The 110,891-nt window shown below is 61.7% G+C and carries 116 protein-coding genes (1 of these 116 running past the window's edge); 61 read left to right on the top strand and 55 right to left on the bottom strand.

Going from position 1 to position 110,891, the window contains the following annotated elements; genetic code table 11:
- Positions 1-113 carry the 3' portion of an autotransporter outer membrane beta-barrel domain-containing protein gene (locus HX817_RS29985; RefSeq protein WP_177042238.1) on the top strand. The gene continues 2,554 nt to the left of window position 1, outside the view, so 113 of the gene's 2,667 nt are visible here — the last part of the coding sequence; the start codon falls outside the window, past its left edge; the stop codon is at positions 111-113.
- Between the two features lie 2 nt (positions 114-115).
- Here the strand turns inward: HX817_RS29985 and aqpZ are convergent, their stop codons facing one another.
- Positions 116-808, bottom strand: coding sequence for an aquaporin Z (aqpZ, locus tag HX817_RS29980; RefSeq protein WP_177042236.1), 693 nt, complete (start codon positions 806-808; stop codon positions 116-118).
- A 278-nt stretch (positions 809-1,086) separates the two neighbouring features.
- On the opposite strand from aqpZ, the gene HX817_RS29975 reads away from it, so the two are divergent.
- Entirely contained in the window at positions 1,087-1,347 is a 261-nt protein-coding gene (locus HX817_RS29975) for a DUF2790 domain-containing protein (protein WP_003215297.1), read from the top strand.
- 162 nt (positions 1,348-1,509) lie between these two features.
- On the opposite strand, the gene HX817_RS29970 is transcribed toward HX817_RS29975, so the two are convergent.
- Positions 1,510-1,785: a DUF1652 domain-containing protein gene (locus tag HX817_RS29970; RefSeq protein WP_003215295.1), complete on the bottom strand. Its 276-nt coding sequence runs from the start codon at positions 1,783-1,785 to the stop codon at positions 1,510-1,512.
- A gap of 505 nt (positions 1,786-2,290) precedes the next feature.
- Positions 2,291-3,310, bottom strand: coding sequence for a threonine ammonia-lyase, biosynthetic (ilvA, locus tag HX817_RS29965; protein ID WP_177042235.1), 1,020 nt, complete (start codon positions 3,308-3,310; stop codon positions 2,291-2,293).
- A gap of 258 nt (positions 3,311-3,568) precedes the next feature.
- Between ilvA and HX817_RS29960 the strand changes: the two genes are divergently transcribed.
- A complete protein-coding gene (locus HX817_RS29960) occupies positions 3,569-3,772 on the top strand; it encodes a ParD-like family protein (protein ID WP_003215288.1) in 204 nt (67 codons plus the stop codon).
- On the top strand, positions 3,769-4,524 hold the full coding sequence (gene map, locus HX817_RS29955; protein WP_177042233.1) for a type I methionyl aminopeptidase: 756 nt from the start codon (positions 3,769-3,771) through the stop codon (positions 4,522-4,524). The genes HX817_RS29960 and map overlap by 4 nt, the downstream gene beginning before the upstream one ends.
- A 135-nt stretch (positions 4,525-4,659) precedes the next feature.
- Here the strand turns inward: map and HX817_RS29950 are convergent, their stop codons facing one another.
- Both HX817_RS29950 and HX817_RS29945 read right to left on the bottom strand, forming a co-directional pair.
- Positions 4,660-5,601 (bottom strand): magnesium transporter CorA family protein, encoded by a 942-nt coding sequence (locus HX817_RS29950; protein ID WP_008430799.1) that lies wholly within the window; start codon positions 5,599-5,601, stop codon positions 4,660-4,662.
- 6 nt (positions 5,602-5,607) lie between these two features.
- Positions 5,608-7,194, bottom strand: a complete 1,587-nt coding sequence (locus HX817_RS29945) for a RimK family protein (RefSeq protein ID WP_218182656.1) — start codon at positions 7,192-7,194, stop codon at positions 5,608-5,610.
- A 94-nt stretch (positions 7,195-7,288) separates the two neighbouring features.
- Between HX817_RS29945 and HX817_RS29940 the strand changes: the two genes are divergently transcribed.
- Positions 7,289-8,389 carry a GNAT family N-acetyltransferase/peptidase C39 family protein gene (locus HX817_RS29940; protein WP_003215276.1) on the top strand — a complete coding sequence of 367 codons (1,101 nt, stop codon included), beginning with the start codon at positions 7,289-7,291 and terminating at the stop codon, positions 8,387-8,389.
- Here HX817_RS29940 and sfnG read toward each other — a convergent pair.
- On the bottom strand, positions 8,373-9,464 hold the full coding sequence (sfnG, locus tag HX817_RS29935; RefSeq protein WP_177042231.1) for a dimethylsulfone monooxygenase SfnG: 1,092 nt from the start codon (positions 9,462-9,464) through the stop codon (positions 8,373-8,375). The genes HX817_RS29940 and sfnG overlap by 17 nt on opposite strands.
- Before the next feature lie 263 nt (positions 9,465-9,727).
- Here sfnG and HX817_RS29930 point away from each other — a divergent pair, with 263 nt between their 5' ends.
- Positions 9,728-10,963, top strand: coding sequence for an acyl-CoA dehydrogenase family protein (locus HX817_RS29930; protein ID WP_177042230.1), 1,236 nt, complete (start codon positions 9,728-9,730; stop codon positions 10,961-10,963).
- Here HX817_RS29930 and HX817_RS29925 read toward each other — a convergent pair.
- Complete coding sequence (locus tag HX817_RS29925; RefSeq protein WP_008430805.1) at positions 10,960-11,745, bottom strand: sulfite exporter TauE/SafE family protein; 786 nt, start codon at positions 11,743-11,745, stop codon at positions 10,960-10,962. The two genes, HX817_RS29930 and HX817_RS29925, sit on opposite strands and share 4 nt — an antisense overlap.
- A gap of 82 nt (positions 11,746-11,827) precedes the next feature.
- Positions 11,828-12,607 carry a class I SAM-dependent methyltransferase gene (locus HX817_RS29920; protein WP_087692698.1) on the bottom strand — a complete coding sequence of 260 codons (780 nt, stop codon included), beginning with the start codon at positions 12,605-12,607 and terminating at the stop codon, positions 11,828-11,830.
- 137 nt (positions 12,608-12,744) lie between these two features.
- Here HX817_RS29920 and HX817_RS29915 point away from each other — a divergent pair, with 137 nt between their 5' ends.
- The 5 genes from HX817_RS29915 (at position 12,745) to HX817_RS29895 (ending at position 16,554) form a co-directional block, all read left to right on the top strand.
- The gene (locus HX817_RS29915; RefSeq protein ID WP_003215266.1) at positions 12,745-13,266 is read left to right on the top strand and encodes a DUF3455 domain-containing protein; all 522 of its coding nucleotides are present in this window, start codon (positions 12,745-12,747) and stop codon (positions 13,264-13,266) included.
- Between the two features lie 70 nt (positions 13,267-13,336).
- Positions 13,337-13,864, top strand: a complete 528-nt coding sequence (locus tag HX817_RS29910; RefSeq protein ID WP_102369177.1) for a sigma-70 family RNA polymerase sigma factor — start codon at positions 13,337-13,339, stop codon at positions 13,862-13,864.
- Positions 13,861-14,544 (top strand): anti-sigma factor domain-containing protein, encoded by a 684-nt coding sequence (locus tag HX817_RS29905; protein WP_008430808.1) that lies wholly within the window; start codon positions 13,861-13,863, stop codon positions 14,542-14,544. Before HX817_RS29910 ends, HX817_RS29905 begins: the two co-directional genes overlap by 4 nt.
- A gap of 114 nt (positions 14,545-14,658) precedes the next feature.
- The gene (locus tag HX817_RS29900) at positions 14,659-15,912 is read left to right on the top strand and encodes a chloride channel protein (protein WP_102369179.1); all 1,254 of its coding nucleotides are present in this window, start codon (positions 14,659-14,661) and stop codon (positions 15,910-15,912) included.
- A gap of 87 nt (positions 15,913-15,999) precedes the next feature.
- Complete coding sequence (locus HX817_RS29895) at positions 16,000-16,554, top strand: UPF0149 family protein (RefSeq protein ID WP_008430812.1); 555 nt, start codon at positions 16,000-16,002, stop codon at positions 16,552-16,554.
- Positions 16,555-16,689: 135 nt separating this feature from the next.
- Here HX817_RS29895 and HX817_RS29890 read toward each other — a convergent pair whose 3' ends face one another.
- The gene (locus tag HX817_RS29890; RefSeq protein WP_177042228.1) at positions 16,690-17,319 is read right to left on the bottom strand and encodes a lytic polysaccharide monooxygenase auxiliary activity family 9 protein; all 630 of its coding nucleotides are present in this window, start codon (positions 17,317-17,319) and stop codon (positions 16,690-16,692) included.
- Positions 17,320-17,531: 212 nt separating this feature from the next.
- On the bottom strand, positions 17,532-17,885 hold the full coding sequence (locus HX817_RS29885) for a DUF1428 domain-containing protein (protein WP_177019822.1): 354 nt from the start codon (positions 17,883-17,885) through the stop codon (positions 17,532-17,534).
- Between the two features lie 174 nt (positions 17,886-18,059).
- Between HX817_RS29885 and HX817_RS29880 the strand changes: the two genes are divergently transcribed.
- Positions 18,060-18,860 (top strand): isocitrate lyase/phosphoenolpyruvate mutase family protein, encoded by an 801-nt coding sequence (locus tag HX817_RS29880; RefSeq protein ID WP_177042226.1) that lies wholly within the window; start codon positions 18,060-18,062, stop codon positions 18,858-18,860.
- Here HX817_RS29880 and HX817_RS29875 read toward each other — a convergent pair.
- Positions 18,857-19,756 carry a LysR family transcriptional regulator gene (locus HX817_RS29875; RefSeq protein ID WP_177042274.1) on the bottom strand — a complete coding sequence of 300 codons (900 nt, stop codon included), beginning with the start codon at positions 19,754-19,756 and terminating at the stop codon, positions 18,857-18,859. The genes HX817_RS29880 and HX817_RS29875 overlap by 4 nt on opposite strands.
- Positions 19,757-19,870: 114 nt before the next feature.
- Between HX817_RS29875 and HX817_RS29870 the strand changes: the two genes are divergently transcribed.
- The 5 genes from HX817_RS29870 (at position 19,871) to HX817_RS29850 (ending at position 23,835) form a co-directional block, all read left to right on the top strand.
- Complete coding sequence (locus HX817_RS29870) at positions 19,871-20,770, top strand: NAD-dependent epimerase/dehydratase family protein (protein ID WP_177042224.1); 900 nt, start codon at positions 19,871-19,873, stop codon at positions 20,768-20,770.
- Entirely contained in the window at positions 20,767-21,597 is an 831-nt protein-coding gene (locus tag HX817_RS29865) for an SDR family NAD(P)-dependent oxidoreductase (protein ID WP_177042222.1), read from the top strand. The genes HX817_RS29870 and HX817_RS29865 overlap by 4 nt, the downstream gene beginning before the upstream one ends.
- Positions 21,598-21,613: 16 nt before the next feature.
- Entirely contained in the window at positions 21,614-22,072 is a 459-nt protein-coding gene (locus HX817_RS29860; RefSeq protein ID WP_177042220.1) for a nuclear transport factor 2 family protein, read from the top strand.
- Positions 22,073-22,156: 84 nt separating this feature from the next.
- A complete protein-coding gene (gene aroA / locus HX817_RS29855; protein ID WP_177042218.1) occupies positions 22,157-23,413 on the top strand; it encodes a 3-phosphoshikimate 1-carboxyvinyltransferase in 1,257 nt (418 codons plus the stop codon).
- Positions 23,414-23,445: 32 nt separating this feature from the next.
- Entirely contained in the window at positions 23,446-23,835 is a 390-nt protein-coding gene (locus tag HX817_RS29850; protein ID WP_177029162.1) for a hypothetical protein, read from the top strand.
- Positions 23,836-24,363: 528 nt separating this feature from the next.
- Here the strand turns inward: HX817_RS29850 and HX817_RS29845 are convergent.
- The 3 genes from HX817_RS29845 to HX817_RS29835 all read right to left on the bottom strand — a co-directional run bounded on the left by HX817_RS29845 (position 24,364) and on the right by HX817_RS29835 (position 25,394).
- The gene (locus HX817_RS29845) at positions 24,364-24,582 is read right to left on the bottom strand and encodes a hypothetical protein (protein WP_177042216.1); all 219 of its coding nucleotides are present in this window, start codon (positions 24,580-24,582) and stop codon (positions 24,364-24,366) included.
- 153 nt (positions 24,583-24,735) lie between these two features.
- Entirely contained in the window at positions 24,736-25,110 is a 375-nt protein-coding gene (locus tag HX817_RS29840) for a tautomerase family protein (protein ID WP_008436392.1), read from the bottom strand.
- A 5-nt stretch (positions 25,111-25,115) separates the two neighbouring features.
- Complete coding sequence (locus HX817_RS29835) at positions 25,116-25,394, bottom strand: carboxymuconolactone decarboxylase family protein (RefSeq protein WP_177042214.1); 279 nt, start codon at positions 25,392-25,394, stop codon at positions 25,116-25,118.
- A gap of 107 nt (positions 25,395-25,501) precedes the next feature.
- Between HX817_RS29835 and HX817_RS29830 the strand changes: the two genes are divergently transcribed.
- Positions 25,502-26,359, top strand: coding sequence for a LysR substrate-binding domain-containing protein (locus HX817_RS29830; RefSeq protein WP_177009435.1), 858 nt, complete (start codon positions 25,502-25,504; stop codon positions 26,357-26,359).
- On the opposite strand, the gene HX817_RS29825 is transcribed toward HX817_RS29830, so the two are convergent.
- Positions 26,356-26,961 (bottom strand): NAD(P)H-dependent oxidoreductase, encoded by a 606-nt coding sequence (locus HX817_RS29825; protein WP_177042212.1) that lies wholly within the window; start codon positions 26,959-26,961, stop codon positions 26,356-26,358. The two genes, HX817_RS29830 and HX817_RS29825, sit on opposite strands and share 4 nt — an antisense overlap.
- A 92-nt stretch (positions 26,962-27,053) precedes the next feature.
- On the opposite strand from HX817_RS29825, the gene HX817_RS29820 reads away from it, so the two are divergent.
- Positions 27,054-27,656 (top strand): TetR/AcrR family transcriptional regulator, encoded by a 603-nt coding sequence (locus HX817_RS29820; protein WP_177042210.1) that lies wholly within the window; start codon positions 27,054-27,056, stop codon positions 27,654-27,656.
- On the opposite strand, the gene HX817_RS29815 is transcribed toward HX817_RS29820, so the two are convergent.
- Together HX817_RS29815 and HX817_RS29810 are read right to left on the bottom strand one after the other, a co-directional pair.
- Positions 27,653-28,327: a GNAT family N-acetyltransferase gene (locus HX817_RS29815; protein WP_003215223.1), complete on the bottom strand. Its 675-nt coding sequence runs from the start codon at positions 28,325-28,327 to the stop codon at positions 27,653-27,655. The genes HX817_RS29820 and HX817_RS29815 overlap by 4 nt on opposite strands.
- 134 nt (positions 28,328-28,461) lie before the next feature.
- On the bottom strand, positions 28,462-29,352 hold the full coding sequence (locus HX817_RS29810) for a LysR family transcriptional regulator (protein ID WP_003215222.1): 891 nt from the start codon (positions 29,350-29,352) through the stop codon (positions 28,462-28,464).
- 111 nt (positions 29,353-29,463) lie between these two features.
- Between HX817_RS29810 and HX817_RS29805 the strand changes: the two genes are divergently transcribed.
- From HX817_RS29805 to HX817_RS29775, 7 genes are all read left to right on the top strand, one after another.
- Complete coding sequence (locus HX817_RS29805) at positions 29,464-30,690, top strand: MFS transporter (RefSeq protein ID WP_177042208.1); 1,227 nt, start codon at positions 29,464-29,466, stop codon at positions 30,688-30,690.
- Positions 30,691-30,736: 46 nt separating this feature from the next.
- Positions 30,737-31,447: a FadR/GntR family transcriptional regulator gene (locus tag HX817_RS29800; RefSeq protein WP_008436372.1), complete on the top strand. Its 711-nt coding sequence runs from the start codon at positions 30,737-30,739 to the stop codon at positions 31,445-31,447.
- A gap of 106 nt (positions 31,448-31,553) precedes the next feature.
- Entirely contained in the window at positions 31,554-32,747 is a 1,194-nt protein-coding gene (gene lhgO / locus HX817_RS29795; protein WP_003215216.1) for an L-2-hydroxyglutarate oxidase, read from the top strand.
- Positions 32,748-32,805: 58 nt separating this feature from the next.
- Positions 32,806-34,131, top strand: coding sequence for an MFS transporter (locus HX817_RS29790; protein ID WP_008436370.1), 1,326 nt, complete (start codon positions 32,806-32,808; stop codon positions 34,129-34,131).
- Positions 34,132-34,212: 81 nt separating this feature from the next.
- Complete coding sequence (locus tag HX817_RS29785; RefSeq protein WP_003215212.1) at positions 34,213-35,070, top strand: CAP domain-containing protein; 858 nt, start codon at positions 34,213-34,215, stop codon at positions 35,068-35,070.
- A gap of 139 nt (positions 35,071-35,209) precedes the next feature.
- Positions 35,210-35,629 carry an organic hydroperoxide resistance protein gene (locus HX817_RS29780; RefSeq protein ID WP_177042206.1) on the top strand — a complete coding sequence of 140 codons (420 nt, stop codon included), beginning with the start codon at positions 35,210-35,212 and terminating at the stop codon, positions 35,627-35,629.
- Between the two features lie 140 nt (positions 35,630-35,769).
- The gene (locus tag HX817_RS29775) at positions 35,770-37,446 is read left to right on the top strand and encodes an ATP-binding protein (RefSeq protein ID WP_008436365.1); all 1,677 of its coding nucleotides are present in this window, start codon (positions 35,770-35,772) and stop codon (positions 37,444-37,446) included.
- Between the two features lie 3 nt (positions 37,447-37,449).
- Here HX817_RS29775 and HX817_RS29770 read toward each other — a convergent pair whose 3' ends face one another.
- Complete coding sequence (locus HX817_RS29770) at positions 37,450-38,577, bottom strand: sensor domain-containing diguanylate cyclase (RefSeq protein WP_177042203.1); 1,128 nt, start codon at positions 38,575-38,577, stop codon at positions 37,450-37,452.
- Positions 38,578-38,727: 150 nt separating this feature from the next.
- On the opposite strand from HX817_RS29770, the gene HX817_RS29765 reads away from it, so the two are divergent.
- From HX817_RS29765 to HX817_RS29755, 3 genes are all read left to right on the top strand, one after another.
- Positions 38,728-39,255 carry a GNAT family N-acetyltransferase gene (locus HX817_RS29765; protein ID WP_177042201.1) on the top strand — a complete coding sequence of 176 codons (528 nt, stop codon included), beginning with the start codon at positions 38,728-38,730 and terminating at the stop codon, positions 39,253-39,255.
- Positions 39,256-39,388: 133 nt separating this feature from the next.
- Entirely contained in the window at positions 39,389-40,429 is a 1,041-nt protein-coding gene (locus HX817_RS29760) for an alpha/beta fold hydrolase (RefSeq protein WP_003215199.1), read from the top strand.
- Entirely contained in the window at positions 40,429-40,938 is a 510-nt protein-coding gene (locus HX817_RS29755) for a cytochrome P460 family protein (RefSeq protein WP_177042199.1), read from the top strand. The genes HX817_RS29760 and HX817_RS29755 overlap by 1 nt, the downstream gene beginning before the upstream one ends.
- Here the strand turns inward: HX817_RS29755 and HX817_RS29750 are convergent.
- From HX817_RS29750 to HX817_RS29735, 4 genes are all read right to left on the bottom strand, one after another.
- On the bottom strand, positions 40,919-41,152 hold the full coding sequence (locus tag HX817_RS29750; RefSeq protein ID WP_008436351.1) for a molybdopterin-binding protein: 234 nt from the start codon (positions 41,150-41,152) through the stop codon (positions 40,919-40,921). The two genes, HX817_RS29755 and HX817_RS29750, sit on opposite strands and share 20 nt — an antisense overlap.
- 164 nt (positions 41,153-41,316) lie before the next feature.
- On the bottom strand, positions 41,317-42,726 hold the full coding sequence (locus tag HX817_RS29745; RefSeq protein WP_023658889.1) for an OprD family outer membrane porin: 1,410 nt from the start codon (positions 42,724-42,726) through the stop codon (positions 41,317-41,319).
- A 204-nt stretch (positions 42,727-42,930) separates the two neighbouring features.
- Positions 42,931-44,340, bottom strand: coding sequence for an amino acid permease (locus HX817_RS29740; protein ID WP_102369195.1), 1,410 nt, complete (start codon positions 44,338-44,340; stop codon positions 42,931-42,933).
- Between the two features lie 77 nt (positions 44,341-44,417).
- A complete protein-coding gene (locus tag HX817_RS29735; protein ID WP_102369196.1) occupies positions 44,418-45,452 on the bottom strand; it encodes a histone deacetylase family protein in 1,035 nt (344 codons plus the stop codon).
- Between the two features lie 118 nt (positions 45,453-45,570).
- Between HX817_RS29735 and HX817_RS29730 the strand changes: the two genes are divergently transcribed.
- Entirely contained in the window at positions 45,571-46,071 is a 501-nt protein-coding gene (locus HX817_RS29730; RefSeq protein ID WP_008436349.1) for an Lrp/AsnC family transcriptional regulator, read from the top strand.
- A gap of 226 nt (positions 46,072-46,297) precedes the next feature.
- On the opposite strand, the gene HX817_RS29725 is transcribed toward HX817_RS29730, so the two are convergent.
- The gene (locus tag HX817_RS29725) at positions 46,298-47,335 is read right to left on the bottom strand and encodes an alpha/beta fold hydrolase (RefSeq protein ID WP_177042197.1); all 1,038 of its coding nucleotides are present in this window, start codon (positions 47,333-47,335) and stop codon (positions 46,298-46,300) included.
- 153 nt (positions 47,336-47,488) lie between these two features.
- On the opposite strand from HX817_RS29725, the gene HX817_RS29720 reads away from it, so the two are divergent.
- A complete protein-coding gene (locus HX817_RS29720; protein WP_003215172.1) occupies positions 47,489-49,120 on the top strand; it encodes a sensor domain-containing diguanylate cyclase in 1,632 nt (543 codons plus the stop codon).
- A gap of 119 nt (positions 49,121-49,239) precedes the next feature.
- On the opposite strand, the gene HX817_RS29715 is transcribed toward HX817_RS29720, so the two are convergent.
- Positions 49,240-49,437, bottom strand: a complete 198-nt coding sequence (locus HX817_RS29715; protein WP_177042195.1) for a hypothetical protein — start codon at positions 49,435-49,437, stop codon at positions 49,240-49,242.
- Here HX817_RS29715 and HX817_RS29710 point away from each other — a divergent pair.
- Positions 49,436-50,056, top strand: a complete 621-nt coding sequence (locus tag HX817_RS29710) for a LysE family translocator (protein ID WP_008436344.1) — start codon at positions 49,436-49,438, stop codon at positions 50,054-50,056. The genes HX817_RS29715 and HX817_RS29710 overlap by 2 nt on opposite strands.
- Positions 50,057-50,058: 2 nt before the next feature.
- Here HX817_RS29710 and HX817_RS29705 read toward each other — a convergent pair whose 3' ends face one another.
- The gene (locus tag HX817_RS29705) at positions 50,059-50,763 is read right to left on the bottom strand and encodes a CerR family C-terminal domain-containing protein (protein ID WP_003215166.1); all 705 of its coding nucleotides are present in this window, start codon (positions 50,761-50,763) and stop codon (positions 50,059-50,061) included.
- Between the two features lie 99 nt (positions 50,764-50,862).
- Between HX817_RS29705 and HX817_RS29700 the strand changes: the two genes are divergently transcribed.
- The 3 genes from HX817_RS29700 to HX817_RS29690 are packed head-to-tail and all read left to right on the top strand — an operon-like array spanning position 50,863 to position 54,966.
- Positions 50,863-51,975 carry an HlyD family secretion protein gene (locus tag HX817_RS29700; RefSeq protein WP_177042193.1) on the top strand — a complete coding sequence of 371 codons (1,113 nt, stop codon included), beginning with the start codon at positions 50,863-50,865 and terminating at the stop codon, positions 51,973-51,975.
- On the top strand, positions 51,968-53,548 hold the full coding sequence (locus HX817_RS29695; protein WP_177042191.1) for a DHA2 family efflux MFS transporter permease subunit: 1,581 nt from the start codon (positions 51,968-51,970) through the stop codon (positions 53,546-53,548). The genes HX817_RS29700 and HX817_RS29695 overlap by 8 nt, the downstream gene beginning before the upstream one ends.
- The gene (locus HX817_RS29690; RefSeq protein WP_177042189.1) at positions 53,545-54,966 is read left to right on the top strand and encodes an efflux transporter outer membrane subunit; all 1,422 of its coding nucleotides are present in this window, start codon (positions 53,545-53,547) and stop codon (positions 54,964-54,966) included. The genes HX817_RS29695 and HX817_RS29690 overlap by 4 nt, the downstream gene beginning before the upstream one ends.
- A gap of 147 nt (positions 54,967-55,113) precedes the next feature.
- On the opposite strand, the gene HX817_RS29685 is transcribed toward HX817_RS29690, so the two are convergent.
- The 3 genes from HX817_RS29685 to HX817_RS29675 form a co-directional block, all read right to left on the bottom strand.
- A complete protein-coding gene (locus tag HX817_RS29685) occupies positions 55,114-57,309 on the bottom strand; it encodes an OsmC domain/YcaO domain-containing protein (protein ID WP_003215159.1) in 2,196 nt (731 codons plus the stop codon).
- A 101-nt stretch (positions 57,310-57,410) separates the two neighbouring features.
- Complete coding sequence (locus HX817_RS29680) at positions 57,411-58,205, bottom strand: alpha/beta fold hydrolase (protein ID WP_177042187.1); 795 nt, start codon at positions 58,203-58,205, stop codon at positions 57,411-57,413.
- Positions 58,206-58,333: 128 nt separating this feature from the next.
- Complete coding sequence (locus HX817_RS29675) at positions 58,334-59,218, bottom strand: LysR family transcriptional regulator (protein ID WP_177042185.1); 885 nt, start codon at positions 59,216-59,218, stop codon at positions 58,334-58,336.
- Between the two features lie 112 nt (positions 59,219-59,330).
- On the opposite strand from HX817_RS29675, the gene argC reads away from it, so the two are divergent.
- Positions 59,331-60,263: an N-acetyl-gamma-glutamyl-phosphate reductase gene (argC, locus tag HX817_RS29670; RefSeq protein WP_177042183.1), complete on the top strand. Its 933-nt coding sequence runs from the start codon at positions 59,331-59,333 to the stop codon at positions 60,261-60,263.
- Here the strand turns inward: argC and HX817_RS29665 are convergent.
- Positions 60,247-61,377, bottom strand: coding sequence for an epoxide hydrolase family protein (locus HX817_RS29665; RefSeq protein WP_003215148.1), 1,131 nt, complete (start codon positions 61,375-61,377; stop codon positions 60,247-60,249). The genes argC and HX817_RS29665 overlap by 17 nt on opposite strands.
- Before the next feature lie 122 nt (positions 61,378-61,499).
- Between HX817_RS29665 and HX817_RS29660 the strand changes: the two genes are divergently transcribed.
- Positions 61,500-62,381 carry a LysR family transcriptional regulator gene (locus HX817_RS29660; RefSeq protein WP_003215146.1) on the top strand — a complete coding sequence of 294 codons (882 nt, stop codon included), beginning with the start codon at positions 61,500-61,502 and terminating at the stop codon, positions 62,379-62,381.
- 16 nt (positions 62,382-62,397) lie between these two features.
- Here the strand turns inward: HX817_RS29660 and HX817_RS29655 are convergent, their stop codons facing one another.
- On the bottom strand, positions 62,398-62,766 hold the full coding sequence (locus tag HX817_RS29655) for a hypothetical protein (RefSeq protein WP_008436319.1): 369 nt from the start codon (positions 62,764-62,766) through the stop codon (positions 62,398-62,400).
- 121 nt (positions 62,767-62,887) lie between these two features.
- Here HX817_RS29655 and HX817_RS29650 point away from each other — a divergent pair, with 121 nt between their 5' ends.
- Complete coding sequence (locus tag HX817_RS29650; protein WP_008436317.1) at positions 62,888-63,424, top strand: ATPase AAA; 537 nt, start codon at positions 62,888-62,890, stop codon at positions 63,422-63,424.
- A gap of 159 nt (positions 63,425-63,583) precedes the next feature.
- Here HX817_RS29650 and HX817_RS29645 read toward each other — a convergent pair whose 3' ends face one another.
- Positions 63,584-64,147, bottom strand: coding sequence for a recombinase family protein (locus tag HX817_RS29645; protein ID WP_008436314.1), 564 nt, complete (start codon positions 64,145-64,147; stop codon positions 63,584-63,586).
- A 315-nt stretch (positions 64,148-64,462) separates the two neighbouring features.
- On the opposite strand from HX817_RS29645, the gene HX817_RS29640 reads away from it, so the two are divergent.
- Positions 64,463-65,530 (top strand): fatty acid desaturase, encoded by a 1,068-nt coding sequence (locus tag HX817_RS29640; RefSeq protein ID WP_177029142.1) that lies wholly within the window; start codon positions 64,463-64,465, stop codon positions 65,528-65,530.
- Between the two features lie 71 nt (positions 65,531-65,601).
- Positions 65,602-66,747 carry an EstA family serine hydrolase gene (locus HX817_RS29635; RefSeq protein WP_008436310.1) on the top strand — a complete coding sequence of 382 codons (1,146 nt, stop codon included), beginning with the start codon at positions 65,602-65,604 and terminating at the stop codon, positions 66,745-66,747.
- Between the two features lie 175 nt (positions 66,748-66,922).
- Here HX817_RS29635 and HX817_RS29630 read toward each other — a convergent pair whose 3' ends face one another.
- The gene (locus HX817_RS29630) at positions 66,923-67,489 is read right to left on the bottom strand and encodes a hypothetical protein (protein WP_102369206.1); all 567 of its coding nucleotides are present in this window, start codon (positions 67,487-67,489) and stop codon (positions 66,923-66,925) included.
- A gap of 240 nt (positions 67,490-67,729) precedes the next feature.
- Between HX817_RS29630 and HX817_RS29625 the strand changes: the two genes are divergently transcribed.
- Entirely contained in the window at positions 67,730-68,350 is a 621-nt protein-coding gene (locus tag HX817_RS29625) for a LysE family translocator (protein ID WP_008436300.1), read from the top strand.
- Positions 68,351-68,420: 70 nt separating this feature from the next.
- Positions 68,421-69,584, top strand: coding sequence for a GGDEF domain-containing protein (locus HX817_RS29620; protein ID WP_008436297.1), 1,164 nt, complete (start codon positions 68,421-68,423; stop codon positions 69,582-69,584).
- Between the two features lie 13 nt (positions 69,585-69,597).
- On the opposite strand, the gene HX817_RS29615 is transcribed toward HX817_RS29620, so the two are convergent.
- Entirely contained in the window at positions 69,598-70,077 is a 480-nt protein-coding gene (locus HX817_RS29615; protein WP_177042181.1) for a VOC family protein, read from the bottom strand.
- Positions 70,078-70,173: 96 nt separating this feature from the next.
- On the opposite strand from HX817_RS29615, the gene HX817_RS29610 reads away from it, so the two are divergent.
- Positions 70,174-71,142: an alpha/beta hydrolase gene (locus tag HX817_RS29610; protein WP_177022604.1), complete on the top strand. Its 969-nt coding sequence runs from the start codon at positions 70,174-70,176 to the stop codon at positions 71,140-71,142.
- A 292-nt stretch (positions 71,143-71,434) separates the two neighbouring features.
- Positions 71,435-72,298: a 4-hydroxy-tetrahydrodipicolinate synthase gene (gene dapA / locus HX817_RS29605; RefSeq protein WP_177042179.1), complete on the top strand. Its 864-nt coding sequence runs from the start codon at positions 71,435-71,437 to the stop codon at positions 72,296-72,298.
- A 165-nt stretch (positions 72,299-72,463) separates the two neighbouring features.
- Here the strand turns inward: dapA and HX817_RS29600 are convergent, their stop codons facing one another.
- Both HX817_RS29600 and atzF read right to left on the bottom strand, forming a co-directional pair.
- Complete coding sequence (locus HX817_RS29600; RefSeq protein ID WP_008436291.1) at positions 72,464-73,150, bottom strand: GntR family transcriptional regulator; 687 nt, start codon at positions 73,148-73,150, stop codon at positions 72,464-72,466.
- 2 nt (positions 73,151-73,152) lie between these two features.
- Complete coding sequence (gene atzF / locus HX817_RS29595) at positions 73,153-74,952, bottom strand: allophanate hydrolase (protein WP_177042176.1); 1,800 nt, start codon at positions 74,950-74,952, stop codon at positions 73,153-73,155.
- Between the two features lie 265 nt (positions 74,953-75,217).
- Here atzF and HX817_RS29590 point away from each other — a divergent pair, with 265 nt between their 5' ends.
- Complete coding sequence (locus HX817_RS29590) at positions 75,218-76,594, top strand: cystathionine beta-synthase (protein ID WP_003215116.1); 1,377 nt, start codon at positions 75,218-75,220, stop codon at positions 76,592-76,594.
- Positions 76,591-77,757 (top strand): cystathionine gamma-synthase, encoded by a 1,167-nt coding sequence (locus HX817_RS29585; RefSeq protein ID WP_008436288.1) that lies wholly within the window; start codon positions 76,591-76,593, stop codon positions 77,755-77,757. Before HX817_RS29590 ends, HX817_RS29585 begins: the two co-directional genes overlap by 4 nt.
- A gap of 42 nt (positions 77,758-77,799) precedes the next feature.
- Here HX817_RS29585 and iolG read toward each other — a convergent pair whose 3' ends face one another.
- Positions 77,800-78,804 carry an inositol 2-dehydrogenase gene (gene iolG, locus HX817_RS29580; RefSeq protein WP_102369211.1) on the bottom strand — a complete coding sequence of 335 codons (1,005 nt, stop codon included), beginning with the start codon at positions 78,802-78,804 and terminating at the stop codon, positions 77,800-77,802.
- Positions 78,805-78,840: 36 nt separating this feature from the next.
- On the bottom strand, positions 78,841-79,866 hold the full coding sequence (locus tag HX817_RS29575; protein WP_177042174.1) for a LacI family DNA-binding transcriptional regulator: 1,026 nt from the start codon (positions 79,864-79,866) through the stop codon (positions 78,841-78,843).
- Between the two features lie 123 nt (positions 79,867-79,989).
- Here HX817_RS29575 and HX817_RS29570 point away from each other — a divergent pair, with 123 nt between their 5' ends.
- Genes HX817_RS29570 through HX817_RS29560 form a run of 3 tightly spaced genes read left to right on the top strand, consistent with a single transcriptional unit; the run spans position 79,990 to position 82,949 of the window.
- Entirely contained in the window at positions 79,990-80,835 is an 846-nt protein-coding gene (locus HX817_RS29570) for an SDR family oxidoreductase (protein WP_003215109.1), read from the top strand.
- Positions 80,835-81,977: a phytanoyl-CoA dioxygenase family protein gene (locus tag HX817_RS29565; RefSeq protein WP_177042172.1), complete on the top strand. Its 1,143-nt coding sequence runs from the start codon at positions 80,835-80,837 to the stop codon at positions 81,975-81,977. The genes HX817_RS29570 and HX817_RS29565 overlap by 1 nt, the downstream gene beginning before the upstream one ends.
- 48 nt (positions 81,978-82,025) lie before the next feature.
- Positions 82,026-82,949: a sugar ABC transporter substrate-binding protein gene (locus tag HX817_RS29560; protein ID WP_008436286.1), complete on the top strand. Its 924-nt coding sequence runs from the start codon at positions 82,026-82,028 to the stop codon at positions 82,947-82,949.
- Here HX817_RS29560 and HX817_RS29555 read toward each other — a convergent pair.
- Complete coding sequence (locus HX817_RS29555) at positions 82,939-83,361, bottom strand: MAPEG family protein (RefSeq protein WP_177042170.1); 423 nt, start codon at positions 83,359-83,361, stop codon at positions 82,939-82,941. The two genes, HX817_RS29560 and HX817_RS29555, sit on opposite strands and share 11 nt — an antisense overlap.
- Positions 83,361-83,678 (bottom strand): DUF2834 domain-containing protein, encoded by a 318-nt coding sequence (locus HX817_RS29550; RefSeq protein ID WP_003215101.1) that lies wholly within the window; start codon positions 83,676-83,678, stop codon positions 83,361-83,363. Before HX817_RS29550 ends, HX817_RS29555 begins: the two co-directional genes overlap by 1 nt.
- 116 nt (positions 83,679-83,794) lie before the next feature.
- Here HX817_RS29550 and HX817_RS29545 point away from each other — a divergent pair, with 116 nt between their 5' ends.
- On the top strand, positions 83,795-84,604 hold the full coding sequence (locus HX817_RS29545; RefSeq protein WP_174717786.1) for a helix-turn-helix domain-containing protein: 810 nt from the start codon (positions 83,795-83,797) through the stop codon (positions 84,602-84,604).
- Between the two features lie 18 nt (positions 84,605-84,622).
- On the opposite strand, the gene HX817_RS29540 is transcribed toward HX817_RS29545, so the two are convergent.
- Entirely contained in the window at positions 84,623-85,039 is a 417-nt protein-coding gene (locus tag HX817_RS29540; RefSeq protein ID WP_003215097.1) for a hypothetical protein, read from the bottom strand.
- Positions 85,040-85,327: 288 nt separating this feature from the next.
- Here HX817_RS29540 and HX817_RS29535 point away from each other — a divergent pair, with 288 nt between their 5' ends.
- The gene (locus HX817_RS29535) at positions 85,328-85,693 is read left to right on the top strand and encodes a hypothetical protein (RefSeq protein WP_003215095.1); all 366 of its coding nucleotides are present in this window, start codon (positions 85,328-85,330) and stop codon (positions 85,691-85,693) included.
- Positions 85,694-85,699: 6 nt separating this feature from the next.
- On the opposite strand, the gene HX817_RS29530 is transcribed toward HX817_RS29535, so the two are convergent.
- Both HX817_RS29530 and HX817_RS29525 read right to left on the bottom strand, forming a co-directional pair.
- Entirely contained in the window at positions 85,700-86,422 is a 723-nt protein-coding gene (locus HX817_RS29530; protein ID WP_003215093.1) for a CPBP family intramembrane glutamic endopeptidase, read from the bottom strand.
- Between the two features lie 6 nt (positions 86,423-86,428).
- On the bottom strand, positions 86,429-86,899 hold the full coding sequence (locus HX817_RS29525) for a RidA family protein (protein ID WP_003215091.1): 471 nt from the start codon (positions 86,897-86,899) through the stop codon (positions 86,429-86,431).
- A 255-nt stretch (positions 86,900-87,154) separates the two neighbouring features.
- On the opposite strand from HX817_RS29525, the gene HX817_RS29520 reads away from it, so the two are divergent.
- Positions 87,155-87,586 (top strand): nuclear transport factor 2 family protein, encoded by a 432-nt coding sequence (locus HX817_RS29520; RefSeq protein WP_003215089.1) that lies wholly within the window; start codon positions 87,155-87,157, stop codon positions 87,584-87,586.
- A 138-nt stretch (positions 87,587-87,724) separates the two neighbouring features.
- Here HX817_RS29520 and HX817_RS29515 read toward each other — a convergent pair whose 3' ends face one another.
- Positions 87,725-89,053, bottom strand: a complete 1,329-nt coding sequence (locus HX817_RS29515; protein WP_177042168.1) for a PLP-dependent aminotransferase family protein — start codon at positions 89,051-89,053, stop codon at positions 87,725-87,727.
- Between the two features lie 91 nt (positions 89,054-89,144).
- Between HX817_RS29515 and HX817_RS29510 the strand changes: the two genes are divergently transcribed.
- A complete protein-coding gene (locus tag HX817_RS29510) occupies positions 89,145-90,035 on the top strand; it encodes a DMT family transporter (protein WP_177042166.1) in 891 nt (296 codons plus the stop codon).
- Positions 90,036-90,038: 3 nt separating this feature from the next.
- On the opposite strand, the gene HX817_RS29505 is transcribed toward HX817_RS29510, so the two are convergent.
- Complete coding sequence (locus HX817_RS29505) at positions 90,039-90,593, bottom strand: YceI family protein (RefSeq protein ID WP_087695009.1); 555 nt, start codon at positions 90,591-90,593, stop codon at positions 90,039-90,041.
- Positions 90,594-90,711: 118 nt separating this feature from the next.
- Here HX817_RS29505 and HX817_RS29500 point away from each other — a divergent pair, with 118 nt between their 5' ends.
- Positions 90,712-91,206, top strand: coding sequence for a PaaI family thioesterase (locus HX817_RS29500; protein ID WP_177042163.1), 495 nt, complete (start codon positions 90,712-90,714; stop codon positions 91,204-91,206).
- 44 nt (positions 91,207-91,250) lie between these two features.
- Positions 91,251-92,138, top strand: a complete 888-nt coding sequence (yghX, locus tag HX817_RS29495; RefSeq protein ID WP_177042162.1) for a YghX family hydrolase — start codon at positions 91,251-91,253, stop codon at positions 92,136-92,138.
- 140 nt (positions 92,139-92,278) lie between these two features.
- Here the strand turns inward: yghX and HX817_RS29490 are convergent, their stop codons facing one another.
- Positions 92,279-93,463: a DUF2252 family protein gene (locus HX817_RS29490; protein ID WP_102604955.1), complete on the bottom strand. Its 1,185-nt coding sequence runs from the start codon at positions 93,461-93,463 to the stop codon at positions 92,279-92,281.
- Between the two features lie 224 nt (positions 93,464-93,687).
- Here HX817_RS29490 and HX817_RS29485 point away from each other — a divergent pair, with 224 nt between their 5' ends.
- The 3 genes from HX817_RS29485 (at position 93,688) to HX817_RS29475 (ending at position 97,097) form a co-directional block, all read left to right on the top strand.
- Complete coding sequence (locus HX817_RS29485; protein ID WP_087695004.1) at positions 93,688-94,950, top strand: aspartate aminotransferase family protein; 1,263 nt, start codon at positions 93,688-93,690, stop codon at positions 94,948-94,950.
- A complete protein-coding gene (locus HX817_RS29480) occupies positions 94,947-96,449 on the top strand; it encodes an APC family permease (protein ID WP_177042160.1) in 1,503 nt (500 codons plus the stop codon). Before HX817_RS29485 ends, HX817_RS29480 begins: the two co-directional genes overlap by 4 nt.
- Before the next feature lie 72 nt (positions 96,450-96,521).
- A complete protein-coding gene (locus HX817_RS29475) occupies positions 96,522-97,097 on the top strand; it encodes a DUF1349 domain-containing protein (protein ID WP_177042158.1) in 576 nt (191 codons plus the stop codon).
- Here the strand turns inward: HX817_RS29475 and HX817_RS29470 are convergent, their stop codons facing one another.
- Positions 97,098-97,991, bottom strand: a complete 894-nt coding sequence (locus HX817_RS29470; protein WP_087694998.1) for a LysR family transcriptional regulator — start codon at positions 97,989-97,991, stop codon at positions 97,098-97,100.
- A gap of 191 nt (positions 97,992-98,182) precedes the next feature.
- Positions 98,183-99,058 carry a LysR family transcriptional regulator gene (locus HX817_RS29465; RefSeq protein WP_003215066.1) on the bottom strand — a complete coding sequence of 292 codons (876 nt, stop codon included), beginning with the start codon at positions 99,056-99,058 and terminating at the stop codon, positions 98,183-98,185.
- 133 nt (positions 99,059-99,191) lie between these two features.
- Between HX817_RS29465 and ampC the strand changes: the two genes are divergently transcribed.
- A complete protein-coding gene (ampC, locus tag HX817_RS29460) occupies positions 99,192-100,346 on the top strand; it encodes a class C beta-lactamase (protein WP_177042155.1) in 1,155 nt (384 codons plus the stop codon).
- Between the two features lie 74 nt (positions 100,347-100,420).
- Here ampC and dctM read toward each other — a convergent pair whose 3' ends face one another.
- The 8 genes from dctM to HX817_RS29420 form a co-directional block, all read right to left on the bottom strand.
- Positions 100,421-101,701: a C4-dicarboxylate TRAP transporter large permease protein DctM gene (gene dctM, locus HX817_RS29455; RefSeq protein WP_003215062.1), complete on the bottom strand. Its 1,281-nt coding sequence runs from the start codon at positions 101,699-101,701 to the stop codon at positions 100,421-100,423.
- A complete protein-coding gene (locus HX817_RS29450) occupies positions 101,701-102,333 on the bottom strand; it encodes a TRAP transporter small permease (protein ID WP_003215060.1) in 633 nt (210 codons plus the stop codon). The genes dctM and HX817_RS29450 overlap by 1 nt, the downstream gene beginning before the upstream one ends.
- 175 nt (positions 102,334-102,508) lie before the next feature.
- Positions 102,509-103,492: a C4-dicarboxylate TRAP substrate-binding protein DctP gene (gene dctP / locus HX817_RS29445; RefSeq protein ID WP_003215057.1), complete on the bottom strand. Its 984-nt coding sequence runs from the start codon at positions 103,490-103,492 to the stop codon at positions 102,509-102,511.
- A 222-nt stretch (positions 103,493-103,714) separates the two neighbouring features.
- Positions 103,715-104,530 (bottom strand): CoA ester lyase, encoded by an 816-nt coding sequence (locus tag HX817_RS29440; protein ID WP_008436242.1) that lies wholly within the window; start codon positions 104,528-104,530, stop codon positions 103,715-103,717.
- Positions 104,531-104,544: 14 nt separating this feature from the next.
- Complete coding sequence (locus HX817_RS29435; protein ID WP_003215053.1) at positions 104,545-105,741, bottom strand: CaiB/BaiF CoA-transferase family protein; 1,197 nt, start codon at positions 105,739-105,741, stop codon at positions 104,545-104,547.
- A gap of 9 nt (positions 105,742-105,750) precedes the next feature.
- Positions 105,751-107,100: an MmgE/PrpD family protein gene (locus HX817_RS29430; RefSeq protein WP_134326762.1), complete on the bottom strand. Its 1,350-nt coding sequence runs from the start codon at positions 107,098-107,100 to the stop codon at positions 105,751-105,753.
- A 10-nt stretch (positions 107,101-107,110) separates the two neighbouring features.
- Positions 107,111-108,274, bottom strand: coding sequence for an acyl-CoA dehydrogenase family protein (locus tag HX817_RS29425; RefSeq protein WP_177042153.1), 1,164 nt, complete (start codon positions 108,272-108,274; stop codon positions 107,111-107,113).
- A 31-nt stretch (positions 108,275-108,305) separates the two neighbouring features.
- Positions 108,306-109,124 (bottom strand): MaoC family dehydratase N-terminal domain-containing protein, encoded by an 819-nt coding sequence (locus tag HX817_RS29420; RefSeq protein WP_177042151.1) that lies wholly within the window; start codon positions 109,122-109,124, stop codon positions 108,306-108,308.
- A 203-nt stretch (positions 109,125-109,327) separates the two neighbouring features.
- Between HX817_RS29420 and HX817_RS29415 the strand changes: the two genes are divergently transcribed.
- On the top strand, positions 109,328-110,239 hold the full coding sequence (locus tag HX817_RS29415) for a LysR family transcriptional regulator (protein ID WP_177029124.1): 912 nt from the start codon (positions 109,328-109,330) through the stop codon (positions 110,237-110,239).
- Positions 110,240-110,273: 34 nt separating this feature from the next.
- A complete protein-coding gene (locus HX817_RS29410; protein ID WP_087694984.1) occupies positions 110,274-110,759 on the top strand; it encodes a GFA family protein in 486 nt (161 codons plus the stop codon).
- The last annotated feature ends 132 nt before the right edge of the window (positions 110,760-110,891 follow it).

Raw genomic sequence — 110,891 nt, 5'->3', positions numbered from 1 at the left:
CCAAGTTGTCGTCCACCGTCAGCGTGTACCTGGCGGCGGACTACAACACCCAACTGGACAGCAACACGCTGGAGGGTTTCAGCGGTAACGCCGGGGTACGCATGAGCTGGTAGGCTCACGCCTCCCGGGGGCAGGTAACCGCGCGGGCAACGATGGCGCCCACCACCGCACCCGCTATCGGTGCCGCCCAGAATAGCCACAACTGCATCAGGTATTCACCGCCGGCAAACAATGCCGGCCCGGTGCTGCGCGCCGGGTTGACCGAGGTGTTGGTGACGGGGATGGCCACCAGGTGAATCAGCGTCAGGGTCAGGCCAATGGCAATCGGCGCAAACCCGACCGCCGCACCCGGGCCGGTGACACGCATGATGATGAACACAAAAAAGAACGTCGCCACCGCCTCTACCACCAACGCGGCCAGCAGGCTGTACTGCCCGGGGCTCAACTGGCCATAGCCGTTGGCGGCGAAAGCACCCACTTCAAACCCCGGGCGGCCACTGGCGATCAGCGCCAACACGGCGGCGGCGACAATCGCACCGGCCACCTGGGCAATGATGTACGGCACCACGTCCCCCCCCGGCATCCGGCGCCCCACCCACAAACCGATGGTCACCGCCGGGTTGAAGTGCGCACCGGAAATACTGCCCACCGCGTAGGCCATGGTCAGCACCGTCAAGCCAAAGGCCAGGGCGACACCGGCAAAGCCGATCCCAAGCTCCGGAAACGCCGCGGCCAGTATCGCGCTGCCGCACCCGCCGAAGGTCAACCAGAACGTCCCAAGAAATTCTGCTGCGATTTTCTTTTGCAAACCAACTCCACCCAATGCCAACGCCATCCGATTGATGGACCCGGCGGCGACGGTAGCAAGCGGGGTTAACCGGCTCGTATCAGACTTTTCCGGTTAAAGCGCGCGAGATATCGACGGTGCTGAAGATGAAGCTTTTGTCAGTAAAGCCTCACTTAATCGATGGTTAATCCCCCGGGACGACAGTTGAATCGACCGCACTCGCACGGCTCCAGCCGTTGCCCAGGGCGGCCGCGGCTCATCACGTTGTTGAGCCTGCGAACGACTTGCGGAGAAACACCATGAAACTGCGTACGTTAATGCTCGGCGCTGCACTGGCCCTGACGGCTGTAACGGGGATGGCGCAGGCTGACACCGCACCCGTCATCACGCCTTACCACTACGGCGAGAAGATGGATGTGCAGAAGGTACTTGCCATGCACGAACCCGACACCAATGTCTGCAAAGTGATCAATGCCGATATCAAGTTCGTGGACAGCCAAGGGAAAGTCCAGGACGTGGGTTATCGCAAAATGTCCGAGGCGTGTGATTTCCAGAACTGATGTGATTGCAGCGCCGTTGCAGGGGTGAGCGAGCTCGCTCCTGCGGTCGCCAGGCGTTACCCTTGCCGGCCGCTTCACGGCCGAAAGGATCACGGAAACGGCGTTGGGCCTGGCATTTATCCAGGCCCGCAAGTCTTCACTGACTGAAGCTCAACCGTCCGTTTAATAGAAAGGACGCGCGCCGGCTCGTTTGAGGGCCGGGGCCTGGGTGTGGGTATGCTTGAGGTCTTCACGCAACTCGGTAATCAAGTTGCAGATCGCCCGACTGCTGTCGAGCTTGTTGGCGCAAATGCCGGTGACCACCAGGTCGACCCGGTCATGATCGATCTCGTGATAGACCTTGACCGTCAGCGAGGCGTCCGACGCCTTGGTGACTTCACAGCGCTTGGGCAGAAAACTTCCTTCAATGATGCCGCGTAGTTCCAGATCCGAAAGCATGGCCGACCTCTCCTTTTATGAGATTGCCAATCGATTGTTATCAATATTCTTATTGCTGGCGACCGTGATGAGACGTTCACCTTTTTGCGCCTTGCCAACCCTGGCAGACGGCTTCACGTACCCAGCCTACTAGGCCGTTCAGAGTTGCGTTGGATCCTTTCCTCATAAGCGACAACGTTACTTATATAAGTTACGTGGCAGACCGCCATTAACCCGTTCGTTTGGGGGATCAGCAGCGGTATTTGTTGCTCATTCAGAGTTGTAACAGGATCTTATGAAGCATTAAACATGCCGCCGGGCATGGTCTGCCAAGGCCCAGGAAAATCGGCATATTCGAACGAAATACCGGCCACCGACTCATGCATCCTGCAATAAGCACCGGTTGGCGTCATGCAAATTGAAAGACTGTAAAAACAAGCGCCTTCCCGAAACTATTTTCAGCGGAAATAAACACCATTCAAACGGGTGGCTGCGACTAACATTAAATTTTCATTAGATTAAACGTTTAATCTGCTTGAGCCGTCACTCGTTCGGCAACATGTCGCAAACTATCAAAGTTAATATTGGCCCCCGAGTTGATCGCCACCCATGTTTGTCCCTGGATCCCGGTCTTCGCGACATGCTTGCGGATACCCGCCACCGCCAGCGCCCCCGAAGGTTCGGTAATTGATCGCGTATCGTCGTAGATCAGCTTGATGGCGCTGCACAGTTCGTCATTGCTGACGGTGATCACCTCATCCACGTGGTGTCGGCAGATTTCAAAACCATGGGCGCCTATCTGGGCCACGGCAGTCCCGTCGGCGAAGCTGTCGACACTTGGCAGCACCACCCGGCTCCCTGCGCGCAAGGCTGCCAGCAGGCAACTGGAGCCTTCGGGCTCGACGCCGACGATGCGCACTTCGGGGCGCAGGTATTTGACGTAGGCCGCGATACCGGCGATCAATCCGCCGCCGCCCACGGGGACAAAGATCGCGTCCAGCGGGCCCTGCTGTTGGCGCAGCACTTCCATGCCCACGGTGCCCTGCCCGGCAATCACGTCCGGGTCGTCGAATGGCGAGACAAAGGTGCTGCCGGTGGCCTCGGCCAGTTGCAACGCGTGGGCCAGGGCAAATGGAAAGCTCGCCCCGTGCAACACTGCCTCGCCGCCTCGGGAGCGCACGCCCAACACCTTCAGCTCCGGGGTGGTGCACGGCATGACAATCGTCGCCTTGATCCCCAACTCCCGCGCCGCCAATGCCACGCCCTGGGCATGATTACCCGCAGAAGCAGTGATCACGCCTCGCGCCTTTTGCTCGGCACTGAGCTGCATCAGTTTGTTGTAGGCGCCTCGAATCTTGAAGGAAAAGGTCGGTTGCAGGTCTTCGCGCTTGAGCAGGATCTGATTGCCCAGCAATGCCGACAGCGCCGGCGCCACCTGCAACGGCGTACGCACCGCCAGGTCGTAGACCGGGGCGGCCAGGATCTTCTTCACGTAGTGCTCAAGCAATCCCGAATCCTGGGGCTGGCTCGCGGGGCGGGTACTCATGGATGTCTCCTGGGTGTTTGCAGGGCCCTGGAGACGGAAAAACAAAACCCGCCTCTAGGGCGGGTTTGGGTACAGCCGAGCGCTATCCCGCCAAATGAGGAATGGCGGTAATAATGCTTGGCTGGCAACGAAAGGTTTGAAATGTCATGAATCAAAATTAACCGGCGCCACCGGGCAAGTCAATGGCGAAACGCCAGGCTTTACGTAGAGCATACGAAACGTATACGCTTTGTATATCAACTCTGCACAGTGAAGCTCATGGGCATCGTCAAGATCACCGACCAATTGCACGAACAACTCCGTCTGGCCAGCGCCACCATGGACCGTTCCATCAACGCCCAGGCCGAGTTCTGGATCAAGATCGGCCTGCTCGCCGAACTCAATCCCCACCTGGCCTATAACGATCTGATCAACAAACTGTTGCTGGACAAGCCCGACCTGATCCGGGGGCGCAGCGAATGATCAAGACCACCGAGCAACTTGCCGTGATGCGCGAATCCGGCCGTCTGTTGGCCCAGGTGTTTACCATGCTCGACGGTTTTGTCGCCGCCGGCCAGTCGACCCTGGAGATCGACAGCGCGGTGGAAGCCTTCATCCGCAATGACCTGCAATCACGACCGGCGAGCCTGGGCCAGTACGACTACCCCTTCTGCATCAATACCTCGATCAACGAGGTGGTGTGCCATGGCATGCCCAGCGCCAAGGCCGTGCTCAAGGACGGCGACATCGTCAACATCGACATCACCCTGGAGAAAGGCGGCTATATCGCCGACTCCAGCAAGATGTACATGATCGGCAATGTCTCGCCCAAGGCCCGGCGCCTGGTGGAAATGACCTTTGAAGCGATGTGGGCCGGCATCCGCCAGGTCAAGCCCGGCGCACGCCTGGGGGATATCGGCTACGCCATCCAGAACCATGCCCAGAGCAACGGCTACAGCGTGGTGCGTGAATATTGCGGGCATGGCATTGGCCGCGAGATGCACGAGGACCCGCAGATCCTGCACTTCGGCCGCCCCGGTACCGGGCTCGAACTGCGTGAAGGCATGGTGTTTACCATTGAGCCGATGCTCAACCAGGGCAGCGCCAAGGTGCGCAGCTTGAAGGATGGCTGGACGGTGGTGACGCGGGACAACAGCTTGTCGGCGCAGTGGGAACATACCGTGGCGGTGACGCGGGATGGGTTTGAGGTGTTGACGTTGCAGCCGGACGTCTGAATGGCGCACATCCCCTGTGGGAGCGGGCTTGCTCGCGAAAGCGGTGTGACAGTCGCCATCTACAGTGACTGATCCACCGCTTTCGCGAGCAAGCCCGCTCCCACATTTAGACCTCAGTGATATTCAGGATTTTAGTCATACTGCCTTGTCGCCACTCCCCGCAATCCGCTTCAACCCCAGCACCATCAACCCCGCCCCGAGTCCCATCGCGGCCATGAACAACGGGTACGAAATCCACCACGGCGTGCCCGCCGTCATCATGCTGAACTCCGACATCCCGCCCACGCTGGCGATCAGGTTCAACGGCAGGAACACCACGTTGATCAGCGTCAGCTTGCGCAGCAGGTTGTTCATGCTGTTGTTCATCAGGTTGCCCCGGGCGTCGATCAGCCCGGAAAACACGTTGGAGTAAATCTCCGCCTGCTTGTAGCACTGGTTGTTCTCGATAATCAGGTCATCGATCAGGCCCAGTGTTTCAGCGCTGAAATGTTCCTTTTCCCCATGGTTGCGCAGGCGCGTCAGCACCGCGCCGTTGCTGTGCAGGGCGTTGATGTAATAGATCAGGCTTTCGCTGAGGTTGAACATCTGCATCAGGTGGCGATTGCTCATCGATGCATTGAACTGCTGCTGCAGTTCCCGGGCGACCATCTTGATCACCTTGAGGTGGCCCAGGTAGTGATGGATGTTGTTGAGCAGCAAGTCCAGCAACACATCCAGCGGCGTGCGCAATGGCCGGCGCGCACCCAGCCCGGAGAGCTGGCTGTCGTCGGTGGCGATCACCAGGAGTTGGTCCCCGGAAAACAACAGGCCGCAGGACGATACTTCAAACACCAGGTTGCCGCCGCCGGAATAGTTCTCCGGGCGCTTCCAGATCAGGAACAGGTTATCGGGGTGGAACTCGATGCGCGACACTTCGTCCGGGTCCAGCGCCGAAGCCAGGGCGTGTTCATCGAGCTTGTAGCAGTCGCGCAGGTACTTGCGCTCGTGGGGGTCAGGATTGCTGAACAGCAAGACATCCCCGCCGTCCCCCAGGCTGTTGTACAACTTGCCATCGGTTAATTCAAAGCGCTGGATCATCGCGCGTCACCACACCTGGCCTTGACGCTTCAACTCCAGGCGTCGCACGAACTCTTCCAGTACCAGGGAATACAAGTCGTCTTGCAGGTAGGCATCTTCGATGCCGGCGTCCATGTTGGGGTTGTCGTTGACCTCGATCACCACCACCTTGTCGCCGGACTGCTTGAGGTCTACGCCGTACAGGCCGTCGCCGATCAGGTTGGCGGTTTTTACCGCCAGTTCCACCACCGCCTTGGGGGCTTCGTGAACCGCCAGGGTGCGGCACTCGCCGTTGATGTCCTGGCCGATGGCCTTGTGGTTGTAGATCTGCCAATGCCCCTTGGACATGAAGTACTGGCAGGCAAAGATCGGTTTGCGGTTGAGGACGCCGATGCGCCAGTCGTACTCGGTGTAGAAAAATTCCTGGGCCAGCAGCAACACGGAATGCTCGAACAGTTCGGCGGTGGCGGTCAGCAGCGCTTGCTGGCTTTCGACCTTGATCACGCCGCGGGAGAAACACCCGTCGGGGATCTTCAGCACCAGCGGGAAGCCGAGGCGCTCACCCACCCGTTCGAAATCTTCGGGTCGCTCCTTGTAGAGAATTTCGGTGGCGGGCATGCCCAGTTGATGGCTTTTCAGCAGGTCCGTGAGGTAGACCTTGTTGGTACAGCGCAGGATCGAGGCCGGGTCGTCCATCACCACCAGCCCTTCGCTTTCGGCCTTTTTCGCGAAGCGGTAGGTGTGGTTGTCGACGCTGGTGGTCTCGCGGATCAGCAGGGCGTCGTATTCGGCCAGGCGGGCGTAGTCCTTGCGTTCGATCAGTTCCACGTCGATGCCGAGCCCCTTGCCGACCCGGACGAAATTTTCCAGGGCGCGGGCGTTGGACGGCGGCAGTTGTTCCTGCGGGTCGTGCAGGATCGCCAGGTCATAGCGGGCCAGACGGCGGGAGCGCGGTTGACGCCAGATCTTGCGGCTGAAGTTGTCCAGGGCATTCGCGAATTGGTCTTCCTGGTCATCACGCAACTTGTGCAATACGCCAAACTTGATGCCTTCGATGTGCCAGCCGTTATTCTTGCGAAACTCAACTAACAGGATCGGGCAGGGAAACGCTTCAAACAATTGGCGGGCCAGATCCTGCAAGGGTTCAATATTGGTCCGGCCAAAGTAAAGTGTCAGGGTAAAGCCTTCGGTGTTGCTGTAGAGATGATGACTCAAGGCTTTATCGAGGGTTTTATCCAGGTCATCCAGGGCCAGGCCGTACAGGGACTTTTTCGTCAGTTCGCTGATGGTGCGCACCGACGGAATCACCTTGTGCCCCCGCGCCTCGGCCAGCAGCGAGCAGTAGTAGCCGTGCCCCAGGTACTTGTAGCTGCGGCACAGGTTGATCACCTGCACGCGCTTGCCCGTCTCGTTTTCCCGGGTTTGCTCAAGGTATTCCTGGGCGGTGACGATGTCTTCGCTGGGGAAGTACGAGGCCCAGTCTTCCTTGCGCTCGACAATGATTACGACTTGACTTGCACTCTTGGGAGGGCTGGAAAAATAACCGTTGGAAGTTATTGTCGCCGCCACTGTTTGCTCGGATACTTCACGCCAATGACCTTGTACCGCTGACATATTGATTGATCCGCTTTAGAGAACTAGACCTTTTCTATTAAGCACGATCTTTTAGAGAAGTCCCGTTTCGTTACGCAACTTTTACGGCGGTCACATGGCTCTTTCCTTTCGCGTTGCAACACCCGATGACGTGCCTGCATTGGTGGCATTGGAACAGCACTGTTTCACCACGGACCGGCTCTCCACCCGCAGCTTCCAGTGGATGGTCAGTCGCGCCCACGGGCAACTGCTGGTGGCAGAAAAACACGGCGAATTGCTGGGCTACGCCCTGGTGCTGTTCCACCGGGGCACCTCCCTGGCGCGCCTGTACTCCATCGCCATCGCCGAGTCTTCCCGGGGCCTGGGCCTGGGCAAACAACTGCTGACGCGCATCGAAGCCTGTGCGGTGGAGCATGACTGCGCCTACCTGCGCCTGGAAGTGCGTACCGACAACCCCGGCGCCATCGCCCTGTATGAGCGCAACGGCTACCGGCGCTTTGCCCTGGTCAACGACTACTACGAAGACCACGCCCCGGCCCTGCGCCTGGAGAAACGCATCCTCCAGCACCAGGACGCGCGCGCCTTGAGCGTGCCCTATTACCAGCAAACCACCGACTTCACCTGCGGCGCCGCCAGCCTGCTGATGGCCATGGGTGCCCTGGAACCTGCGCGGGTGGCCCAGCGCCGGGAAGAACTGCAGATCTGGCGCGAGGCAACCACCGTGTTCATGACCGCCGGCCATGGCGGCTGCAGCCCCCAGGGTTTGGCGCTGGCCGCCTGGCGCCGGGGCTTTCGCGTGCGCATGCAGGTCAATGTCAGCGGGCCGTTGTTTCTCGACGGGGTGCGTGATCAGCATAAAAAAGACGTCATGCGTTTGGTGCATGACGCCTTCGAGGAAGAGTTGGCCTTGAGCGACGTTGAGCAAGTGCTCGGCGGCCCGCTGGATTTACCCCAGGTGCTGCGCGAAGGCGGCCAGCCGCTGGTGTTGATCAGCAGCTACCGCCTGACCCGCTCCAAGTCGCCCCACTGGGTAATCGTCACCGACTGCGACGAAGACTTCGTGTACCTGCACGACCCGGACGTCGACCACAGCCAGCACCGCCAGCCCATGGACTGCCAGCATCTGCCGGTCAGCCATGGGGAGTTCGAGCGAATGTGCCGGTTCGGCAATAACAAATTGCGGGCAGCGGTGGTGGTGTTCAGGCGACTTGCTTGATCCCGGCCTTGGCTTCCAGTTCGCGCACCAGCGGTAATACACGCTTGCCGAAGTATTCCACTTCTTCCTGAAAGTGCAGGAAGCCGGCCAGTACCAGGTCCACGCCGACCGCCTTCAAGGCGACGATGCGCTCCGCAATCTGCTGCGGGGTGCCGATCAGATTGGTCTTGAAGCCGTCGTTGTATTGCACCAGATCCTCGAAGGTCGACTTGGCCCAGTTGCCCTCACCTTCCGGTGACGCCTTGCCCGCCTGTTTCGCCGCATCGCCAAACGCGTTGACGGCTTCCGGGTCGGCCTGCTCGATGATTTGCGCGAGCACGGCGCGGGCTTCTTCCTCGGTGTCGCGAGCGATCACAAACGCATTCACACCGACTTTCACCGAATGGTTATTGGCCGCCGCCTTGGCGCGAATGTCATCGACCTGGGCCTTGATGCCTTCCGGGGTATTGCCGTTGGTGAAGTACCAGTCCGACACCCGTGCCGCCATGTCCCGCGCGGCCCGCGAACTGCCACCCTGGAAGATTTCCGGGTGGGGCTCGCCCAGTGGCTTGGGCTTGAGGCTGTAGTTGTCGAAGCGGTAGAAATCACCCCGGAAGGTGAAGTTGTCCTGGGTCCAGATGCCTTTCAGGGCGCGGATGAATTCCTCGGAGCGGCGATAACGCTCGTCGTGCTCCAGCCAGTGTTCGCCGATGGCCTGGAATTCACCCTTGAACCAGCCGCTGACGATATTGACGGCAACGCGGCCGTTGGTGAGTTGGTCGATGGTTGCCAGTTGCTTGGCCGCCAGCGCAGGTTGCCAGGGGCCCGGCAGGATTGCCGCGATCACCTTGAGCTTGGTGGTGGCCGCCAGCAACGCGTGGCTGAACGCGACCGACTCATGCTGGTATTCGGCGCCATAACCGGCGGTGAAACGAATCTGTGTCAGGGCGTATTCAAAGCCGGCTTCTTCAGCCAACTGCGCCAGCTTGCGGTTGTAGTCGATGCCCCAGTGGGTGCGCTGTTCGATCTTGCTGACCACCAGCCCCCCGCTGACGTTGGGCACCCAGTAGGCAAATTTGACGGTTTGCTGACTCATTGGACTGTACCTCGCGGATTGGCATGTACGAGGTGTGGAGCAGCAACTGTGCCAGTGGGCGTGAGAGGCCCGCACTACCGGCCTTCGAGCGCGGAAACAGGCGAAAAGCAGCCTGTTCCGAGCTGTCATGGATTGCAGCGGTTTGTCGTTTTGCTGTTGCAGGAACAACAGTTGAATCGGCACCCGTCCCGTAAATACGTGCCTTCGCGCCCGGCATGGACCGTGCAATAGCTCACCTATCTCACTGCCCAGGAACCGTCCCCATGACCGAACATCACGTGATCAATCCACTGTCCACCGGCGTCGATTATCACGCCCTGGCCGAACGCTTCCGGCCGATTTTCCAGCGCATCGCCGAGGGTGCCCTAGAGCGCGAACAAACCCGCGCCCTGCCCTACGAGCCGATCCAATGGCTCAAGCAAGCCGGCTTTGGCGCCGTGCGCGTCCCGGTGGAATACGGCGGTGGCGGCGCCTCCCTGCCCCAGCTATTCGAACTGCTGATCGAACTGGCCGAAGCCGACTCCAACGTGCCCCAGGCCCTGCGCGGGCACTTCGCGTTTGCCGAAGACCGCCTGAATGCCGCCCCCGGCGCGGCGCGAGACCTCTGGTTCAAACGCTTTGTCGACGGTGACATCGTGGGCTGCGCCTGGACCGAAATCGGCAGCGTGGCCATCGGCGATGTCGTCACTAAAGTCAGCCCCGACGGCGACAAATGGAAACTCAACGGTGAAAAGTTCTACAGCACCGGCAGCCTGTTTTCCGACTGGATCGACGTCTATGCCCAACGCAGCGACACCGGCGGCGATGTGATTGCCGCCACCCGCACCCGCCAGCCCGGCGTGGCGCAAAGCGATGACTGGGACGGCTTTGGCCAACGCACCACCGGCAGCGGCACCTCGCGTTTTACCGATGCGGTGGTGGAGGCGGAAAACGTCATCGACTTTGCCACGCGCTTCAAATATCAGACTGCGTTCTATCAGTTGGTGCTGCTCGCCACCCTCGCCGGCATCGGCCGCGCGGCCCTCAAGGATGTGGCGCATCAGGTGCGCAGCCGCAAACGGATCTACAGCCATGGCAATGCCGCCCATGTGAGCCAGGACTCGCAGATTCAGCAGGTGGTGGGTGAAGTTGCAGCGCTGGTGTATGCGGCCGAAGCCAGCGCATTGAAAGCCGCAGTTCCAGCGCAGCGGTCTTATGTGGCGCGGTTCGGTGGGGACGATGCCGTGGAGCGCGAAGCCAATGTGGCCGCCGAAATCGAATCAGCCACGGCGCAGGTGGTGGTCTCGGAACTGATCCAGCGCGCCACCACTGAACTGTTCAACGCACTGGGGGCTTCGGATGTGCGCCAGGGCAAAGCCCTCGACCGGCACTGGCGCAACGCCCGCACCGTGTCGTCCCACAACCCGGTGATCTACAAGGCGCGGATTGTCGGCGACTGGGTGATCAACCGCACCGAGCCGCCGTTCGTGTGGCAGATCGGCAATGGGCCGGCGCGTTAAAACGCCAGCTTGAAGCCGATCATCACCAGCATGAACGCCAGGCAAGGACGCAATATCCCGTCCGGGACCTTGCCGGCCATGTGGCTGCCGACATAAATCCCCGGCAGCGAGCCCAGCAACAGGAAGCCCAGCAGGGTCCAGTCCATGTTGCCCATGCTGGCGTGGCCGAGGCCGGCGACCAGGGTCAGCGGCACGGCGTGGGCGATTTCGGTACCCACCAGGCGCTTGGTGGCCAGGAACGGGTACAGGATAAACAGCGCCACCGTGCCCAGGGCACCGGCGCCGATGGAGGTCAGGGCCACCATGGTGCCGAGGACAGCGCCGGTGATGATGGTCAGCGCATTGAGGTTGCGCGGCGCCATCTTGTAGTCGTCGCCGGCATGCCGCTGGGCAAAGGCCAACAGCTTGTTCTTGAACAGGATCGCCGTGGCCGTCAGCAGCAAGACCACGCCCAGGGACTGCTTGATCACCGCGTTCAAGGCGGCGGGATCGGTGTCCAGGCTCTTGAGAAACCACAAGGTCAGCAACACGGCGGGCACGCTGCCCAGGGTCAGCCAGCCGGTGATGGTCCAGTCGATGTTGCGATTCTTGCTGTGAACCAGCACCCCGCCGGACTTGGTGATGGCGGCGTACAACAGGTCGGTGCCCACGGCGGTGGCCGGGTTGATGCCGAACCAGAGCAGGATCGGCGTCATCAACGAGCCCCCGCCTACACCGGTCATTCCCACGATAAATCCAACAATCAGGCCAGCAATCGAGAAACCAAAATTACCTACATCCATTACCACTACCTGCGGCCTTATAAAATTCTGGCCGCAGCATAGCGATTTTTCTTATAACTACTTATATCAAAACGATCTGACTTTATGCCTTTCTGGTCAGCCGCTGGCTGCGATAAGCCTGGGTCTGGTACGGAAACGCAACCGTCTCACGGCCGCGCAAGGCCGGATGCGTGTTGATCAGCGACTGCAACTGCTCAGTGACCTGCGCCTTTTCTGCCGGTGGCAATGCGGCGATAAAGCTCACGGAAAGGAAGCGGTCCATGATCACTTCCTGGGGGCTGCCGACATGGCTGTAGGGGAAGCAGGTCATTTCGGGGGCGGAAAAATACTCGCCGGTAAAGGCCTCGCGCCAACGTCCGGTATGAAAGCGCGGTGTGTCGCCCTCGTAGGGCGTGATGATTTCGGTGATGGCCGCGACCCAGTCCACCGACTCATCCCGCACATTCCAGATCAACCCCAGGCGACCGTCCGGCTTGAGCACCCGGTGAATTTCCGCCAGGGCCGCTTCCGTGGAAAACCAATGGAACGCCTGGGCACACACCAGGGCATCAGCGGTGGCCGCCTCCAGGGGGATGGCTTCAGCGGTGCCCGACAGCAGGCGCACCTGGGGCAGCAGTTTGTGCAACTGCGCCCCCATTGCCTCCACCGGCTCCACTGCGATCAACGTCGGCGCCACGGTGCTGAGCAAGCGGGTGAACTTGCCGGTGCCGGCGCCCAGGTCGATGACCGTGGAGTGGGGATTGATCTGCAGGGCGTCGGTGAGCCAACCCGTGAGTTGCCGTGGATAGTCCGGCCGGCCTTGGGCGTACGTGACGGCCTGAGTAGAGAAACCCTGTTGAGCAGACTTGTGAACACCGGTCATCGTCAATCTCTCCTCTGGTAGTGCGGGGGCCCACAGTGTGCGCCCTTGAAGATTTATTTTCTAATCGCTGCATCCGTTTGCGCGTGCCGTGGGTAGTACAGGTAGCAGCGCCTTGCTGCCCTTATGGAGAGATACCGATGAACGCCAAAGCCCTGTTCTGCGTGACCTGCCTGTTCGCCGCTGCACCGACTGCCTTTGCCCAGACCGGTTTACCCGACAGCATCAAGGTGCCGGACGGCCACAAGGTGACCATGGAAACCACCGGAGTCGGCGAAATCACCTACGAATGCCGGGACAAGGCCAATGCTGCCGGCCAGACCGAATGGTTTTTCGTCGGGCCCAAGGCGGTGCTCAATGACCGCAGCGGCCAGCAGGTCGGTAGCTACTTCGGCCCGCCGGCCACCTGGCAGGCCAAGGACGGTTCGAAAGTCACCGGCACCCAGTTGGCCGTGGCGCCGTCCAGCCCTGGCAACCTGCCTTATCAACTGGTCAAGGCCAACCCCGCCGAAGGCAAGGGCGCGATGAGTGGCGTCGCGTATATCCAGCGGGTGGCCCTCAAGGGCGGCGTTGCGCCAGGCACGGAATGCACGGCGGCCAACAAGGGCAAGCAGGAAGTGGTCAAGTACCAGGCCGATTACATCTTCTGGGCGGCCAACTGACCAGATTCGTCTACGCTGCTGCGAAAGCGCCCCGGGCTCACCGCCGGGGCCTCCACCTGGAAACCTGTCTTTGCCTGAAGCCGATTTTGACTATCAAGCCTGCCTGCTGGCCTGCGCCCGTGGCGAACAACCGGCCTTGCGCCGGCTGTATCAACAGGAAAGCAGCCGGCTGCTGGGGGTCGCGTTGCGCATCGTGCGTGACAAGGCGGTGGCCGAAGATATCGTGCATGACGCCTTCATCAAGGTCTGGAACGGCGCGGCCAGTTTTGACCCGCACAGAGGCTCGGCCCGCGGCTGGGTATACAGCGTGACCCGGCACCTGGCGCTAAATGCCGTGCGCAGCAATGGACGCGAAGTGCCCCTCAGCGAGGAGCATGAAAGCGCAGAGCGCGCTGACACCTTCGACTATCAGGCGCACTCGGCGCGGATCTACAGCTGCCTCGAACAACTCGACCCGGCCCGCCGCAACTGCATCCTGCATGCGTATGTAGACGGTTATTCCCACAGCGAAATCGCGCACAAACTCGGCACCCCGCTGGGTACCGTGAAAGCGTGGATCAAACGCAGCCTCGCGGCATTGCGTGAGTGCATGGCATGAACAGCATCGACGAACTGGCCAGCGAATATGTGCTGGGCACCTTGCCCACCGAGCAACGCACCGAGGTGGAACAGCGCCTGGCCACCGATGCCGACTTGCGTGCGGCAGTGGACGCCTGGGAACAGCGCCTGCTGCCACTGACTGGACAGGCAGCCCCGGCAACGCCTTCGGTGTATTTATGGCGACGCATCGAGCGCAGCCTGGGGCATTCAGCCACCCGGGACTCGCCGGTCTCATGGTGGAACAGGCTGGCGTTGTGGCGCGGACTGGCCGGCGCCGGCATCGCGGCGAGCCTGGTATTGGCGACACTGCTGTTGACCCGTACGGCCGCCATCAACCCGACCGCGTATGTGGTGGTGCTGGTAGCCCCGCAAAACCAGGCCCCGGGCTGGGTAATCCAGGCGAGCAATACCCAGGAAATCCAGCTGATTCCCCTGGGCATCATGGAAGTACCGGCAGACAAGACGCTGCAGTTCTGGACCAAGGGCGAAGACTGGCAAGGCCCGGTGTCGCTGGGCTTGGTCAAGCCTGGGCAGACCTTGTCTGTGCCCCTGGACAAACTCCCGCCACTGGCGCCGAACCAGCTGTTTGAGCTGACCCTGGAAAATCCCGGCGGGTCGAAAACCGGCAAGCCGACAGGTCCGATTCAGGCAATTGGCCGGGCCGTTAAAGTAATCTGAACGTAATGCAATGTTGTGGAAGGCCAGTTCGCGCATGTGCATTACATCTCGGGGCTATGGCGTCACCATTGCGCTATAGAATCGGGCTCGGAAACCCGGCTCCCTGGACCCTTCATGCCCTCAAAAACCCGTTCGCTGCTGATTCTCGCACTTGTCGTCATCTTCACCGGCATCGGCGCCGGCCTGGGCGGCATGCTCCTCGCCTTGCTGCTGCACGGCATCCAGCATCTGGCCTACGGCTACAGCCTCGACAGCCTGATCAGCCATGAAACCTTTTTGCTCGGCGTCACCGCCGCCGCGCCCGAACGCCGGGTGCTGGTGCTGATCACCTGTGGCCTGGTGGCCGGTGTGGGTTGGTGGTTGATCTACCGCTATGGCCGGCCACTGGTGAGCATCAAGCAAGCGGTCTCCGCCCAGGCACCGATCATGCCGCCCAAGACCACCCTCGCCCACGCCGTGCTGCAAATCATCACTGTGGCCCTCGGCTCGCCATTGGGCCGTGAAGTGGCGCCACGGGAAGTCGGCGCGCTGGCCGCCACCTGGTTGTCACAACGGGCGCGACTGGCGCCGGACATGCACCGGCTGATCGTCGCCTGCGGTGCGGGCGCCGGGCTGGCGGCGGTGTACAACGTGCCGTTGGGCGGCGCGGTGTTTGTGCTCGAAGTGTTGGTGGGTGTGTTCAGTTGGCCGGCGGCAGTGATTGCGTTGGCCACCTCGGCCATCGGCGCGTCGGTGGCCTGGATTGGCTTGGGCGCAGAGGCGCAATACGTGGTGCCGCACTTTGTGCTCAGCCCTGGCTTGATCGCCTGGGCGCTGGGCTGCGGGCCGGTGTTTGGCCTGGCCGCCTACGGATTCACCCGGTTGACCGGCGCGGCCCGCAGCAACGCCGCCCGTGGCTGGCGGTTGCCGGTACTGTCGTTGATCAACTTCACGATCATCGGGGGCCTGGCGATTTTCCTGCCGCAGATCCTCGGCAACGGCAAGGGCCCGGCGCAACTGGGCTTTGACAATGAGCTGACCATCGGCCTTGCCGCGGTGCTGCTGGTGGTCAAGGTACTGATCACTGCGAGCAGCCTGCGCGCCGGTGCCGAAGGCGGTTTGCTGACCCCGGCGCTGGCCAACGGCGCCCTGCTCGCCATCATCCTCGGCGGCGCCTGGAGCCTGTTGTGGCCCGGCGTGCCGCTGGGGGCTTTCGCGATCATCGGTGCGGCGGCGTTCCTGGCATCGAGCATGAGCATGCCGTTGACGGCAATCGTGCTGGTGGCGGAATTCACCCGCATCGACCATGACTTCCTGGTGCCGATCATTCTCGCGGTGGCAGGTTCGATGTGCATGAGCAAGCTGTGCGTCCTGTGGGAAAAGCGTTGAAGAAGCTGGATTAAAACCCCGACACGCGCCATCCTCCGCGCTTTAAGCCGCCCCATCAGCGGCGTTCCACGCACAAAGGATATGCCCATGCACGACCAACCCCTCGCCCCCGCCGATTTCGAGTTCATCGACGACACCCTGCTCAAGTACGGCGACGACCATTCGGTGCTGAACCTGGCCGAGCTCGACGGTTACTTCACCGCCCTGGTTTCAAGCCCCGCGCAGGTGGAGGTTGCCGAATGGTTCCCCGGTATCTTTGGTGGGCAGAACCCGGATTGGGAAAGCCCGGAAGAAGCTGGCCAGTTCCTTGAACTGTGCGTGCGCCATATGAACGCCATTGCCACGCAACTGGCGACCGACGCCCAGGGTTTCAAGGCACGTTTCGAGGAAACCGAGCATCAGGACCAGCCACTGACCCTGGCGGAAGAATGGTGCTTTGGTTATATCCGTGGCGCCGCTATCGGCAACTGGCCAGAGCTGCCTGCCGAACAGGCCGGGCAACTGGAAAAGATTTCCTGGTGCGCCGAGCAGGACAACTTTGAACTGCCGGCAGACCTGGATGTAAATGCCCATCAGCAACGGGTAGCCGCTATCGAACCGGCCGCCCGTGCGTTGCACGACTACTGGTTGGCCCAGCGCTGAACGCAACACCTGTGGCGAGGGAGCTTGCTCCCGCTGGGGTGCGAAGCGCCCCCGATTTTCAGGGCTGCTCCGCAGCCCAGCGGGAGCAAGCTCCCTCGCCACATTTTTTTGTTTTGCCTCCGGGTTCAGTTGCCGCTAGTTGAAATCGACGTCAAACGCCTGATAGAACGCATTGCCGGTGTTGGCCACGATCCACATCAACACCAGCACATGCCGGCCCTTCTTGCCCTTGGGCAACGTCACCTGATGTTCAACCTTGGCCTTCAGTTCGGCCGAGTGCTGGTAATACGGCACCTGGGTATAGAAGTCCTCGAAGAAAGGCTTGACCTCCAGTTGGGCGCGGCTGATGCGCTGCCTGGGATCCCAACCGTCCCGGGTGATCAACCAGCGATAGCCACGGGTCACGTGCGCGGCGGTGTAATCCCACTGCACCTTGAACACCTGGCCGGCTTCAACATTCAACAACGGCCAGTTAAACGGAGTGTTGAGGTTTTTAGCCATTTCTTCGTCGGTGAAGTTCACACAGTCGCGGGCATCGGTCTTGCCGCCGCTGAGGATGTGCCCGTCGGCGGGGGGCGTGACGCTTTGATCGTCGGTTTCGTAAGGCGCCGGAAACGGCCCGGCGTTGAGGGCCGGGAAGTTCTTGCCGCCTTCCATTTCGTTGACTTGCCAGTTTTCCAGCAGGCCGCGCTCTACCGCCACCGAGCCACGACTGGCGGGTGTCACGACGCGACCATGCCTGAGTTGAGTCTGGGGTTTGTTCATTTCAGTCACTCCTTGATTGAAGACTTCCCCTCATGGGAAGCGCCTTGAACTTAGCCCACCTCGCCGGGTTGTCTACCCGACGTTTCTGTCAGACAAATCGCGTCAAGTCCTTGTTTTGCAGAGTTTTCGCACTGGTCTTGCACCAGAGTTATCGTCGGTCCTACCCTGCGACAGGCGATCGGACTACAGCCGCCGTCCATGAACGCCTGGCCTCAGGTGTTGAGGATCATCTCAAATCCGCCATAGATCATCCGTTGCCCATCAAACGGCATCGGATTGACGTCTGCCTTCAGGCGCGGGTCTTCCATTACCTTGCTCATCCCGGCGTCACGCACCTGCCGCGACGGCCAGACGATCCAGGAAAACACCACGGTTTCATCCTCCTTGAGCTTGACCGCCATGGGAAACGAGGTCACCTGCCCCTGAGGTACATCATCGCCCCAGCACTCGATGATATTCAGCGCACCATGTTCCTTGAACACCACGGCGGCGGCCTTGGCGTGCTGGATGAATTGTTCGCGGTTTGCGGTGGGCACTGCGATCACACAGCCATCTACGTAAGACATGATCACTCTCCTGATTCGACGGGTTGTTGTGCTTGTAGTCGATCCATCAGGCGCTCAATCGACATCAACGTGGGAAATGTCGACCAGTGGTGTGTTATCGATTGCGATGCCGGGCCGATTCTTGATATGACAGGCGCCTTCAACAACAAAGCCCACTCAAAGGACTGACCCGCCATGACCGCCCACGCCACCGCCTTCCACGCCCTGCACCATGCTCAACTGTTGATCCTGCCCAACGTCGCCGATGCCGGCGGCGCGCGCCTGGTGGCGCAACTGGGCAGCCAGGCCGTCGCCACCAGCAGCGCGGCCGTTGCCTGGACCCACGGCTACAAGGACGGCAATCAGCTGCCGCTGCCGCTGCTGGTCAGCACCGTGCAATCCATCGCCCGGGTGATTGACGTGCCGCTGAGCGTGGACATCGAGGCCGGTTATTCCGACGACCCGGAGCACGTGGGCCGGGTGATCAAGGCCGTAATCGACGCGGGCGCCATCGGCGTCAATATCGAGGACGGTGCCGGCACCCCTGAACTGCTGGCGCGCAAGATCGAGGTTGCCCGTCGTGTGGCGGACAACTGTGGCGTGAAGCTGTTTATCAATGCCCGCAGCGACGTGTATTTGAAAGGATTGGCCCCGGAGCCACAGCGCCTTGAAGAACTCCTCAAGCGCGCCGCGTTGTACCAGGGCGCAGGCGCCGACGGACTGTTTGCCGCCGGCATCCACCTGGAGCACGAAATCCAGCAGCTCTGCCAGGCGACCAACTTGCCGGTCAACGTGCTGGCCTGGGCCGGCCTGCCCGCGCCCGAGACGCTGCAAGCCTTGGGCGTACGCCGCCTCACGGCCGGCTCGAGCATCGCCGAATTCCTGTATGGCGCCATGCACAGCCTGGCCGAAGGTTTCCTGCGAACCGGGAAGCTCGATACCCATGAGCTGAAGTCGTTCACCTACGGCGACTTGAATGGCCGCATGCCGGGTTAAGACGTCCCACGTACCAACGGCATATTGGCGACAATAAATTCGATAAACACCCGCAGCTTGGGCGGCACCTGCCGCCCCGACGGCCACAGCAGGTTGAACTGGCCGCCCTCACAGGTGTAATCCCCAAGCACCTCCACCAGATGCCCGGCCGCGAGTGCCTCGCGCACCACGAAGTCGGCCGCATAAGTCAGGCCCTGGCCTTGCACCGCCAGCTCCATGCGTCCTTCCACCGAATTGCAGATCATCGAGCGCGGCAGCTCAAGCTCCAGCGCTCGCTCGTCGCGGCGCATCTGCCAGGCCTGGAGTTTGCCGGAGGCGGGAAAGCGGAAATGGATGCAGCGATGTGCGTGCAGGTCTTCCGGGCAACGCGGCGTTCCGTTCCGAGCCAGATAATCCGGGGAGCCAACGACCAACATTCGATAGGTGCCCAGCGGACGCGCCGACAGCCCGGAATCCTTCGGCACGCCGCTGCGGATCACCGCGTCGAAACCTTCGGCAATCACGTCAGCCAGACGGTCGTTGAAATCCAGGTCCAGCTGGATCTGCGGGTACAACGCCTGGAACTCGCCGAGCATCGCCAGGAACGGCCGGGCAATCATCGGCAGGCCAACCCGCAGCGGTCCCTGTGGCGCGGCAAGGGTTTGCGACAGCTCTTCACCCGCCACTTCCAGCTCCGCCAACACCCGCCGGCAGCGCTCGACAAACTGCGTGCCCTGGGCCGTGAGGGTGATGCTGCGGGTGCTGCGATGGAACAGCCGCACACCAAACTTTGCCTCCAGCCGGGCAATGCTTTTGCTCACCGCCGACGCCGAAATGCCCAGCGCCCTGCCCGCGCCGACAAAGCTGCGGGCTTCAGCCGCCGCAACAAATACGCCGATGGCATTCAGGCTTTCCATACGCTCACCCATTAAGGACTCTGGAGTCCATTCTAAACAGAACTAAAGCCTGTTTTTCCGCTAATTGTTCACGCCTATGGTGGTGGCTTGTTCCCCAGCCACAGGCTTTTTCCCATGAAGATTTTACTTACCGGTGCCAATGGTTTCGTCGGCGGCAGCGTTGCCCATCACTTGATCGCCCAAGGGCACAGCGTGCGCGGCTTGCTGCGGGACCCGCAGAAAGCCGAACGCCTGCAAGCCCAGGGCATCACTCCAGTGATTGGCAGCCTGGATGATCGCCAATTACTGATCGACGAAGCTCGCCAAGCCGATGCGGTGATTGATGCCGCCAACAGCGACCACGCCGGCGCCGTCGGCGCGTTTATCGAGGCGCTGCAGGGCTCCGGCAAACTGCTGATCCACACCAGCGGCTCCAGCATCATCGGCGATGATGCGTTAGGTAATACGCTGTCAGAACACATCTTCGACGAAGACACGCCGTTCATCATCGAGGCCCCCAAGCAAGCCCGCTACGACATTGACCTGCGCATGATGGCTGCCGCCGACCTGGGCATTCGCAGCGTGGTGATCTGCCCGAGCAATATCTATGGCGTGGGCCATGGCCTGACCAATCACAGCTTCCAGCTGCCGTTCCTGATGGCCCGCGCCCGGGAAACCGGGGTGATGCGTATCGTCGGGGCCGGTGTCAATCGCTGGTCCAACGTGCACATTGACGACGTCGCGAAACTGTTCCTGCTAGCCGTGGAAAAGGCCCCGGCCGGCGCGTTCTACTTTCTGGAAAACGGTGAAGCGTCATTCATCGACATGGCCGCCGCACTGGCCAAGCGCATGAACCTGGGCGCGGTGCAGTCATGGCCGGCCGACGAAGCCGAACGACACTGGGACCCGATGCATGTGCACTACACCTTCGGCACCAATAGCCGGGTCAAGGCCAAGCGTGCTCGCGCCGAGCTGGGTTGGGCGCCGCGGCACGCTTCGATCCTCGACTGGATCGGCAGCGAGATGCCGCTATGAGCCGAGTCTGGATGATTACCGGCAGCGCTGGCGGCCTGGGTGCCGGCATCGCCCGCGCGGCGCTGGACCACGGCGACCAGGTGGTGGCGACTGACCTTGACTTGGCCCGCCTGGATCAAACCTACGGCGGCGACCAGGTGATGACCGCCGCGCTGGACATCCGCGATGAGCAACAGGCCGAAACGGTGGTGGCCGCCGCCATCGCACGATTCGGACGCATCGATGTGCTGGTCAATAACGCCGGCTACGGACAGTTCGGGCCATTCGAGGAAGTCGAGCCCGAGGCCATCGAGCGCCAGTTCGCCACCAACGTGTTCGGCACCTTCAACGTCACCCGCGCGGTGCTGCCGGTGATGCGCCGCCAGCGCAGCGGGCACCTGATGATGATGTCGTCCAATGGCGGCTTCAAGGGCGTGCGTGGGGCCTCGATGTATTCGGCGTCGAAGTTTGCGATTGAAGGGTTTTCCGAAGCCCTGGCCGAGGAAGTCGCCGAGTTCGGCATCCGCCTGACGCTGTTGGAGCCCGGGGCGTTTCGTACTGACTTTCTCGACAGCCGCACGCTCAAGCTCGGCACCCGGGCACTTGAGGATTACGCCGAATTTCGCGCCCGCACGCTGGCGGTCTTCGAGGCTCGTAATCACCGGCAAATCGACGACCCGTACCGACTCGGCCTGGCGGTTGTGCAATTGGCGGTTCTGGCAGCACCGCCCTTGCGCTTCGTCGCTGGCAGCGATGCGGTCAGCGCCGTCGAGTTAAAGCTGTGCCAGGTCCACGCCGATCTCGAACGCTGGAGCTCGCTGTCCCTCTCCACCGATTTCCCTCAATAAAGGAAAGGCACCGATCATGACCGACCTAATTACCCGCGTGGAACACCTGGAAACCCGCTTCGCCCTCGAGCGCCTGATCAGTGAGTACGCCCACGCCTTCGACTCCCGGGACGAAACGCTGCTGCGCAGCATCTGGCACGACGACGCACGGCTGGACCTCGGTGCCGCGTTCGGCTGCCATGACGGCGTCGCCGCGATCATTGCTTCCGCCCACCTCAACTGGGCAGCCATGCCGCATATGCATCACTGGATGGCCAACCCGCTGATCGACATCAGCGGCGATACCGCCAGCGCGAGGGTTGCGGTGGATTGCCTGTGCACCCATAACGAACTGGGGCAGGTGCAGATCAGCGGTCTTTATCACGACCGTTTCGAACGCCGGCAAGGGCAATGGGCGTTCAGCGAGCGGCGCTTTGAGCTGCACTTTCTGACGCCGCTGGCAGGCTGGAAGCCGGTGGTGGGGCTTGAGGCGTAGATCCATGCTCGACAAGGGTGGCGTGTTTGGCCGATTATTCGTGTCCGCCAAACGCCACCCGCCTTGAAGCAGGAGCCTTGTACCTTGAGTTCGCAGAAAACCGTGACCGTTACACCGCCCAACTTTCCATTGAACGGCAAGGTAGCGCCCCCCGGCTCCAAATCCATTACCAACCGTGCCTTGCTGCTGGCGGCCCTGGCCAAGGGCACCAGTCGCTTGAGCGGCGCGCTGAAAAGCGATGACACTCGCCACATGTCGGTGGCCCTGCGGCAGATGGGCGTGGTGATCGATGAACCGGACGACACCACGTTCGTCGTCACCAGCCTGGGCAAGCTGCAATTGCCGGCGCAGCCGTTGTTTCTCGGCAACGCCGGCACCGCGATGCGCTTTCTCACCGCCGCCGTGGCCACTGTACAAGGCACCGTGGTGCTGGACGGCGACGCCTACATGCAAAAACGCCCGATCGGCCCGCTGCTGGCGACCCTCGGCCAGAATGGCATCCAGGTCGACAGCCCTACCGGTTGCCCCCCCGTGACCGTCCATGGCACTGGCCGCGTGCAAGCCAAGCGTTTCGAGATCGACGGCGGCCTGTCGAGCCAGTACGTGTCGGCGCTGCTGATGCTGGCGGCGTGCGGCGAAGCACCGATTGAAGTAGCGCTGACCGGCAAGGACATTGGCGCCCGTGGCTATGTCGACCTGACCCTGGACTGCATGCGCGCCTTCGGTGCCCAGGTGGACATCGTCGATGAAAGCACCTGGCGCGTGGCCCCGACCGGCTACACCGCACACGACTACCTGATCGAGCCTGACGCTTCCGCCGCCACCTATTTGTGGGCCGCTGAAGTGCTGACCGGTGGCCGCATCGACCTTGGTGTCGCCCCGCAGGATTTCACCCAGCCCGATGCCAAGGCCCAGGAAGTGATCGCGCAGTTCCCGCACATGCAACCGGTGGTTGTCGGTTCGCAGATGCAGGACGCAATCCCCACCCTCGCCGTGCTCGCCGCGTTCAACAACACACCGGTACGTTTCACGGAACTGGCCAACCTGCGGGTCAAGGAATGTGATCGGGTGCAGGCACTGCATGACGGTCTGAATGAAATCCGCCCAGGCCTGGCGACCATTGAAGGTGATGACTTGCTGGTGGCCAGCGATCCGGCCCTGGCGGGCACCACGTGCAACGCGCTGATCGACACCCACGCCGACCACCGCATCGCGATGTGCTTTGCCTTGGCTGGCTTGAAGGTCTCGGGGATCAGGATCCAGGACCCGGACTGCGTCGCCAAGACCTATCCCGAGTACTGGAAAGAGCTGGAAAGCCTTGGGGTTCATCTGACCTGGTAAGCCGCCGGCGCCGGTAACGGGAGGGAGACTGCATGACGATTCGCCAACCCTGCCCACCCGGCGCCTGCGACTGCAATCGCGAGCAACTGCTCGACCTTCCCGGCGCCGATGCACGCATCCTGCACCTGACGCGCCAGGAAGAAAAACGCCTGCTCGAACGCCTCGAAAACCTGCAAAGCCTGCCCGATCTTGAGCGCATGCAACAGCTGATGTATCAGCAACTGGGCATTCGCGTGCATATCGCGCCGGGCCATACGGAAGTGAAGACGATGCGCGGGATTCAGATCGTTATCGATGACTTGCCGGGGTTGTGTCGCAAGACCCGGCAGTCGATTCCGGCGGCGATTCGCAAGGGCATGGAGAAGCGGCCGGAGATTGCGTATCGATTGCTGGATGCTCATGACTTGTTTCGCGAGGGTTGAGGGCCGCCTTCCATTTGCGGCGATTTTCTCGCTTGAGCCTGCGTGCCGTTTTGTATTCGAGGCGAGCCTGGGCCATCTCCTGAGTACGCGGGGGCCGAAAGCCGGCTTTGTAGCGCTTGCGTTCATGACGAAGCAGGACGAGTTCTGCGCGCATTTGGCGGTGGCGGTGGGTATTGAGCAGGTAGAGGCTTAGCAGCGGGAACAGCAGCCCCGTTGTGTAGATAAAAACATGGGGCTGATAGCTGTAGGTGAACAGCACAATGAAAAAGCTCCTCACACAACTGCCTGCCAGTATCCAGACGCCCCAGGCGCGACCTCGGAGGATAAGAAAGTTGCCCGCTGACAAGATAATGGAAGCGATGCCCACATCCAGTCCCGTGTAACTACGATAAGCAGGCACGCCTCGCATGTAGGTACTACCCATCGACGACCCCGCTACCGCAAGAGCAAAAAGCGCAAACATAAAAGCACTGATGAAAACAGGGAAATAGTGAGCCATAAAAGCTCTAGGGGAATTTCTCAGCTCCATTATTCAAACTCTTCATATAGGCCGATGGCCAGTGTCCGGATATTCCCGGAGACGCCGCTGCCTATGACACTCATGGTTGCACACACTCCTGCCCCCGCAATCGCCGAGTCAGCATCGATCGCGGCAAACAACCGGCCGAGGTCGATACTGCCTTCGATCCGTTCGCGGGTGGTGCGATAGGCAGCTGGAAAACCGTCCTTCAAGACGCTGGAAGTCATTCCTTTACTCCTGGATTCCACGAGAGCGCAAAGAGTAAGACTGAGCCGCCTGAAAGGTTGTCAGAAAGGTCCTCCTTTCCAGACTGACATTTCCCGATCACCTCTCCATACCTTGTGGGCAATCATTCCAATTGGAAAAGTACGCCCGTGCTACTAATTCCCTCTTCCCCCCGCAAACGACCACTCATCCGCCGCCGTCGTCGTAATCACCACCATCACATCCTCAGGGCTCAGCCCAATCGCAGCCTCCAGCCGCTCCACCAACACCTGGTAAAACCGCCGTTTGGTCTCGGTATCACGAGGTTTACCGCCCGTGATCGCGATAAGTACATAGTCGTGGCTGCGCGGGCCGCCCAAATAGTTGGGGTCGATGATCATCTCGCCAATTTCGTGCTGGTGGATCACGTGGAAGCGATCCGCGTCAGGAATCTTGAAGCTTTCAACCAGAGCGTCATGCAATCCCTGTGAAAGTGCTTGCAGATACTCAGGGGATTTCCCGCGGTGCAGGGAGATTCGGGCGTAAGGCATGGTGGTTACTCCGCAGAATGGATGGCTGCCAACAGGTTCAGCGCCGACGCCGCTGTCGGCCAGCCGGAGTAAAACGCGAGGTGAGTGATGACTTCACCCAGTTCCTCGACGCTCAAGCCATTGCCAACCGCCCGCTGCAAGTGAAACGGTAGTTGCTCCAGACGGTACATCGCCACCAGTGCTGCCACGGTGATCAGGCTGCGCTCCCTGGGCGACAGGCCCTCGCGCTCCCAGATATCGGCGAACAGCACGTCGCGGGTCAGCTCGGTAAATTTGTTGCTCATGGACGCTCGCTCCGACAATTCAGTTGACGGGCAAAAACTAGCAAGCCAGGATCATTCCGAATATCAGATTTAATAGAATCCACCATCCCGTTTTAATGGACCATTCAATGCGCCGCCCCACCTTCGACCTTGATGTACTGCGCACCTTCGTCACCGGCGTCGAGCTGAACAGCTTTGCCAAGGCGGCGGATCGCCTGGGCCGTTCGACTTCAGCCGTCAGCGCGCAATTAAAGAAACTCGAAGAACAGGTCGGCACGCCGGTGCTGAGCAAATCCGGGCGCGGGCTGGTGCTGACGCCGGTGGGTGAAGCGCTGCTCGGCCACGCCAGGCGGTTGCTGGACCTCAATGACACTGTCTTCAGCAGCCTTAACGAAACCCAAACCGCAGGCACTTTGCGCCTCGGTTTGCAGGAGGATTTCGGCGAGCATGTGCTCAGTGACATCCTGCGGCGCTTCGCCAGGCTTTATCCGATGATCAGCCTTGAAGTGCGGATAGGCCGCAATGCCGAGCTGTTGACGCTGATCGACAGCGCAAGCCTGGACCTGGCGCTGACCTGGGAAACCGGTCAGACATCGTCCTGCCGCACCCGCCTGGGGCAAACCCCCATGCACTGGATCGGGCCCCGGGACAAACCCCAACTACCGCGCGCCGAGGACGCGCCGCTGCCGCTGGTGATGTTCGAGGCACCCTGCGTATTGCGCAGCGCCGCCACCGAAGCCCTGGACCGCGCCGGCATTGCCTGGCGCATTGCCTTGACCAGCCCCAGCGTGGGTGGGATCTGGGCGGCGGTCGATGCCGGGTTGGGTGTGACCTTGCGCACCCGTATCGGTTTGCCTGCGCACCTGCGTGTACTCGACGGTCTGCCGCCGGTGCCGTCCCTTGGCTATGAATTGCATTGCAGCCATCCAGCGCCAGGCGCTGCGGTCGCACAGCTGGCAGCGCTCATACAGAGCAGCCTGGTTTAGGCGGTTTCGCAGGGTTGCAGGGTGACGAACAGTTGTCGCCCCAACTTCGCCGCCGTCTCCAGATGCTGTTCGGCAGCGCCGCTTTCCGAGTCCAGCAGCAGCTCGGATGTCAGCACTTTCGCACCGCAGTAATCAAAGATCCCATGGTCGATTTGCGTGCGCATGGCGTCGGCATAGCCGTGGCGTTCAAACACCCCTTCGTCCGCCCCGCCAACGCCCAGTAAGTGCACCTGCAAGTGGCCGAGTTTTTTCACCACCTTCGTCTCAAGGCTGTAGTCGATCGCCCAACCGTTGACGAATACCCGGTCGATCCAGCCCTTGAGCAAGGCCGGCATCGACCACCAGAAGATCGGGTACACCAGCACCAAGGCGTAGGCGCGGTCGAGTCGGGCCTGTTCGGCCAGTACGTCGGCCGGCGGCGTGGCGCGGGTGCGGTGCACTTTATGGTCGGCGGCGTTGTAGCGTGGGTCGAAACCTTCGGCGGCGAGGTCGGCGATCTCGAAGGTGTGCCCTGCGTCTGTGATGCCGGCAGCGGCCTGTTTGGCGAGGCTGTGGGTGAGGGATTGTGGGTCGTGATGGGCAACGACGATCAGCGCGTGCATGGCAATGACTCCTTCGGGGGGTGGCGATGAGCAGGCAAATTGAGTAGGCTTGAGCTAAGTTACCGTTGGTAAGTTACTTTTGGTATATAAGCATGTCAATCGATCAATCCCCTGCCCCTCGCCGTCGCCTGTCCCGGGATGACCGGTTGCGCCAGCTGCTCGACGTGGCCTGGCAACTGGTGCGCGAAGAAGGCACCGACGCGCTGACCCTCGGGCATCTGGCCGAATTGGCCGGCGTTACAAAGCCGGTGGTGTATGACCATTTCGGCGATCGCGCGGGGCTGCTGGCCGCGCTGTATGAAGATTTCGACGCGCGGCAGAACCAGGTATTTGCCGCCGCAATCGAGGCCAGCGAACCCACCCTGGACGACCGCGCCTGGGTGATCGCCTCGTGCTACGTCGATTGTGTGTTGCTACAAGGGCGGGAAATTCCGGGAGTGATTGCGGCCCTGGCCGGCAGCCCGGAACTGGAGACCATCAAGCGTGAGTACGACGCAATTTTCCTTGGCAAGTGTCGCGATGCCCTCTCCCCCTTTGCCGTGGACGGTGTGATTGGCCAGCCCGGTTTACGCGCAATGCTGGGCGCGGCGGACGCCTTGTCCCATGCTGCGGCCAGCGGGGAGATCAGCCCGCTGGAGGCGCAAGAGGAGCTGTTTGCGAGCATCAAGTCGATGGTGAGTCGAGGAGCGCGTTAGCCCAGCCTTGCGTGCACGAACATCCGAGCCTTGTGGGTCATCTGGTCGAAGTGACGATCACGCTGTTTTTCGGCATCGACCATCGCCCGCTTGCCGTGCTTTTGCAGGAGGTAGGTGTGGATCTGCCGCACCTCCAGCGAGCTGTAGATCGACGCCACATCCAGCAACCCCATCAAGCCGTCAGTGCTGTAGTCGCGGGTGTTCATCAACACCTGGGTACCGCGCACACCGCGCAGTTGAAAGCCCATGGACTCGAACGCCGGGACCTTCTCCACTGCGCAGGTCAGTTCGGCATGGGGGTAGCGAGCGAGCATGTCCTGCATCATCGCCCGCGCCACGCCTTTGCGCCGATGGCTGGCGTGCACCGCCATGTAAGCCACGCCGCACGCCTCGGGATCGTCCTTCACCGGCAGGTACAGCAGGAAGCCGATCACCTGCTCCTGCGCGTCCAGCGCGACGATCAATTCCACCGCAATGCCCTTGGACCCGCCCAGCGCTTCCAGGTACAGGTGCACCTCGTAGCCGATGGCGTACTGGTAGACGTTGTACAGCAGGTTGCTTGGCGGGATGGCGACCATGCTGATGTCCGTCAGGTAGTCGACCACCATCTGCAGGATCTGCGCGTTGATCGGCTCGGGGCATGGGGTTTCGTAATGGGTAAGGCTGAACATTTGAATTCCTGGTGTTTCATTTTAAGGCCCGGCGGATTGTACCTGCTGAAGGGCCGCCGTGGACCCGCAAGCACCCATTGTGGCGAGGGAGCTTGCTCCCTCGCCACAATGGGTGCTGGATGTCCGGGCTCGGCTCATTGCGCACATACCTCCCGCAGGCAACCGCGCAGCCAGCGATGGGCCAGGTCGGCGTCCAGGCGCGGGTGCCAGAGCATCGATACGGTGAAGTCCGGGAACACGAACGGCAGCGCAAAGCGGTAGAGGTCGCTGTGCAGGTTGGCGGTATGCCGCTCCGGCACGCTGGCGATCAGGTCGGTGCTGCGGGCCAGGGCCAGGGCGGTCGAGAAGCCGGCGACGATGGTCACCACGTCCCGGGTCAGCCCGAGCGCTTCAAGGGCTTGATGGATCTGGCCTTGATCACGGCCACGCCGGGACACGTAGATGTGCTGGCCTTCGGCGAAGCGCTGCGGCGTGACTTCGCCCTGGCTGAGCGGATGGCCCTTGCGCACCACGCCGATAAACCGGTCGCGGAACAGCGCCTGGGTCAGCACCTCGGGGCTGGCGCTGCTGTCGACCACGCCGGTTTCCAGGTCGACACTGCCATCGCGCAGCGGCGTACTGCCTTTGTCCGGCTTGTGCACGAAGCGCAACCGCACGCCAGGCGCTTCCCGGGCGATCCGCGTCAACAGCGCCGGGCCGAAGTTTTCAACAAATCCGTCGCTGGTGCGCAAGGTGAAGGTGCGTACCAGTTGGCTCACATCCAGCGTCGCAGCGGGTCGCAACACCGCTTCGGCGTCCTGCACCAACTGGCTGACCTGTTCGCGCAACGCCAGAGCGCGCGGCGTGGGTACCAGGCCGCGGCCGGCACGGACCAATAACGGATCGCCGGTGGTTTCCCGCAGTCGCGCCAGCGCCCGGCTCATCGCCGACGGGCTCAGGCGCAAGCGTTGAGCGGCACGGGCGACGCTGCCTTCGGCGAGCAACACATCGAGGGTGACCAGCAGATTGAAATCAGGTGTCGACACGGCAAACCTCATAGGGCGTTTGGCGCACGTATAAAGTGCAAATGCTGCGCCTTCCGCCATGTTAGGTGACGGCGTAGATTTCTGACAGCGGTCAAACCCAGGAGCCTCTTGATGAAATCACCTGCACCCCGTGGCGCTCTCGTCGCCCTGTCACTGTCCATGTTGCTGGCGTCCTTGGGCACCAGCATCGCCAACGTCGGCCTGCCGAGCCTGGTGCAGGCGTTTGATGCATCGTTCCAGGCGGCGCAGTGGGTGGTGCTCGCCTACTTGCTGGCGATTACCGCGGTGATCGTCAGCGTCGGGCGACTGGGCGACCTGATGGGCCGCAGCCGCCTGCTCTTGGCCGGGTTGTTGCTTTTCACCGTTGCCTCGGCCCTGTGCGGCATGGCTCCGTCCCTCGGGCTGTTGATTGCGGCCCGCGCCCTGCAAGGCCTGGGCGCGGCGATCATGATGGCGATGACCATGGCGCTGGTGGGCGAGACCGTGGCCAAGGAACGCACCGGCCGCGCCATGGGGTTGCTGGGCACGATGTCGGCCATGGGTACCGCGCTGGGGCCAAGCCTTGGCGGGGTGTTGATCGCGGGGTTTGGCTGGCGCGCGCTGTTTTTCATCACCGTGCCGCTGGGTTTGCTGACATTTGCCCTCGCCCGGCGCTATCTGCGCGTCGACCGCCATGGGCTACGGCCCGCGCAATCCGGGTTCAGTTTCTTGTCGACTTTACGGGATTCAACGCTAAGCGCTGGCCTGGCCATGAGCGCGCTGGTATCGGCGGTGATGATGGCGACCTTGGCGGTCGGGCCCTTCTACCTGACCCACGGTGCAGGCCTCGACCCTGCCTGGATGGGCCTGACAATGGCAGTCGGGCCCTGCGTTTCGGCATTGACGGGCATCCCTGCGGGACGTTTGACCGACCGTTTCGGCTGCGGCCCGATGACCATCGCCGGGCTGCTGGCGATGCTGGCGGGGTGCCTGCTGCTCTCCCTGGCGCCGCTGAACCTTGGGGTTGCCGGGTACGTCGCCCCGCTGATCATCCTCACCCTCGGCTACGCCCAGTTTCAAGCCGCCAACAACACCGCCGTGATGAGCGACGTACTGGCAGACCGCCGTGGCGTAGTCGCCGGCTTGCTCAACCTGTCACGCAATGTGGGGCTGATCGCGGGCGCCTCGGCATTGGGTGCTGTCTTTGCGCACGTTTCAGGTGACCTCTCCACAGCCACTCCCGCCGATGTGGGAAGTGGGATGCAAGCCACGTTCGGCGTGGCATTGGCACTGATTGGTGTAGGTCTTTTCCTGGCCCTACGCGCCCGGTTCCGCGTAACACCTGTCTTGACAAGGTAAAATCGTAACGACTATTGTCTGACAACCTGATTACCAAGGTTTTCCCATGCTTGAGCTCCAGCGCCCTGATTCGCTCGTTATGCGCGTTGTCAGCGCCATTCGTGCAGAAATCGATTCCGGCCAACTGGCGCCCGAAGCGCGCCTGCCCACCGAACAGCAACTGGCTGAACAACTCAATGTCAGCCGTTCGGTGGTGCGCGAAGCGATTGCCCAGCTCAAGGCCGATGGCGTACTGACTGCGCGGCGTGGCCTGGGCTCATTTATCTCGCAAACCCCGGCCGGCACCGTGTTCCGCTTCCCGGAAAAAAACGGTCGCCGCCCGGACCTGGCGCAAATGTTCGAAGTGCGCCTGTGGATCGAAACCCAGGCCGCCTCGATTGCCGCCCAACGCCGCGACGCCGCCGACCTGCAGCGCATGAAGACCGCCCTGCAGGAAATGCACGACAAGCGCGCCGACTTCGACGCCGCCGCCCTGGCCGATGTGGAATTCCATCGCGCCATCGCCGAGGCCAGCAAGAACGACTATTTCGTGGCCTTCCATGACTTCCTCAGAAGCCAACTGGCCAGCGCCCGCAAGACCGCCTGGGAAAACTCCGCCACCCGCTTTGTCAGCGGCTCGGCCGATGCCACCCAGGAACACACCGCGCTCTACCAGGCCATCGTCGACGGTGATGCCCAAGGCGCCGCCGCCTGTGCCGAGGCTCACTTGCGCGCCGCAGCAAGGCGCCTGCATCTGGAACTGCCCGCTATCAATTGACCGATCCGAACCCGTTTAAAGCGTGCCGATGGCGCGCTGTTTTTTTAACAAAAACATTAGTCTGACAACCTGATAAGCAGACTGAAATGCGTAGGTACCCAAAACAATGATTTATGACTTTTGCATCATCGGCGGCGGCATCGTCGGTTTGGCCACCGCGATGGAGTTGCTCAAGCGCCAGCCCAACGCCTCGCTGGTGATCCTGGAGAAGGAAAGCCTGTTGGCCAAACACCAGACCGGCCATAACAGCGGCGTGATCCATGCCGGCATCTACTACGCGCCGGGCAGCCTCAAGGCCGACTTGTGCAAACGTGGCGCCGAAGCCACGAAGCAGTTCTGCACCGAGCACGGGATCAAGTTCGAGGTGTGCGGCAAGTTGCTGGTGGCCTCGACTGATCTGGAAGTACAACGGATGGAAGCGCTGTACGCCCGCTCGCAGCTCAACGGCATGAAAGTCGAACGCCTGGACGCCGACCAGTTGCGCCAGCGCGAACCGAACATCGTCGGGCTGGGCGGGCTGTTTCTCGACGCCACCGGCATTGTCGATTACCGCGAAGTCTGCGAAACCATGGCCCGGGTAATTCGTCGCGCCGGCGGGGAAATCTGCCTGGAACGCACCGTCACTGCGATCGTCGAGGACACCGACAAAGTCACCGTCAGCACCCGGGGCGAAAGCTGGCAGGCCAGGCATCTGGTGGTGTGTGCAGGTTTGCAATCGGACCGCCTGGCCGTGATGGCCGGCGTCAAGATCGACCACCAGATCATCCCGTTCCGTGGCGAATACTTCCGCTTGCCGGAATCGAAGAACACCATCGTCAACCACCTGATCTACCCGATTCCCGACCCGGAGCTGCCCTTCCTCGGCGTGCACCTGACCCGCATGATCGACGGCAGCGTCACCGTTGGCCCGAATGCCGTACTCGGCCTGGGTCGCGAGAACTACCGCAAATTCTCGGTGAACTGGCGCGACGTGGCGCAGTACGCGAGCTTCCCGGGCTTCTGGAAAACCATCTGGCAGAACCTCGGTTCGGGCAGCGTCGAGATGAAGAACTCGCTGTTCAAGTCCGGCTACCTGGAGCAGTGCCGCAAGTACTGCCCATCGCTCAACATCGAAGACCTGCTGCCTTATGAAGCCGGCATCCGCGCCCAGGCCGTGATGCGCGACGGCACCCTGGTGCACGACTTCCTGTTCGCCCAGACCCCGCGAATGCTCCACGTGTGCAATGCGCCCTCACCCGCTGCCACCTCCGCGATTCCCATCGGTTCGATGATCGCCGACCGCATGTTCAAGCCCCACTGACGCACCGCACCACGCCTCACTTTGACAATAAATATAATGACTCATAAGGAAGTACAGAATGACGGCTACAGCCCGCACCCCGGACGTTGAAACCCCCGAGCAAACCAGGAAACGCCTGCGCAAAGTCGCGGCCGCGACGATCTTCGGTTCGATGCTGGAGTGGTATGACTTTTACCTGTACGCCACCATGGCGGCGATTGTGTTCTCGAAGATTTTCTTCGATAACAGCGACCCGAAAGCCGCTACGCTGATGGCGTTTTCCACCTTTGCCATCGGCTTCATCGCGCGCCCGTTCGGCGGCATTCTGTTTGGCTACCTGGGCGACAAGTTCGGGCGTAAACAAGTGCTGGTGCTGACCTTCTGCATGATGGGCGTGTGCACCACACTGATCGGGCTGATCCCCAGCTACGCCTCCATCGGCATCTGGGCGCCGATCGTGCTGGTGTTTATCCGCATCATCCAGGGCCTGGGGGCCGGTGCCGAACTGTCCGGCGCGGCGGTTACCTCCTACGAGCACGCCTCAGAAGGCAAGCGCGGCAGCCAGGGTGCATGGCCGGCGCTCGGGCTGAACCTGGGCTTGCTGCTGTCGTCGCTGACCGTGTACCTGCTGACCATCAACGGCAATGAATTCCTGCTGGCCGGCGGCTGGCGGATTCCGTTCATTTGCAGCATCGCGCTGGTGGGTGTGGGCCTGTGGGTGCGCAACAGCATCCCGGAAACCCCGGAATTCAAGGAACTGAGCAAGGAAACCGCAAAGGCCAAGGCGTCGCCGCTCAAGGCGCTGTTCAAGAACGACCTCAAGGGCCTGGCCGTGGTGTTCTTCGTGGCGATTGGCTACAACGCGTTGAGCTACATCTTCAAGACCTTTTCCCTGGCTTACCTCACCCAGTTCAAGGGTGTCGATGTGCACGTCACGTCGCTGTCGGTGACCATTGCCAGCCTGATCGCCATCGTCGCCGTGCCATGCTTCGGCTGGTTGTGCGACAAGTGGAGCAGCAAGACCGTGCTGATGCTCGGCGGCCTGCTGTCGCTGCTGTTTGCCTACCCGTTCCTTGCGCTGCTCAATACCGGTGAAAGCCTGATGATCTACGTCGCCATTGGCGTGGGCACCGGCATCCTCGCGCCGATGATGTTTGCGCCGCAGGGTTCGTTCCTGAGCCGCCAGTTCCCGACCCAGACCCGCTCCTCGGGCTTTGGCACCGGGCGAGAAATCGGCACCGCGATCGCAGGTGGCCTGGCGCCATTAGGGGCGTTGTCGATGGTGGCGGCGTCGGCCACTCACTCCACTGATGGCGTTGTGATAATCCTCGCGATCTCGTCCCTGCTGGTGGTGGTGTTCGCCTTGTGCGATCAGGGCCGTAAACACTCGGCATTCAAGAACTGAGGCAAAAAGTTCGGACCAACGGGTGCATGGATGCCCCTTCATCGCGCATCATGGGCACTTTCAAGCTCAAGGGAAACGTCCATGCGCGTTCTGTCATTGATGATGGGTCTTACGACGCTGGCCGCCAGTCTGGTGTTTACCGCCCAGGCGCAGGCGGGTGAAGAAAGCCTGTTGGTCGACTCGATCAATCAATACCGCAGCCAGGTCCAGCGCTGCGGCAACCAGGGTTCCCAGGAATTGCCACCGCTGGCCAGCGACACGCGGCTGGTGTTGCCGGTCAACAGTGTCGGCGACTTGCAGCAGGCGCTGGCGAGGGCGGCGTACCCGATGGTCAACGTCCAGGCCATCAGCCTGTCCGGGCCCAGGAACGCCGAAGCCGCGATGAAAGCCGTGCGCGAAAGTTTTTGCCGGGTGGTGCTCGACCCGCAGTTCATTGATATCGGCGTGAGCAACAGCGGCCAGGACTGGCGCATCGTGCTGGCCCGCCCGCTGCTGACCAGCGGCCTGGGCGAGACCCAGACCGAAGGCAAGAAGGTGCTCGACCTGATCAACACCGCCCGCCAGCAACCACGCCAATGTGGCGCCCAGGCCTTTGCCGCCACCACACCCCTGAGCTGGAACGAAGCACTCGCCAACGCCGCCGCCGGCCACGCGCGCAACATGGCCAACGGCAACTTCTTCGATCACCTGGACCACGATGGCCGCACCCCGGGTGACCGGGCTGAACTGGCAGGCTACATCGGCCAGCAGATCGGCGAGAACATCGCCGCCGGCATGGACACCCCACGCAAGGTGGTCGACGGCTGGCTGGCCAGCCCCGGGCACTGTGCCAACCTGATGAACCCGCAGTTCCGCGAAATGGGCGCCGCCTACGCCATGGACCCGAAAAGTGATGCCGGCATCTACTGGACCGGTTTGTTTGGCGTGCAGCAGCAATAACGGTTTGTATCCCAACGTATCTTCCCGGCGAGGCGACACACTGCGAGGTGCAGGGCCCCGGCGATGACACATTGCGGATACGCCGGCGCGGTTTCCTGTGCACACCGGCCCACCCCGGGCCACTTGCGAGGAAACCGTCATGTCCCAGAACAGCACCGTGCTCTACACCGGCAAAACCCACACCACCGGCGGGCGTGAAGGCGCGTCCCACAGCGATGACCTGCACCTGGACATCAAGCTGTCGCCGCCCGGCTCCAAGGCGCCCGGCACCAACCCCGAGCAACTGTTTGGTGCCGGCTGGTCCGCCTGCTTTATCGGCGCAATGGGCAAAGCCGCACAAACCCTTCACATCCGCCTGCCCGCCGACACGGCAGTGAGTGCCGAAGTGGACCTGGTGAACAGCCCGGAAGATGGCTATTACCTACAGGCGCGCCTGCGGGTCAGCCTGCCGGGTATCGAACACTCGGCGGCGCAGGCACTGGTGGACCGTGCCCACCAGACGTGCCCGTATTCCAAGGCCACCCGCGGCAATATCGCGGTAACGATTACGGTGGCCTGAAGGGAGCTCAGCGAAGCATTATCCGGCCGAGACACTAAAGTGCCATCTAGTGGATAATCCCGCTGAACTGGCTGAGTCCCGGGATGTCTGTAGCTTGGCATCCCTACCTCAGCGAACCGTGGCAAGAAGGCGTTCACCGAATGACAAACTGGCTGCAAGGCGGCGGCGAAATGGCCGAACGGGTCCGGCATCACAACTGGGCCAATACGCCATTGGGGCCTTTGGAACACTGGCCGGACGTACTGAAGACCACCGTCGCCCTGTGCCTTGCCTCCAGTTTCCCCCAGGCGATCGTCTGGGGGCCTGCGCTGATCACGCTTTACAACGACGGGTTTATCCCGATTCTCGGCGACAAGCCTGATGCCCTCGGGCGGCCATTCAACGAGATCTGGCAGGAAGCCTGGCCCGAGATCAGTCCGATCGCGGATGCCGCCTTCGCAGGTGAAGCCACCTTTATCGAAAACTTCCCGCTGACGATCGAACGCGGCGGCGCGCCGGAGCAGGCGTACTTCACCTTCTGCTACAGCCCGATCCGCGACGTACAGGGCAAGGTGGTCGGCATGCTCGACACCGTGACCGAAACCACCGCCACCGTGGTTTTGTCCCAGCGCCTGGCCGAGCTGAATGCAAGCCTGGAGCAGCGCGTCACCGAAAGGACCACCCTGCTGACCCAGACCGAAGCCGCCTTGCGTCAATCGCAAAAGCTTGAAGCCATCGGCCAGTTGACCGGTGGCGTGGCCCACGACTTCAACAACCTGCTGACCATCATTCGCTCATCCGTCGACTTCCTGCGGATGCCGAGCCTGTCCGAAGAGCGTCGCCAGCGCTACATGAGCGCGGTTACCGACACCGTGGACCGGGCCGGCAAATTGACCAGCCAGTTGCTCGCATTTGCCCGGCGCCAGCCGCTGAACCCGGAAGTGTTCGATGCAGGCCTGCGGGTGAAAAACATCGGCGAGATGCTCGAGACGGTGACTGGCGCGCGGATTCATGTGCACGTCGAACTGCCCGGGCAGCCGTGCTACATCCGCGCCGACTCCAGCCAGTTTGAAACCGCCCTGATCAACATCGCCCTCAACGCCCGGGACGCGATGAACGGCCAGGGTAGCCTGACCCTGCGACTGGACGCCGATCAAGCACTGCCGAGCATCCGTGGTGACGCCGGTTCACGCCAGGCGTTCATCGCCATTTCACTCACCGACACCGGCAGCGGGATTCCCGGGGAGACGTTCGAGCGCATCTTCGAACCCTTCTTCACCACCAAGGAAGTCGGCAAGGGCACCGGCCTGGGACTGTCCCAGGTGTTCGGCTTCGCCAAGCAATCGGGCGGCAACGTCGATGTGGCCAGCCAGGTTGGCCAGGGCACGGTGTTTACCCTGTACTTGCCGCAAGTGGTACCTGAAGAGAGCTTCCAACGTGACACCCCGGACACCTGCGGGCTGATCACCGAATGCGCCCAGCGCCATATCCTGGTGGTGGAAGACAACCTGGAAGTGGGCCGCTTTGCCAATCAGATCCTCCAGGACCTCGGCTACCAGACCACCTGGGCAACCAATGCCGAACAGGCGCTGGAACTGGCCGGCGCAGACGCGTTGGGGTTCGATGCGGTGTTTTCCGACGTGGTGATGCCCGGCATCACCGGGGTGGCCCTGGCCAGGGAACTGCGACGGCGCCGGCCCGGCCTGCCGGTGGTACTGACCTCGGGCTACAGCGAGGAACTGGCGGAAAGCGGCTATGAAGGCCTGGTGTTCCTGCCCAAGCCCTACTCGGCCGACCAGGTCTCACAGGTGCTGGCCAAGGCGCTGCTCAAGGGCTGAGGCCTATTCCGCGACGGCCACCTGGTTACGCCCGAGGGCCTTGGCGCGGTACAGCGCCTTGTCTGCGGTGTTCATCAGGCCGTGCAGGTCCTGGTCCACCGCGCGAGCCCAGGCCACGCCGAGGCTGGCGGTCAACCCCTTGACCGGCTCGCTGGTCAGCCCGGCAATGGCCTTGATCAACTGCTCGGCGATGTCCCGCCCGGTCTCCAGCGACGTATCCGGCAGCAACACCGCAAACTCCTCGCCCCCCAGCCGCCCGTACACATCGGCCTGGCGAAACGACGCGCTGATCACCCCGCCGATCTGGCGCAGCACCTGGTCCCCGGCCTGGTGGCCGTAGGTGTCATTGATGTCCTTGAAGTGGTCCATGTCCATCATCAGCGCGCACAACGGCTGCTGGTTATGCCGGCACTGTTCGTAGAGCAACTGCGCATGCTCGAAAAACGCCCGGCGGTTCATCAGGCCGGTGAGTTCGTCGGTTTGCGCGACGCGGGCGGAGATGTTGTGGGCTCGTTCCATTTGCCGGGTCAGGCGAAAGGCTTTTTCCAGGGCATCCGACAGCTTGCGCGTGGCGCCACCGACAAACGAAGAGAACACCAGCACCGCCAGGGCCATGCCGACTTGCATCGACGACGGTTGAAACAGCAGCCACAGGGTGCACGGCAGCAGCACCAGGCCCATGGAGACCAGGGTCATGTAGCGATAGGCTGAATAACACGAGACTGCGCTGACCGACATGCCCACGGTGAACAACATCACCAGGGCCTGGGACAGGCGGTCGTCGGTGGGCATCAGGGCGAATGCGCCGATGCCCCAGACCCCGGCCGACAACATCAGCGTTACCCAGTAGCGCCGCTCCCAGCGCGCGGGAGTGCGTTCACTGTTGGGGCAGCGAAACCAGTCCATGAACATCCACACCCGCAGCAACGACGTCCCCGCCAATACCACCAGCCAGACCAGCATTACCCGGTGATCAAAACGTTCCCAGCACAGCCAGCACAGCATGGCGGCCGCCATATAACTGCCGAACACTGCAGAGAATGACTGGCGAAACAGCTGGTGCAATCGATCTGTTCGTACCTGCTCCTCGATGAAGCAATCCTGGTCCTGCCCACGCCCAAGGCCATTCATTTGGTCCGCCTGATCTTACTGCCGCGACAAAGTGCCATTGTGGCATCCTGCCAGTAGCCCTAACAACTGAATCAAGCGTGCTAGAGCGCCGAAAGCAGGATAAATATAGGTGAACACCTTCTCGCTCGCTCCAAGGATCAGAGTCCACCCATGAATACCCACCCGATAACCACCGAACGCCTGATTCTCAGGCCCGCAGCGGCCGACGATGTGGCCAGTGTATTTGCCATTTATGGCGATCCCGAGACCAACCGCTACAACCCGGCGGGCCCCTTGACGGACCAGGGCCAAGCCGAGGCCGCCCTGGCTCGCTGGCTGCTGCACTGGGCAGAACATGGTTTTGGCCAATGGGCGATTGCCACACAAGAGGCGCCGGACTGCGTGATCGGCTTTGGTGGCATCACCTTGTACCCCTACAACGACGTTGAGCGGATCAACCTGGGCTACCGCTTTGCGGTCAGCGCCTGGGGCCAGGGCTTTGCAACCGAGCTTGCCAGGGCGGCGTTGCAGTTTGCGTTTGTCGAGCTGGACCAGCCGCAGGTGTACGGCGTGGTGCGTCCGGCGCATACAGCGTCGATCAAGGTGCTGGAGAAAATCGGCATGCAGTACATCGATGAGCTGGACGATGTACCCGGTCAGGCGCCGAGCCTGGTGTATGTGGCCCGGCGGGCCCTCTGACCTTTGTATCGCAGTGTGTCCAAACACCGCTGCGATACAAAACCTTTAACCCACGGGTTTTCTCGAAACAGACGGGATACACAACTACGTTCAACTGTGAGCCAGGCACACCACCCGCCGCCGGAGACTCACCATGCACACACAGTTGAACACCCCACCCCGCCGCCTGATGGGCGCGTCGCTGCTGGCCTTTGCGCTGTTGCAGTTCGGTGCCCTCGGCGTCGCCAGTGCACAGGACGCGCAAGCACCGGCGGCTGCCAGCGCAACTGCCCACAGCGCGCTCGGCCCGTTGAAGCATGTGAAAGCCGGCTTGCTGGATGTGGCCTACGCCGAAGTCGGCCCGGCCGATGGCCCGGTGGTGATCCTGCTGCATGGCTGGCCCTACGACATTGACAGCTACTCCGAGGTAGCGCCGCTGCTGGCCGCCCAGGGCTACCGGGTGCTGGTGCCTTACGCCCGCGGCTATGGCGATACCCATTTCCTGTCGGCAAAGACCCTGCGCAACGGCCAGCCGGCCGCCCTCGCCGTCGACCTGATCGACTTCATGGACGCGCTGAAGATCAAGCAGGCCGTGCTCGGCGGCTATGACTGGGGTGCGCGCACCGCCGACATCGTCTCGGCGTTGTGGCCTGAGCGGGTCAAGGCGCTGGTATCGGTCAGCGGCTACCTGATCGGCAACCAGGCCGCGGGCAAGAACCCATTGCCGCCCAAGGCCGAGTTGCAATGGTGGTACCAGTTCTACTTCGCCACCGATCGCGGCGCCGCCGGCTATGCGAAAAACACCCACGACTTCGCCAAGTTGATCTGGCAGATCGCCTCGCCAAAATGGGCATTCGACGACGCCACCTTCGACCGCAGCGCCAAAGGCCTGGACAACCCCGACCACGTCGCCGTATCGATCTTCAACTACCGCTGGCGCCTGGGGCTGGTGCAGGGAGAGAAAAAATACGCTGCGCTGGAGCAGAAACTCGCCACCGCCCCGTCCATCAACGTACCCACCATCACCATGGAAGGCGACGCCAACGGCGCGCCGCACCCGGCCGCAGAGGACTATGCCAAACGCTTTACCGGCAAGTACGAATACCGCCTGATCAGCGGCGGCATCGGCCACAACCTGCCGCAGGAAGCACCGCAAGCCTTTGCCAAGGCTGTGATCGATGCGGACCACCTGTGATGAAGCGCCTGCATCTTGCTGCACTCGTCGCTGCAACAGCTGCCGTGGTGGCCACCGCTACCGGGTTCGCCTTTGGCGGCCCGGCTACCAGCGAGCCTTCGCCGATCTACGGCGTGACCATTCCCGACGGCTACCGTCAATGGGAGCTGATCGCGCCGGCCCAGGAAGCCGACCCGCTGAATGAACTGCGGGTGGTGCTGGGCAATAAAGTGGCGCTCAAGGCGTACCGCGACGGCACGCTGCCCTTCCCCGACGGCACCGTGCTGGCGAAACTGGCCTGGAAGCACGTGCAATCGCCCGAGTTCAAGACCGCGTCGATTCCCGGCGCGGCGACCACCGTGCAGTTCATGGTCAAGGACTCGAAGAAATACGCAGCGACCGGAGGCTGGGGCTTTGGACGGTTCATCAATTGCAAGCCGGTGGACCAGGCGCAGCATGAGACCTGCTTTGCCTGCCATCAGGCGCTGGTGAAGAACCATGATTATGTGTTCACCCGGCTGGCGCCTTAGCGCAATAGCCTTTTTCAACAACAAACGCCGTGGCGCTCACGCCCGGCTTCAGGCCCAACTCGGCCACCGCGTCGCGGGTCACGATGGAAAACACCTTCGAACCGCCCGCCAATTGCTCGCCGCCGGGCAGGGTCAACACCACTTCGGCATTGACCGCGCCGTGCTGGACCTGGCTGACCTGGCCTTTGAATACGTTGCGTGCACTGACTTTCATGGAAACGGTTCTTGTCTTGACTTGTAGGTTGGGAATTGCCGCGCATGGTTAAACGTTGCGTTGTGTAAAAACAACTGTAGCGCCCTGCTCTGGCTGGAACCCCACGCCAATAAAGAAGGCCGCCCAATGGGCGGCCTTCATCTGGAGCAGTTACCGACGACTGATTAAAACAGCGCGTAGGTGTAGTTGAAGATCAGGCGAGTCTGATCCTGGTCGGCGGTGCCGGTGTTATGGCCGTGGTAGCTGCCGGTACGGAACGTAGTACCGAAGCCTTTCAGCGGGCCTTCCTGCACGACGTAATCAAGACGGAAATCGGTTTCGCGTTCCGACTGATCGCTGCCACCGGCAACCTTGGCCTTGATGTCGCTGCCGTTGAGGTAGGCAATCGAGGCTTTCAGGCCCGGCACCAGGGTTCTGAAGTCATACAGGTACTGACCGAAATTGACCTGCTCGCCCGCACGGGAGAACTGGCCAACCACCGCGTCGGTGAACAGGTAGAAGTCGGAACCGGCCGCGCCTTGGGCGGTTGGATCGGCGATGCTGCCCTGGTTGACCCAGACGAAGCCACCGTCATCACTCACGCCGATATGGCCGAGCATCAACTGGCTGCCGCCCAACTGATAGGTGAAGGCAGCACTGTAGGTTTTGTTGTCGACTTCACCGGCGTGCTTGGCATAGCCGCCGTTGTTGTTGAACGCATAGCCGGCCGAACCGTTTTTGCCGTCGCTGGTGCTGTCGAAATAACGCAGGTCGGTCTTGAACGACTGGTCATTGCCCAACGGCAATACGTGGACCAGGCCGAAATAGTTCTGTTTGTAGAAGTCTTCCAGGTTGGCGTAGTAGTACTGCAACGTCAGGTTTTTAGCGATGACGTTGTCAGAAGAACCAAACGGCTGGTAGTCGACACCACCGAAACGGAAGCTGTCGCTGTCGCGAGTGGCACCGGCCACGCTCAAGCCCGTGGAGTTGCTCGATGCACGACCTTCAGCCTTGTTCAGCTCGCCGCCGGTGAAGGTGACGTTGGGAATGTCCTTGGAAGTCAGGATGCCGCCGTCAAAGGTCTGCGGTGCGGCACGGCTGTCGTTGGACACCAGGATCGGCAGGATCGGCGCCAAACCACCGCCCACGTGCAATTCAGTCTGGGAAATACGGAATTTAACGTTGCCGGCTGCGCGACCGAAGCTGTCAGCAGGCTCGGTGCCATTGTTCTTCACCGGGAAGAAGCTGTTGCCGTTACCCGACAGGCCATTGCCCGCTGCGTGGCCATCGCCACCGTCCAGACGCAACGCGCCGAAAGCCATCACGTCGAAACCTACGCCGACGGTGCCCTGGGTGTAACCGGATTTATAGTCGAAACGCAGTACTTGAGCCGCTTCCCGCAGGTCGTTCGCCGTGCCGGAGTGAACGTCGGCGTTGTAGTACATGGTGCGCGAACTGATCGAAGAATGACTGTCTTCGAGGAAGCCGCTATGGCCGTCACCCGTGCCGAGTGAGCCAAGACCAAAGCCGTCTGCGCTGGCGTGTTGTGCAAGGACAGCCGCCGTGATGGCCAACGCTAATGTAGAGAGTTTCATTTACTGCGCCCCTGTGAACATTATTTTTTTACTGTCCTTCGAGCGAATACCGTTGCGGCCCTGCAAACGCTGCGGATTGTGGCATGGGGCCGATGGCGCAGAATGTGAAATTTTTGTCATGTACCGATGAAAAAACCGTCATGAAAAGGCCGTACAAGCCGGCCTTTTTCGAGGGTTGAATGGCCTGCGGTTGTACGACAACCGCTACTGCGCCGTGCGTTGATCAGGCTGGAGTCGGTGGCGAAAATGCGAGAAATGGTAGGCAACCGCCAGCCACATAAACCATGCAGGCATCACGCAAAGGGCCAGGCGGGTATCTGGGCGAAGTGCCAGCAGGCAAAGTACGAACGCCAGGAAGCCAAGTGAAACCCACGCCAACGGTACGCCTCCGGGCATTTTGTAGAGGGATTTTTCATGTAGCTCCGGGCACTTTTTCCGATAGGCGATGTAGGACGCCAGGATGGTCGACCAGGTAAAGATCACCAGGATCGCCGAAACAGTGGAGACGATGGTAAAGGCCGTCATCACTTCCGGGACTATAAACAGCAGCAACAAGCCCAGCAGCATCAGGAAGGTGGTAAACGCCAGGCTGATAAACGGCACGCTGTTTTTCGACAGTCGTCGGAATATCCCGGGTGCGTCTCCCAGGTCCGCCAGGCCGAACAACATTCGACTCGCCGAAAACACCCCGCTGTTGGCCGAAGAAGCCGCTGAGGTCAGTACCACGAAATTCACAATCCCGGCGGCGGCGGGAAAGCCGGCCACCAGGAACAGCTCGACAAAGGGGCTCTTGCTGGGCGACACCTGCTCCCAGGATGTCACCGCAATGATGCAGGCCAAGGCCAGCACGTAGAACAGGATGATCCGCAGCGGAATCGAGTTGATTGCCTTGGGCAGTGTCTTCTCCGGCGAACGGGTTTCGGCCGCCGCCGTGCCGATCAACTCGGTACCGGCAAACGAGAAGATCGCCATCTGGAACCCGGCAAAGAAGCCGAACACGCCATTGGGAAACGCCGCCTGTTTATCCAGCAAATGATTCAGGGAAGCCGTGACGCCGGTGGGCGACACAAACGAGCTGGCAATCAACACCACGCTCACACTGATCAGGGTCACCACGGCGATGATCTTGATGATCGCAAACCAGAACTCCACCTCGCCGAACAGCCGCACCGTCAGCACATTCAAGGCAAACAGGGTCAGCAGCATTGCAATCGCCGGTATCCAGGCCGGCACGTGCGGGAACCAGTACTGGAAAAAGCCCCCGACCACCACCGCATCCCCCACCACCGCCACGCTCCAGCTCAGCCAGTACGACCAGCCAAGAAAAAACGCCGCACGCGGCCCCAGGTAGGCACCGGCAAAGTCGGCGAAGCTCTTGAAGTTCAGGTTGGACAGCAGCAGCTCACCCATGGCGCGCATCACGAAATACACAAACAGCCCGATGATCATGTAGATCAGGATGATCGAGGTGCCGGACAGCGCGATGATCTTGCCCGAGCCCATGAACAGGCCGGTGCCGATCGCACCGCCCATGGCCATCAGTTGGATATGGCGGTTGTTGAGGGTGCGTTGCAAAGCGGGCTTTTCAATCAGCCCGGGCACGGTTGTTTTCATCACAAAACCTCTTGTTATGTTTTTGAGTTTTGGCAGAAAAAAGTCAGGCGTTGTTTATTGTTGGAATGGCATCGGAGTCAGGCGTGTTTGTTCTCGAAACCGTGCAGCACGTTGACCGCGTTGATGCCGATTTCATCGACCATGTAGCCGCCTTCCATCACAAACAGCGTGGGCACGCCGACGCTGGCGATGATCTCGCCGATGCCGAGGAAGTCGCGGCTTTCCAGCAGGAAATGGCTGATGGGGTCGTCCTTGAAGGTGTCGACGCCGAGGGAAATCACCAGCACTTGCGGCGAGAACGTTCTGAGTTGATTGCAGGCGTCGAGCAACGCTTCTTTGTAGGTGCTCCACCCGGTGTTTTTCGCCAGCGGGTAGTTCAGGTTGAACCCCTCGCCCGCCCCGGCACCGCGCTCGGCACTGAAGCCCGAATAGTAGGGATACGACACGGACGGATCGCCATGCAGCGAGACGAACATCACGTCATTGCGGTTGTAGAAGATGTTCTGCGTGCCGTTGCCGTGGTGGAAATCCACGTCCAGCACCGCGACCCGTTTGGCGCCTTGGGTGATCGCCTGTTGCGCGGCAATGGCTGCGTTATTCAGGTAGCAATAACCGCCCATGTATTCCCGCGCCGCATGGTGGCCCGGTGGCCGGCACAGGGCGAAGGCGCTGTCGTGGCCTTCATCAATCAATGCCAGGCCGGTGAGTGCGATATCGGCGCTGGTCTTCACCGCTTCCCAGGTGGTGCTGGTAATCGGTGAACCGGCATCCATCGCGAAAAACCCGAGCTTGCCGTCGATGAATTCCGGCACCTGCTCATTGGCCAGGTCCCGCACCGGCCACACCAGCGGCAAGGCGTCATGGGCACGGCCAATCGCCGTCCATTCGGCCCAGGCGGTTTCCAGGAAGGACACGTAGCGTTCGCTGTGGGCATTGACGTAACAGGCCCGGTCGAACGTGCGCGGCACGATGATATCGCCCAGCCCAACGTGCTTGACCCGATCACGCACCGTGTCGGCGCGGCTGGGTTGTTCGAAGGACGGCTTGAGCACGCCATCCTTGAGTTCGGTGCCATGGTGCAAACGATGAGAGTCGCTGAAAACAGTCAACATGAAAGACATCCACCCGTGAAAGACAGGTGATTATTTTGTTCTGGCTGCGGTGGGCTTTCTTTGCTTTTACGTGCGCCGATGCTAGCGTAATCGGGAATTTTTACCCCAAAGAGCCGCCATGAAGAAAAATAAAACCAGACAGGTCGCACTTGACGACACCGATCTCGCCATCCTCGCCTTGCTGCAGGAAGACGCGAGTATTTCCAACGCCGAACTCAGCGAGCGCCTGTCACTGAGCCTCACCCCATGCTGGCGACGGCGCAAGCGGCTGGAGGAAGAAGGCGTGATCAAGGACTACCAGGCCAACCTCGATCGCAAGATGCTGGGCCTGGAAATCATGGCGTTTGTGCATGTGCGGTTTGCCGTGCATTCCGACCATACGCCAGAGGACTTTGAGGCCGTGATCAAGGAACTGCCGCAGGTGCAGTCCTGCCACAAGATCACCGGGGATGCGGATTATCTGCTGCAGGTGCTGGCGGAGGATCTGGACGCCTACAGCGATTTTGTGGAGAGCGTGTTGCGGCGGCAGTTGGGGATTGCGTCGATTCAGTCGAGCCTGGCGTTGCGGGAGGTGAAGGCGACAAGTCGGGTGGCCATTCCGGGGCGGGTGGGGAAGTGATCCAATGCAAATACCATTGTGGCGAGGGAGCTTGCTCCCGTTGGACTGCGTAGCGGTCCTGTCGTTGGAGGCGCTTCGCACCCCAGCGGGAGCAAGCTCCCTCGCCACGGGTTAGTGGTTTTCTGACAGCGCAGTGGCGTTTGGCGGATTGCCGGGGCTGCTTCGCACCCCAGCGGGAGCAAGCTCCCTCGCCACAGGCTGTGTGTTGTCCGAAGACATCTGACGGCTAGCGCAGTGACTGCTGCAGAAACTCACTGATCAAGCTGAGTACCTGCTGCTGGATCTGCGGCTTGGGACGAGCACCCTTGGCATCCAGGCAAATGAAGCCTTCGCCGGGGTCGCTCTGTTCAATCCGCTCCACCGCGCCCGGCTTGCAGATGGGCAGGAAGCTGAAGTGCGTGGCGTCGCTGATTTCCACGTAGCGCGAAGTCTTCTGCGGCAGGCGCTTGGCCAAGTCGGCCGACTCGAGTGCGGCGGGCAATTCCGGCGATGGCGTGCCCGCCGCAATCACCAACGTGGGACGGTTCAGCGCCGCGAGGCTGGCATCGCTGAAGCCGCGGGCGAATCCCAGGTCCAGGGAAACAATGGCCGCCACGCGCGGGTCGCTCAAGTCGCCGGCCAGTCGCTGCCTCGCCTGCTCGGTACGACCAACCTCAAGTTGTTCGTAGGCCTTGCAAGGGGCAATTTCCGGATGCAACTTGCAGTCCTCGGTAAAGCGCTGCGGATCAAAGCGGGCACCGCCGACTTCGAGTGCGGTCCAGCCACCGAGGGAGTGCCCGACGACGGCGATCTTGCGTTGGGCCACCGCGCCGAAGCGTTTCGGCTGGGCAATCACGGCATCAATCACCCGATGGATATCCAGGGGCCGTTTCCACAGCTCGGAAGCGGCAGGCTGTGTGCGGTCCTTGCTGGTGGTGCCGGGGTGGTTGGGCGAGGCGACGATGTAACCCTGCCCGGCCAACGCGCTGGCGAGCCAGGACTGGTTGATCCAGTTGCCGAAGATGCCGTGGGAGATCACCACCAACGGATGCTCGCCGGCGGCCGGTGCGGCGTCCTTCAAGGCCGGCGCGCCGTAGAAAACCGGATTGTCGGCGATCAGTTGTGGCGTGCCGGTGGCATCGGTCGGGTACCACACCGCCACCTGCAACGGCCTGCCGTGTTCAGCGTCGGGAATCACAATTTCCTGGAACCCGGTCCGCACCTCGCCGGCTTGGGCCAGCCCGGTGACAACCATCAACAACAGAGCAGCACACAGCGTTTTCATCCTTGAGTTCCCTAAGTGGCTAAGCGCCATATTCTGGCATCGCCGTCATGGGAAAGCAGGTGGAAAATCAATGCGCGTATAAATCATCAGGCTATGGCAACTATCCGAATGGTACGTCTACCATGTAGTCACACTCCTTTCAGATAGTCCCCAATGATCAAAGCCAGCCTGCGTAGTCACCTGACCCTCTGGTTTGCCGGTTTGTCGCTGCTCACCCTGGTGAGCGTAGGGTTCTACGTTGGGCACATCGCTACCGAGCAACTGAAACTGGCCAGTGGCAATGCCTTGTTGAGCACTGCCCGCTCCACCGCCGCGCTATTGGCGGTGCAGCTGCGTGAACGCCAGCTCGAAGTGTCGCTGCTCAGCCGCGCACCGCTGTTCAGACGGGGCAACCTGGACGATCCGGACATACTGACCTCCATGGAACAACGCACCCAGTCCCGCGCCGAGTACGCGTGGATGGGCGTCGCCGACACCGACGGGCGTGTGCGCCAGGCGGTGAATGGGCTGCTGGTCGACCAATCCGTAACGGCACGGCCCTGGTTCCAGGCCGGTTTGCAGGGCAACTACACCGGCGATCCCCACGAGGCGGTATTGCTTGCCAAGCTGCTGCCGGGCTCCAACGGTGAGCCCTGGCGCTTCATCGACTTTGCCGCACCGATTCGCAATGCCGGGGGCCAGGTGATCGGCGTACTGGGGGCTCACGCCCACTGGACGTGGGTGACACAAATTGTCGAAGCGGCCAAAGGCAATACGCCGGACATCGAGGCGCTGATCATCGACAACGACGGCAAGGTGCTCTACCCGGAACAACTGGCCGGCCAGCAACTGCCCCAGGACCGCCTGGCCAATGACACCGGCTGGTCGGTCGACAACGGCTACGTGACCAGCGCCGTGGCGGTGCCCAGCCCGTCGAATTCCAGCCTGACCTGGTACATCGTGATGCGCCAGCCGCTGGAAATCGCCCTGCACCCTGCCCGCGTATTGCTCTACAAACTGCTGCTGTTGGGCGTCATTGCCGCGGTGATTTTCGGCTTCGTGGCGTATTACCTGGCGTCGTACCTCAGCCGGCCCATCGAAGAACTCGCGCGTTCAGCCAAGCAGGTTCAAAACCAACAGCCTGGCGCGTATTTCCCTCAAGACCATTTCGTACTGGAAATCGCCCAGCTCGGGCGCTCCATCAAGGGCATGACCCAATCGCTGCTTGGCAAAGAGCGCGAGCTGCAGGACACCAATGCGTCCCTGGAAGCCACCGTCGCCCAGCGTACTGCCGCCCTCACCCAGGCCAATGCCGAGCTGTTGAACCTGGCCAGCCATGACGCCCTGACCGGCGTCTACAACCGTCGGCGCTTCGATGAAAAACTGGCGGAGTACAGCCTGCTGTTCCAGCGCAGCGGGCGCGCATTTGCCTTGCTGCTGATCGACGTTGATCATTTCAAGCGGATCAACGATACCCATGGGCATGCCGTCGGGGACGATGTACTGCGCCAGCTCGCGCAGTTGATTCAGGACGCCACCCGCGCCACTGACTTCGTCGCCCGTTACGGCGGTGAAGAGTTTGCGGTGCTGTTGCCGGAAATCGAAGCGCCGGACAGCCCGGATGTGGTGGCCGAGAAGATTCGCGCGGCAATTGCCGGAGCGTATTTCGAGACCGCTGGGCAGGTCACGGTGAGTATTGGCGTCGGGCTCGTTGAAGCGTCGGACAGCGACACCACAGTGCTGATCAAGCGTGCGGATCAGCAGTTGTATCGGGCCAAGTCGTCGGGGCGTAATCGCGTGGCGTGACGGTGTAGTGCGTCATGAGCCTTTCCAGAAAGCCACAACGCTCTTGATTAAATATCGACAGCCGCGCGCCCATGACCGTAATCTGCCCCACGAACGATGAATACAACGTATGCAGGTCATCAATGGCTGAGGTGCTGGACCGTTTCGACCAATGGCTGGTTCGGTTCGGCAAGCGTTAGGTTCATCTGGACTCGGGAGATGACGATTTCCAGGGCTTTATCATCGATGCTGAACAGGTCGCGGCAACCATCGAGCTGGCGCGTTTCGCCGGTATCAACGCCAGTCTTGAGAGTTTCTGATTTCAGGTAAATATCCATGTCCATCACCGACAACCTGCTCGCCTTCACCTTCGCCGCCACGTTGCTCACGTTGACGCCCGGACTGGACACGGCCCTGGTATTGCGCACTGCAACGGTGGAGGGCAAGCAACAAGCCTTGCGCGCCACCCTGGGTATCAATGCCGGCTGCCTGCTGTGGGGTGCAGCGGTGGCCTTTGGGCTGGGCGCGTTGATTGCCGTGTCCGAGGTGGCCTTCAACGTCTTGAAGTACTGCGGCGCAGCTTACCTGGCATGGCTGGGCTTGAACATGCTGGTGCGCCCGCGCAGTTCGCTGGCGTCCGTCGAGGCCGATGGAAAACCCGGTGCCAACTGGTTCCTGAAAGGCATGATGGGCAACGTGCTCAACCCCAAGATCGGGATTTTCTACGTGTCTTTCCTGCCGCAGTTCATTCCCCAGGGGCATCCGCTGGTGGCGTGGACGTTCGGGCTGGTGAGCATCCACGTGGTGATCAGCCTGGCCTGGGCACTGATACTGATCGGTGCCACGCAGCCATTGGCCGGTGTGCTGCGGCGTGAAAAGGTGATCAAGTGGATGGACCGCACCACCGGCATGATATTCGTGCTGTTCGCGGCCCGGCTGGCCTTCAGCAAGCGCTGAAGTCAGCGCCGGTCCCGATGCCGTACCAGGCCTTCCAGGGTAAACCGCGCCTGCATCAGCACCACATCCCGCACCAGTTCCATTTCCTTCTGGCTCACTTCGGTCCAGTTCAAGGCGGAGAGCAGCTTGGGTTTCTGCACCCGAAACGCCAGGCCCTGGGTGAACAGCGCCATCGAGTGGATCACCGTGCGTTCGTCGTCAACGGCAAGGCCGGCAACGCGCGCGATCAGCAGGCGGATCACGTTGGCGATGCGCGCCTTGAAGCGTTCCTCGAACGCCATGGTCGCGCTTTCGGGGCAGAGCCCGGCCTGATGGCGGTCAAGAAACGCCCGCCACGCGGTGGTCTGGGGACTGTCCTGGATCGTTGAAACCACCGCGCCGAGAATGCCCAGTGAGGCGTCGATCAACCTCTGATCGTCGACCCCGGGATCGGCCAGCGCACCTTCTGCGGCTTCAACGGTAGGCGCCATCTTCTGCCACAACAGCGCGATCAAGTGCTCGACGCATTCCAGGTACACGCCTTCCTTGCCATCGAAGTAGTACTGGATCGCGGGCGCATTGACGCCGGCAGCATTCGCGATGTCTCGCGTGGACGCGCCGTCGTAGCCACGCTCGCCAAATACCTCGACAGCCGCCTCGATAATGCGTGCGCGGGTTTCTTCACCCCGCTGATAACCCCCTTCGGCGGCCGGTTTGTGTCGTGCCATGTGCCACTCCATTTTTTTAACGTAACCAAAATATACCAGTTGACAAAAATTCGCGAAAAAACGAATTTATTCCAACTGATATAAAACTGGAGTGACTTGATGTCCGCTGCACCTCCCTCTCCTCAGGTCATTCCTGAAACCACCGTCAACGGCCAACGTGGCAAAGCCCGACGGATTCTACTGTCACTCGCCGGCGTGGCGCTGTTGGCCGGGCTGGCGTGGGGCGCCTGGTGGTGGCTCACCGGGCGCTTTATCGAGACCACCGACGACGCCTATCTGCAAGCCGACAGCATCAGCGTGGCGCCGAAAATCAACGGCTACGTCGCCGAGGTGCTGGTGGCCGACAACCAGAACGTGAAGCGTGGCGACGTGCTGGTGCGCCTGGATGCGCGCAAATACCAGGCAGTCAGTGACGAAGCCTCGGCGACGATTGCGGCCCGCGAGGCTGACTTTGCCAAGGCCCAGGCCGACCTGGTGCAACAGGACTCGACCATCGCCGAAGCACGGGCCCAACTGCAAGGCGCCCAGGCCGACGCCCAGCACGCGCAAACCGAAGTCGCACGTTATGCGCCGCTGGCGCGTTCCGGGGCCGAGCCGGAAGAACGCCTGGCGCAGCTCAACAACCAGCTCGCCCAGGCACGCAGCACCGTGGCCGCCAAGCAGGCCGCGTTGCGCTCCAGCCAGACCCGCTACGGCACCCTCGAAGCCCAGCTCAAGCAAGCCCAGGCGCAACTCGGCGTGGCCAAGGCCAGCGAAGCCCAGAGCCAGCTGGACGTGGACGACGCGGTGATTCGCAGCCCGCTCGATGGCCGCGTCGCTGATCGCGGTGTACGCGTCGGCCAATACGTGCAGCCAGGCACACGCTTGTTGACCGTGGTGCCGGTGAGCGCGATCTACCTGACCGCCAACTACAAGGAAACCCAAATCGGCGAGATGCGCGCCGGGCAGACCGTCACCGTGCATGTGGACGCACTGCCAGGCCATGATATTCAGGGCCATATCGACAGCCTGTCCCCCGGCACCGGCGCACAGTTCGCGTTGCTGCCGCCGTCCAACGCCACCGGCAACTTCACCAAGATCGTGCAGCGGGTGCCGGTGCGGATTTCCCTGGATATACCGGATAACGACGTGCGCCAGGCACTGGTGCCCGGCTTGTCCGCCACCGTGGAAGTCGACACCCGCACCCACAAGGCAGACGCCAACCATGGCTGAAGCCATCTTGACCGAAGTGCCCGCGGACAAACCGCGCAACGCTTCGCTGACCGACTGGATCGCAGTCGCCGCCGGCTCGCTGGGCGCCTTGCTGGCGACCCTGGACATCTCGATCACCAACTCGGCGCTGCCACAGATCCAGGGCCAGATCGGCGCGACCGGTACCGAGGGCACGTGGATCGCCACCGGTTACCTGATGTCGGAAATCGTCATGATTCCCCTCGCCGCCTGGCTGACCCGGGTATTCGGCCTGCGCCGGTTCCTGATCGGCACCGCGTTGATGTTCACGTTTTTCTCGATGTTCTGCGGGTTGTCTTCCAGCCTCGGCGCGATGATCGCCGGGCGTATCGGCCAGGGTTTTGCCGGCGGCGCGATGATCCCGACCGCACAGACCATCGTGCGCACCCGCCTGCCTGCCCATCAGTTGGCAATCGGCACCACGATGTTCGGCATGACGGTGATCCTCGGCCCGCTGCTGGGCCCGGTGATTGGCGGCTGGCTCACGGAAAATATCAACTGGCGCTGGTGCTTCTTCATCAACTTGCCCGTCAGCATTACCTTGATCACCTTGCTGATCACCGGCCTGCCCAGCGATCGCATGAACCTCCAGCAATTCATCAAGGCCGACTGGCTGGGCATCATTGGCCTGGCCATGGGCCTGAGTTCGCTCACCGTGGTGCTGGAAGAAGGCCAGCGCGAACACTGGTTCGACTCGCAGTTGATCATCTGGTTGAGCATCACGATGGTGATCGGCTTCTTCCTGATTGCCGTCGGGCAAGTCCGCTCGAGTACGCCGATCCTGCGCCTGCAACTGGTGCTCAACCGCAGCTTCGGCAGCGTGCTGCTGATCGCCACGGCGGTCGGCGCCGGGCTCTATGGCACGGCGTACCTGGTGCCGCAGTTCCTCGGCATCCTGTCGGGCTATAACGCGCAACAGTCGGGTTCGATCATGTTGCTGTCGGGGATTCCGGCGTTCCTGCTGATGCCGATCCTGCCGCGAATGCTTGGCCGCCTGGACCTGCGGATGATGGTCGGCGTGGGTTTGTTGATGTACTGGGCCAGCTGCTTTCTCGACACCCAGCTCACCGCCCAGAGTGTCGGCCATGATTTCTACGGGTCGCAGATCCTGCGGGGCTTCGGGCAGATCCTGGTGATGATGCCCCTCAGCCAACTGTCGATGCGCTCGGTGGAAACCCGCGATGCGGGTGACGCGGCCGGGCTCTACAACATGTCACGCAACCTCGGCGGCACCTTGGGGCTGGCGCTGCTCGGCGTACTGATGGACCGGCGCAGCCACTTCCACGACGACATGTTGCGCGAAGGCATCCAGGCCAACACCCAGTTGACCCAGGATCAAATGGCGAGCGATACCGCCAGCTACCTGGCGCAAACCGGCGACCCGTCCACCGCCTCGCTGCAGGCCCTCAGTCATCTGGCCAACGACATCGCCCAACAAGCGGCGGTGATGGCCTACAACGACGGGTTCTACGTGCTGGGACTCGCCATGCTGGCGTGCCTTCCCCTGATCTTCATCCTGAAAAAGCGCGCGGCGCAGGCAGGCCAACGAACATGATTTATCGCTCACTTCCCTTGCTCTTCACCGTCGGCCTGCTGACGGCGTGTACCGTGGGGCCGGACTACCAGGGCGCGCCGGATGCCTCGCCAAAAACCCTCGCGGCCGGGCGCTTGCCCCACGCCGACATAGGCCTGCCGCGCACACCCGCGGTCGCCCAGTGGTGGCAAGCCCTGGGCGATCCGCAGCTCAACCAATTGGTGGCCCAGGCCCTGCAAAACAGTCCGGACATGACGACCGCCCAGGCGCGCCTCAAGCAATCGCGAGCCAGCCTGAGTGGCGCCAACGCCAACGCCCTGCCCAAGATCACCGGCGATGCAGCGATGCTGAAGCTGCGCTCCCCCGACACCTCGGCGCTGGGTGGCAGCAGTGGCGGTGGTCGCGGGCCATTGAGCCTTTACCTCGCCGGCTTTGATGCCAGCTGGGAGGCCGACCTGTTCGGCGGCACCCGGCGTGCAATCGAGGCGGCCCAGGCGGAAAACGACGCCTCGCAGGCGCAACTGGCCGATGCCCAGGTGCAACTGGCAGCCGAGGTGGTGCAGACCTATGCCGACGTGCGTGACCAGCAGGCGCGACTGGCGCTGGTGGACGCCAGTGTCGAGATTGAGGAACAGGCGCTGGACCTGACCCAGCAGCGACGCAGCCGTGGCGTGGCCTCGCAGTTACAGCTGGAGCAGGTCCTGACACAGGCCGAAAACACCCGGGCCCAACGCCTGCCGCTGCAAGCGTCAATCGTCGAGGCGATTGACCAGTTGAACCTGCTCTGCGGCCTGGAACCGGGCGAGTTGGACGCGAGCCTCAACACTCCCCGCGCCCTGCCCGCTATCCCTAGCCAGGTGCCATTTGCCGACCCGGCGGCGATCCTGAAAGCACGCCCGGATATCCGGGTGGCCGAGCGCCAACTGGCTTCCAGCAACGCGCAGATCGGCGAGAAAACCGCCGACTGGTTTCCCAAGCTCAGCCTGATGGGCGACTTGTCGTTCTCGGCGGCCGATCCCGGGCACCTGGCGCGCAAGGACAGCGGCACCTGGCTGCTGTTGCCGCGGCTGACCTGGAACGCATTGGATTTCGGCCGGGTGGCGGCCAGTGTCAAAGGTGCGCAAGCCGGGCGCGACGAGGCCCTGGCCCATTACAAAAGCGTGGTATTGAGTGCGTTGCGTGATGCGGATGTGGCCCTGGCGCGGTATGGCAACCAGCGGCAGAACGTGGTGCTGCTGCGCAACGTGGAATCTTCGGCAGTACGGGCCGCGGACCTGACGCGCCAGCGTTATAAGGCAGGTACGGCGAGCACGCTGGATTGGCTGGACGCGGAACGTACGCGGTACCAGGCGCAGGAAAGCCGGATTTCCGGGGATGCGCTGTTGCTCAAGGACTTTGCGTCATTGCACAAGGCGCTGGGGTTGGGATGGACGTTGTAAGAGCCAGAGCAAGCAACCAATAACCTGTGGCGAGGGAGCTTGCTCCCGTTGGACTGCGTAGCAGTCCCATTTTTTTGGGGCCGCTTCGCGACCCAGCGGGAGCAAGCTCCCTCGCCACAGGTCAATATCTTCCCTGACAGGTATGGATCAGCGCGCGGTATTGGCCCGCGCCGCGTGCAGCTTCTTGTAGCTGTCGATCAACCGCAGGTGCCGGTCCAGCCCTTCCAGCTTCATGCTCGTCGGCGTCAAACCATAGAACCGCACACTGCCATTCACCGACCCAATCGCCGCGTCCATCCGCTCGTTGCCAAACATCCGGCGGAAATTCACTTCGTAGTCCGCCAGTTCCAGGTCTTCGTCCAACTCCATCTCCAGCACCGCATTCACAGCCTGATAGAACAAGCCGCGCTCGACGGTGTTGTCGTTGTACTGCTGGAACATCTCCACCAGTTCCTTGGCTTCTTCGAACTGCTGCAGGGCCAGATAAATCAGCAGCTTCAATTCCAGGATGGTCAGTTGACCCCACGCCGTATTGTCATCGAACTCGATGCCGATCAAGGTGGTGATGTCGGTGTAGTCGTCCAGCTCGCTTTCCACCAGGCGCTCAACCAACCCCTTCAATTCCGCTTCGTCGAGGCGATGCAGGTTCAGGATGTCCTCGCGGAAAAACAGCGCCTTGTTGGTGTTGTCCCAGATCAGGTCGTCGATCGGGTAGATCTCCGAATAGTCGGGCACCAGGATGCGGCAGGCGGTCGCGCCGATGTGCTCGTACACCGCCATGTAGACTTCCTTGCCCATGCCTTCGAGGATGCCGAACAAGGTGGCGGCTTCCTCGGCATTGGAGTTTTCACCCTGGCCGGAGAAGTCCCATTCGACGAACTCGTAATCCGACTTCGAGCTGAAGAAGCGCCACGACACCACGCCGCTGGAGTCGATGAAGTGCTCGACAAAGTTGTTCGGTTCGGTCACCGCATGGCCTTCAAACGTCGGCTGCGGCAGATCGTTCAGGCCTTCAAAGCTGCGGCCTTGCAGCAGTTCGGTGAGGCTGCGTTCCAACGCCACTTCCAGGCTTGGGTGCGCGCCGAACGAGGCGAATACGCCGCCGGTGCGTGGGTTCATCAACGTCACGCACATCACCGGGAATTCACCGCCCAGGGACGCATCCTTCACCAGTACCGGAAAGCCCTGGGCTTCCAGGCCCTGGATACCGGCCAGGATACCGGGGAATTTCGCCAGCACTTCCTGTGGTACATCCGGCAGCGCGAATTCACCTTCGATGATTTCGCGTTTTACCGCGCGTTCGAAGATTTCCGACAGGCACTGCACTTGCGCTTCGGCCAGGGTGTTACCGGCACTCATGCCGTTGCTGAGGTACAGGTTCTCGATCAGGTTGGACGGGAAATACACCACCTCGCCATCGGACTGGCGCACGAACGGCAGCGAAACAATGCCGCGCTCTTCGTTGCCGGAGTTGGTGTCGTAGAGGTGTGAGCCGCGCAGCTCGCCGTCACGGTTGTAGATGTGCAGGCAATGCGCGTCGAGTATCTCCGGTGGCAGTTCGTCCTTGCGGCCCGGCTTGAACCAGCGCTCGTCCGGGTAATGCACAAACGCCGCGTTGGCGATGTCTTCACCCCAGAACTGGTCGTTGTAGAAGAAGTTGCAGTTCAGCCGCTCGATAAACTCGCCCAATGCCGACGCCAATGCGCCTTCCTTGGTCGCGCCCTTGCCGTTGGTGAAGCACATCGGCGAGTGCGCGTCGCGGATATGCAGCGACCATACGTTGGGCACGATATTGCGCCACGAAGCGATCTCGATCTTCATGCCCAGGCCCGCGAGAATGGCCGACATGTTGGCGATGGTTGTTTCCAGCGGCAGGTCCTTGCCCGCGATGTAGGTGCCCGCGTCGGACGCCGCGCTCGGCATCAGCAATGCCTGGGCATCGGCATCCAGGTTTTCCACTTCCTCGATGACAAACTCCGGCCCGGCCTGCACGACTTTTTTCACGGTGCAGCGGTCGATGGAACGCAGGATGCCCTGGCGGTCTTTATCGGAGATGTCCGCCGGCAATTCGACCTGGATCTTGAAGATCTGGTTGTAGCGGTTTTCCGGGTCGACAATGTTGTTCTGGGACAGGCGAATATTGTCGGTAGGGATGTTGCGGGTTTCGCAGTACAACTTCACAAAGTAAGCCGCACACAACGCCGACGACGCCAGGAAGTAATCGAACGGACCGGGGGCCGAGCCATCGCCCTTGTAGCGAATAGGCTGGTCGGCCACCACGGTGAAGTCGTCGAACTTGGCTTCAAGTCGAAGGTTGTCGAGAAAATTGACCTTGATTTCCATGCGGGATTACCAGAATAGCGAGCAAAATATGGCCGCCATTATCCGGGTTTCGAGGCGTAAGTCTTGTGCTTTCGGGCCTGGGCGATCGTTGGCGATGGGTATCAGCCGTGTTGAAAGTCCGCAATCTGCTGCCACATCGCGATCGGGTTGGAGTACATCGGGAAGTGCCCGCACCGGGCAATCGGCGCCAACCGCACGCCTTGCGCCTGGATATGCGCCAGGTACGACAAATGGGCATTCTGCTCGCCGTACATGAACATGCGCGGGCATTCCAGGCCGAGGAACTTGCCCATCAAGTCGGCGTTATCCGACAGTTCGACCATCGACTGGAAGATCCCCCGCACCGCCCCGGCACGCACCTTGTGCCGCAGGCTCGCCGAATACAGCGCGCTGGCGTATGCCGGTGCCTGCCGGGTGCGCTCGATAAAGGCGCTGAAAAACGCCTCGGTATCGTCCGCCGGGTAGTCGACGATCTGCCGGCTGAGAAAGCAGTCTTCCGGGGCGATATTGCCTTCGATATCGACAAAGCTCAGCACCCGGCCCGGGAACTGGTGCGCCAACATCAGCGCGGTAAGCCCGCCCATGGAGTGGCCTACCAGATGGAAGCGCTCGATGTTGAAATGCTCGAGCACCTGCAAGGCGGTTTGCAGCAGGAACGGGATGGAGATCTTCGGCAGGTCATCGCAATGGCTCTCACCGCAACCCGGGGCGTCATAAGCCAAAAATGGATGACCGTCGAAGGCAGGTTGCTGGACGATGTCGGCGTAGTCTTCCTTGGTCGAGCCAAAGCCATGCAGGAACACGATTGGCGCCAGGGTACCCGCGCGGTGGATCGCGGCGATGTTCAACGGCACATCGGCGACGACGATGGGGAGTTGTGTGTGGGTGAATGGCATGGTGAAGACTCCCTGAAAAACCGATTGGCGGCTCAAAAGCCGTTAATTTCAACGGTATTCAGGTTTCTGTAAATTCCTGATTCGGGAAGGTATTCATAGGCTGATCGTATGAGTCGTTCCATAACGCCCTACCCCGCACTCAATCCCCACAACACGTCCAACACATGTTGCGTAGGCCGCTCAACCTCCCCGGCGCGATGGGCGATCCCCAGTTGCCGCCACAGCAACGGTTGCAACGGCCGCATCGCAATCCGGGTGTCGTGCAAGGGCGTGGACGCTTCATGGGGCAACAACGTGGCCCCGTAACCGGCGGCCACCAGGCTTTTGATTGCGTCGTTGTAATTCAACTGAATACGCGCCGTCGGCTGGTAGCCGTCATTGGCAAACCACTCCGAGGTCAGGCGCGAAAGCCGGGTGGTGCCGTCATTCAGTATCAACGGTTGTGCGGCCAGCCAGGCGGGGGTCACCACTTCCGGGCATTCCCGACGCGCCGGCAAAAACGCCATGACCGGGTCGCGCCGCCAGGGCTCGATCCGCAAGCCCTTCACCGGTGCCTGGGGCAGCGCCACCAGGCCGATCTCCAGGGCGCCCTCGGCCAGCTTCTTCAATGTGTCCTGCGACGTGAGCACCGCCACCTGCACATCAATGGCGGGATGATGTTGGCTCAAGGTTTCCAGGGCTTGCGGCAGCAACTGTGCTATGGCTCCGGTTGAGGCTCCCAGACGCACCCGCCCCGCCAGCCCCTGCACCTGTCGCTCCACGTCTTCAAGCGCCTGCTCGGCATCCGCCAACAAGCGGCGGGCGCGCTCCACCAGGGTTTCGCCAATCGCTGAGGGCTGCACCCGCCCACGGGCACGCGATAGCAGCTTGCCGCCCACTCGCGCCTCCAGGTCGGCGATGTGCAGGCTGACGGTGGGTGGCGCCAGGTTAAGCATGCGGGCGGCCTCGGCGAACGAACCGAGGTCGGCAATCGCCACCAACGTACGCAGGCGGTCCAGGCTGATTTCGCGCATGGGTCAATCCTCGTTCATAAAATCTGAACTTCATCGTTTGGAAATTCAACTTTTCCTATCCTAGCGGCTGGCCGAAGATTGGAACACCTGATTTCCTATCCGAGTGCATCCCATGGCAAATCCTCTTGTATTCATCGACGGCGACCAAGGCACCACCGGGCTGCAGATCCATCAACGCCTGCGCGACCGCACCGATCTGCAACTGATCACCCTCAGCCCTGAACACCGCAAGGATCCGCAGCAGCGCGCCGAGATGATCAACGCCTGCGATATCGCGATTCTCTGCCTGCCCGACGACGCCGCACGGGACGCCGTCGCCAGCATCCACAATCCGGCCGTGCGGGTGATCGACGCGAGTTCGGCACACCGCACTCATCCCGACTGGACCTACGGTTTCGCCGAGATGAACCCGCAACAGGCGCAACGCATTGCCACGGCGCAGCGGGTGAGCAATCCCGGTTGCTATCCCACCGGCGCGATTGGTCTGTTGCGCCCGTTGCTTGAGGCCGGGCTGCTGCCCGGGGACTACCCGACGACCATTCATGCCGTCTCGGGCTATTCCGGCAAGGGCCGCGCCGGGGTGCAGGAGCATGAGGGCGCCGACGCTTCACAGGCGCCCGCGTTCCTGGTGTATGGGCTGGGACTGGCACACAAGCATGTGCCGGAGATTCAGCAGCAAAGCGGGCTGACGCAGCCGCCGCTGTTTGTGCCGGCCTACGGGGCGTTCCGCCAGGGCATCGTGCTGACCATCCCGCTGCAACTGCGGCTGTTGGCCCCGGGCGTGGACGCGGCGCGGTTACATGCCTGCCTGACGCAGCACTACCGCGACACCCGTCACGTACAGGTGCTGTCGATGCAGGCTGCGAGGGAGTTGACCTACCTCGACCCTCAAGCGCTGAACGGCACGGACGATGTGCGCCTGATCGTGTGTGAAAACCACGAGACGGGCCAGGTCCTGCTGGCGGCGATATTCGACAACCTCGGCAAGGGCGCCGCAGGTGCCGCCGTGCAGAACCTGGATTTGATGATCAAGCCGAGACCGTAGCGATAAAGGCGCGCAGGTCCGCCAGCATCAACGCCGGCTGCTCCCAGGCCGCGAAGTGACCACCGGCGGGCATCTCGCTCCAGTGCACGATGTTGAAGGTCTTTTCGGCAAATGAGCGCGGCGGCGGCACGAACACCGGATCACGAAAGGCGGCAAATCCGGTCGGCACCTGGATGCGGGTGCCGACCGGGAATTTTGACGATCCCTCAAGGCGCTTGCCGTGATACATCCACGTCGCGGTGACCATGGAAGATGGCGCGAGATACAACATGATGTTGGTCAGCAGTTGCTCCTCGGTAAAGGTGCCCCAGAGATCCGGGCTGCCATCGGCGGTAGTGGGCAGATCGGCCCATGTGCCGATTTTTTCGAGGATCCATCCCGCGGCCCCCACCGGGCTGTCGGCCAGCGCGACACCCAGGGTCTGCGGGCGGGTTTCCTGCTGGTGGTTGTAGCCGGTTTCCCAGTCGATCAGCACGTCACGCCGGGCGACGAAAGCCTCCTCCTCCGGCGTGGTCGCAACGGTGCCCTGGGCCAGCAGGTCGGCCATGTTCAGGTGAATCCCCAGTAACGCCTCGGGCCGATCGTGGGCCATCCAACCGGCGATGCCCGACCCCCAGTCACCGCCCTGAACGATGAAGCGGGTTGGCCCGAACAGCCGGGCCATCAGCCCATGCATGAGTTCGCCCGCCCGACGTGGGCCAATCACTCCGGTGATCGGCCTGGAGAATGCAAACCCCGGAAGCGACGGCACGATCACATCGTGTCCGTCAGCCGCCAGCGGTTCCAGCAGCGCCTCGAATTCCAGGTACGAACCTGGCCAGCCATGGAGCAGCAGGATCGGCGGCCTGGAACCGTCGCCCCGCACATGGACGAAGTGCAGGTGCTCGCCCTCAATCTCGGTGATGAAGTTGGGCAGTTGGTTGAGGTGTTTTTCGACCCGGCGCCAATCATAGGATTCCAGCCAGTAAGCGACCAGGCGCTGAAGGTCGCGCACGCCAACGCCCGACTTCCACCCTCCCAAATCGGGAAGCCGGGTCCAATCGTAGGCGGCGACTTTGTCGCGGATGGCCACAAGACGTTCGTCGGGGACATTGATGGTGTAGGGCAAGATCATGGGATTCTCCTGGTGAGTTTCCGTATTACATTGCTTTACGCAATACTGAACCCGACAAAAACCGATGTGAACCCCATTACGCCGCTAAAGGCCTTTGCGAAAAACGCACAAGTGAGTTTCCCGTGGACATAACGGACGAACTGGAAATCTTTACCCTCGTGGCCGAAACCGCGAGTTTCTCGGCGGCCGCGCGTCGCTTGAACCTTGCGCCCTCCTCCATCGCGCGGGTGCTGGACCGCATGGAGGCCCGGCTGGGCGTACGCCTGTTGCTGCGAACCACGCGCTCACTGACCGTGACCCCGGAGGGTGCCGCCTACCTGTCGTGCGCCCGGCGGATCCTCACGGACCTGCGGGAAACCGAACAGCAGATTACCGACCAGAGTTCACCCCGCGGGCGCCTGCGGGTCAGCAGTTCGCTGCTGTATGGCAGGACCTTCGTGATCCCGTTGTTGGGCGAGTTCATTCAGCGTTACCCGGACATCCTGGTGGACATCAACCTGACCGACACCGTGGTCGACATCGCCGCCGGGCAAGCCGACGTCGCAGTGCGATTGGGCCCGCTGCCCGACAGCAGCCTGACGTCCCGCCGGCTGGGCGCCACCCACAAGGTCATCATTGCTGCGCCGAGCTATCTGGCACGACGCGGCACGCCGCAGGTGCCGGAAGACCTGCTGGATCACGACTGCATTGGCTTCAACTTCAAGCGTGCGGCGCCCACCTGGCCGTTTCGCAAGGATGGCCACGACTATTCACTGACGATCAAGGGCCATGTCGAAACCAATAACGGTGACACCCAGGGCCAATTGGCGGCCGAGGGCATCGGCATCGCGCGGGTCTGCGCCGAGACCGTGGCGGACGCCATTCAGGCGGGTCGGCTGGTGCCGCTGCTGGAGGCATTCAATCCAGGCGATGGCGAAGAGATCCATGCCGTGTTCCTCGGCGGTACCCACACGCCGGCGCGGGTCCGGTGTTTTGTCGACTACCTGGTTGAGCGGTTCCAGTAGGCGCGAAATTGCATGATTACTCGGCAACGAGTTCGACGTAGCTCGACTCCCCGCCTCCCGTCGCGCCCGACAACCAGCCCCAGACGAAGGCCAGGGTGGTACGCCCGGCGTCATCCACGCCTAGCGTGCCCCGGGACCAGCCGGCAAGAATCTCGCCCTCGGTGGTCAGGCACTGGTACAGCAACTCGATGGTATCGGGGCCTGTGGCGCGCCCGACTTGATTGCCCATGCGAATCCGGCCGCCCTGGTAGGTGCCCCATATGGCGTTTTCATCGACGTGGTAATGAAACACGGTGCCTGTACCGGACACACCATGGGTGTTGCCCGCGACGATAAACCGGCGGTTGTCCAGGCGTTCGCTGATTTGGCAAAAGGCATTTGGCATTGACAGGCGCTTCCTTGGTCGAGAGGGTCCATTCCGGGGCGCCCAACCTACCTCATATGGCTTTTGTCGGTCATGTAAAACCTGCACAATTGTGGGCTTTCCCGCGACAGGACGTCCCTTCATGCAACGCATCGTGATTCTCGGTAATGCGGGCAGCGGAAAATCCACCCTCGCCCGCGCCCTCGGACAACGCCTGGGCCTGCCCGTGGTGCACCTGGACACCCTGTTCTGGTCGCCCGGCTGGGTCGAGCCCGACGCCGAGCAGTTCCGTACCCGCGTGCGCGACGCCGTTGCCGCCGATGGCTGGGTGTGTGAAGGCAACTATGCGCGGCGCACGTTCGACCTGCGCCTGCCCCGTGCCGATTTGATCATCTGGCTCGACACGCCACGGCTCACCTGCTTTACCCGGGTGATCCTGCGCAGTGCGCTGAACCGCCCGCGCCCGGATATTCCCGCCGGCTGTACCGAGAAACTCGACCGGGAGTTCCTGACATTCCTGAAGTACGTGTGGACGTTTGATCGCGGCCACCGGCCAGGTATCGAGGCGGTGCGGTTGGCGGCAGGCCCGTCGGTGCCCGTGGTGCACTTGCGCGGTGGCCAGCAGATCGCCGAGTTTCTCGAGCGCTTGCCCGCAGCATCTGAAGGCTGCCTTGAATAGAGGGAGCAGGAGCGTTGGCCGCGATAGTGGGTCGTCTTGCCAGTGAAGAAATCATTGATGGCAAGACTTCCACCGCCCTCGGGCCATGCCGTCCTGACAGGTTTTTTCAACTGTAGGATCTTGTTGGCAGCCGCTCCCTCGTGCGACCTGAAGAAGCCCCTATCTGGATCTCAAGTACCGATAGAGCGTCTGCCGACTGATTTCAAAATCACGCGCCAATTTGGATCTACTTTCTCCTGCAGTGGCCCGGTCAATCAAGTTTACAACCTGATTGTCAGACAGCTTTTTCTTGCGACCTCTATAAGTCCCACGATTCTTTGCACTGGCAATTCCCGCCGCCTGTCTTTCCCTCATCGCAGCGCGCTCGAACTCTGCAATCAGCTCCATTACCGCAATGATCGACTCCACGACTTCAAGACAGTCATGCCGGAAAACCAGGTTTTCGTTCAAACACTCCAACGTGACCTGCTTTTCAATCAACCGGCGAATGATGGCGCACAGCTGCTCCGTGCTTGAAGTCAGCGCTGCCATGCTGTCCACCACCACGGTATCCCCGCACTGCAGGTAGCGGAGTAGCCTTTCCAGGCCTGCAGGATTCGCGGCATTGTCTGCCGGCTCATCGCAAAACACGGCATCAAATACATCGTCGCTTGTTATTTTCTCTACGCCACCCTCGGGCTCTTTTAGAGCGCGCCGGACATATTTGATGCGATGCAATCTCATGGTGCCTCCTTGGCAATACTTGTACAGCGTCATTTTATACTTGTACAAACTGTAACTAAATCATCAATTCCTTACACCGCACTTGTAACACTGAACCCACCCAAAATACACAGTTGCAAAGAGTTGAACTTCCCTTATCATTTTGAAGCATGGAATTCTAACAAGCTTTTCGCAAAAAAGTCGATTTCGTATTCCTTGAATGCCCCGTGCAATTCAAGCAACCCATATGAGTATCTACTGTTTTACAGCTCCAACAATTGACATGACCGGCTTGACGCGGCTGTTAATTTCTCGATGCAATCAGAGGATGAATGGATGAATGTCTTGGAAGGCGCCATCGAAATTGATCGCCCAACTACCGATCAGGAAAAGATTGATAAGGTAACCCGCAGTATTACCGATCATGGGAACTACCTGCGAAAGCGTTATCCGATCCTGCAGCACCAGGATGCTCTGGGCGCGAGTGTCATGGCGTTTTCCCTGATAGGGATGGTCATTACGGGAGGGCTCTATCTAAAGGGTTTTATCCCCGCATGGATGTGTATTCTGGTCAATGCGTTGCTGACTTCGTTCATTCATGAAATCGAACATGACCTGATTCATCGCCTTTATTTTAGAAAACAGCCGCTGGCCCATAATGCCATGATGCTCTTCTGCTGGCTGGCACGCCCGGGCATGCCCAGCCCGTGGCTAAGACGCAGTCTGCACTTTCATCACCATAAGCAGTCCGGAACTGATTCTGATGTTGAAGCCTGGATCACCACGAGCGGCAGTCCTTGGGGAATACTGCGATTACTCAAACTGGTGGACGGATTTGTATTTGGTTTTCTAAATGCGGTGTTTGCCCCTGGATGGCGGCAAAAGGTAAAATTGTTAGGCAAGATCATTCGGCTCAATACACCATTCGGGCTTCTGTATTGGGGGTGCTGGTATGTGTTCCTCGGCTACCACCTGTATGTCTGGCTTGGGTCAATTACCGGGATGGAGGTTCACAGTTCAGCTACGACGCTGGAATTAATGGATATCGTCAATAGCGCAGTGGTTATTCTTATAGCGCCCAATATGATACGGCAGTTCTGCCTGTTCTTTATAAGTTCAAATATGCACTATTACGGCGATGTTGCCCCGCGTAACGCATTACAACAAACCCAGGTGATGAACCCTTGGTGGCTGTGGCCGTTCCAGTTGTTCTGTTTTAACTTTGGCAGCACTCACAGCATCCATCACTTCGTGGTGAGAGACCCGTTTTATCTGCGTCAGATGACGGCACCTTATGCTCATAAAGTCATGGCCCAGGCCGGTGTCAGGTTCAATGACTTCGGCACCTACAAACGAGCCAATCGCTTTTCCATGGAGCACTCCCAAACTCGGTCTCGTGGGTGAATTCCTCCACAACCATTATCGGTGTTCGGCAAGTATCAAGGGCCGCACTTCAAATACGAGGACGTTGAGGTATGAAAGCGCAAGGGATATGTGCGAAGCAGTTTGAAGCGGTCAAGCAGGCCTTCGAGGACATGTTCGATGATCCGCAGGAACGTGGGGCCGGCCTGTGCGTGCAGGTAGGCGCAGAGATCGTTGTCGACCTGTGGGCCGGCATGGCAGACCAGGCGGGGACGAAACCCTGGACCCGCGATACGCTGGCCAATACCTTCTGCGTAATAAAACCCTATGTCGCGGTGGCCGTCCTGATGTTGGTTGAGGCGGGCAAGCTGGAGCTGGATGCACCCGTGGCCCGTTACTGGCCCGAGTTCGCCCGGAGCGGGAAAGCAAAGGTCACCCTGCGCCAGGTGATGAACCATACCGCAGGCCTGCCGGCGCTGCGGGGGCCCGACCACAACCCCATGATGTATGACTGGGAGCATATGCTGCGACTGCTGGAGGCCGAGCCGCTGTGGTGGGAACCGGGAACAGACCTGGGCTACGGCACCACCACGTTTGGCTGGATCCTCGGAGAGTTGATTCGCCGGGTGGACGGACGAGATCCCTGTGTGTTTATCCACGAAGAGATTCTCGATCCCCATGAGTTGGACGTGCACCTCGGCGTGAACGAAGAACACTTTCACCGTATCGCGCGTTTCGACAGTGCCACGGGACGAGTCGGTGACCCTTACTCGCAGGCGTTGCGAACCGTGGTGAAAAACGAGCCGTCGCATATCGCGACGCTCGCCTTCACCAACCCCGGAATGGTGCCCAGACGAACCAGTGACCCTCGCTGGTGGGCCTACCGGCAACCCGCCGTGTGTGGACACGGTTCGGCTCACGGCCTGGCCGGTTTCTACAGTGCATTGATGGCAGGAAACTTTATCGGTCCCGAGCTGCTTACTGAATTCAGCCGTGAGCACAGTCATGGCATGGATCGAGTATGGATGCGCCCCATGCGTTATGGATTGGGTTGCATGCTCGAGCAGCAACGCGACCCGACGGCTTCCCATGCAATGGGCCCGAACACCTTTGGCCATATCGGGCTTGGTGGCCCGATCAGTTTCGCTGATCCCGAAAAACAAGTGAGCTTCGGTTTTGTCACCACGACTTCGGGCAGCCATTCGATGATTGATCCACGCCCCCGCCGACTTTCATCCCTTGTCTATGCGGCGCTTTGAAGGCAAGGGGCGGATCTGTTCATCTGAGGCTTTCAAGGGGGCGCACTACTGCCGAATGCAACGCAGCAAGTTTGTGGCAAGACACAAGTGGCTGATGGCAAACCGAAACCTTCCCCTCCCGGCCAACAATGAGTCATTGGCTTATGAACGAAGGCTGGTACAACGCCGACATGATTTATTTATAAATAAATTCATACGCCTCGATATAAGAACCTATCTCGTTTGAATGAGCAGTCACCCACACTGCATTCATGCCTGTCTTTCTTTGATCGTTGAATTCCGACTGAGTGGTACAAAGCGCAACCCAGCGCTCAGTCTTTAAATCCTTAATCCGCAGACCCGCCTCACAACGACTGAACTTTCCAACGTAGGGCCCCGGAGTCACCAGCTCGTAAGGTGACGCATACTGAACAATGTCGCCGGGCAACAGGTACGTAACGACGTCATAACTGTGCAAGGACAAAATCAGACCCACGCAAAAACCACCAAAAAAAGATTCTCCAACACGGTTCGGGTTTCTTACAGCCGGACGATAGTAGGTGGCCCTTGCAGCAAAAAAGAGTCCAACCAGACAACCAATGACTATATAGGTCGTCCACTCGGGAATCGATGGCATTAAAACCGTTCGCATTACAATGCGACCGGCCCAGAGCGTATAAGCAATCCATGCTCCAAATAACAGACACACCACCAACAACAAGGTTCTTTTCTTTGATTTGTTTTCAAATGAAGGATATTCCATTCCCTGCCTACTCTATTTTTAATTCCCGGGAAAAGCGCTTCGTGCTTCACGCCAACTTCCTTTACCCGATTGGCATGCCGGGCATATTAACGAATGAGCGTCATGGTGACCGATCTATTTACCCACGACTCACAGACATGGCCAGAGCGCCATCGGTTCTACCCATTAGCGCAAATTGTTCAACCGCCTCACATCCCTTATCCTCGTGGCCTTACCTGCCAGCGCCCGCCGGAGCCCCCCATGGACCTCGCCACCCTCACCCTCTTCCTCCCGGCCTGCTTCGCCCTGAACATGGCGCCAGGCCCGAACAACCTGCTGTCCGTGAGCAACTCCACCCGCTACGGCTACCGCACTTCGTGCCTGGCAGGCGTCGGGCGACTGCTGGCCTTTGCCGGGATGATCGCCCTCGCGTCCGCCGGGCTGGCGGTGGTGCTGCAAACCTCGGAGTTGTTGTTCTATGGGATCAAGATTCTGGGGGCGGCGTATCTATTCTATCTGGCGTATCAACTGTGGCGGTCCAATCCGCACGCGGAGGCTGAGTCGACGGCGCCCAAGGCGGGCTTGTGGGCCTTGGCGCGACAGGAGTTCCTGGTGGCCGCCGGCAATCCCAAGGCAATCCTGATTTTTACCGCCTTCCTGCCGCAATTCGTCGACCCGGCACATCCGATCACGCCGCAATTTGCCCTGCTGGGAGCGATGTTCCTGGCGCTGGAATGGTTCGCCATCAGCGCCTACGCCTATATGGGTTTGCATATGCGCCGCTGGTTCGCGCAGCCTCGGGGCAAGCGGATTTTCAACCGCTGCTGTGCGGGGTTGTTGTCGGCCGCCGCGACGGTATTGCTGATGGCGCGCAGGGCCTGAGCACTGCGAAAAACCGGCGAAAACGCTTACAATCGCCGTCTCACCGCAACTCAGGCAGGCCAGTTCGCCCATGGCGCTCGACCCCATCACCATACTGGTCCTCACCATCGCCCTGGCAGGCGCCGCCGCGCTGTACCTGGCGGTCGAGTGGCGCAACGTTCGCGAACCGTCGCTGCTGTACTGGACCGCCGGTTTCGCCATCATCAGCGTGGGCAGCACCCTGGCGCTGTTGCGGGCCAGCGGCCTGCTGTTGATCGGTATCTGGTTCGCCAACGGATTGCTGATCACCGCCCACTGGCTGTTCCTGCTGGGCGTTGCGCGTTTCACCCAGGTGCGCCTGTCTCGCGCCTGGTACCTGATGTTCGTGGCCTGGTTTGCCATGCTGCTGTTGCCGGAAGGACAGTCGTGGTCCAGGGCCATGCTGCTGGCCAACTCGCTGCTGGTTGCCCTGCCGACCCTGCGGGCCAGTTTCCTGTTGCGCCCCCATGGCCGATCACTCAGCGTGGGCGCGGTGCAACTGCGCTATGTGCTGCTGGCCCACGGGCTGTTCTATCTGGCCAAGTCGCTGGTGGCGATCGTGCCGGGGACACTGATCGACCTGACGGCGTTTCGTGGCGAGATCATTCAGGTGTCGCTGGTGGAAGGCGCCATGGCGATCATGCTGATTGCATTGTCGATGACCGGCACCGAGCGCTACCGCCGTGAGGAACAGATTGCACGGTTGGCCGCCCGCGACCCGTTGACCGCGCTGTACAACCGCCGCGCCCTTGAAATGCGCGCGCCGAGCCTGCTGAGCGAGGTCTCGCAGGCCCGGCCGGGTGCCCTGCTGTTGATCGACATCGACAATTTCAAGCTGATCAACGACCTGTACGGCCATACCGCGGGCGACCGGCTGCTGGTGGCCCTGAGCGAGATGATTCGCGCGCAGTTGCCCGATGATTCGCTGGCGGCGCGGTTGGGTGGCGACGAGTTCGTGATCCTGCTTAACGACACCTCGAACGCGCGCATTGTCGCGCTGGGCAGCGCCCTGCGCGAACAGTTTCATCAGGCTGCCTCGCAGGCGTTCGCTACGCCCGAAGCGGTGACATTGAGCATCGGCGCCAGCCTGTTCGACACGCCACCCGCCAGCCTCGCGGCCTTGATCGAACAAGGCGACGCGGCGCTGTATGAATCCAAGCGTGGTGGACGCAACCGTATTCGTCTGGTGGACCGGACGGCGGTGGGCGCCGATTGACTCAATCGGTGCATCAACCTTTGAGCGCCGCTTCAATCCCCGCAATATCAATCCTGATCATCCCCATCATCGCATCAAACGCCCGCTTGGCCGCTGCCGGGTCGGGATGGGTGATCGCCGCGCTCAGTACACGCGGGGTAATCTGCCATCTCACCCCCCATTTATCCTGGCACCAGCCGCAGACGTTTTCCTGGCCGCCATGGCTGACAATCGCGTGCCACAAGCGGTCGGTTTCCGCCTGGTCGTCGGTGGCCACCTGGAACGAAAACGCCTCGTTGTGCTGCACGCCGGAGCCGCCGTTCAGCCCCAGGCAAGGAATACCCATGACGGTGAATTCCACGGTCAACACATCGCCCTGTTTGCCCGCCGGATAATCCCCGGGGGCGTGATGGACCGCAGTCACTGCGCTGTCCGGGAAGGTCCTGGCGTAGAAGTTGGCAGCGTCCAGTGCACTGCCGTCGTACCAAAGGCACACCGTGTTTTTGCTGAGCATGAGTGTTCTCCAGCGTGGAGGTTCGGACTTGCAGTGTAGTACCGCTACCGACAAGAATGCGTTCGCGTCCTGACATGAACCCAAACGGTGCAGAGAATGAGTAATGGTGTAAGGATCGACCCGCGAATCATCCCGGCTCCGCGGTCCATCAGCCCCGAGGCCCAGGCGATGCTGCAACGCATGGTGAACGCCGATGGCGTGCCGCTGAACAGCCTGTACACCCTGCCCGCACCCGATGACCACGCTGGCTGGCGCCGCATGCAGGCCGCAGTTGCCCAACAGTACGCGGCGTCCCAGGCGGGACAGACAGCAGACCACGTTGAGACATTCACCGTGGAAGACGCCACGGTGTACCGGGCGACGCCGGCATACGGGGCCGAGTTCGCCTATATCGACCTGCACGGCGGCGCCCTGGTGTTCGGCGGCGGCGAAAACGCCCGCCTCGCCGCCGGCAAGCACGCCGACCTGCACAACCTGACCTGCTACGGCGTGGACTACCGCATGCCGCCTGACCATCCGTACCCGGCGGCACTCGATGACTGTATGGCCACCTACCGGCATGTGCTGAAGCACCACACCCCGGACAAGATCGTGATCGGCGGACGCTCGGCCGGAGGCAACCTCGCCGCTGCCATGGTGCTGCGCGCCCGCGACGAAGGCTTGCCGCTGCCGGCCGCGCTGGTATTGCTGTCACCCGAAGTGGACCTGACCGAATCGGGCGACAGCTTCCAGGTCAACCGCACCGTCGACGTGGTGTTGCCCAACCCGCTGATGAGCACCAACCTGCTGTACGCCGCTGGCGCGGATTTGTCTCACCCGTACCTGTCGCCGCTGTTCGGGGATTTCGCACCAGGCTTCCCGCCGACGTTCGTGCAAAGCGGCACCCGCGACCTGTTCCTGTCCAACGCCGTACGCCTGCACCGGGCGCTGCGCCAGGCCGAGGTACCGGTGGAACTGCACATCTTTGAAGCAATGCCCCACGGCGGCTTCATGGGCGCGCCGGAAGACGCAGAACTGTCGGCAGAGCAGGTGCGTTTCGTGCGCCACTGGTTGAACCGCGACTGATCGCCGTGAGTTGACACACCCTGTAATAATCCATAAAGATAAGCGCCTTCTTCAGGGTGTGTCCTCAATGTCTGCAACGACCTTCAACTTTTCCGTCATTGGCTTGATTGCCAAGGCGCAAGGTTGCGTTGCGCACGCCCTCAAATCGAAGAAACAGTCGCTCATGTGACCGGGGCGCGCTGTCCCGTCAGATGAGCTGACAGGACATTGAGCGCGAAGGCCCCCTCCTCTTGCTTACTTCCCTCTGCCCTTCTGACGGTGACGAAATCGGTCAACCATCAGGAGAAAGCGCATGTCATCGTTTCAAGGTATCTGGGTTCCCGTCGTTACACCGTTTCATAACGGCGCCATCGACTTCATTGGCTTGCGCCGCCTGGTCTGCCATCTGCTGGAACAAGGCGTGGCCGGAATCATGGTCTGTACCACCACCGGAGAAGCCGCAGCACTGAGCCGCCGTGAGCAATTGGCGATGCTGGATGCCGTACTGGAACTGGTACCGCCGCAGCAGGTGGTGATGGGCCTTGCGGGGTATAACCAGATTGAGCTGCTGCAGTTCCAGAGTGAAATCCTGCAACGCGCGGTGGCCGGTTTGCTGGTACCGCCGCCGAGCTACATTCGCCCGTCCCAGGCGGGCCTTGAGGCGTTCTTCCGCACCGTGGCCGATGCGTCCAGTGTGCCGATCATTCTGTATGACATTCCCTACCGCACCGGTATCGCCTTCGAACAGGCGACGTTGCTGAACATCGTCGCCCATGAACGGATCGTCGCGATCAAGGATTGTGGCGGCAACCTGGCCAATACCCTGGCGCTGCTGGCCAGCGGGAATGTGGATGTGTTGTGTGGCGAGGATGTGCAGATATTCAACGCGCTGTGCCTGGGAGCGACCGGCGCGATTGCCGCGTCGGCGCATGTGCGTACCGCAGATTTTGTGGCGCTGCATCGACAGGTTCGCGACAACCGGTTGCTGGCGGCTCGCGAGACGTTTTTCGGGCTGCTGCCGTTGATTCACACACTGTTCGTGGAGCCCAATCCGGCACCGGTGAAGGCCGCGCTGGCGATGGAGGGTTTGATCGGCAGTGAGTTGCGGGCGCCGATGTTGGGGGCGAGTGAGACGGTGACAAATCGGTTGCAGCACGTATTAGGCGTGCGGCAATGACCCGTGGCGAGGGAGCTTGCTCCCGCTGGGCTGCGCAGCAGCCCCAATTCAGGCACCGCGTTTTCGCCAGGTAAAATGGGGTGACCGGTTTTGGGGGCGCTTCGCACCCCAGCGGGAGCAAGCTCCCTCGCCACAGGGGGCGGGCTGACTCGTCGATACGAGGGCTTATCCTCTCGCCACCGCCAACCGATGCAACGTGATCTTGCGCACCTCCTGCTTGCTCACCTCGATGTGAGTCTTGAGCAGTTGCTGCGCCAGATCGCGGTGCCGTGCCGAGATCGCATCGAGGATGCTTGCGTGTTCCTCATAGGTCGCTGCAATACGTGATTGCTGAGTGAAATCCAGCCGCCGAATGATGCGGATTTTCTCGGTTATCTCGTAATGCATGCGCGCCATTTCAGCGTTGCCCGTGGCCTGCACCAACCCGCAGTGGAACTCCTCATCCAGCGCGCAGACGACCTGTGCGTCATCCAGCCGGGCACTTTCGTCCACCCGCCAGATCGCTTCAAGCCGTTCAAGCCCCTGCTCCGCCATGCCACACAAGCGGCTGACGGCGGCCAACTCCAGCACGATTCTTACGTCGTAAAGCTCTTCGAAATAGTTGAAGTCGAACGGCCGCACCTGCCAGCCACTCCTGAAAAACACCTCCAGGTACCCTTCCCGCTCCAGCCGATACAGCGCCTGGCGCACCGGCGTGCGGCTGGCCTGCATGCGCTCGGCCACGTCGCCTTCGCTGAAGCGATCACCCGGCAGCAGGCGAAAGCCGAAGATGTCGTCCTTCACCTGCTGGTAGACCCGTTCCGCCAGGCTGTCCGGCCGTTCGCCGGGTTTTCTCGTGGTTGAGAGCTGCATGCCTAGTTCCTGCTCGCCATGTACGCGCGCCAGCCGCCGAATTCGGTGATGTCGGTGGCGCCTGCCAGGGCCCAGGGCTCGCAGATAAAACCCTTCACGCTGCGCCCGTCCGCCAGGGTGAGGTTGCCGATGCCCAGCGGCGCAGGGATCTCGGCGACGAACTCACCAAAGCGGGCGACAGGCATGTCCCACAGCTCGACGATGATCGAGCGGCCCGAGTCATCCCTGGCCAGCCCCGGCTTGGGCGGAACCGTGCCCGGCAGTGCATGCAGGCGGTAGTTGCTCGCCGTCAGGGTTTGCTCCACCAGCACGGCGTTGCGGCTGGTCAGCTGGAAGTTCAGCGGCATCCCGGTGAGATGCGCCCCAACCACCGCCACCCGCACGCTGCCGGGCGCCTGTCGCGCCGGTGCCGGTTGCGGCAGATTGCGTTGGGTAGCGCCCAGCGGAAGATCAAGGCCGGCCTGCCAACGCTTGCCCAGATGCGCCAGGGCGGCGTCGTGCCAGGCCGGCGCGATAAGGGTGATGCCGCACGGCAGGCCGTCGCTGCGCAGCCCGGCGGGCACGGCCAGTGCCGACAGGTCGGCCAGGTTGGTGAAGTTGGTGTAGAAGCCAAACTGCGAGTTGTAGAGCACCGGCTCCACGGCCATTTCCGCCAGGGTGCGGATCGTCGGCGATGTCGGCACCAGCAAGGCGTCGAAACCGGCCAGGGTGTCGTTGATGCGGCGGCTCAGTTCGGCGCGTAGGTATTCGGCTTTATAGGCATCGCAGGCGCTGTACGTGTGACCGTTTTCCACAATGCCACGCACCACCGGGTTGATCGCTTCGGCGTTGCTGGCGAGCATGCCTTCCAGTGCCACCGTGCGCTCCGCAACCCAGGAGCCGTAATAGAGCTGCTCGGCGAGTTGCTGAAACGGGCTGAAATCCACCGCCGTGATTTCGGCCCCGAGGGACTGGAACCTGAGCAGCGCCTGTTCAAATACGGCCTGGTTCTGCGCGTCGCCAAAAAACTCCAGGCTGGCCGGAACCGCCAGCTTGATCGTGGCGCCGACCGCTACAGGAGCAGTGTTGGGATTGACGCGTGAATAGGCGTCGCTGGCGTCGTAAGCAGCAGCGAGGCCCGCAACCGTCTCGGCATCTTCAACCGTCAGCGCAAACACCGAAATACAGTCCACGGTACGACAGGCCGGCACCAGTCCGGTGTTGGACAAGCGCCCCTTGGTCGGCTTCAACCCGACAATATTGTTGAAGCCCGCCGGCACCCGCCCGGAACCGGCGGTGTCGGTGCCCAGGGAAAACGCCACCAGCCCGCGGGCAACCACCGAGGCCGAACCCGAGCTGGAACCGCCGCTGACATAGTCCGGGTTAAAACTGTTGCCCACCGCGCCGTAGGGCGAGCGTGTACCGACCAGGCCGGTGGCGAACTGATCGAGGTTGGTCTTGCCCATCAGGATCGCCCCGGCCGCCCGCAACCGCGCCACCACCGAGGCATCCGCCGCGGCGGTATAGGCAAACTCAGGACACGCCGCCGTGGTTTCCCAACCCGCCGCATCAATATTGTCCTTGATGGCAAACGGCACGCCATACAACGGCAACTGGTCGATATCGCCGTCGACCGCCGCAAGCCGCTCGGCCAACTGCGCCAGCTGGTCACGCAATTGCTGCGGTTGCACCTGGCTGATCCAGGCATTGTCCTCGGAGGGAAACGTGCTCGCCAGGGTCAACAGGATATCGGGAGTCAGCGACTGGCTGCGGTAGGCAGCTTGCCATTCACCCAGGGTCCAGCCGAGTTGTTCGTTGCGCATTGAGGATTCCATCTTGTATCCAAGTTTGGATTTCTTTTAGCAATCCCTGGGCCAATCAGCTGCAAGCCAATGAATACGTGAGGTTGACAGAAAACCCGCCGATGGATCGCCTCCAGCCGTGCTCCGTCATGAAGCAGCAATGCGCCAAAAAAAGACATTCTGGCGGCCGCGCGGTTGCGAGCGGCCCGATACCGGCCTATGTTCGAAACCATGTTGTAAACGCTGCTGTCCATCCCATACGCCCTTTCCGTAGCCAGGTGACGACATGCCCACCGCTTCCCGCCCCGCCGTGCTCGAACTGATTGGCAATACCCCGCTGGTGCGGGTCAGCCGCTTCGATACCGGCCCGTGCACGCTGTTCCTCAAGCTTGAATCCCAGAACCCCGGCGGCTCCATCAAGGACCGCATTGGCCTGGCCATGATCGACGCCGCCGAGCGCGATGGCCGCCTGCGCCCCGGCGGCACCATCATCGAAGCCACCGCCGGCAATACCGGCCTCGGCCTGGCCCTGGTGGGACGCGCCAAAGGCTACCGGGTGGTACTGGTGGTGCCGGACAAGATGTCCACCGAGAAAGTCTTGCACCTGAAAGCCATGGGCGCCGAGGTGCACATCACCCGCTCGGATGTCGGCAAGGGCCATCCCGAGTATTACCAGGATGTGGCGGCGCGACTGGCCAAGGACATTCCCGATTCGTTCTTCGCCGACCAGTTCAACAACCCGGCCAACCCCCTTGCCCATGAGACCAGCACCGCCCCGGAAATCTGGGCCCAGACCCAACATGACCTGGATGCCATCGTGGTTGGCGTCGGCTCGGCCGGCACCCTCACCGGCCTGACACGCTTCTTCAAGCGCGTGCAACCTGACCTGGCCATGGTGCTGGCCGACCCGGTCGGCTCGGTGATGGCCGAGTACAGCCGCAGCGGCACCATGACCGAGCCCGGCTCGTGGGCCGTGGAAGGTATCGGCGAAGACTTCATCCCCTCGATCGCCGACCTCTCCAGCGTGCGCCACGCCTATTCCATCAGCGACGAAGAAAGCTTCGACCACGCCCGCCAACTGCTGCGGGCCGAAGGCATTCTCGGTGGCTCCTCCACCGGCACCCTGCTGGCCGCCGCCCTGCGTTATTGCCGCGAACAGACCGAGCCCAAGCGCGTGGTCACCTTCGTCTGCGACACCGGCACGCGCTACCTGTCGAAGGTCTACAACGACCAATGGATGAACGACGCCGGCCTGCTGCAATACAAACACTACGGCGACCTGCGCGACCTGATCGCCCGTCGTTTCGAGGATGGCCGGGTGATCAGCGTCGGCCCCGACGACAGCCTGCTCACCGCCTTCCAGCGCATGCGCCTGGCCGACGTCTCACAGCTGCCGGTGCTGGTGGATGGCAAGCAACTGGTGGGGGTGCTCGACGAGTCGGATGTATTGCTCGGCCTGCATCAGAACGCCGCGCACTTTTCCATGACCGTGGGCAGCGCCATGACCAACGCCCTTCACACCCTCGCACCCAGCGCCAGCCTTGCGCAATTGCAGGCCGAGCTGGATCGCGGGCTGGTGGCAATCATTGCCGACGCCTCGGGCTTTCACGGCCTGATCACCCGCGTCGACCTGCTCAATCATCTACGGAGATCCCTTGCATGACCCAGCACGATAAAAGCGCCTTCGCCACCCGCGTGATCCATGCCGGGCAATCCCCGGACCCGACCACCGGGGCGCTGATGCCGCCGATCTACGCCAACTCCACCTATCTGCAAGACAGCCCCGGCGTTCACAAGGGCTTCGACTACGGGCGCTCCCACAACCCGACGCGCTTCGCCCTGGAACGCTGCGTGGCCGACCTGGAAGGCGGCACCCAGGCGTTCGCCTTCGCCTCCGGGCTGGCGGCGATTTCCACCGTGCTGGAACTGCTCGACGCCGGTTCCCACGTGGTTTCCGGCAATGACTTGTACGGCGGCACCTTCCGCCTGTTCGACAAAGTGCGCCAGCGCAGCGCCGGGCATCGCTTCAGCTTCGTCGACCTGACAGACCTGTCGGCCTTCGAAGCCGCGCTGCAGGACGACACGCGGATGGTCTGGGTCGAAACCCCGAGCAACCCGCTGCTGAGCCTGACCGATCTCAGTGCCATCTCCCGCATCTGCAAGGCCCGGGGCATCATCTGCGTAGCCGACAACACCTTCGCCAGCCCCTGGATCCAGCGCCCGCTGGAGCTGGGTTTCGACATCGTGGTGCACTCCACCACCAAGTACCTCAACGGCCACTCCGATGTAATCGGCGGCATTGCAGTGGTGGGCCAGAATCCTGAACTGGCCGAGCGCCTGGGCTTCCTGCAAAACTCCGTGGGCGCGATTGCCGGGCCGTTCGACGCATTCCTGACCTTGCGCGGGGTGAAGACCCTGGCGCTGCGCATGGAGCGCCATTGCAGCAATGCGCTGGAACTGGCGACGTGGCTGGAGCAACAGCCGCAAGTGGCGCGGGTTTATTACCCAGGCCTGGCATCACACCCGCAGCATGAGCTGGCACGCCGGCAGATGCGCGGGTTTGGCGGGATGATTTCGGTGGACCTGAAAAGCGACCTGGCAGGAGCGACACGCTTCCTGGAAAACGTGAAGATCTTTGCGTTGGCTGAAAGCCTGGGGGGCGTTGAAAGCCTGATCGAGCACCCGGCGATCATGACCCATGCGAGCATCCCGGCAGCGACCCGGGCGCAGCTGGGGATTGGTGATGGGTTGGTGCGGTTGTCGGTGGGGGTTGAGGATGTGGAAGACCTGCGGGCGGATCTGGCGCAGGCGTTGGCAAAAATCTAACGCGCAATCTGCCGGAGCGAGCATGCCCGCTCCGGCAACACCTTAAATAGCGTAATTGACCTCAACCATTCGCCCGGTCTTGATGGACTCCAGCGCACAGTCCGCCAAGTGCAACGCATACAGCCCATCGCGCATGTTGGTGGGCAGCGCGCGCCCCGCGCTCAGTGCCTGGATAAACTGCCCCAACTCATTGCGGTAGGCATCCGCATAACGCTCCAGGAAGAAATGCTGCAACGGCTCCAACGCCTCGGTGTGCTCGTGGTTCCAATGGCGCAAGGTGCTGGGTCGATGGTTATCCGTGAGCAGCACCCCCTTGGCCCCGGATACCTCAAGTCGCTGGTCATACCCGTAGACCGCCTCCCGACAGCAGTTGATATGGCACTGTTTCCCGGATGCGGTGCGCAGCAGCACCATCACGCTGTCGAAGTCGTCAATCTGCGCCAGGCTCGGATCTACCAGCCGGCTGGCTATCGCGCCGACTTCAATGGGCTCTTCACCCAGCAGGTGCCGCGCCATGTCGAAGTCATGAATGGTCATGTCCCGCAGGATGCCGCCGGAATGTGCCAGGTAATCCCGTGGCGCCAACCCCGGGTCGCGGCTGGTGATGATCACCTGCCGCACAGCACCAATTTGCCCCGCGTCGATGGCCTGGCGCAGGCGCAGCGTGTCGGGATCGAAGCGGCGGTTGAAGCCCAGCATGACTTTGCCGCCCTCGCGCTCCACAGCTTGCGCCGCCGCCCGCGCCTTGGCGAAATCCAGGTCAATGGGCTTCTCGCACAGCACGGCCTTGCCCTGGGACACGGCCGCCAGCAGCAAATCGATATGAGTGTCGGTGGGTGTGCCAATCACCACCGCGTCGATATCGTCCCGACTTAGCACTGCTGCGCAGTCATAGGCCGCCTCGCAACCCAGCTGCGCAGCCAAGCCATCGACGCCCTCCCGCCAGGGGTCGGCGACCACCACCAGAGTGGCATCAGGATGGGCCGCGACATTGGCCGCGTGAATGTTGGCGATGCGCCCTGCACCAAGGACAGCGATACGTAGCATGGTCGAACTCCTGGGATTGTTATTGGGTGTGGAGATTCAGTCCGGCAGGTTGAACGGTGTGACGATCTGTACCTGTGACGGCGCAATCGGCCCAGCCTTCCACAGCCGATGAAATTGCAGGATGTGCAGAAACACATGGCGCGCATCGATCTGCAGGTTGTGATCGATAATCGCGGCGACTTTTTCTTCAGCCAACAGCTGGCGATTCTCTTCGTCGAGGTCGTGAGCAATAAACACGTCCAACGGGCGATCCAGAGCCGCAAAGGCGTCGACAATTGCGCGGTTGCCACCGCCGACGCTGTACACCGCCTTCAGTTCGGGATGCTGCTTCAACGCATCGGTGACCCGGGCAAACGTTCGGTCATACACGCCGTACCCACCGCTGATATCCAGTACCCGCAGGTGCGTCGCACGGCCGCGCAGCCACATGCGAAACCCCATTTCGCGTTCTTCCTCGCCCCGGAACAATTCACTGCCAATCACCACCGCCACTTCCTGGGGTTGGGGTGACATCCAGCGGGACAGAAGGTACGCGGCGGTTTTTCCGGCGGTGCGGTTATCCATGCCTACGTAGCCGATGCGCTCGCTGTGGGGCAGATCGGTGACCAGGGTCACCACCGGAATACCTGCGGCCGCCAGGTGCTTGACCGCCAGATTCACCGCCGGCTCGTCCGCGGCCTTGAGCACCACACCCTGGCTGCCGGTCTCGAGGCAGCGCAGCAATTGGTCGTGCATCGCCTGAGGCTCGATCTCTTCGAACACATGAAACCGCGGGGCGATACGAAACGGTGCCAGGCTGCCCAGTTGGGCGGTGATGGCGGCCTGCACCGCCGCACTGAAGCGCTTGGGCGTGTGCATGATCACATCGACATGAAAGGTCCGGCCTACTGCCAAGCCATTTTTTTCCTGGGATTCCAGCTCATCCAGAGCCTGTTCGATACGCCGCCGGGTTTGGGCGTGCACGCTGCCGCGCTCATGCAAGACGCGATCGACCGTCGCCTTGCTGACGCCCGCCTGGGTGGCCAGTTGCTTGATGGAAAAGTGTTTAGCGCGTTCGAGCATGCCGTTGAGCCTGAGGTTTTTTTGAGGTCTTTTTGAGACTCATTGAGGTGACCGCAATGCTAGTCTCAGTTTTGCCCGGCGTCGAGCCCGGCCTTCAAAACAACAAAAACCCAGGAGACCCCGATGCCTTCAACCGACCTCAGCCATACCTTCAAAGGCCAATACTTTGTCGTCACCGGCAGCACCCAGGGGTTGGGTGCTGCCGTCGCCCATACCCTCGCGCGGCGCGGTGCTGCCGGCCTGATCATCTGCGGACGCCGCCCGGACCAGGGCCAGGAGCAAGTACGGCAGTTGGCAGCGCTCGATTGCCGCGCGGTGTTTGTCCAGGCGGACCTGGAACAGATTGGCGACTGCCGCGCCGTGATCGAGGCGGCCCGTGCCCACTTCGGCACCCTCCACGGGCTGATCAACTGCGCCGGGATGTCGGATCGCGGCACCATTCTCGACACCTCCCCCGAACTGTTTGATCGACTATTTGCGGTCAATGTGAGGGCGCCGTTTTTCCTGATGCAGGAAGCCTTGAAGCTGATGATCAGCCAGAGGGTTGAAGGTGCAGTGGTCAATATCCAGAGTGTCACCGGCCACGGCGGGCAATCGTTCTTGAGTGCCTACGCGGCGTCCAAGGGCGCTCTCGCGATTCTGACCAAAAACGTGGCGTTCAGCGCCCTGCGCAACCGGATTCGGGTCAACGGCTTGAACATCGGCTGGATGGACACACCGCACGAGGATGAAATCCAGCGGCACTACCACGGTGCCGGGGATGCCTGGTTGGAAGCCGCCGAAGCCGCACAGCCCTTCGGCCGCCTGCTCAAACCTGAAGAGGTGGCCCGGAGCGTGGCATTTCTATTGTCACGCGAGTCGGGAATGATGACCGGCACGGTGATCGACCTGGAGCAAGGCGTCATCGGCTGTGGCGACGGCGGCACCCCACGCCCCGATCAGGCCTTGAGCCTGGTGGAGGGTGCGTGATGCCTGCCTTTGTCAGCGCCGATGCGGTGCAACTGGAAGATTTTCACTCGATCTGTGCCCAGCAGGCTGCTGCCGAGGACTACCCGCACTGCGCCGAAGTGTGCAGCAACATCCCGATCTATCAGGCCCAGGCACTGCGCAACGGCGATCGTCACGCCGTGCTGGACGAACTGCATCGCCTGTTCAGCCAGGGGCCGGGAGTGATGGTGGTGCGCCAGGGCTACGCCGACCTGGACGTGGTCGACCGTCACAGCCAGGTATTCGAAGCGATCTTTGCCCAAGAGGCTGCGCAAGGTGTGGCCGCCGACCACTTCGCCAAGGCCGGCAGTAACGGACGTATCTGGAACTCATTACAGAAGGCGGCACTGCAGTCGCCGGCATCCTTTGTCGAATATTACGCCAACCCACTGCTGGGGTTGATCGCACAAGCCTGGCTCGGCCCGGGCTACCAAGTCACGGCCCAGGTCAACGTGGTGCACCCCGGTGGCCAAGCCCAGCAACCGCACCGTGATTATCACCTCGGGTTCCAGACCATCGACGTGGTGGAGCGCTTTCCGTTGCCCCTGCACACGCTGTCCCAATACCTCACGCTGCAAGGGGCCGTGGCCCATAGCGACATGCCCCTGGAAACCGGCCCGACCCAACTGCTGCCGTTTTCCCAGCAATACCCACTGGGCTACCTGGCCTGGAGGCGCATTGAATTCATCGAGTACTTCCAGCAGCATGCCGTGCAATTGCCGCTGAACAAAGGTGACCTGCTGTTCTTCAACCCGGCCCTGTTTCACGCCGCTGGCACCAATCGCACACCGGACCGCCGGCGCATGGCCAACCTGCTGCAAATCTCCTCGGCGTTCGGCAAAACGATGGAGGCTGTGGACCGCGACCGGATGATGCTGGCGCTGTACCCCTGCCTGTTGGAGCGCCTGGCGGACAACGTCATGGATGGCGAGGCGCTGCACGCGGTGATCGCCTGCACCGCCGATGGCTATTCCTTTCCCACCAACCTGGATACCGACCCACCCTTACAGGGCCTGGCTCCGCAAACCGGGCAGCAACTGATGTTGCAGGCACTGAACGAACGCTGGCCCTGCGAGACCTTTGCCGAACGCGTTGCGCAACTACACGCCAAACGCCAAGGCTGAGGAATGTTTTCAACGTCTTTCAAAACAACAAAAAAACGGACTGACACCATGAAAAAACAGCTGCTGACCTTGCTCCTGACCCTCATCGTTACCCCGCTCGCCCTCGCCGAGACACGCATCGGCGTCAGCATCGCCCAGGTGGACGATGTGTTCCTCGCCCAGATGCGTGACTACATGGCGGCCCACGCCAGGGACCTCACCGACGTGACCCTGCAATTCGAAGACGCCCAAGGCGATGTGGTGCGCCAACTGAACCAAGTGCAGAGCTTTTCTGCCCAAGGCATGGACGCGATTATCGTCAACGCGGTCGACACCGCCGCCACCCAGAAAATGACCGTAAATGCCCAGCAGGCGGGTATCCCGCTGGTGTACGTCAACCGTCGCCCGGACATCCCCGGCTTACCGGCCGGGGTGGGTTATGTCGGCTCGGACGAGATCAAAGCGGGCGAGATTCAGATGCGCTACCTCGCGGAAAAAATGAACGGCAAGGGCAACCTCGCAATCATGCTCGGCTTGCTCTCCAACAACGCCACCCACAACCGCACACAGGGCGTGAAAAACGTACTGAAGGATTACCCCAACATCCATATCGTCGAAGAACAAAGCGCCGACTGGCAGCGCAGCAAGGCCATGGACCTGATGAACAACTGGATCGTCTCGGGCAAGAAAATCGACGCCGTGGCGGCCAATGCCGATGAAATGGCTATCGGTGCCGCGATGGCGATTACCCAGGCCGGCATGCACCCTGGCAAGGACATCCTGGTGGGCGGCAGCGACGGCGGACCCGCCGGCCTGGATGCGATCAAAAAAGATCTATTGGTAGTCACGGCCTATCAGGACAACAAGGGCCAGGCCGTCGGCTCGATTGACCTGGCGCTGAAGATGATCAGGAAGCAGCCCTACACGGCGGAGCTGACCATTCCCTATCAACAGATCACCAAGGACAACTATCAGGCCTTTCTCACCCCTTGATTGTTATCAGCCCAGCGCCAAGCAGACCGGCCAGCCCCGACAAACAGAGCACTCCCACTCCATAAGCGAGGGTGCGCCAGGGCTGGCGGCCGCTCAGATACATCACCGTATGCATCACACGGGCAGCGGTGAACAGACAGAACAACCCCGCGGTAGCGGTGCCTGGCGTTTCCATCGCCAGGCACAGGCCACCCAAAATGAAGAACAACGGAATACTTTCCAGATCATTGGCCCAAGCCTTTTCGGCCCGGGAGACTTGCGGTAACTCCTGGGGATTCGCATCGCGATGGAAGAAAGCTGCATCCTCGTGGTTAGTGAATGCACGGAATCTGAGTCGAAAGAAACCCTGGTAACAGGAGATCGCCAGCATCTTCAAGAACAGCACCAGTACGCACAACGCATAAACCTCCATCACCGGCCCCCTGAAGGTTCGCGGAACCCGTTGACCACGATATACAGCAGCGGACCGATGGATACGAAAACCGCCGTTACCAGTAAATAGGGCAACACCGACGCCAGGGATTTGCCCCTGGCCCGCGCATCCCGGTACATCCATACGCCCGCCAAGGCCGCCATCAGATACAAGTCAATCACCACCTGGGCAGTATCCGGCCTCGATATCAATTCACGTCCGAACGCCATGAGCGATTGTTCGGCGATCAGCATCGTGATCAATGTGTACAGGGCAAAAGCCAACAGCCCGGCCAGGGCAATCCAGGGTCTGCGCATGTTCTCCTCCTTGGAGACAACGGTTCGGGAAGCTGCACATTAGTGATAACGTCGTTCCCCTCTCAATGACCTCGAAGGTCATCGACACCACCGACCCGCACGGCCAGAGTCAACCCATGAGCAGCCAACCTTTCCCCCGCGCCAACCCCGACACTACCGCCGGCACGCAACTGCGCGTGCTGCGTCGGCACGCCAGATTGAGCCAGCTGGAACTGGCGCTGATCACCGGGGTTTCCCAACGCCACCTGAGCTGCATCGAGACCGGGCGCGCCAAGCCGAGCCCGGGCACCTTGCATAATTTGCTGATGGCGCTGGAGGTTCCGCTGGAGCAATGCAACAGCGTGTTCCTCGCTGCCGGCTTCGCCCCGCGCTATGAGGCAACCCCGCTCTCCTCGCCCTCCATGGAGGCTATTCGCGAGGCAATCAGCCATGTGCTCCACGCGAACAATCCTGCACCGGCGATCGTGCTGGGCAGCCACTGGGAAGTGCTCGCCGCCAACGCCAGTACCCAGGTGCTGTTCGAGCTGGTGGGGATCAAACCGGAGGCGGCTGATGGGCTGAATTTGCTGGTCACCCTGCTACAGCCTGGCGGCCTGGGTGATCATTTGATCAACGCTGACGAAATCCGCACCATCGCCTGGCAACGGGCGACGCGCGAGGCGTTGGGCAACTCCGAACTTGCCAGGCTTCTGGACAGCCTGCCGGCCCCGCAAAGTACCGAAGCCTTGGTCAATGAACCGCCGCCACTGGTGCTGACACGCGTCAACTCCCGTGAAGGTGAGCTGAACTTCATGTCGACCTTCACCACCTTCGGCATGCCTCAGGACATCACGGTAACGTCGTTGCGCATCGAGCATTTGATTCCGGCGGATGCGCAGACGTGGCAGGTGATGACCGCGGCGTATGAGCGGTCATTGGTGAGGTAGAAAGCCGCGGCGGGGCCATTAGTTATTTGTCGTATTTTGCCCGCCATAGCTATTGGCACGGCTCTTGGAGGAGGAGCCGTTGCTGTATTGGGTGTCTTGCCCGCCGTAGCTATTGGAGCGGCTCTTGGCTGAGGTGCCGTCGCTGTATTGAGTGTCTTGCCCACCATAGCTATTGGAACGGGTCTTGGCCGAGGTGCCGTCGCCGTATTGGATATCCTGCCCGCCATAACTATTGGAGCGGCTCTTGGAGGAAGTACCATCGCTGTATTGGGTGTCTTGCCCACCGTAGCTATTGGCGCGACTCTTGGAAGAGGTGCCATTGTCGTACTCGCAATCGGACCCACCATAACTGTTCGCCCTGCACGTCTCGGCAACCGCTTGGTAAAGCGGCGCAGCCAACAAAACCGTGCCCAGCAAAACGACCTTAAGCTTCATGTTAATTCCTTGTAGAGGTGGCGATACGCTATTACAGACTGGAGATTCTGAACTTAGTTTCCAACGTTCTGAAATGCGCTCGCGCGAGCCGACGTGGCAACCCTTTGCCAGCCCCGGCAACTCCTGGCCTGCGCCCTGCCCCGGCAATACCACCCAGCCCGCGCCGCACAAGGCATGCAGCACATGGCCCGGGTTTTGCTCTGTTGCTGCTACCAATAAGGGAGCGGCACCATGATAGGAAGCACGACAAGTCTGTTAGCGCTGGGACAGAAGACTTTTACACAATCCATGGAAAACGGCACCCTGCGGGCCGGGAGGATTGAAGTCACCAACGCCACGCCCGAGATCAAGACCAAGCTGGAAGCCAGCTATCAGGAGCAAGTGCGCTCGACCGCGCAAACCGTTGCCACCGCCAGGGCCAACCCTTCATGGGCGACCTTCGACGATAAAGGCAACGCCGTCGAACTGCCCGATGTTCAGTCACTCAGCAAAAGCGACGCCACCCATGTGGCCAACGGTCTTCAGTACCTGCTCGATATCGGGCGCCTGGACGGCAAGACTGTCACCGCGAAAAATGGCGACCAGTCGACCGATAACATCGCGGTCTACAAAGACTGGCTCCAGGCCCACATCGGCGTTGATGTACAGGCCTGAGACGGTTCACACCATCGGCACGGCAATCAGCAAGATCGCCGTGCCATGGGTGGCCGTCGCCGCCACCACACCGTAGCGCATCCGCACCAGCCCGCAGGCCACGCCTTCAATCAGGGTAAAGGCCAACACTGGCCAGCCCAGTTGCGTCACGCTCAACGCCAGAAATGAATGGCACGCGGCGAACGCCAACCCGCTGAGCAACGCCGCACGCAGCGGCGTAACGTGCTGTTCGAGATAACCCTGCAAGAAGCCGCGAAACAATACCTCTTCCAGCGCATTGGCGCAGTAGGCAAGCACCAGCATGCCCATCAGCCAGGCCCAGTAAACCGGCTCAATGCCTTGATACAGCCGCAATGGCAGGCCGATCAGACACCCGGCCCCGAGTCCCACCGCCAGGCCCGCCCAACGATTGCCCTTGAACAGCACCGTCAGTTGCCACAACTCCGGTGCCAGGCGCGCGAGCAGGGCAATCAGCCCAAGGGATAACCCGCCCAGCGCGGCCAGCACCCACGGGTTGGCCGTGAATTCGATCTGCACCTCGCGGCTCAGCGACCACATGCCCAGTGGCGTCATCGCATCGCGCATCAGCACAAAGGCCAGCAGCAGGATAACGATGCGCAAGCCCGGCAATGTTTTTGGCGTGAGACCGAACCACAGGCCAAACAGGATCAGTCCTGGGAGCAGGTAGATTCCATAGTGGACCAGTACCGCAAACGCCTCGGCGATCACCCGGTTTCAGTCCCGTGCCACGGCGATCATGTCGATTTCCACGGCCGCGCCCTTGGGCAATTGCAGCACGCCCACCGAGGTGCGCGTATGGGATCCTGCGGCCCCCAGGATCTCGTTCAACAGGTCCGACGCACCGTTGGCCACTTCGCTTTGCTGGTCGAAGTCATCCGCGCTGCGCACGTACACATTGATCTTGAGGATCGCCTTGACCTGGTCCAGCGAACCCAGTGCCTGCTTGAGCAAGCCCAGGCAACGCAGTGCGCTGACGCCCGCGGCAATCTGTGCGTCGGCCAGGCTGAGGCTTTCGCCGACCTTGCCGGGCAACACGATGGCGTCACCCACCCGCGGAATCTGGCCACTGATGTAGACGTGATTGCCGTCCCTCAGCAGCGGCGTGTAGTTGCCGCCGATCTTGAACTCGTTGAGTTGGTAACCCAGGCGCACCATAGCCGCCGCGTATTTTTGATCCGGTGTCATTTTTTTGTTTTCCTCAGTCGTTGCGAATCCACGCCATGAAGTCGCCGGCCACAGCATAGCCATGTGCCATTTCCACGGGAAGTGCCGACCGCTATTTCGCAAGTGATACGACAACCAATACTGGCAAACAGCGCTTATCTTCTAGCCAAGAACAAATTTCACTTTCCTTGATCCCGGTAAATACGGCATGGTTGTACGACGACTTAAAAACACAGACCGAGTCGTCCCGGTACCCACAACAACAAGGAAACACCCATGCAAAACGTCAAGGTTCTGATTGGTTTTCTGTGCCTGTTCAGCGGTTACGCGGCCGCCGCGCCTGCCGCAAGTGACAAGGATGTAGCCGCTGCGGTCGATCATCTGACCCAGGCCATGCTGCACAAGGACATCCCGCAACTGCAGGCCCTCACCGCGAACAACCTCACCTACGGCCACTCCAGCGGCAAGGTCCAGAACAAGCAGGAATTTATCGCTGACATTGAAACCGGCAGAAGTGGTTTCAAGACCCTGGAAATGCAGAAACAGACCATCACCCTCAATGGCGACACCGCCCTGGTGCGCAACCACTTTTCCGCGCAGGCGGTGAACAGTGGCGTCGAGGTGCCCACCGAAATTGAAAACTTCCAGGTCTGGCAGAAGCAGAAAGGCAAATGGCTGCTGATCGGGCGCCAGGCCTACAAGTTCTGAGTCCCGCCTGGATCGTTCCCACGCTCTGCGTGGGAATGCATCCGGTGACGCTCTGCGTCACTATCGCGCAAATCTACAGCGGGACGCGGAGCGTCCAAGGCGGCGTTCCCACGCAGAGCGTGGGAACGATCCGGCCCCCTAGCACGCCTCCACCGCCCAGCGCACTTTCACCAACGCCTCGCGCAGCACCTCCCGGTCCACCGACCCCAGCGCCACACGCAAGGCATGGGGCACGTGGGCCGAGACGGCAAACGGCTCGGCGGTGGACACCGAGATATTTTCCCGTGCCAGCGCCATGGTGATCTGATCGGCGCGGGCATCTTCCGGCAACGGCAACCACAAGAAATACGAAGACGGATGGCGGATAACATTCAAGCCCGCCAACACCTCATCGGCCACCGCCTGGCGCGCCTGGGCGTCCTTACGTTTTTGCGCTTCAAGCTGCCGCACCGTGCCGTCGTCGATCCACGCGGCAGCCACCGCAGTCATCACCCCCGGGGTGTTCCAGGTGGTGGCCATGACCGTACGTTCCAGCGCCGCCATCCACTGCTGCGGAGCGGCGACAAAACCCACCCGCAGGCCGGTGGCAACGCTCTTGGAAAGCCCCGACACATACACCGTGCGTTCCGGTGCCAGCTCGGCCACCGGCGGCGGCGGGTCCTCGGCTAAAAACGCGTAGGCCGCGTCCTCGATCAGGATCAAATCATGCTGGCGGGCAATCGCCACCAGGTGCTCGCGCTGCTCCCTGCTCATCACCCAACCCAACGGGTTATGCAGGGTCGGCATGCTGTACACGGCGCGTACCGGGCGCCGGGCGCAGAGTTGTTCAAGAAAGGCCAAGTCGGGGCCCGTCGCGGTCACCGGGATCGCGACGATTTCCAGGTGCAGCGTCTCGGCCAGCACCTTGAACCCGGAATAGGTCAGCGCATCCACCGCCACCACATCGCCGGGCTTGAGCAGCGACATCATGGTCACCGCCAGCCCATGCTGGGCACCGCTGACGATCAGCACCTGCTCGGCCTGCACCGTCAACCCACGACTCAGCAGATGACGCGCCACCGCTGCCCGCTCATGCAGCCGGCCGGCGTGAGGCTGATAGCGCAGCAGCGCCGCCAGGTCGCCGGACAACGCCAACTGGCGCAATGCGGTGCGCAGCAGGTCGGTCTGGCCCGGCAGCGACGGGTAGTTGAAGTTGAGATCGATCATGCCCGCCGCCACCGCGATCTGGCCGACGCCCTGCCCCGGCGACAACGCGATTTCCCGCACAAAGGTTCCGCGCCCGGTTTCACCACTGACCAGGCCCATGGCCTCAAGCTCGGTGTACACCCGGCTGGCGGTGACCAGCGCCAGGCCATGGCTGGCGGCCAACTGGCGGTGCGTCGGCAACCGGGTGCCCGCCGCCAGCGCGCCCGAACGGATATCCCGGGCGAAGGTGTCCACCAATGTCTTGTAGCGGGCGCGGGGCATAGGCGATGTATCCATGACAATTTTTTGATTGTCTTGATAGTGAATCATAGGATGCGCAGGACGCAACTTATCCCTATCGAGCCCTACACTCATGGAACGAACCACCCACCTCAACACCCGGGAAAACAACGCCAGCGGCTGGATCAACGGTTTGATCGGCGTGGTGATCTTCAGCGGCTCGCTGCCGGCCACGCGCCTGGCGGTGCTGGAGTTCGATCCGGTATTCCTGACCGTCGCCCGCGCCACCATCGCCGCCCTGCTCGGCCTCTGCCTGCTGTGGCTGTTCAAGGAAAAAAACCCGGCCCGCAGTCAGTTGCTGCCCCTGGCAATCGTCGCGCTGGGCGTGGTGATCGGCTTTCCTTTGCTCACCGCACTGGCCTTGCAGTACGTCACCAGTGCCCATTCCATCGTATTTGTCGGCCTGCTGCCTTTAGCCACTGCGGTCTTCGGCGTATGGCGCGGCGGCGAGCGGCCCAAGTTGGTGTTCTGGCTGTTTTCGATCCTGGGCAGCCTGCTGGTGGTGAGCTACGCGGTTGCCCAGGGCCTGAGCGCTGCGCCCGCCGGGGATTTGCTGATGCTGTTGGCAATCCTGGTGTGCGGCCTCGGTTATGCCGAAGGAGCCAGGCTCTCACGCACCCTGGGTGGCTGGCAGGTGATCTGCTGGGCGCTGGTGATCTCGCTGCCGATTGTGGCCCCGCTGACGGCGATCCTCGCCCCGGGAACTTTCGTGAGCATCAGCCTGCCGGCCTGGCTGAGCCTGGCCTATGTGTCGCTGTTCAGCATGCTGATCGGGTTTGTGTTCTGGTACCGCGGGCTGGCCCAGGGCGGCATTGCCGCCGTCGGGCAATTGCAGTTGCTGCAACCGTTTTTCGGCCTGGCACTGGCGGCCACGCTGCTGCATGAGCAGGTGAGCCTGGGCATGCTGGGGGTGACCGTCGCGGTGATTGCGTGCGTGGCGGGGGCCAAGAAGTTCGCCCGCTAGCCATCAGCGCTCAGGCGCAACCATCTTGAACTTGATGACAATCGCATTGGACACCACGCTGTCCGCCCACTCCCCCGCGCCGATCCTGAAGTCATCGCGCTTGAGCACGAATTCGCCGTCGAATATGCCAATGCCGCTCTGCTCCTTGAGGGCCACCTTGACCTCCACCGGCCGGGTCTGGCCCTTGAGGGTCAGGTTGCCGCTGAACAGGTAACGGTTGTCGCCCAGGTCAGTGATGTGGGTCGAGGTGAAGGTGCCCACCGGGTAGGTGGTCATGTCGAACCAGCCGGGCTTGGGCAGCTCGGTGTTGGCGTCGTCGCTGCCGGCATTGATGCTCGGCAGCTGGATGGTCAGTACGGTGCTGGCGGCAGCCGGGTTTTGCGTGTCGAAATTCAGGGTCGCCGAATAGGTGCCAAACGTGCCGTACACCTCTTGGCCCATCTGGTCATAGGTGAAGCTGATGGTGCTGGCCGTCGGATTCACGTCGGTGTATTCCACGGCGTACGCGTTAGACAAGGTGGCGAAGGCAAGGAAGACCGCTGGCAATCGAGATTTCATGGGATTCTCAACCGGGAATGAACACGCTGTGCACTGCTAACAGCGTAGGCGCTGGATTTATTCACGCGCCTGGCATTAGGCTCGTGCCTCGACGGAACTCAAACAACAAGGAGCCACGATGCCCGCGCTTTCCCTGCAAGACACCACCGCCCCCGAAGGCGTCTGTTATGGCTGCGGCAGCAGCAACCCCCACGGGCTGCACATCAAGAGCCGCTGGGACGCCGACGGCATCCACGTGATCGCCGAGCACCAGCCCGACGCCCGATACAGCGGCTGGCCAGATCTGGTCTATGGCGGGTTGATCGCGATGCTGGTGGACTGCCACTCGAACTGGACCGCCATGGCCTACCACTACCGGGCCGAGCAACGCGAACCCGGCAGCCTGCCGCGTATCGACTGCGTCACCGGCAACCTGGGAATCAAATTCATCAAGCCGACACCCATGGGCGTGCCGCTGACCCTGCGCGCGAAAGTCGAAGGTGACGTGGGGCGCAAAAGCCGCGTGGTGTGCGAGGTGTACGCCGATGGCGTGCTGACGGCGATTGGCGATTCGGTCTTCGTGCGGGTGGACACCGGGCAACTGGCCGCCACGGCCCATGGCCGGGAAGCCTGATACTGGTCTACATTCAGTCCCACCGCTAATCGAGGACGCTACCGATGACTCGTCTGACCGCCAAAGACTTCGCCCCTGAACTGCTGGAGCTTTACGACGGCTACGCCCACGGCAAGATCAACCGCCGGGAATTTCTCGACCGCGCGGCGCTGTTCACCTTCGGCGGGCTGACGGCCTCCGCCCTGCTCGCCGCCCTGAGCCCCAACTACGCCCTGGCCGAGCAGGTGAAATTCACCGACCCGGATATCGTCGCCGACTACATCATCTACCCGTCACCCAAGGGCAACGGCACGGTGCGCGGCTACCTGGTGCGCCCGGCCAAGGCCAGCGGCAAGGTGCCGGCGGTGGTGGTGGTGCATGAAAACCGGGGGTTGAACCCGTATATCGAAGACGTCGCCCGTCGGTTGGCCAAGGCCGGATTCATTGCCCTGGCGCCGGATGGCCTGACCTCGGTGGGTGGCTATCCCGGCAATGATGAGAAAGGTGTGGAGTTGCAACAGAAAGTCGATCCCGAGAAGCTGATGAACGACTTTTTCGCGGCCATCGAATGGTTGATGCACCACGATGCAAGCACCGGCAAGGTGGGCATTACCGGGTTCTGTTATGGCGGCGGCGTGACGAATGCGGCGGCCGTGGCTTATCCGGAGCTGGGCGCGGCGGTGTCGTTTTATGGGCGCCAGCCGGAAGCCAAGGATGTGCCACGGATCAAGGCACCGATCATGTTGCATTACGGTGAGCTGGATACGCGGATCAATGAGGGCTGGCCGGCGTATGAGAAAGCGTTGAAGGCGGCCGGCACGACCTATGAGGCGTTTATCTACAAGGGCGCCAATCACGGCTTCCACAACGATTCGACGCCGAGGTATGACGAGGCGGCGGCGAATCTGGCGTGGGAGCGGACGTTGGGCTGGTTCAAGAAATACCTGGTGTAACCCGCCCTCCAAAACACCACCCAACTCATGTGGGAGCGGGCTTGCTCGCGAACGCGGTGTGTCAGTCAGCAGATGTTTGACTGATCCACCGCTTTCGCGAGCAAGCCCGCTCCCACAGGGGACTTTCAGCTTTCTTGAGGTCAGTGCTCCAGCGCATACCGCCGGCAATGATTCAAATACCCTTCCTCATGGCTCCCCACCAACTGCACCACACTGGTCCACAGCCACGAAGGCGCATCCAGTTGCCTGGAGCGATTCTCTTGCAACAGCGCCATCCAGTCCTTGCGCGTATCCCGGTCCATCTGCCGCGCATGGGCCACGCCGACCACCCGCGCCAGGTACCCGGCCGCGTGCATCGCATCAATCTCGCTCAGCTCATCCAGCTCCAGCTTCATGTCCTGGGGCAGCAGTTCGCGGATGAAAAACCCGTGATCCAGAAACCGCGTGGCCAACATCCGCTCCCCCAACGCCGGTGACAGGTGCCGCGCGCCCTCCACCACCCGCCGGCCGTTATCCCGAGGCATTTTTGCCCGAGCCGCACGCGGCGCCGCAGCGCCTACCGCTTCCTTGATGTCGAGCAGGCAGTATTCCTGATCAGACTTGTCCCCTACTCCCAGCAACACCGCATAACGCAGCAACCCAAGGGAGCTGCAACCCTTGACCCAATAGGCCGAGTCCAGCAGCTCAACCTCGGCGTCGTTGGAGCGGCCTTTGAGCGAAGTCACCAGCCGGTGGATTTCATCCGACGCGCACAACGTTTCAAGGGCTGATTTTTCCGCCCGCGACAACGACCAGAAATGCTTGCCCAATGGAATTGTCGGCCGGGTGTTTTCAATACGTTCGCGAGCCAGATTCTTCCAGGTGCGCTCCACCGCACTGCGCATCCCGGCCTTGACCTGGGACGGGCGCGGCGGTGCCTCGTCGGGCTTGTCTTTAAACGCCTGCGCGTAGCCCACCATCATCTCTTCAAGCATGCGGGCGGTGGTCACCCCCGGCAGGTCCGAACCCCGCGCAGCGGTGGCCAGGGACAACGCCAGGCGCACCAGGTCATGGGCCGGATTGCCGATCACCGCCTGGTCAAGGTCACGGATATGCATATCGATCCGGCCCTTGGTATCGCCCGTGGGCCCGAGGTTACCGGCGTGGCAGTCGCCGCAGATCCAGATCGCCGGCCCGTGGGGCAAGCGCCGGCCGCGCTGGCTGTGCAGCCACTCGTAGAACTGCACCGTACTGCCCCGCACATAAGCGTGGGCGGAGCGCGCCATCTTCAGGTTGCGCAGTTGCGTGAGGTGGGGCATTCGCGAAGAGGGACGCGGAATTTTCATAGAAGTACTCGTCGTGGAGATACGGTAGAGGCTGGCCCGCGACAAATGTTTCATTTTGTTTCAGAGGATTCTATTAATAAGCCACGCCAATCAATCCCACTGCAATCGGTCTTTCTATTCCTCCCGTCTCCGGGACTAGCATCGGGTCAACTCGATGCAGCGAGTCACAACCCTAACTGCACACATCCCCAAACACTGCCGCCCTAACAAAAGAGATAACGCAGATGAATGAAGTGATGAACACCGCACCCGCCAAGATCAACCTGGTCAAGGCCCGAGGCTCGCTGGTATGGGACGATCAGGGCAAGGAATACATCGACTGTACCGCCCAGGCCTGGTCGAACAATTTGGGGGCCAATGACCCCCGGGTGGTGGAAGCCGCCGTTGCGCAATTGCGCGAAATGACTCACATCCGCCCCAACTTTGGCTCACCGGCCCACACCCGGCTGGTGAAGAAGCTGCGGGAAGTCTCCCCGGGCGCCCTCAACCAGATGGGCTTTGCCCTGCATGGCAGCCTCGCCGGTGAAATGGCGATGAAACTGGCTTTCAAGAACCGCCCCGGCGCACAGAACCTGCTGGTGCTGCAGGACGGCTACCACGGCCGCTCCCTGGCCACCCTCGGCGCCAGTTGGCCGCACCCGAACAATCCGTTCCTGGCGATCCAGCCACGTTTCACCCGCGTCCCCCACCCCAACCCGTACCGCACGCGCCTGGGCATGGACCCGGAAACCGAGTCGCAGCTGTGCCTTGGCCTGCTGGAAGAAACCATCCTCAAGGGCGTCGACGGTGGCGTGGCAGCAGTGATGATGGAACCGATCCAGGGCAATGGCGGGCATATCGAGTTCCCCCGCTCCTACTACAAAGGCGTGCGCGAGATCTGCGACCGCCTCGGCGTGCTGCTGATTTTTGATGAAGTGCAGACCGGTTTCGGGCGCATGGGCACGATGTTCGCTGCGGACTATTACGACGTGCTGCCCGACATCATCGTGTTCGGCAAAGGCGTCGGCGGCGGCTTCCCGCTGGCCGGGATCCTCGCCGATGACAAGCTCAAGTGGTTCGACGAAGGTGAAGAAGCCCTGACCTTCGGCCACTTCCCGGTCTCGCTGGCCGCCGGCTACGCCACGGTGGAAGCGATCGTCGCCGACAACCTCTGCGAAAAGGCCCGCGACTCCGGCGACTACATCACCGCCCGCCTCAAGGACATGCAAACCCGCCACCCGCTGATCGGCGACGTGCGCTGCCCCGGGCTGATGGCGTCCATCGAGCTGGTCAAGGACCGCACCACCAAGGAACCGGCCTGCCGCGAATCCCAGGAGGTGTATCGCCTTGGGGTGGAGCGCGGCGTATTGTTTGGCGAAAGCCGCTACGCCGGGCTGGGTAACCTGATCAAGGTCAAGCCTCCGCTGGATATCGAACGCCCGTTGCTGGCCAAGGCCCTCGACGTGCTGGACGAGGTGATCGGCATCATCGAGGAGCAACGGCCATGAGCACATTCGTTGAAAACACCGTGACCGCCCCGCCGAATGCCCAGGCCCCGCTGTCCAGCGACGACGCCGACCTGGCCAGCCTTGGCTACGAGCAAAAGATGCACCGCACCATGAGTTCGTTCACCTCGTTTGCCCTGGCCTTCTCCATGGTCTCGATCAACACCGGGGTGGTCACGCTGTTCGCCGACCCGTTCAACCGCGTCGGCGGTATCGGCATCCTTTTGTGGCTGCTGGTGATCCCGCTGGTGTGCTGCATCGTCATGGTCTACTGCCACCTGGCCGGGCGCATTCCGCTTACCGGCTACGCCTACCAATGGTCCAGCCGGTTGGCGGGCAATCACTTCGGCTGGTTTACCGGCTGGGTCGCGTTCACCTCGTTTGTCGCCGGTACAGCCGCCACCTCGGCGGCCATCGGCACGGTGTTCGCGCCGGAGATCTGGGCCAACCCGACACAGGGCCAGATCCAGGGCCTGAGCATCGGTGCCACGCTGGTGGTAGGCCTGCTGAACATCTGCGGGATTCGCCTGGCCACGCGGATCAACGACATCGGCGCGATCATCGAAATCATCGGCACGGTGCTGCTGGCGATTGCGTTGTTCTTCGGGGTGTTTTTCTTCTTCGAGCACACCCAGGGCGTGGCGATCCTGACCTCGGCACAACCAGTCAGCGGCGGCACCCTCAGCTTCACCACCCTCGCCCTCGCCACCTTGCTGCCGGTCTCGGTGCTGCTGGGCTGGGAGGGCGCCGCCGACCTGTCCGAAGAAACCAAGGACCCACGCCGCGCCGCGCCCCGGGCGATGCTGCGAGCGGTGCTGGTGTCCAGTGTATTGGGCTTCGTGGTGTTCGCCTTGCTGAGCATTGCGATCCCGGGGTCGGTCAGCGAGCTGCTCAGCCACAGCGAAAACCCGGTGATCAATATCGTGCGCCTGCAACTGGGCAACGCCGCCGGCGTGGGCATGATCGTGATCGCCTTCGCCTCGATCCTCGCCTGCCTGATCGCCAACATGGCGGTGGCCACGCGCATGACCTTCGCCTTGTCCCGGGACAACATGCTGCCGGGCTCCAAGGTGCTGGCGAAGATCAACCCGCACTTCGGTACGCCGGTCGCCGCCATCGTGCTGATCACCGCCATTGCCGTGCTGCTGAACCTGGCGAGCGGCGGGTTTGTCACGGCGATCTACTCGATGGTCGGCCTGACCTACTACTGCACCTACCTGCTGACGCTGATTGCCGCGTACCTGGCCTATAAAAATGGCCGGATGCCGGGGGCGCCTGCGGGGGTGTTCAGCCTGGGCAAGTGGTTGTTGCCGATGATCGTCCTCGGTGGCCTGTGGGCCATCGCGGTGATCCTGACCCTGAGCGTGCCCGAAGAAAGCCACACCGGCGCCATCACCACCGGGGTTACACTCGGGGTCGGCGTGCTGTGGTGGTTGTTTTCGCTGCGCACGCGCCTTAACAATGGCACCGCCGGGCCGAGCGGCAAATTGCTCGACCACTAGCCGCTGATTGCAGCCAAACAACAAAACCCCGGGCGCCGGGGTTTTGTCTTGTCACCGTCAAGGAGCTTCCCGATGTTTGAACAGGCCAGCTGGCTCAATCAACCCCAGCAATGGAGCCGAGAAGGCCAGCGTCTCAAGGTGCGCACCGATGCCAGCACCGATTTCTGGCGCGAGACCCACTATGGTTTTGTGCGCGACAACGGGCATTTCCTGTTCGTCGAAACCGACGGTGACTTCACCGCCCAGGTCAAGATCCACAGCGCGTTTACCCACCTGTATGACCAGGCCGGGTTGATGGTGCGGGTGGATGAAGCCCATTGGGTGAAGATCGGTGCAGAGCTGTCCGACGGTGTGACGCTGTTGAGCAGCGTATTGACCGATGGTGTGTCGGACTGGGCCACCGGTGTGTTCCCGGGTGATCCCGAGGCGTTCTGGATTCGCGCCACCGTGGCCAAGGGCGTGCTGCGCGTGCAGGTGTCGGTGGATGGCGTGAGCTGGCCATTGGTGCGCCTGGCGCCGTTCCCCGTGGCTGCGTCGTATCAGGTGGGACCTTATTGCTGCACGCCGGAACGTGGCGGGCTGGAGGTGGAGTTTTCCGAACTTCAGGTAAGTGCGCCCAACGGCAAATCCCTGCACGACCTGTCCTGACTAACCCCGGCTGCTCGCCACTTCCATCGCCAACTCGGCAAAGTTGCGCGCTGCCACACTCGGTTGTGGCGGCAAGGCGACCGCCACTTCACACATCGGCATATCGCTGATCACCGGGAAGGCCAGGCCGGGCCGTGCATAAAAACGTGCGGTGGACAGCGCGGTGATACTGATCCCGCGCTCCGACGCCACCGCCTGCAACTCGGTCTCCACCGTCGAAGCTTCATGGACGATCCGCGCCGGCTGGCCATCGCGGTACGCGTCGGCGGTCCAGAAACTGCGCCACACGCCCACCCCCGGTGCAGCAATGATCGGTTCATCCAGCACGTCGTAGATGCTCACGCTGCTCTCCCCGGCCAACCGGTGGCTGGACGCCAGGCACGCCACGCAGGGTTCGGTCACCAGGGTGTGCAACTCGATGTCCGGCAGGCCCAGTGGCGGGCGCAGCACCGACACGTCCATGCCCTCGTCGATCCCGGCATGGGGCGAGCCGAAGTCATACTCGCGCACCACCAGTTCGATCTCCGGGTAGCGCCTGGCGAACACGCTGAGGATTTGCGGCATCAAGTCCACACCCGCGCCGATCAGGAAGCCGATATTCAATGAGCCGCGTACGCCGCGTGCATGTTCGTGGGCGGTGCGTACCAGGCGGCTTACCCCATTGACGATTTCCCGCGCCTCTACCAGCAAGGCCAGGCCGGCTTCGGTCAGTGCTACGTTGCGGGTGTTGCGTTGGAACAGTTGTACGTCCAGCAGCGCCTCAAACTGGCGGATGGTCTGGGACAGCGCCGGTTGCGAGACATGCAGGCGGGTCGCGGCGCGCACGAAGCTGAGCTCCTCGGCCACCACCACGAAGGCCTTGAGTTGACGGATGTCTACGCCGGAAGTTTGCATTGCAGCCTCTTATGATCAATGGGCAGACCGAGTGGGAGAATAACCTGTGGCGAGGGAGCTTGCTCCCGCTGGGTTGCGCAGCGACCCTGAAACCATCCGCCGCGTTCTTGCTGAACTAACACCGCCGCTTCTTTGGGGCCGCTTCGCGGCCCAGCGGGAGCAAGCTCCCTCGCCACAGCGTCGACCCAACCTCAGTGCATGGCCACTTCACGCAACCACGTCTTGAACGCCAGCATCGCCGGCGTCTCGGCCCGTGACTGCAAGCGCGTCAGCCAATAACTGCCGGTGGTGATGCCGATCTCGAACGGCTGGCGAATCACGTCCGTCGCCAACTGCCGGCTGAACATCATCGCCGGCGCCAGGGCCACCCCCGCCCCTTGCAGCGCCGCCTCCATCATCGCCAGGGACGAGTCGAAAACGATACTGCGCGGCACCAGCGTGTCGGCTGGCAATCCCGCGGCCTGGAACCATTGCGTCCACTCATCCGCACGATATGAGCGCAGCAGCGTGTGCTTCAACAGGTCCGCCGGAGTCTGCAATTGCCGAGCAAGTTGCGGCACGCACAGCACCGTCAGCGGCGCCTCCAGCAATTGACACGCCTCGGTGCCGTGCCACGCGCCGGAACCAAACCGGATTGCGTAATCCAGGCCTTCGGCCGCCACGTCGACGCGGTTGTTGTTGGTGGACAGGCGCAAGTCGATAAACGGGTAGCGCGCCTGGAAATCCGCAAGCCGCGGCAACAGCCAGCCCACCGCAAAGGTGCCCACCGCGCCTACCGTCAATACTTCGCGGTAATGCCCACCTTCAAACTGGCCTAAGGTTTGAGCTATCCGGTCGAAGGATTCGCGCAACACCGGCAGCAGGGTCTCGCCCTCGCTGGTGAGCATCAGGCCCCGGGGCAGGCGTTTAAACAGCGTGACATTGAGCTGCGCCTCCAGGCTTTTCACCTGGTGACTGACCGCCGCCTGGGTGACGCACAGTTCAATCGCCGCCCGGGTAAAACTCAAATGCCGCGCAGACGCCTCGAAGGCTCGCAGCGCGTTGAGTGGCAAATGGGAACGGAGCATGGCTTGACCCTAATTTTTCTAATGGCTGTTGCGAGATATCATCGTTTGCCGCGGGATCACAAACTGCCTAGATTTGCGGCGCCTGCGCAGGCAACGGTATTCACCCGATCACCTTCATGGAAGTCACGTCATCATGTACACATCCCTTTTTCCAACCGTGCGCAACACCGCGATATTCGCCTTATTGCTCGGCGCCGGCAACTGCATGGCGGCTACCGACATGCGCCAGGTCGTGGACAGTACTGTCCAGCCCCTGATGCAGCAACAGGACATCGCCGGCCTGTCGGTGGCAATCGTACAGAACGGCAAGGCGCAATACTTTAACTACGGCGTTGCCAGCAAGGAGAGCAAGCAGCCCGTCACCGAAAACACCCTGTTTGAAATCGGCTCGGTGAGCAAGACCTTCACCGCCACCCTTGCCGGCTATGCCCTGGCCAACGGCAAGCTGAAGCTGTCGGACCCGGCCAGCCAATACCTGCCGGCATTGCGCGGCGCCACGTTTGACCACATCAGCCTGCTCAACCTCGGCACCTACACCGCAGGTGGCTTGCCCCTGCAATTCCCCGATGAGTCCGATAACGCCGGCAAGATGATCAGCTACTACCAGCACTGGAAACCGGACTTCGCTCCCGGCACGCAACGCCTGTATTCCAACCCGAGCATCGGCTTGTTCGGCCACCTGGCAGCGCAAAGCCTGGGCCAGCCGTTTGACCGGTTGATGGCGCAGACCCTGCTGCCGAAACTCGGCCTCAAGCACACCTTTATCAGCGTACCCAAGTCACAAATGAACCTTTACGCCCAGGGTTACGACAAGGCCGGCAAACCGGTGCGTGTAGGGCCTGGCGCCCTGGACGCCGAGGCCTACGGCATCAAGACCAGCACCTCGGACCTGATTCAGTACGTTGAAGTGAACATGCACCCGGCGAAGCTGGAGAAGCCGCTGCAACAGGCGATTGCCGCAACTCACACCGGCTACTACACGGTGGATGGCATGACCCAGGGCCTCGGCTGGGAGATGTACCCCTACCCAATCACGCTGGATGCATTGACGGAAGGCAACTCGGCACAAATGGCCTTTCAGCCCCACAAGGTCAACTGGCTGACACCACCGCAAGCGCCCCATGCCGACACGCTGGTGAACAAGACTGGCGCCACCGGTGGTTTTGGCGCCTACGTGGCGTACGTGCCGAGCAAAGGCCTGGGGGTGGTGATCCTGGCGAACAAGAACTACCCGAATGCCGAACGGGTAAAAGTGGCCCATGCGATCTTGAGTGCGATGGATAAATAAATCCCTGCACACCTCAAATGTGGGAGCGGGCAAGCCCGCTCCCACATTGTTTTGTGGCGTGATTCAAGTTGGGTTTACATCCCCAGCCAATGCGGCAAGGCCAGCGATATGAACGGCAGGTAAGTCACCATGATCAGGAACACCAGCAGGATCATCAGCCACGGCAACGCCGCGCGGATGGTCTGCCCCAGCGTCAGCCCGGTCACCGCCGAGGTCACAAACAGGTTCAACCCCACCGGCGGATGCACCAGGCCAATCTCCATGTTGACCACCATCACAATCCCCAGGTGAATCGGGTCGATCCCCAGCTTCATCGCAATCGGGAAAAAGATCGGCGCCAGGATCAGCACGATCGCCGACGGCTCCATAAAGCTGCCCGCCACCAGCAACACCACGTTGACCATGATCAGGAAACCAATCGGCGTCAGGCCCTCGGAGATCACCCACGCGGTGATTTCCTGGGGAATCTGCTCCGTGGTCAGCACGTGAGCGAAGAGCATGGCGTTGGCGATGATAAACATCAGCATGATCGCCAGGCGCCCGGACTCCAGCAGCACCTTGGGGCAATCCCTGATCTTCATGTCCTTGTAGATGAACAGCGCGACAAACGCCGAGTACACCGCCGCCACCGCCGCCGCTTCGGTCGGGGTGAACATGCCGCTGTAGATCCCGCCCAGGATGATCACCAGCAGCAACAGGCCCCAGAATGCCCGGCGGGCGCAGGTCAGCCACTCGCGAAAGGTCGCCCGTGGCTGGGCCGGCAGTTTCTTGATGCGCGCGACGATGTAGATCGCGACCATCAACATCAAGCCCAGCAGCAGGCCCGGAATCACCCCGGCCATGAACAGCTTGCCCACCGAGGTTTCCGTGGCGGCCGAGTACACCACCATCACGATCGACGGCGGAATCAGGATGCCCAGGGTACCGGCGTTGCAGATGATCCCGGCGCCGAATTCCTTCGGGTAGCCCGAGCGCACCATGCCCGCCACGGCAATCGAACCCACCGCCGCCACTGTCGCGGGCGAGGAGCCCGACAGTGCGGCAAACAGCATGCATGCCAGCACCGCCGCAATCGCCAGCCCGCCGCGGATATGCCCGACGCAGGCGTTGGCAAAGTCGATCAGCCGCTGCGCCACGCCACCGGTGGTCATGAACGCACCCGACAACAGGAAGAACGGAATCGCCAGGAAGGTATAGGCGTCCGAGGTTTCAAACAGCTTGATTGCCAGGGAACTCACCGAGTCCGGGCTGAACATCAGGATCGACACCGCGCCCGACAACCCCAGGGAAATCGCGATGGGCACACCGAGGAACATGAACACGAACAGCAGCAAAAACAGACACAGAACGGCCATCAGTGACGCTCCTCATGGCTGCCGGCCAACTTGCTGGCTTCACCGGCTTCGTCGGCCAGGCCCAGCCCGGTTTGGCGGTGGGTGAAGATGCGGTAGAAAATTTCCAGGTAGCGGATGAACACCAGGGCAAAGCCGATGGGCACGATCACCACGATGTCGTCGACATCGATGCCGAACTTGTCGAGGTCTTCGGCGCCGATGTGCGCGGTGGTGACCGCACTCAGCCATTTGTAGCTGGCAACCATGAACAACCCGGCGTAGGCCAGGCAGCACAGGCAAGCCAGCATGCCCAGCAGGCGCTGCACCCGGCGCGGCGTCAGCTTGACCAGCGCGTCCACGCCCAAGTGGCCGGCGGTGCGCACGCCGTAGGAGATGCCAAAGAAAATCAGCCAGCCGAACATGGCCTTGGTCAGCGCCACGCTCCAGGTCATGTCCTGGGCCCAGCCCATGGTGTGGTCACCCAGGGCGTTGAAGAAACCGCTGCTCCACGCCCACTTGTCGGCAAGGGCAAAGAACAGGGTGTAGATGTTGTTGAGCATGACGTAGACAAAAGTCACCAGGGTCATGGCGGCCAGCAGGATGGCGATAAAGCCTTCCTCCAGGTGCTCCCAGACGCGCCTTAGCGTTTGCATGGCAAAACCTCGCGAAGCGGAGATAGGTGTGTGCAAGGCTTGGAGGCGGGAACCGGATCAACATGTGGGAGCGGGCTTGCTCGCGAATGCAGTCTTTCAGTTGATGCATTCGGTGACTGATACACCGCATTCGCGAGCAAGCCCGCTCCCACATTTGATCTCGGTGCTCTCCAAATTACTGGTTCGACGCGTCGGCCGCCTTGATCAGGTCAGCGCCGATTTCACCTTCGAACTTCTGCCACACCGGGCGCATGGCTTCGCGCCAGAGCTGGCGTTGCTCCGGTGTCAGCTCGATGATTTCGCTGGTCTTGGCGTCGATGATCTTCTGCTTGGCCGACTGGTTCAGCGCCTCGGCCTGCTTGTTCACCTCGACGGTGACTTCAACCATGACCTGGTCCAGGGTGGTGCGCACATCCGGCGGCAGGCCGTTCCAGAACTTGGCGTTGGTGATCACCATGTAGTCGATCAGGCCATGGTTGGATTCGGTGAAGTACTTCTGCACTTCGTTGACCTTCTGGCTTTCATAGTTCGACCAGGTGTTCTCGGTGCCGTTGACGGTGCCGGTCTGCAAGCCCTGGTACACCTCGGCAAAACTCATCTTGCGCGGGTTGGCGCGGATCGCCTTGAACTGCTCTTCCAGGACGCTGGAGGCCTGCACGCGGAATTTCAGGCCACGGGCATCCTTGGGCTCTCGCAATGCCTTGTTCGCCGACAGTTGCTTGAGGCCGTTGTGCCAATAGGCCAGGCCGAGGATGTTCTTGTCTTGCATCGAGGTCAGCAACGCCTTGCCCTGGGCCGCCTGGAAACGGTCGACCGCCGCCAGGTCGTTGAACAGGAACGGCAGGTCGTAGATCTGTACTTGCTTGGTGTACTGCTCAAACTTGGCCAGGGACGGCGCCAGCATCTGCACGTCGCCCAGCAGCAGCGCTTCCATTTCCTTGCCGTCGCCGAACAGCGAGGAGTTGGGGTACACCTCGACTTTCACCCGGCCGGGCAGGCGTTCTTCAGCGAGCTTCTTGAACAGCAAGGCGCCCTGGCCTTTGGGGGTGTTTTCTGCGACGACGTGGGCGAACTTGATCACGATGGGGTCGGCCGCCTGGGCCAGGCCCGCGGCAAACAAGGTGGCGGCGCAGAACAGCGCCCGAGAAAGCTTGAGCATGGAAAATCACCTTCTTATTGTTGTGTTATAGGGCAAGGTGCCTGATGTCACGCGTATAGAGAATTTCGAATTTTAGATACCTGCGTTCGGCGTGGACGAACGCCGATTTTGCAAACGACAGAGATCCAATGTGGGAGCGGGCTTGCTCGCGAAAGCGGTGTGCCAGTCACCGGATGCACTGGCTGACCCACCGCTTTCGCGAGCAAGCCCGCTCCCACATTTCTACGGTTGCGCGGCTAATAATCGTTGGGCCCGCAACAACACCGGTGCATCCACCATCTGCCCGTCCAGCTGATACGCCCCGGCCCCATGGGCACCAGCGTCCACCACCCGTTTGGCCCAGGCCAGATCCTCGGCACTGGGGGCCAACGCCTGGTGAATCACCGCCACCTGCTTGGGATGGATACACAGCGCGCCGGAAAAGCCCATTTCATAGGCATGCCGAATCGAACGGCGCAGGCCTTCGGGGTCGTCGATGGCCGGGTGCACGCCGTCCAGCGGCGCCACCAGCCCGGCGGCGCGGGAATGCACGATCAAGGCAAGGCGAGCCTGGTCCAGGGCAAATTGCGCGGCCGGGGAGCCGCTGCTCAGGTTCAAGTCCAGCGCCAGGTCCAGGCCACCAAACGACAGGCGCTCCACCAGCGGCGCATGGGCGATTTCCGCCACCGCCAGCAAACCCCGCGCACTCTCGATAATCGGCCAGATAGCCTTGCCCGTTGCAGCCACCACGGCCACCTGGGCCGCACTTTCAACCTTGGGCAGCAACACCCCCGCGACCCCGGCGTGGGCCTGACAGAACGCCACATCGGCAAAATGCTCGGGATGCTCCGGCGCGTTGATCCGCACCCACACCCGCGCCGCCGGCGTCGCCTGCAAAAACACCCCGAGGTTGTCCCGGGCCTGACGCTTGAGCGGCTCTTCCACCGCGTCTTCAAAATCCACAATCACCGCATCGGCGCCACTGGCCAGGGCCTTGGCAAAACGTTCCGGTCGGCTGCCCGGTACAAACAGCGCAGAGCGCACAAGAGAGGTTGGCATCGTTCGATTCCTTGTCAGATAACGCCGCGGATACGCAGGCCGTCGATGGCTTCAGCGGAGTAACCCAGCTGGTCGAGAATCCCCTGGCTGTGCTGCCCCAGCCCCGGCACCGCATCCATCCGCGGGGTGAACGCGGCATTGCGTGCCGGTGGCAGCAACGACGGTAATTTGCCCGCCGGGCTGTCGACTTCACGCCAACTGTCCCGGGCCTTGAGCTGCGGGTGGTCCCACACGCCTTGCATGTCGTTGACTCGTGCACTGGCGATTTGCGCGTCTTCCAGGCGCTGGATCACGCCCTCGGCGCTCATCTGCGCAAAACTGTCGACGATGATCTGGCGCAGCACGTCGCGGTTTTCCGAACGCTTGAAGTTGGCCGAGAAACGCTCGTCGGTGGCCAATTCCGGGGTGAGCAGCACCTTGTCGCAGAACGCCGCCCACTCGCGCTCGTTCTGCAACCCGAGCATCACCGTGCCGCCGTCGCCGGTGGGAAACGGCCCGTAGGGGTAGATCGTCGAATGCGCCGCACCCGCGCGCGGTGGCTGGGGCGCGCCGTCGAACGCGTAATACATCGGGTAGCCCATCCACTCCACCAGGCTTTCCAGCATGCTGACGTCGATACGACTGCCCTGCCCGGTCTTGCCCCGCAGCAGCAGCGCCGAGAGGATGCCGCTGTAGGCGTACATCCCGGCGGAGATATCGGCGATGGAGCAGCCCGCCTTGGCCATCTGGTCTTCACCCGGGCCACCGGTGACCGAGAGAAAGCCGCCTTCGCTCTGGATCAGCAGGTCGTAGGCCTTTTTCTTTTCATACGGGCCACCCTCGCCATAGCCGGAGATGTCGCAGACGATCAGCCGCGGGAAGCGCTCATGCAGCGCCTCGAATGACAAACCCATGCGCGCGGCCGCGCCCGGTGCGAGGTTCTGTACCAGCACATCGGCATCGGCCAGCAGGGTTTCCAGGATGTCCCCGGCATCGTCGTGCTTGAGGTCCAGGGTCAGGCTTTCCTTGGAGCGGTTGGTCCACACGAAATGCGAGGCCAGGCCGCGCACGCGCTCGTCATAGCCCCGGGCAAAGTCGCCCGCCCCGGGACGTTCGATCTTGATCACCCGCGCGCCCAGGTCGGCCAACTGGCGAGTGCAGAACGGTGCGGCAATCGCGTGTTCCAGGCTGACAACGGTGATGCCGTCCAGCGGTCGTTGATTAGCGGTCATGACAGTTCCTTAAAGCCAGTGAGCCAGGGACGCGGCGTTGCGCAGGTCCCAGACTTTTTCGATCAGCCCGGTGGTTTGCGCGGGTGTGCGGGCACCGCTGAATTGAGTCAGGCGCTGGAACTTGTCGGCCAGCTCCGAGCGGTTCAGGGTGTTGCCCGGGTCGCCCTTGGGTTCGTCGATGGCGCCGTGCAGGGTGCGACCATCGGCGGTGGTCACGATCACCCGGCCCAGCCAGCGCTGCGGATAGGCACCGTCGACTTCGGCGTCGAGGGTCATGGAGACCTTGTCGCGAAACGCCGCCACGTCCCCGTCGCTCAGCGCCAGCTCGTGAAACTCGGTCAGCCCGGCCTTGCCATGCACGGCAATCAACCCCAGCACGGTGCCCATGGAAAACTTGGCCTGGTGCACGGTCTGCGGCAGCGTCACCCGGCCCAAAACGTCGATGGCGCCCTGGTGAACGCGGGTTTCCACATGGGCGATCTGCTCATGGCCCAGCCCTTCGCGCTGCATCAGATCCAGCAGCGCATCGGCGGCCGGATGGGTATGTCGGCATGAAGCATGGAACTTGAACGACGTTTCCAGCAGCGCCCAGCGACTGCCGAGGCGATCCGCCAATTTGCCTGGGTCGGCGTCGGTGGACATGCCCGCCGCCATCCCCTGATCACCTTCCAGAATATTGCGCGCACCGGTCAGCCCGTCCGCCGTCAGATACGCCGCCAGCAAACCATCGGCAGCGGCCTTGGCAGTGTGCAGTTGCTTGGAGTCGGCGGCATCCCGCAGGAACTCCCACAGCCCGGCCGCCTGAGTGCCGGCACTGCCCAGCAGGTTGATGAATTGCTCTTGGTTGAAGTCGAGCAATTTGCCCACGGCCACCGCCGCCGCGAGGGTGCCGACGGTGGCCGTGGTGTGGAAGATCCGGTAATGGGAACGGCCCATGAACTCACCGATGCGAATCCCGGCTTCGTAGCCGGCCACCGAGGCCAGCAGCAGCTCGCGACCGGACTTGCCGAGGTCTTGCGCCGCCGCCAATGCCGCCGGAAACACCACGGTCGCCGGGTGCAATACCGAGCTGTTGTGCAGGTCATCCTGCTCCACCAGGTGCGACGACGCGCCATTCACCAGCGCGGCGAAATAGGCACTGCTGCTGCCGCCGTTGACGATGATCTGCGCCGGGCCATCAGCCGGGCCCATCCTGCGGGCATAACGTTCGAACAGCGGGATCGGATGCGCGCCCTTGCTGGCCAGCGCCGAGGCGAGCCAGTCGAGGAACAGGTCTTCGGTGCGGGCGAGTACGGCGTCCGGCAATTGTGCGTAATTCAACTCGGCGAGGAACCGGCACAGCGCTTGGGTATGGCTCATGGTCGGGCCCTCAGAAGCTGCGTGGCAGTTCGAGCAGATGCTCGGCCACGTAGGACAGGATCAGGTTGGTGGAGATCGGCGCAACCTGGTACAGGCGGGTCTCGCGGAACTTGCGCTCCACGTCGTATTCGCAGGCAAACCCGAAGCCGCCGTGGGTTTGCAGGCAGGCGTTGGCCGCCTCCCAGGAAGCCTTGGCCGCGAGGTACTTGGCCATGTTCGCGCTGGCCCCGGCATTGGCGCCGCTGTCGTATTCCTCACAGGCACGCCAGCGCATCAAGTCGGCCGCTTCGATCTCGATATGGGCTTCGGCAATCGGGAACTGCACGCCCTGGTTCTGTCCGATGGGCCGACCAAATACCACGCGGTCGCGGGCATAGGCGCTGGCTTTCTCGATAAACCAGCGGCCATCGCCGATGCACTCGGCGGCAATCAGCGTCCGCTCGGCATTCAAGCCGTCGAGGATGTAGCGGAAGCCCTTGCCCTCCTCGCCAATCAGGCTGTCCAGCGGCAACTCCAGGTTATCGAAGAACAGTTCGTTGGTCTCGTGGTTGACCATGTTGGCGATGGGCTGCACGGTCAGGCCATTGCCGATGGCTTCCCGCAAGTCCACCAGGAAGATCGACATGCCTTCGGATTTTTTCTTCACCTCGGCCAACGGCGTGGTGCGGGCCAGCAGGATCATCAGGTCGGAATGCTGCACCCGCGAGATCCAGACTTTCTGGCCATTGATCACGTACTTGTCGCCGCGCTTGACTGCGGTGGTCTTGATTTTGGTGGTGTCGGTGCCGGTGGTGGGCTCGGTCACGGCCATCGACTGCAGGCGCAATTCGCCGCTGGCGAGCTTGGGCAGGTAGAAGCGTTTCTGTGCTTCGCTGCCGTGACGCAGCAAGGTGAACATGTTGTACATCTGGCCGTGGACGGTGCCGGAGTTGCCACCGCAGCGGTTCACTTCCTCCAGTATCACCGAGGCTTCCGCCAGCCCCAGGCCGGAGCCGCCGTAGGCTTCCGGGATCATTGCCGACAGCCAGCCGGCGTCGGTCAGGGCCTTGACGAAGGCTTCCGGGAAACCTTTTTCTTCATCGACCTTGCGCCAGTAGGCAGCGTCGAATTCGGCGCAGAGTGCGCGCACGCCTTCGCGGATGGCATTCAGTTCTTCGTTGTCATTCGGGTTCATTAACGGCTCTCCGCCTGTTGTTCTTGGAGGTTTATTCGAAATGCAGTTCGGCGCGCTGGGCCAGGCCGTCGGCGTTGCCCGCCCACAGTTCCGCGACGCCCGGCGCGGTGACGTGCCCGCCCACTTCAAAGGCTTGCGGGGCAATCAACGGGCGCACGCCGCGATACGAGAAACGGCGCAACGTGGCCGCGGGGTTGGCGCGGCAAAATGCGCGCAGGCTCAAGGTGGCGATCAGCGGACCGTGCACCACCAGCCCCGAATAACCTTCGGTGCCGGTGACATAGGGGTAGTCGTAGTGAATGCGGTGGCCGTTGAAGGTCACGGCGCTGTAGCGGAACAACAGGGTTGGCGTCGGGTCGACCGCTTCACGCCAGGCGCCTTCGGGGAGCACGTCACCACTGCCCTGCTTGGGCGGCGTGGGTTCGCGGTAGACGATGTCCTGTTCTTCGCGCAGGGCCAGGCGGCCGTCCTGGGAATAGTCGTGGCGCACGGTGACGAACAACAACGAGCCGGTGCGACCGGTTTTTTCTTCCACCTGGGTGATGGTCGAAACGCGGGTGGCGGCCTCACCGGCACGCAATGCATGGAAGAACTCGATGCGCCCGCCGGCCCACATGCGGTTGCGATTATCGGCCGGCGGCAGGAAGCCGCCACGGGCCGGATGACCGTCACCGCCCAGGGCGGATTCGGGCAGCGGGTCCTGGAAAAAGCACCATTGCCACAACGGCGGAACCGGCTCGCCATCTGCCGGTACCGCTTCGCCAAAGGTGGCGGCGATGCGTTTGAGCAGGTTGTGGCTCAAGTGGTCGTGGGCTGTTTCGCTACGGCCGATCCAGTCTGTGGCGCTCATCAGGTGCATGTCCTCGGGCAGGGAATCTGAACCGGATCATGCTGGGCCCTGGCCGTTCTGAGAATTTGCATTTCAATAAAGCAGCGTTCGGCTATGCTGAACGCCATCGCCCATAATAAAGATCTCAAGAACCCGGATGATCAATGTGGGAGCTGGCTTGCCTGCTCCCGCATGGGTTCTTCGTCGCTGCCCCGGAGCCTTGCATGCACTTTGATCTGGCTGACTTACGCCTGTTTATCCATATCGCCGAATCCCCCAGCCTGACCCAGGGCGCCAAGCGCGCGTTCCTTTCGCCGGCCGCCGCCAGTGCGCGGATCAAGGCCCTGGAGGGCCAACTCGACACCCGCCTGTTGTACCGCGACAGCCGTGGCGTGGAGATCACCCCGGCGGGCGAACGGCTGCTGCACCATGCGCGGCTGATCATGCGCCAGGTAGATTACCTGAAAAGCGAGTTCACCCAATACGGCATCGACTCGGCCGGGCATATCCGCATTTTTGCCAACACCACCGCCGTGACCGAATTTCTCCCGGAGGTGCTGGCCGGCTTCCTGTCCCAGCGCCCCGGCGTGACGGTGGACCTGCAGGAGCGGCTGTCGCGGGATATCGTGCGGGGCGTGCTGGATGGCACCAGCGACATGGGCATCATCGCCGGGCCTGTGGAAGCGTCGGGTTTGCAGGTGCTGCACTTCAGCACCGACCACCTGGTGCTGACGGTACCGGTGGGGCATCCGCTGGCGAGCCTGCCTTCGGTGACGCTGGAGCAAACCCTGGCTTATCAACATATCGGCTTGCATGACGGCAGCACGTTGCTGAGTTTCCTGCGTGAGCATGTGGAGCGGCTGGGCAAGCACTTGTCGTTGCGCATTCAAATGTCGAGCTTCGAGGCGATCTGCCGGATGGTTGAGGCGGGCGTGGGGATCGGCATCATTCCCGAGTCGGCGGCGGTGCGGCACAGCCGGACCATGCAACTGGTGACGGTGAAGCTGGATGAAGTTTGGGCAGTGCGCGAGCGCAGTATTCTGGTGCGGGAACTGGAGGCGTTGCCGGGGACGATTCGGGCGTTGATCGCGACCTTGATGCCCGAGATGGAACCGCCCCGGCTGCCGGGCGCCTAAGCTAACGTTGCCCTTTTGCGAAGGAGATCTGGTCATGCAGCTTGAAGGTTCCTGCCATTGCGGCGCGGTTTCGTTCAGTCTTGAGAGTGCGCATCCCTACCCTTATCAGCGGTGTTATTGCTCGATTTGTCGCAAGACCCAGGGGGGTGGCGGGTATGCGATCAACCTTGGGGGGGATGCCAGGAGCCTCAAGGTGCGGGGGCGCAAGTTGATTTCGATTTATCACGCGCGGATGAAAGAGCCGGGGGATAGCCGGGCGCATGCGAGTACGGCTGAGCGGCATTTTTGTTCGCAGTGTGGGTCGGGGTTGTGGTTGTTCAGTCCGCAGTGGCCGGAGTTGATTCATCCGTTTGCTTCGGCGATTGATACGCCGTTGCCGGTGCCGCCGGAGCATACGCATTTGATGCTGGGGTCGAAGGCGCCGTGGGTTGAGGTGAGTGTTCGCGCGGGGGACCTGGAGTTTGAGGAGTATCCAGAGGAGTCGATTGCCGAGTGGCATGAGCGGTTGGGGCTGGGTTGATTGATTAAGTGAGTGAGTGAATATCCGTTATTTGGGTGATGGCTGAGATTGGTTCCGCTCTTACAGCGGCTCACTTTTGAAAAGCGCAAAAGTAAGCAAAACGCTCTTGCCCCACCACTCGGCACCTCGCCT

The sequence above is a fragment of the Pseudomonas sp. C6002 genome, from assembly GCF_013385805.1.
Lineage (GTDB): Bacteria > Pseudomonadota > Gammaproteobacteria > Pseudomonadales > Pseudomonadaceae > Aquipseudomonas.
This window is presented reverse-complemented; position numbering and strand designations above follow the sequence as displayed.

Excerpts from the sequence above, each read along its gene's own strand:
- HX817_RS29620 (WP_008436297.1), top strand. The coding sequence starts at position 68,421 with ATGGCGCTCGACCCCATCACCATACTGGTCCTCACCATCGCCCTGGCA.
- HX817_RS29545 (WP_174717786.1), top strand. The coding sequence starts at position 83,795 with ATGAGCAGCCAACCTTTCCCCCGCGCCAACCCCGACACTACCGCCGGC.
- HX817_RS29490 (WP_102604955.1), bottom strand. The coding sequence starts at position 93,463 with ATGAAAATTCCGCGTCCCTCTTCGCGAATGCCCCACCTCACGCAACTG.
- HX817_RS29425 (WP_177042153.1), bottom strand. The coding sequence starts at position 108,274 with ATGAACCCGAATGACAACGAAGAACTGAATGCCATCCGCGAAGGCGTG.
- HX817_RS29465 (WP_003215066.1), bottom strand. The coding sequence starts at position 99,058 with ATGCTCCGTTCCCATTTGCCACTCAACGCGCTGCGAGCCTTCGAGGCG.
- HX817_RS29415 (WP_177029124.1), top strand. The coding sequence starts at position 109,328 with ATGCACTTTGATCTGGCTGACTTACGCCTGTTTATCCATATCGCCGAA.
- HX817_RS29885 (WP_177019822.1), bottom strand. The coding sequence starts at position 17,885 with ATGTCTTACGTAGATGGCTGTGTGATCGCAGTGCCCACCGCAAACCGC.
- HX817_RS29630 (WP_102369206.1), bottom strand. The coding sequence starts at position 67,489 with ATGGAATATCCTTCATTTGAAAACAAATCAAAGAAAAGAACCTTGTTG.
- HX817_RS29515 (WP_177042168.1), bottom strand. The coding sequence starts at position 89,053 with ATGCCCCGCGCCCGCTACAAGACATTGGTGGACACCTTCGCCCGGGAT.
- HX817_RS29480 (WP_177042160.1), top strand. The coding sequence starts at position 94,947 with ATGAGCACATTCGTTGAAAACACCGTGACCGCCCCGCCGAATGCCCAG.
- HX817_RS29800 (WP_008436372.1), top strand. The coding sequence starts at position 30,737 with ATGCTTGAGCTCCAGCGCCCTGATTCGCTCGTTATGCGCGTTGTCAGC.
- HX817_RS29680 (WP_177042187.1), bottom strand. The coding sequence starts at position 58,205 with ATGCCATTCACCCACACACAACTCCCCATCGTCGTCGCCGATGTGCCG.
- HX817_RS29875 (WP_177042274.1), bottom strand. The coding sequence starts at position 19,756 with ATGGAAAGCCTGAATGCCATCGGCGTATTTGTTGCGGCGGCTGAAGCC.
- lhgO (WP_003215216.1), top strand. The coding sequence starts at position 31,554 with ATGATTTATGACTTTTGCATCATCGGCGGCGGCATCGTCGGTTTGGCC.
- HX817_RS29725 (WP_177042197.1), bottom strand. The coding sequence starts at position 47,335 with ATGAAAACGCTGTGTGCTGCTCTGTTGTTGATGGTTGTCACCGGGCTG.
- HX817_RS29440 (WP_008436242.1), bottom strand. The coding sequence starts at position 104,530 with ATGCCAACCTCTCTTGTGCGCTCTGCGCTGTTTGTACCGGGCAGCCGA.
- HX817_RS29525 (WP_003215091.1), bottom strand. The coding sequence starts at position 86,899 with ATGACACCGGATCAAAAATACGCGGCGGCTATGGTGCGCCTGGGTTAC.
- HX817_RS29815 (WP_003215223.1), bottom strand. The coding sequence starts at position 28,327 with ATGTTCAGCCTTACCCATTACGAAACCCCATGCCCCGAGCCGATCAAC.
- HX817_RS29745 (WP_023658889.1), bottom strand. The coding sequence starts at position 42,726 with ATGAAACTCTCTACATTAGCGTTGGCCATCACGGCGGCTGTCCTTGCA.
- HX817_RS29975 (WP_003215297.1), top strand. The coding sequence starts at position 1,087 with ATGAAACTGCGTACGTTAATGCTCGGCGCTGCACTGGCCCTGACGGCT.
- HX817_RS29880 (WP_177042226.1), top strand. The coding sequence starts at position 18,060 with ATGACCGCCCACGCCACCGCCTTCCACGCCCTGCACCATGCTCAACTG.
- HX817_RS29570 (WP_003215109.1), top strand. The coding sequence starts at position 79,990 with ATGCCTTCAACCGACCTCAGCCATACCTTCAAAGGCCAATACTTTGTC.
- HX817_RS29780 (WP_177042206.1), top strand. The coding sequence starts at position 35,210 with ATGTCCCAGAACAGCACCGTGCTCTACACCGGCAAAACCCACACCACC.
- HX817_RS29625 (WP_008436300.1), top strand. The coding sequence starts at position 67,730 with ATGGACCTCGCCACCCTCACCCTCTTCCTCCCGGCCTGCTTCGCCCTG.
- HX817_RS29435 (WP_003215053.1), bottom strand. The coding sequence starts at position 105,741 with ATGACCGCTAATCAACGACCGCTGGACGGCATCACCGTTGTCAGCCTG.
- HX817_RS29730 (WP_008436349.1), top strand. The coding sequence starts at position 45,571 with ATGAAGAAAAATAAAACCAGACAGGTCGCACTTGACGACACCGATCTC.
- HX817_RS29700 (WP_177042193.1), top strand. The coding sequence starts at position 50,863 with ATGTCCGCTGCACCTCCCTCTCCTCAGGTCATTCCTGAAACCACCGTC.
- HX817_RS29710 (WP_008436344.1), top strand. The coding sequence starts at position 49,436 with ATGTCCATCACCGACAACCTGCTCGCCTTCACCTTCGCCGCCACGTTG.
- HX817_RS29645 (WP_008436314.1), bottom strand. The coding sequence starts at position 64,147 with ATGAGATTGCATCGCATCAAATATGTCCGGCGCGCTCTAAAAGAGCCC.
- HX817_RS29715 (WP_177042195.1), bottom strand. The coding sequence starts at position 49,437 with ATGGATATTTACCTGAAATCAGAAACTCTCAAGACTGGCGTTGATACC.
- HX817_RS29665 (WP_003215148.1), bottom strand. The coding sequence starts at position 61,377 with ATGATCTTGCCCTACACCATCAATGTCCCCGACGAACGTCTTGTGGCC.
- HX817_RS29905 (WP_008430808.1), top strand. The coding sequence starts at position 13,861 with ATGAACAGCATCGACGAACTGGCCAGCGAATATGTGCTGGGCACCTTG.
- HX817_RS29895 (WP_008430812.1), top strand. The coding sequence starts at position 16,000 with ATGCACGACCAACCCCTCGCCCCCGCCGATTTCGAGTTCATCGACGAC.
- HX817_RS29830 (WP_177009435.1), top strand. The coding sequence starts at position 25,502 with ATGCGCCGCCCCACCTTCGACCTTGATGTACTGCGCACCTTCGTCACC.
- HX817_RS29560 (WP_008436286.1), top strand. The coding sequence starts at position 82,026 with ATGAAAAAACAGCTGCTGACCTTGCTCCTGACCCTCATCGTTACCCCG.
- HX817_RS29410 (WP_087694984.1), top strand. The coding sequence starts at position 110,274 with ATGCAGCTTGAAGGTTCCTGCCATTGCGGCGCGGTTTCGTTCAGTCTT.
- HX817_RS29550 (WP_003215101.1), bottom strand. The coding sequence starts at position 83,678 with ATGCGCAGACCCTGGATTGCCCTGGCCGGGCTGTTGGCTTTTGCCCTG.
- HX817_RS29685 (WP_003215159.1), bottom strand. The coding sequence starts at position 57,309 with ATGGAAATCAAGGTCAATTTTCTCGACAACCTTCGACTTGAAGCCAAG.
- sfnG (WP_177042231.1), bottom strand. The coding sequence starts at position 9,464 with ATGAGTCAGCAAACCGTCAAATTTGCCTACTGGGTGCCCAACGTCAGC.
- dctM (WP_003215062.1), bottom strand. The coding sequence starts at position 101,701 with ATGGCCGTTCTGTGTCTGTTTTTGCTGCTGTTCGTGTTCATGTTCCTC.
- HX817_RS29960 (WP_003215288.1), top strand. The coding sequence starts at position 3,569 with ATGGGCATCGTCAAGATCACCGACCAATTGCACGAACAACTCCGTCTG.
- HX817_RS29535 (WP_003215095.1), top strand. The coding sequence starts at position 85,328 with ATGGAAAACGGCACCCTGCGGGCCGGGAGGATTGAAGTCACCAACGCC.
- HX817_RS29770 (WP_177042203.1), bottom strand. The coding sequence starts at position 38,577 with ATGAATGGCCTTGGGCGTGGGCAGGACCAGGATTGCTTCATCGAGGAG.
- HX817_RS29590 (WP_003215116.1), top strand. The coding sequence starts at position 75,218 with ATGCCCACCGCTTCCCGCCCCGCCGTGCTCGAACTGATTGGCAATACC.
- HX817_RS29775 (WP_008436365.1), top strand. The coding sequence starts at position 35,770 with ATGACAAACTGGCTGCAAGGCGGCGGCGAAATGGCCGAACGGGTCCGG.
- HX817_RS29520 (WP_003215089.1), top strand. The coding sequence starts at position 87,155 with ATGCAAAACGTCAAGGTTCTGATTGGTTTTCTGTGCCTGTTCAGCGGT.
- HX817_RS29640 (WP_177029142.1), top strand. The coding sequence starts at position 64,463 with ATGAATGTCTTGGAAGGCGCCATCGAAATTGATCGCCCAACTACCGAT.
- HX817_RS29820 (WP_177042210.1), top strand. The coding sequence starts at position 27,054 with ATGTCAATCGATCAATCCCCTGCCCCTCGCCGTCGCCTGTCCCGGGAT.
- HX817_RS29695 (WP_177042191.1), top strand. The coding sequence starts at position 51,968 with ATGGCTGAAGCCATCTTGACCGAAGTGCCCGCGGACAAACCGCGCAAC.
- HX817_RS29615 (WP_177042181.1), bottom strand. The coding sequence starts at position 70,077 with ATGCTCAGCAAAAACACGGTGTGCCTTTGGTACGACGGCAGTGCACTG.
- HX817_RS29500 (WP_177042163.1), top strand. The coding sequence starts at position 90,712 with ATGCCCGCGCTTTCCCTGCAAGACACCACCGCCCCCGAAGGCGTCTGT.
- yghX (WP_177042162.1), top strand. The coding sequence starts at position 91,251 with ATGACTCGTCTGACCGCCAAAGACTTCGCCCCTGAACTGCTGGAGCTT.
- HX817_RS29805 (WP_177042208.1), top strand. The coding sequence starts at position 29,464 with ATGAAATCACCTGCACCCCGTGGCGCTCTCGTCGCCCTGTCACTGTCC.
- HX817_RS29740 (WP_102369195.1), bottom strand. The coding sequence starts at position 44,340 with ATGAAAACAACCGTGCCCGGGCTGATTGAAAAGCCCGCTTTGCAACGC.
- HX817_RS29765 (WP_177042201.1), top strand. The coding sequence starts at position 38,728 with ATGAATACCCACCCGATAACCACCGAACGCCTGATTCTCAGGCCCGCA.
- HX817_RS29970 (WP_003215295.1), bottom strand. The coding sequence starts at position 1,785 with ATGCTTTCGGATCTGGAACTACGCGGCATCATTGAAGGAAGTTTTCTG.
- HX817_RS29920 (WP_087692698.1), bottom strand. The coding sequence starts at position 12,607 with ATGACCGGTGTTCACAAGTCTGCTCAACAGGGTTTCTCTACTCAGGCC.
- HX817_RS29690 (WP_177042189.1), top strand. The coding sequence starts at position 53,545 with ATGATTTATCGCTCACTTCCCTTGCTCTTCACCGTCGGCCTGCTGACG.
- HX817_RS29945 (WP_218182656.1), bottom strand. The coding sequence starts at position 7,194 with ATGTCAGCGGTACAAGGTCATTGGCGTGAAGTATCCGAGCAAACAGTG.
- HX817_RS29705 (WP_003215166.1), bottom strand. The coding sequence starts at position 50,763 with ATGGCACGACACAAACCGGCCGCCGAAGGGGGTTATCAGCGGGGTGAA.
- HX817_RS29510 (WP_177042166.1), top strand. The coding sequence starts at position 89,145 with ATGGAACGAACCACCCACCTCAACACCCGGGAAAACAACGCCAGCGGC.
- HX817_RS29930 (WP_177042230.1), top strand. The coding sequence starts at position 9,728 with ATGACCGAACATCACGTGATCAATCCACTGTCCACCGGCGTCGATTAT.
- HX817_RS29675 (WP_177042185.1), bottom strand. The coding sequence starts at position 59,218 with ATGCGCGAAATCAGCCTGGACCGCCTGCGTACGTTGGTGGCGATTGCC.
- HX817_RS29650 (WP_008436317.1), top strand. The coding sequence starts at position 62,888 with ATGCAACGCATCGTGATTCTCGGTAATGCGGGCAGCGGAAAATCCACC.
- ampC (WP_177042155.1), top strand. The coding sequence starts at position 99,192 with ATGTACACATCCCTTTTTCCAACCGTGCGCAACACCGCGATATTCGCC.
- HX817_RS29430 (WP_134326762.1), bottom strand. The coding sequence starts at position 107,100 with ATGAGCCATACCCAAGCGCTGTGCCGGTTCCTCGCCGAGTTGAATTAC.
- HX817_RS29565 (WP_177042172.1), top strand. The coding sequence starts at position 80,835 with ATGCCTGCCTTTGTCAGCGCCGATGCGGTGCAACTGGAAGATTTTCAC.
- HX817_RS29915 (WP_003215266.1), top strand. The coding sequence starts at position 12,745 with ATGAACGCCAAAGCCCTGTTCTGCGTGACCTGCCTGTTCGCCGCTGCA.
- HX817_RS29635 (WP_008436310.1), top strand. The coding sequence starts at position 65,602 with ATGAAAGCGCAAGGGATATGTGCGAAGCAGTTTGAAGCGGTCAAGCAG.
- HX817_RS29735 (WP_102369196.1), bottom strand. The coding sequence starts at position 45,452 with ATGTTGACTGTTTTCAGCGACTCTCATCGTTTGCACCATGGCACCGAA.
- dctP (WP_003215057.1), bottom strand. The coding sequence starts at position 103,492 with ATGCTCAAGCTTTCTCGGGCGCTGTTCTGCGCCGCCACCTTGTTTGCC.
- HX817_RS29450 (WP_003215060.1), bottom strand. The coding sequence starts at position 102,333 with ATGCAAACGCTAAGGCGCGTCTGGGAGCACCTGGAGGAAGGCTTTATC.
- HX817_RS29950 (WP_008430799.1), bottom strand. The coding sequence starts at position 5,601 with ATGATCCAGCGCTTTGAATTAACCGATGGCAAGTTGTACAACAGCCTG.
- HX817_RS29755 (WP_177042199.1), top strand. The coding sequence starts at position 40,429 with ATGAAGCGCCTGCATCTTGCTGCACTCGTCGCTGCAACAGCTGCCGTG.
- HX817_RS29720 (WP_003215172.1), top strand. The coding sequence starts at position 47,489 with ATGATCAAAGCCAGCCTGCGTAGTCACCTGACCCTCTGGTTTGCCGGT.
- HX817_RS29870 (WP_177042224.1), top strand. The coding sequence starts at position 19,871 with ATGAAGATTTTACTTACCGGTGCCAATGGTTTCGTCGGCGGCAGCGTT.
- HX817_RS29825 (WP_177042212.1), bottom strand. The coding sequence starts at position 26,961 with ATGCACGCGCTGATCGTCGTTGCCCATCACGACCCACAATCCCTCACC.
- dapA (WP_177042179.1), top strand. The coding sequence starts at position 71,435 with ATGTCATCGTTTCAAGGTATCTGGGTTCCCGTCGTTACACCGTTTCAT.
- atzF (WP_177042176.1), bottom strand. The coding sequence starts at position 74,952 with ATGCGCAACGAACAACTCGGCTGGACCCTGGGTGAATGGCAAGCTGCC.
- argC (WP_177042183.1), top strand. The coding sequence starts at position 59,331 with ATGGCAAATCCTCTTGTATTCATCGACGGCGACCAAGGCACCACCGGG.
- HX817_RS29925 (WP_008430805.1), bottom strand. The coding sequence starts at position 11,745 with ATGGATGTAGGTAATTTTGGTTTCTCGATTGCTGGCCTGATTGTTGGA.
- HX817_RS29900 (WP_102369179.1), top strand. The coding sequence starts at position 14,659 with ATGCCCTCAAAAACCCGTTCGCTGCTGATTCTCGCACTTGTCGTCATC.
- HX817_RS29475 (WP_177042158.1), top strand. The coding sequence starts at position 96,522 with ATGTTTGAACAGGCCAGCTGGCTCAATCAACCCCAGCAATGGAGCCGA.
- HX817_RS29585 (WP_008436288.1), top strand. The coding sequence starts at position 76,591 with ATGACCCAGCACGATAAAAGCGCCTTCGCCACCCGCGTGATCCATGCC.
- HX817_RS29790 (WP_008436370.1), top strand. The coding sequence starts at position 32,806 with ATGACGGCTACAGCCCGCACCCCGGACGTTGAAACCCCCGAGCAAACC.
- HX817_RS29655 (WP_008436319.1), bottom strand. The coding sequence starts at position 62,766 with ATGCCAAATGCCTTTTGCCAAATCAGCGAACGCCTGGACAACCGCCGG.
- iolG (WP_102369211.1), bottom strand. The coding sequence starts at position 78,804 with ATGCTACGTATCGCTGTCCTTGGTGCAGGGCGCATCGCCAACATTCAC.
- HX817_RS29850 (WP_177029162.1), top strand. The coding sequence starts at position 23,446 with ATGACGATTCGCCAACCCTGCCCACCCGGCGCCTGCGACTGCAATCGC.
- HX817_RS29890 (WP_177042228.1), bottom strand. The coding sequence starts at position 17,319 with ATGAACAAACCCCAGACTCAACTCAGGCATGGTCGCGTCGTGACACCC.
- HX817_RS29505 (WP_087695009.1), bottom strand. The coding sequence starts at position 90,593 with ATGAAATCTCGATTGCCAGCGGTCTTCCTTGCCTTCGCCACCTTGTCT.
- HX817_RS29840 (WP_008436392.1), bottom strand. The coding sequence starts at position 25,110 with ATGCCTTACGCCCGAATCTCCCTGCACCGCGGGAAATCCCCTGAGTAT.
- HX817_RS29485 (WP_087695004.1), top strand. The coding sequence starts at position 93,688 with ATGAATGAAGTGATGAACACCGCACCCGCCAAGATCAACCTGGTCAAG.
- HX817_RS29470 (WP_087694998.1), bottom strand. The coding sequence starts at position 97,991 with ATGCAAACTTCCGGCGTAGACATCCGTCAACTCAAGGCCTTCGTGGTG.
- HX817_RS29860 (WP_177042220.1), top strand. The coding sequence starts at position 21,614 with ATGACCGACCTAATTACCCGCGTGGAACACCTGGAAACCCGCTTCGCC.
- HX817_RS29785 (WP_003215212.1), top strand. The coding sequence starts at position 34,213 with ATGCGCGTTCTGTCATTGATGATGGGTCTTACGACGCTGGCCGCCAGT.
- HX817_RS29845 (WP_177042216.1), bottom strand. The coding sequence starts at position 24,582 with ATGACTTCCAGCGTCTTGAAGGACGGTTTTCCAGCTGCCTATCGCACC.
- HX817_RS29540 (WP_003215097.1), bottom strand. The coding sequence starts at position 85,039 with ATGAAGCTTAAGGTCGTTTTGCTGGGCACGGTTTTGTTGGCTGCGCCG.
- HX817_RS29940 (WP_003215276.1), top strand. The coding sequence starts at position 7,289 with ATGGCTCTTTCCTTTCGCGTTGCAACACCCGATGACGTGCCTGCATTG.
- map (WP_177042233.1), top strand. The coding sequence starts at position 3,769 with ATGATCAAGACCACCGAGCAACTTGCCGTGATGCGCGAATCCGGCCGT.
- HX817_RS29575 (WP_177042174.1), bottom strand. The coding sequence starts at position 79,866 with ATGCTCGAACGCGCTAAACACTTTTCCATCAAGCAACTGGCCACCCAG.
- HX817_RS29420 (WP_177042151.1), bottom strand. The coding sequence starts at position 109,124 with ATGAGCGCCACAGACTGGATCGGCCGTAGCGAAACAGCCCACGACCAC.
- HX817_RS29555 (WP_177042170.1), bottom strand. The coding sequence starts at position 83,361 with ATGGAGGTTTATGCGTTGTGCGTACTGGTGCTGTTCTTGAAGATGCTG.
- HX817_RS29865 (WP_177042222.1), top strand. The coding sequence starts at position 20,767 with ATGAGCCGAGTCTGGATGATTACCGGCAGCGCTGGCGGCCTGGGTGCC.
- HX817_RS29750 (WP_008436351.1), bottom strand. The coding sequence starts at position 41,152 with ATGAAAGTCAGTGCACGCAACGTATTCAAAGGCCAGGTCAGCCAGGTC.
- HX817_RS29600 (WP_008436291.1), bottom strand. The coding sequence starts at position 73,150 with ATGCAGCTCTCAACCACGAGAAAACCCGGCGAACGGCCGGACAGCCTG.
- ilvA (WP_177042235.1), bottom strand. The coding sequence starts at position 3,310 with ATGAGTACCCGCCCCGCGAGCCAGCCCCAGGATTCGGGATTGCTTGAG.
- HX817_RS29835 (WP_177042214.1), bottom strand. The coding sequence starts at position 25,394 with ATGAGCAACAAATTTACCGAGCTGACCCGCGACGTGCTGTTCGCCGAT.
- HX817_RS29760 (WP_003215199.1), top strand. The coding sequence starts at position 39,389 with ATGCACACACAGTTGAACACCCCACCCCGCCGCCTGATGGGCGCGTCG.
- HX817_RS29610 (WP_177022604.1), top strand. The coding sequence starts at position 70,174 with ATGAGTAATGGTGTAAGGATCGACCCGCGAATCATCCCGGCTCCGCGG.